Below are 94983 nucleotides of genomic sequence, written 5' to 3'. Positions count from 1 at the left end.
GCTTCGAGCTTCGAGCTTCGAGCTTCGAGCTTCGAGCTTCGAGCTTCGAGCTTCGAGCTTCGAGCTTCGAGCTTCGAGCTTCGAGCTTCGAGCTTGGCTCGCTGCCCGTGGCCCGTAGCCCGGCGCTTTAGAGTCCTGCGGAATCGCGGATCAGCCTGAACAGCCGGCGGGCGTTGGTGGGCGGCTTGCTTTGTTCGCGCTCGCGGCGGGCGTTGCGGATCAGCTGGCGCAGGGCCTGGCGATCGACATCGGGAAACTCGGCGATGAAGGCCTCGACGGCGTCATCGCCTTCGTCGATTAGCCGGTCGCGCCAGGTCTCGAGGCGATGGAAGGCGTGGTCGCGACGCAGCTGCTCCTGGTCGAGTTCGTCGAAGACGGCCTGGATACCGTCGAGGTCCTCGCGGCGCATCAGCTTGCCGACATACTGCATGTGCCGGCGGCGGGCCTCCCGGGCGCGGATGCGGCCGGTCTCCTCCACGGCGGCCAGCAGGTCGTCGGAGAGGGGAAGGCGGGCCCGCTCGGCGTCGCTCATGGCGATGATCCGCTCGCCCAGGACTTGGAGGGCATGCATCTCGCGCTTGAGCTGGGACTTGCTGGGCCGTTCGTCGGCCGGGGAAAGGTCATCCTGGGTCATGCCGGTTCCACTTCGTCGGAGGTCGGAAATGGCCCAGTATATCAGCCCGTCGCGGCGGGCTGGACAATGCACGTGATTGCCGGCCCCGAGGCCGGCCGTAGTGAGGAGAGACTTTCATGACAGAGGCTTTCGATGCCGCCGCCCAGCAGCGGTTGCTCGAGTCCCGTGCCGAGACGGCCCTGGCGCTGGCGCGCCAGCTGGGCGCCGATGCCTGCGAATTCGGCGCCAGCGTCGACCAGGGGGTCGGCGTCAGCGTGCGCGAGGGCGATGTGGAGACCGTCGAGCTCTCCCGGGACCAGGGCATCGCGGTGACCGTCTATGTGGGGCAACGCAAGGGCAGCGCCTCCTCCACCGATGCCGGCGAGGCGTCGATCCGCGACGTGGTGGAAAAGGCTCTGGCCATCGCCCGCCACACCGGCGAGGACCCGGCCTCCGGCCTGGCCGATGCCTCCCTCATGGCCCGCGAGTTGCCGGACCTCGAGGTCCACCATCCTTGGCCCCTGACCACCGAGGAGGCGATCGATATCGCCCTGGCCTGCGAGTCGGCCGGTCGCGGCATGGACGGGATCAAGAGCTCCGACGGCGCCAGCCTCTCCAGTGGCGAGGGCGTGCGGGTCTACGGCAACAGCCACGGCTTTTTGGGCAGTCAGCGCGGTAGCCGGCATTCGCTGTCCTGCATGCTGATCGCCGAGGACGCGGGCGGGATGCAGCGCGACTACGACTATACCAGCGCGCGTCACCCGGACGACCTGTGGGCACCGGAGACCGTGGGACGCAGTGCCGCCACCCGTACCCTGCGGCGGCTGGGGGCCCGCCGCCCGGCGACTGGGCGGATGCCGGTGCTCTTCGATCCCAGCCTGGCCAGCGGCCTGGTCGGTCACCTGATGGGCGCCATCGCCGGCGGGGCCCTCTATCGCCAGGCGTCCTTCCTCTGCGACCGCCTGGGCGAGACGCTTTTCCCCGAGTGGTTCTCGCTGTTCGAGCGCCCCATGGAGCGGGGCGCTATGGCCAGTAGCCCCTTCGACAACGATGGGGTCCAGACCCGCGATAACGTCTTCGTGGAGCATGGCCGGCTGGCCAGCTACATGCTCTCGGCTTACAGCGCCCGGCGGCTGGGCATGGAGACCACCGGCAATGCCGGCGGGGCGCGTAACCTGCGGATCGAGGCGCCGCTCGAGTCCCGGGAGGCCCTGCTCGCGCGGCTGGGCCGCGGGGTGCTGGTCACCGAGTTGATGGGGCAGGGTGTGAATGGCGTGACCGGGGACTACTCCCGCGGCGCGGCCGGCTTCTGGGTGGAGGAGGGCAGGATCCAGCACCCGGTGGAGGAGTTCACCATCGCTGGCAACCTGGAGACCATGTTCAAGGGGCTGGCCGGCGTCGGTGACGACATCGACACGCGGGGCAGCATCCACACCGGCAGCTGGTTGATCGACGAGATGACCGTCGCGGGCGCGTAGCGCCCGAGACGCGGCTACGCCGCGATAAGAAGGAAGACCGGCGCTTCGCGCCTGGAAGAAGGAAGGGCATCGCCTAGCCTGTCTTCCTTCTTCCTTCTTCCTTCTTCCTTCTTCCTTCTTCCTTCTTCCTTCTTCCTTCTTCCTTCTTCCTTCTTCCTTCTTCCTTCTTCTTCAGGCGTCCTCGTCGAAACGGGCCTCGAACAGCTCCTCCAGGGCATCCAGGACCTCTTCCTCGTCCTCGCCCTCGGCCTCGAGGGTCAGTTCGGTGCCGCAGGGAGCGGCCAGCATCAGCAGCGACATGATGTTGCTCGCTTCGGCCTGCTGCTCGCCGCGCCTCACGGTGACCCGGGCGGCGTAGGGCTGGCAACACTGCACCAGTTTGGTGGCGGCCCGGGCATGCAGGCCCCGCTTGTTAGTGAGGGTCAGGTTACGGCTCGGCACGCCTCAACATCCTTCCTTCTCGGAGTCTTCCATGGCATCGGTCTGCAGGTTCCGCTGCAGACCCAGTTCGCGATGACGCAGCCGCACGCCCGGTCGCCGGCCGGCCAGCGCCCGGGCGAGCCGCTCGGCCAGATACACTGAACGGTGCTGGCCGCCGGTACAGCCGATGGCCACGGTCAGGTAGCTGCGTTGGCTGGCGCGGTAGCGCGGCAGCCAGCGCTCGACCCAGGCCAGGATGTCATCGTGCATCTCGGCGACCATCGGGTAGGCGTCTAAAAAGGCGATGATGCTGGTGTCGCGGCCCGTGGCGTCACGCAGGCTCGGGTCCCAGTAGGGGTTGGGCAGGCAGCGGGCGTCGAAGACAATATCGGCGTCCAGAGGCACGCCACGCTTGAAGCCGAACGACTCCACGGTGAGAGTCAGTTCTTCGGCCCGGTGGCTGCCCACCTGGTCGGCGATGCGCCCCCTGAGCTCATGGACCGAGAGGCGTGAGGTGTCGATCACCAGATCGGCAAGATCGCGGATCTCGGCCAGCGCCTCTTCCTCCCGGTCGATCGCCTCGGCCAGGGTCATGTGGCTGTCCCGGGTCAAGGGGTGGCGCCGGCGCGTGGCCGAGTAGCGCTCCAGCAGGATACGGGCATCGGTGGTCAGGTAGACCACCTGGCAGTCGATATCTCGGGCCCGAACCTCCTCCAGCAGGCTCGGAAAACGCTGGAGGGCGTCCGGCAGGTTGCGTGCGTCGATGCTCACCGCAATGGAGGAGCGCAACGAGCGGCCGTTGCGCAATTCGTCGACCAAGGGACCGAGGAGCATGGCCGGCAGGTTGTCGATGGCGTAGAAGCCCGTGTCCTCCAGCGCCTGCAGGGCGATCGACTTGCCCGACCCGGAACGACCGCTGATGATCACGAGCTGCATGGCGGGACTCCTGGTCGGATAGACGGGCGGGCCGGATGCACCTTGACGGGCGGCTCACTGGTGGGCGGGCGGCGCCTGTCGCCGGATGGCCTCGATGAGACGCTCGTGCAGGTCGCGCTGGCTAGTACAGTGCCGCAACTGGCTACGGGTGTCGGCATCATTCATGATGCCGGCCACCTCACCCAGCAGGGCGAGGTGGGCGTCATCCGCTTCCTCGGGCACCAACAGCACGAACACCAGGTCCACGGGTTCCCCGTCCATGGCATCGAAGTCCACCGGTTCGGCGAGCTTCATGAAGCCGGCGATAGGGGCCTTGCAGTGCGGGCTCCGGGCATGAGGAATGGCCACCCCGTGACCGATCCCGGTGCTGCCGAGACGCTCCCGCCCAATCAGACGGCTGAAGACTTCCTGGCTGTCGAGGCTGGGGGTGTTCTGGGCGATGAAGGTACTGAAGAATTCCAGCACCCGTTTCTTGCTGCCCCCTGGCACGCCGAAGAGGGTACGCTCGGGAGGGAGGATGGTTTCCAGTGTCATGACGGGTCAGCGAGCACCGGCGCCCTGGGCGCGGGCCTGGGCCTTTTCCTTGTGCTTGACCAACTGGCGGTCCATCTTGTCGGCCAGGGCGTCGATCGCGGCATACATGTCGTCGTCAACGGCCTCGGCATGGAGATCGGCACCGGCGGCATGCAGGATGCAGGCCGCTTGCTGGCGTTCCTTTTCGACGGAGAGCGTGACCTGCACGGTGGTGATGTTATCGTAGTGGCGTTCGATGCGGGCCAGCTTCTCTTGCACATAGTCACGCAGGGCGTCGGTCAGTTCCACATGATGGCCGGTGATGTTGACTTGCATGACACGCTCCTTGGTCCTTCGGGTGGTGATCCGATTGTAACCCTTTTTACGGCCGTGCAAACCCCTTGTACTGCACGGATTCGGGCCGGGCTCTAGCCCTCACGCGAAGGCGCGCGTGGCCCGCGTGACAGGCGCTGACGCGTCAGGGATGTCGAGGATCAGCGCAGGCGCTTGCGCTCGCTGGAGGAGGGGATATTCATGCCCTCGCGATACTTGGCGACGGTGCGTCGGGCCACCTCGATACCGTCCTCGGCCAGCAGCATGACCAACTTGCTGTCGGAGAGCGGCTTGCGGGGCGGTTCCTCCTGGATCAGCTTGCGGATCCGGGCGCGGATGGCGGTGCTGGAGTGGGCGTCGCCGCCGCCGCCGCCCCCCACCTGACTGGAGAAGAAGTACTTGAGCTCGAACATGCCGCGCGGCGTGTGGATGAACTTCTGGGTGGTGACCCGCGAGATTGTCGACTCATGCATCTCCACGGTCTGGGCGATATCGGCCAGGATCAATGGCTTCATGGCCTCCTCGCCCTGCTCGAGAAAGTCGATCTGGCGGACCATGATCTCGCGTCCGACCCGCAGCAGGGTATCGTTGCGGCTCGACAGGCTCTTCAGCAGCCAGCGAGCCTCCTGGAGGTGGTCCTTGAGGAACTGGTTGTCCTGGCTCTTGTCGGCGCGGCGGATCAAGGCGGCATAATCGGGCTGGATGCGTAGGCGCGGCATGGCCTCCGGGTTCAGCTCTACCTGCCAGCCCTCGGGCGTCTGGCGCACGACCAGGTCGGGAATGACATGGTCGCTGCGGCTATCGGCATAGGCGCTGCCCGGGCGCGGGTCGAGGTGGCGGATCAGCTGGATCACCGCGTCCAGGGCATCGTCCTCGAGGCCCAGGCGTCGTTTCAGCAGGCGTCGGTCATTTCCCGCCAGGGCCTCGAGGAACTGGCGCACCAGGCGCCGGGCCTGGGGCAGCAGCGGCGTATCGTCGGGCAGGCTGGCGAGCTGCAGTATCAGGCACTCGTGCAGGTCCCGGGCGAAGATGCCGGTGGGCTCGAATTGCTGCAGACGCATCAGCACCTGCTCCACCTCGCGGGTCTTGAGGCCCTCGAGGCCCTGGTCGCGAAGCCCGTCGCGCAGTTCCTCGAGGGACTGTGCCAGGTAGCCGTCGGCGTTGACGGCATCGATGAGGCTCTCGGCGATGAGTCGCTGGCGCGCGTCCAGGTCGGTCATGGCCAGCTGCCAGGCCAGGTGGCCCTGCAGGCTCTGGCCGGCGGCCTGGCGCTCGAAATCCGGTCCCTCGCCGCTGCCACCGGATGGGGCCAGGTCCTGATAGGTGTCGGACCACTCGCTGTCGGTGGTGAGTTGCTCGGGAATCTCGCTGGACCATGTCTCTTCGGTGGCCTCGCTCACCGCCATCTCGCCAAACTCTTCCTCGAGCTCGAGCATGGGATTGGACTCCAGCGCCTGCTGGATCTCCTGGCGGAGGTCCAGGGTGGAGAGCTGCAGCAGCGCGATAGCCTGCTGCAGTTGGGGGGTCATGGTCAGCTGGGTGCCGACCCGCAGCTGAAGGGACGCCTTCAAGGCCATGGGAGAAACCACTCGAACTGCCGGAAAGCTCTCACCCTAGTCCCGCAGGGAGCGGCATGCAAGTCGATTTTCTGCAAGTTGCATGCCATGCGCAATTTCCATGCCTTTTGGGCCGGCATTGCTTTAGATCAGTGGGTTGGCGCATGGTCAGGCCTCAAAGCCTGAAGTCCTGGCCCAGGTAGACCTCCCGGACACGCTGATTGGCCAGGATCGCCTGTGCATTGCCGTCGGCGATGATCTGACCGTCACCGACGATGTAGGCATGGTCGCAGATGTCCAGCGTCTCGCGGACATTGTGGTCGGTGATTAGCACGCCGATGTCGCGGGCCTTGAGCTGGCGAATGATGCTCTTGATCTCGCCGACCGAGATGGGGTCGACCCCGGCGAAGGGCTCGTCGAGCAGGATGAAGGAGGGCTCGGTGGCGAGTGCCCGGGCGATCTCCACCCGACGGCGCTCGCCCCCGGACAGGCTCATCCCGAGGTTGTCGCGGATATGGGTGACATGGAAGTCCTCGAGCAGCTTCTCCAGACGCGCCTTGCGGCCGATGCGATCAAGGTCTCGCCGGGTCTCGAGGATGGCCATGATGTTGTCGGCGACGGAGAGCTTGCGGAAGATCGAGGCTTCCTGGGGCAGATAGCCGATGCCGGCGCGAGCCCGCTCGTGCATGGCGGCCCGGGAGAGATCCAGGTCGTCGATGGCCACCTCGCCGGCGTCGGCGCGCAGCAGGCCCACAATCATGTAGAAGGAGGTGGTCTTGCCGGCCCCATTGGGACCGAGCAGGCCGACGATATGGCCCTGCCCAATGGTCAGGCTGATATCCTGGACCACGCGACGCCGCTTGTAGCTCTTGGCCAGGTGCCGGGCACGAAGGGTCTTCATGGATTCTCCTGTCGCTCCGGCTCGAGGGTCATGCGTACCCGCTGGCGGTCCTGGACCCCCTCGGCCTCGGCGCGTGCCTGGACCACGCGACGGTCGAGAAAGTACTCCAGGTAACCACCGTCGAAGGTATCGCCGCCCTGATGGAGCTCGGCCCGGTCGATCAGCTCGATGCGCCGCTCGGCGACGTGGTAGATCACGGTGCGGCCCCAACCGCGCACCAAGGGCTCGTCAGGCGCCGGTTTCTGCTCGAGGTAGGCGCGCTCGCCGGTGGCCGTGGCTCGGGTCAGCTGGCCCGCCGCATTGCGCTGGATCTCGACCCGTTCACCGGTGAGCCGCATGCTGCCCTGGCGGATCTCGACATCGCCGCGATAGACCGCGGTACCGGCGCGGTCATCCAGGTCCAGCCGATCGGCCACCACCTCGATGGGGGCGCTGGCGTCCCCCTCCAGGGCCCAGGCCGGCAGGACGGCCAGGGCTAGGAGGAAGAGGCTCAGGGCCAGCAGGGACGCGCGTACGGGTCGCTTCATGAGGCGGGCTCCTCTCGGGGCTCAGGCGGATGGTGGCCGCGCACATTGTCGGTCAAGCGCGCGCGGCTGTCATCGATCCAGGCATCGAAGCGCTCCGCGCGCATCGTCTGCGGCGGCTGGCGCAGAACCACGGGCGTCTCGCTCCAGGCGTGTCCGGCATCGGCATCGTAATGCAGGATCTCGGTCGCCAGGTGCCAGCGCTCCGCGGGAGCCTCGAGCTGTGCATGGCCCGTCAGGGTCAGCGGGTTGCCGCCGGCACCCAGAGTGCCGGTATCGCCGTGGGCCAGCCATACGCGCTGCGACGCATCGATCAGGCGCGCCCGTGGCGCCTCGAGACGGGTCACGTCGTCTTGGGGAGTATGCACCAGACGCGGCGTCGTCAGCTGCTGATGAGGGCGCCCCGCGGCATCGAAGCGGGTCAGCCGCGCCTCCTCTAGGTAGTAGTCGGGCTCGCCGGCGGCATCCCGCGGCACGGGGCCTGGCGGGGGGGTGTCACGCATGTCGAGCAGCGCCAGGCCGCCCCCCAGGGCCAGCAACAGCAGGAACAGCCAGACCCGATACGAGAGACGCGGTAGGGTCATGCGCGATCAGCCCTGCCCATGGAGGTAGGTATCCAGTACCGCGTCCCAGTGGCCCTGGGCCTGCAGCAGGGTGTCGCAGATCTCGCGTACCGCGCCGTGGCCGCCGGGACGCTCGGTAACCCAGTCGGCATGCTTGCGAATGTAGCTCGGCGCGCCAGGCACGCTGATGCCGATGCCGGCGCGTTTCATGGCACCCACGTCCGGCATGTCATCACCGCAGAAGGCCACTTGCTCGAGGTCGAGGTCGAGCCGGGTGCAGAGCTGCTGCAGGGCGGGCAGCTTCTTCTCGACGCCTTGCATCACATGCACCACACCGAGTGCCGCGGCGCGTCGACTGACGATGGGGGAATCACGGCCCGTGATCAGGACCACCTGGATGCCGGCCCGCTGCAGCAGCTTGATGCCGTGGCCGTCGTGGGTATGGAAGGCCTTGATCTCGATGCCGTCGGCCTGGAAGTAGAGGCGGCCGTCGGTGAGCACGCCGTCGACATCCAGAGCGAGCAGGCGCAGGCGGCGCAGGCGGTCGACGAGCTGGGGGTCGAGCAGGGGGGAATCGAAAGACATGGGGGGTCCTTGTCGTAGAGGTCAGATGACGCCGCTGGCCAGCAGATCGTGCATGTGCAGGGCGCCGACCGGGCGGCCGTCGGGGTCCACCACGGCCAGCGCGGTGATGCGGTTGTCTTCCATGAGGCGGACCGCCTCGGCAGCCAGGGTGTCGGGGGCGATGCGCTTGCCCGGCACGGTCATGACATCGTCGACCCGCAGGGCATGCAGGTCGCCGTGCTGATCCAGGGTGCGGCGCAGGTCACCGTCGGTGTAGACCCCGGCCAGCCGGCCGTCCTCGTCGGTAACGCAGGTGAAGCCGAGCCCCTGGCGGGTGATCTCGAGCAGGGCGTCGCGTAACGGGCTGCCGAGGGATACCTGGGGCAGGCGGTTGCCCTGATGCATCAGGTCCGAAACCTTGAGCAGCAACCGCTTGCCCAGGCTACCACCCGGGTGGGACCGGGCGAAGTCCTCGGCGGTGAAGCCGCGGCTCTCGAGCAGGGCGACGGCCAGGGCATCGCCCAGCGCCAGGGCGGCGGTGGTGGACGAGGTGGGGGCCAGGTCCAGTGGACAGGCCTCGCGCTCGACGCCGGCGTCCAGATGGGCGTCGGCATGCCGTCCCAGGGTCGAACCGGAGCGTCCGGTCATGCTGATCAAGGGGGTGCCCAGCCGCTTGAGCAGCGGTAGCAGGGCGGTGACCTCGGCGGTCTCGCCGGAGTTCGACAGGGCCAGTACCACATCGCCGGGGGTGATCATGCCCAGGTCGCCGTGGCTGGCCTCCCCGGGATGGACGAAGAAGGCCGGGGTCCCGGTGCTGGCCAGGGTGGCGGCGATCTTGCCGGCGACATGGCCGGACTTGCCCATGCCGGTCACGATTACTCGCCCGCGGCAGGCGAGGATCAGCTCGCAGGCGCGATCGAAGTGGGCATCCAGCCGCTCGCACAGAGCGGCGATGGCCTGCTGTTCGAGCTCGAGGGTGCGCCGTGCGCTGTCGCGCAGGGGAGAGGTGCCGGCCGGGGAGTGCGTTTCATCGGTCATGACGGAGATTGTTGCCTGTTGCGCGGTTTCACTCAAGGGGGCAGCCTCCCGCCATGGCGCCGGCGCTACCCAGCCTGGCCAGGTAGGCGAGGTAGGCCAGGACCAGCAGGGCGCCTGGCAGTCGGTTCAGGTAGCCTCGTCGATTCCACAGCAGCAGCGCGCCCAGGGCCAGGGTGAGCAGCAGCATCACCGGGTAGTCGCGTCCGGCGGCGGCCGGGTCGGTGGCGCCGGGCGCGAGCAGAGCCGGCATCGGCAGCACGGCGAGCATGTTGAAGAGGTTGGAGCCGATCACGTTGCCGATGGCCAGGTCGTGATGGCGTTTCAGGGCGCTGGCCACACAGGCCGCGAGTTCCGGCAGACTGGTACCGATGGCTATCACGGTCAGTCCGATGATCAGCTCGCTGACGCCCAACCCACGCGCCAACTCACTGGCCCCCCAGACCAGGACGCGGGAGCTCGCCCCCATGATCGCCAGGGTGCCGACGAGCCAGGCCAGGGCTTGCCACAGCGGCATGCCGGGGATGCCCTCGTGCTGCGTCTCGTCGGGAGCATCGGCGCAGAACAGCCACCACAGACTGAATCCCAGCAGCAGGAGCAGTAGCAGGCCATCGAGGCGGTCCAGGTGGCCGTTGGCCAGGGCATAGCCGGCCAGCCCTGTGCCTCCCAGCAGCAGCGGCAGCTCGCGGCGCACGATGGAGAAGCGCACGGGGATCGGGACGACCAGCGCCGTCACCCCCAGCACCATGGCGATATTGGCAATATTGGAGCCTAGCGCGTTGCCGGTGGCCAGGTTCGGGGCGCCATCCAGGGACGCCATCACCGAGACGATGATCTCCGGGGCCGAGGTGCCGAGGGAGACGATGGTCATGCCCACCAGCAGCGTGCTCATGCCGGCTCGCCAGGCGGTAGCGGCGGCGGCACCGACGAAGCGGTCAGCACTCCACGTCAGGCCGGCGAGGCCGAGGATGACGACGAGGAAGGGAACCAGCATGGTGACGGGCGATGTCCGACGGCTCAGGGGCGTTCATTGAACATGCTGAGCCGGCGGCACGCAAGGCGCTGGCGCAGCGATGGCGAGTTAGGATACGATGTTCGATAATTTGGTTCGGCAAGGCATCTCGATGACAGATTCCCCTTTCGTGGAAGTGGAGGGCCTGCACTTCTCTCGTGGCGACAAGGAGATCTTCCGTGGCGTCGACATGGCCATTCCCCGTGGCGGGATCACGGCCATCATGGGCCCCAGCGGCACGGGCAAGACGACTCTGCTCAAGCTGATCGGCGGACAGCTCACCCCCGATCGCGGTCGGGTGCAGTTGGACGGCCAGGACGTGCATGCCTTGTCGCGCAAGGCGCTGTTCAGGCTACGCCGTCGCATGGGCATGTTGTTCCAGAGCGGAGCGCTGTTCTCGGATCTGAATGTCTTCGAGAACGTGGCCTTCCCCCTGCGCGTGCACACCGACCTGCCGGAGTCGATGGTTCGAGATCTGGTGCTGATGAAGCTCGAGGCCGTTGGCCTGCGTGGGGCTCGCGAGCTGATGCCCTCGGAGCTTTCCGGTGGCATGGCGCGGCGAGTGGCGCTGGCACGTGCCATCGCCCTGGATCCGGAGCTGATTCTCTACGACGAGCCCTTTACCGGTCAGGACCCGATCTCCCTGGGCGTGCTGGTGCAGCTTATCAAGCGGCTCAACGATGCCCTGGGCCTGACCGCCATCGTGGTCTCCCACGACATCAAGGAAACGCTGTCGATCGCCGATTATGTCTATGTGATCGCCGACGGCCGGGTAATGGCCCACGGGACGCCGGCGAGCCTCGACGTGGACGAGGACCCGCGGGTCAGCCAGTTCATCCATGGCGAGCCGGACGGGCCGGTGCCATTTCACTATCCGGCGCTGGACTTTCATGCCGACCTGCTGGGCGCGGGAGGGCCGCGATGATCAATTGCATCCGGCGGCTGGGGCAGCGCTCCTGTGACATCATCGAGGCGCTGGGGCGGGCCGCCGTCTTCCTGCTGCTGTCTGCCGTCGGCGTGCCGACGGCCGAGGGGCTGCGCCTGTGGCTGCGCCAGATGCACTTCGTCGGGGTGATGTCGCTGGCCATCGTGCTGGTCTCGGGACTGTTTATCGGCATGGTGCTGGCACTCCAGGGCTATACCATCCTGGTGGATTTCGGCGCCGAGCAGGCGCTGGGACAGATGGTGGCGCTCTCGCTGCTGCGCGAGCTGGGGCCGGTAGTGGCGGCGCTGCTGTTCGCCGGTCGGGCCGGGTCCGCGCTCACTGCTGAGATCGGCCTGATGAAGGCCACCGAGCAGCTGACCAGCATGGAGATGATCGGTGTCGACCCGCTGCGCCGGGTGGTCGCCCCGCGGCTGTGGGCCGGCTTCGTGTCCCTGCCGCTGCTGACCATCGGCTTCAGCGTGGTCGGTATCTATGGGGGGTACCTGGTCGGTGTCGAGTGGCTGGGGGTCTTTGAGGGCTCCTACTGGGGCAACATGCAGTCCAGCGTGGAGTTCATCGACGACGTGGCCAACGGCCTGATCAAGAGCGTGGTGTTCGCCCTGGTCGTGACCTGGATCGCCGTCTTCCAGGGCTTCGATCTGATTCCCACCTCGGAAGGCATCTCGCGGGCCACTACCCGCACTGTAGTCTACTCGTCTCTGGCGGTACTGGGCCTGGATTTCGTGCTGACCGCCCTGATGTTCGGTGGGCTTTCATGAGGCAGATGGCAAGGGCCGAGCCGTCGCGAACTTTTGGAGACATGGAATGAAGCGCAGCAAGACGATGGAGCTGGGGGTCGGCCTGTTCATGCTGGCCGGCATCCTCGGCCTGGTGTTCCTGGGCCTGAGGGTCAGTGGCCTGACCTTCTCGGCGCCCGGCGACACCTTCCGGCTGGAGGCCAACTTCGCCAATGTCGGCAGCCTCAAGCCGCGGGCCCGGGTCACCATGGCCGGCGTCACGGTGGGGCGGGTGACGACCATCGAGCTCGACCCGGAGTGGTTCGATGCCCGGGTGGTCATGGAGGTCGATGCCACGCTCGAGGGGGCGCTGCCCGAGGACAGCACGGCCGCCATCCTCACCGCCGGCCTGCTCGGCGAGCAATACATCGGGCTCTCGATGGGCGGGGCCCCCGAGACGCTCGGTGATGGTGACACCGTGCGCGATACCCAGTCGGCACTGGTGCTCGAAGAACTGATCCAGCAGTTCGTTTCTACCCTGGCCAAGGAATGAGTCCGGTCCCGAGTGACCGGCGAGGAGTCGTGACGATGATCCAGATGCATCCCTTTCTCCGGCTGCGCCACCTGCTGCTGGCCCTGTGCCTGGTGTTGGTAGCCCTGCCATCGGTGGCCCAGCCTACCCAGAGCCCGGAACAGTTGATCCGCGACAGCATCGAGGCGCTGATGACGCGTATCGAGGGTCGCGAGGACTATTTCGCCGAGCACATCGAGGAGCTCGAGCGCATCGTCGATGAGAGTCTCGAGGGGGTGGCGGACTTCCGCTATATCGGGGCCAGCGTGATGGGACGCTACTTTTCCAATGCCACGCCCCGGCAGCGTTCGCGGTTCGTGGACACCTTCCGCCAGACCCTGATCGACACCTATGCGAAGGGGCTGATCACCTTCGACTATCGCGAGATCCGGGTGCTCGACAATCAGCAGGCTCCGCGCTATGAGGACCAGGCCAGCGTGGACATGGAGATCGTGGCCAAGGACGGCACGGTCTATCCGGTCAGCTACACCCTGCGCCTCGACGACAGCCGGTGGAAGGTGGTCAACGTGATCGTCAACGGCATCAACCTGGGGCTGACCTTCCGTAACCAGTTCGATCAGGCCATGCGCGATCACAATCGGGATTATGACGCCGTCATCCAGAGCTGGGCGCCCGAGCTCGCGGTGGAGGAACTGGAGCAGGGCGGCAGCGCATGAGTGTGCTGCTCGAGCGGCACGGCACCCGGCTGGAGACGCAGGATGCCGTGCTGGCAGTGGTCGGCAGTGTCGATTTCGGCGAGGCGGCGGCCATGGCTGCCGCCGGAGGCGACTGGATCGCCTCGCGCCCGGCCGCCAGTACCGTGGCCTTCGACCTGCGGGGGGTGGACCGGATCAGCAGTGTCGCCATCAGCGTGCTGCTGGAATGGACCCGCATCGCCCGTCAGCATGGGGTGGAGGTCCAGGCGGTCCACCTCTCCTCCCCCCTGGCCCGCCTGACCCGGGTTGCGGGTCTCGACACCCTGTTGCCTCTGCCGTCTCCCTGACCGTCCCCGGCAGGACGGCATCGCCAAGCGCACGGCTTTTCTTTACCATGGCGGCTTCGTGATCACGCCAGCGACATCGGTCGGCTGGCGGATCGTCCACCGCGCAATCACAGGAGGGCCGGTTCCATGCAACCCAGTGAGGTCAAGGCGCTGCTCGAGCGTCGCGTCGAGGGCTGCGAATTCCATATCCAGGGCGAAGGCTGCAACTTCCAGGTGGTGGCCGTCGGTGAGGCCTTCGAGGGGCTGTCACCGGTCAAGCGCCAGCAGCTCATCTATGGGGCGCTCTCCGAGGAGATCGCCTCCGGCGCCCTGCATGCCGTGAGCATCAAGACCTATACCCCCGCCCAGTGGCAGACCGCCGCCGAGAACCCGGGGGCCTGAAGAGCGATCCGTCATGGACAAGCTGATCATTACCGGGAATGGTCCCGTCGACGGCGAGGTCTGGGCCAGCGGTGCCAAGAACGCCGCCCTGCCGATCCTCTGCGCGACCTTGCTGGCCGACGAGCCGGTGACCATCGGCAACCTGCCGCATCTCCAGGACATCACCACCACCCTGGAACTGCTTGGGCACATGGGCATGCAGCCGGTGATGGGCGAGCAAATGAGTATCCAGCTCGATGGCGCCCAGGTGACCGAGTGCCATGCGCCCTATGAGCTGGTCAAGAAGATGCGCGCCTCGATCCTGGTGCTGGGGCCGCTGCTGGCCCACTTCGGCCATGCCGACGTCTCGCTGCCGGGGGGGTGTGCTATTGGCTCACGCCCCGTGGACCTGCATCTCCGCGGCCTGGAGGCCATGGGCGCCGAGATCCATGTCGAGGGGGGCTATATCCGGGCCCGCGCTGACGGTCGGCTCCAGGGGGCTACCATCTTCTTCGATACCGTCACCGTGACCGGCACCGAGAACCTGCTGATGGCGGCCACGCTGGCGGAAGGCACCACGGTGCTGGAGAATGCCGCCCGGGAGCCCGAAATCGTCGATCTGGCGGAATGCCTGATCAAGATGGGCGCGAGGATTCGGGGTCACGGCACCGACACCATCGTCATCGACGGCGTCGAGCGGTTGCACGGCGCCGAGCACGACGTCATGCCGGATCGCATCGAGACCGGCACCTTCCTGGTCGCCGCGGCGCTGTCCCGGGGGCGGGTGCGGGTGCGCAACACCCGGGCCGACATCCTCGAAGCGGTGTTGGCCAAGCTGGAGGAAGCCGGGGCCACTATCACCACCGGCGAGGGTTGGATCGCGCTCGACATGCAGGGCCGGCGACCGAGGGCGGTCAATGTGCGCACGGCCCCCTATCCGGCCTTTCCCACCGACATGCAGGCCCAGTTCGTGGCGCTCAACGCGGTAGCCGAGGGCACCGCGCGGGTCGTGGAGACCATCTTCGAGAATCGCTTCATGCACGTTCAGGAACTCAATCGGATGGGCGCCGACATCGCCCTGGAGGGCAATACCGCCGTGGTCACCGGGGTCGAGACCCTCTCCGGGGCCCCGGTCATGGCCACCGACCTGCGGGCCTCCGCCTCGTTGGTGATCGCGGCGATGATGGCCGAGGGCGAGACGCTGGTCGACCGTATCTACCATATCGATCGCGGCTACGAGTGCATCGAGGAAAAACTGCAGCTGCTGGGGGCGCGCATCAAGCGCATTCCCGGCTGAGCCGACAACAGGCGAGACCATGAGCAAGGAACTGATTCTGGCCCTCTCCAAGGGCCGCATTCTCCACGAGACCCTGCCGCTACTGGCCGATGCCGGCATCGCACCCGCCGAGGACCTGGAAGCCAGCCGCAAGCTGCTGTTCGACACCAACCTGGCCGATGTGAAGCTGGTGATCCTGCGGGCCACCGATGTGCCCACCTATGTACAGCTCGGCGCCGCCGATGTCGGCGTGGCCGGCAAGGACGTGCTGCTGGAGCATGGCGCCGAGGGGCTCTACGAGCCGCTGGACCTGGAAATCGCCCGCTGCAAGCTGATGACCGCGGGCATCACCGGCGCCGAGCCGGCCCGGGCGCGCCGCCGGGTGGCCACCAAGTTCGTCAACGTGGCGCGGCGCTATTACGCCGAGCAGGGCATCCAGGCCGAGGTGATTAAGCTCTATGGCGCCATGGAGCTGGCCCCCCTGATGAACCTGGCCGATGAGATCGTCGATATCGTCGATACGGGCAACACCTTGCGGGCCAACGGCATGGAGCCCCGCGAGCTGATCGCCCCGGTCAGTACTCGCCTGGTGGTCAACAAGGCGGCCATGACCATGAAGCATGAACGCCTCAAGCCGCTGATCCAGCGCCTGCGCGAGGCGGTCGTCAGCCGTCGTGATAGCGCCGCTGTCTCGGCCTCATAGCCGCCGGCACCTTGCCCGCCGCGCTGCGCCGCGGCAGGATAGCGTTCTCGTTCCCTTTCCGACAGGACCCACCCGTCATGAGTGATTCTCCCGTTGCCGGTGCGACACTGGCCCGCCTTTCCACTCGGGATGCCGACTTCGATGCTCGTCTCGAGGCCCTGCTGGCCTGGGAAGGGGTGTCGGATGCCGAGGTGCAGCATCGGGTCGACGAGATCCTCGCCACGGTCAAGGCACGGGGCGATGCGGCCCTGGTGGAATACAGCAACCGCTTCGACCGTCTCGCGGTGACGGGGATGGCCGAGCTGGCCGTGGGCCCCGAGCGGCTTCGTGAGGCCTATGAGGGGCTGCCCGAGGCGCAGCGCGAGGCGCTCTCGCAGGCAGCCGAGCGCATTCGGGCCTATCACGAGCGTCAGAAGCCCGAGTCCTGGCGCTACACCGAGGCCGACGGCAGCGTGCTGGGCCAGCAGATCACCCCCCTGGACCGGGCCGGTATCTATGTACCGGGGGGCAAGGCGGCCTATCCTTCCTCGGTGCTGATGAACGCGATTCCGGCCCACGTGGCCGGCGTGCCCGAGATCGTCATGGTGGTGCCCACCCCCGACGGGGTGCTCAACGAGCTGGTGCTGGCGGCGGCGCACCTGGCCGGTGTCGATCATGTCTTCACCCTCGGCGGGGCCCAAGCGGTGGCGGCCCTGGCCTATGGCACCGAAACGGTGCCCCGGGTCGACAAGATCGTGGGTCCCGGCAACATCTATGTGGCCACCGCCAAGCGGGCGGTGTTCGGCCAGGTGGGCATCGACATGATTGCTGGACCCTCTGAGATCCTGGTGGTCTCCGACGGTGGGACCGACCCGGAGTGGCTGGCCATGGACCTTTTCTCTCAGGCCGAGCATGACGAGAATGCCCAGGCCCTCCTGGTGAGCTGGGAGAGCGAGCACCTGGCGGAGGTGGAGGCGGCCATCGAGCGCCTGCTGCCGACGCTGGACCGCGAAGCCATCGTGCGGGAATCGCTCGCCAGCCGTGGGGCGCTGATCGCGTGTCGGGATCGGGACGAGGCCGTGGCACTGGTCAACCGTATCGCCCCGGAGCACCTGGAGCTGTCGCTGGCCGAGCCGGAAGCCCTGTTGCCGGCGATCCGTCACGCCGGGGCGATCTTCATGGGCCGTTATACGGCCGAGGCCCTCGGTGACTACTGTGCCGGCCCCAATCACGTGCTGCCGACCTCCGGCACCGCGCGCTTTTCCTCGCCGCTGGGGGTCTATGACTTCCAGAAGCGCTCCTCGATCATCCACTGCTCGCCCGAAGGCGCCAGCGAGTTGGGGCGTACCGCCTCGGTGCTGGCTCGGGGCGAATCCCTGACCGCCCACGCCCGCAGTGCCGAGTATCGCATCCGCGACTGAGGCCTCGTGGATCGCGGCCGCACCACCTGACGGCGGGGGCGTCGCCAGGGAGGTTGCCTCAGGGGGTGGGACGTGCCGGTGGGCGGTCGCGGGACGGCATTCGCGGGGTGGGACGCTCACCTACCGTCAGCTCCACCTCGACGCGTTCGCCGCCGCGCACCACCGTCACCGGCAGTAACATGCCCGGCTTGACCGCCGCGATGTCGCTCATGGTCTGGCGTGGGTCGAGGATCGGCTCGCCGTCGACCTCTAAGAGCACGTCGCCGGGCTGCAGGCCGGCCTGGTCGGCGGGGCCGCCCGGTACCACGCCGGCGATGATCACCCCAGCCGGTGCCTTGAGGCCGAAGGAGGCGGCCAGTTCCGGGTTGAGCTCCTGGGCCTCGACCCCCAGCCAGCCGCGGACCACGCGGCCGAGGGTCACGATCTCCTCGAGGATGTTGCGGGCCAGGTTGGCGGGAATGGCGAAACCGATTCCCTGGGAGCCGCCGGAGCGGGAAAAGATGGCGGTGTTGATGCCCACCAGGGCGCCTTCGGGATTGACCAGGGCGCCGCCGGAGTTGCCGGGGTTGATGGCCGCATCGGTCTGGATAAAGTCTTCGTAGGCGTTGAGGCCCAGATGGCTGCGACCGGTGGCACTGATGATGCCCATGGTCACGGTCTGACCCACGCCGAAGGGGTTGCCGATGGCCAGCGACACGTCGCCCACGGCGACCCGGGTGGAGTCGCTGAGCCGAATCACCGGCAGGTCGTCCAGGCCGATGCGTAGCACCGCCAGGTCGCTCTCCGGGTCGGTGCCCACCACCTCGGCCAAGGTCTCGCGGCCGTCCCGCAGCGCCACCTGGATCTGATCGGCGCCCTGGATGACATGATGGTTGGTCAGCACATAGCCATCATCGCTGACGATGACGCCGGAGCCGAGGCTCGATAGCATGCGTTGGCGGGAGGGTAGCTCGTCGCCGAAGAACTGACGGAAGAAGGGGTCCGACATCAGGGGGTGGGCATCGCGCTCCACGACCCGCGACGAGTAGATGTTGACCACGGCGGGGGCGGCACGCTCCACGGCCTCGGCATAGCTCACCGGACCCTGACCGCGGTCCAGCGGTGCGGCCTGGCGCAGGTCGGGGGAGGAGCGAGTCGCGGCATCGGCGGGGGCCATGTCGGCCGGTGGTCGATCAGGTGACTCCGAGGGTGTCGACTCGGGACCCAGCAGGCGCGGGAAGGCATTGAGCAGCACGATGGCCAGCAGCACGCCGATGATCACGGGCCACAGATAGGGGAAGGCTGAACGCCACAGGGTGCGTCGCATGCGGCGGGGGTCCTCGTCATTTGAGCAGGGTCGCGGGCCGCCTGCCCGCTGAGTACAATCGACAGAGTGTAACATTGTCATCCTGACCACGCCCGGAGGCTGCATGACGCATCGTGACGACCTGGTCGCTGCCTGTGATCGACTGCTTGGGGCGGAACGCTTCAAGGATTATACCGTGAATGGCCTGCAGGTGGCCGGCCGGGAGAAGGTGACACGGGTGATGACCGGGGTGACCGCCTGCCAGGCCCTGCTCGACGAGGCGGTGGCCTGGCAGGCGGACCTGGTGCTGGTCCACCACGGCTACTTCTGGAAGAACGAGCCGGTCACCATCACCGGCATGAAGCGCCGGCGCCTGGCGACCCTGCTAGGTCACGACATCAACCTGCTCGCCTATCATCTGCCCCTGGATGCCCATCCGGGGCTGGGCAACAACGCCGAGCTGGCTCGGCGGCTGGGCTTCGAGGTCACCGGCTGTGCCGATGGGGAGCTGGGTGAAGGGCTGGTCTGGTTGGGTACGCCGCCATCTGGTCTTGACGGGGCGTCGCTCGCCGCGCATGTCGGCGAACGGCTCGGGCGTGCGCCGCTGCTGGTCGAGGCGCCGGGTGGGGGAGAGCTCCGTCGGGTCGCGTGGTGTACCGGTGGGGCCCAAGACATGATTGGCCTCGCCGCCGAGGCAGGAGCCGAAGCCTTTATCTCCGGGGAGATTTCCGAGCGGACCACCCACCTGGCCCGGGAGATGGGGCTCCACTACCTGGCTGCCGGCCATCACGCCACGGAGCGCGACGGCGTCAGGGCATTGGGGGAGTGGCTGGTTAATGAGCTTGGGGTCACCCACCGGTTCGTGGATATCGACAACCCCGCCTGAGCCAGTGGGCGCTGCCCCTGCCGTGTTCCGGGCAGGGCGCCGGGCGGTCTCTCAGTGGCGGAGCGGTTGGGAACTGGCGGCTTCCTGATGGCGCAGGCCGTAGTCCTCGGAAAGGGTGCCACGGTTGCCGTCGGCATAGTCGCGGGGCACCGCGACCGCGTCTTCGTCGGATGGTGTCTCGCCGCGGGACACGAGGTCCATGGCCTGGCGGCGCAGCGAGGGAGCGCCCAGGGTGCCGCTGGCCGCTTCGACTTCCTCCTCCAGGCGCTGGCTTTCGCGGCGCAGGCTCTCGGCCAGCTGGGTGAGGCGTTCCAGGCGGTCTCCCATGCCGTCCTTGATGTCCACCAGTTCGCGGTCACGCTCCGCGAGGCGCTGGCGCAGCTTCTGCTGCGTCCCGGCGCCGGTATGGAGCAGGTGATAGCCCAGCGCACCGATGCCTATACCCGCCAGCAGACAGGCGATGGCCAGCACCCAGTTGATGTTGCTTTCGTCCACGTCATTCTCCCTGAAACTGTCAGACGACCCGTCACACCAGACGAGAGCGATACACCGGCATTATACGGTCGAAGCGGAGCATGGGGTCAACGCGGGGCCATGCCAACGCGCGGGCGGCTGGCGTATAATCGTTCTCTTGAACGACCCAAGGACAGGCCGCCAGGAATGCACATGAGCGAGAGTGACACGACATCGGTAACCCGCGAGGCGCTTCCGCCGATGGCGCGCTATCGGGCCGATCTCGAGCGCGACGACTTCCAGTTCGATCCCGCCCAGCAGCAGGCGGTGGAGCACCTTCAGCATCTCTACGACGAGCTGGTGGCGACGCCGCGTACCCGACCCCGCCCCACAGCGACCGGCAAGGGGCTCAGGTCTCGCGTGGCAGGGCTATTCGGCAGGCGTGAGGACACACCGGCGGCGCCGGCATTGCCGCCGGTCTCGGGGCTTTACCTCTGGGGAGGTGTGGGGCGCGGCAAGACCTACCTGGTGGACACCTTCTACGAGGCGCTGCCGTTTCCCGACAAGATGCGTACCCACTTCCATCGCTTCATGCAGCGGGTGCACAACGAGTTGGAGCACTGCAAAGGCGAGCGTAACCCGCTGACCCTGATCGCCGGCAAGTTCGCTGACGAGGCACGGGTGATCTGCTTCGATGAGTTCTTCGTCAAGGACATCACCGATGCCATGATCCTCGCCAACCTGCTCGAGGCCCTGTTCGCCAAGGGGGTGGTACTGGTAGCGACCTCCAACATCGTGCCCGCTGATCTCTACAAGGAGGGCCTGCAGCGGGCCCGTTTCCTGCCGGCCATCGACCTGCTCGAGCGCCACTGCAAGGTAGTCAACGTGGATTCCGGGATCGACTATCGTCTGCGGGCCCTGGAGCGCGCCGAGATCTTCCATTCGCCCCTGGACGCCGAGGCCGAGGCCGAGCTGGCCCGCAGCTTTCGCGAGATTGCCGGGCATGAAGGGGAGTCCGATGCCCCCATCGAGATCAATCACCGGGTGCTGCGTAGCCGGCGGCTGCACGACGACGTGGTGTGGTTCGAGTTCCGTGAGCTGTGCGACGGCCCACGCAGCCAGAACGACTACATCGAACTGGCCCGGGAGTTTCACAGCGTGCTGGTCTCCAATGTCACCTGCATGAGTGGGGCCACCGACGACCAGGCTCGGCGCTTCATCAACATGGTCGACGAGTTCTATGACCGTGGCGTCAAGCTGCTGATGTCCGCCGAAGCGCCGGCGGAGGACCTCTACCAGGGCGGCAAGCTGGAGTTCGAGTTCCAGCGGACCCTGTCGCGGCTCCAGGAGATGCAGTCCCACGACTACCTGGCGTTGCCGCACAAGCCCTGACCCGGCTTTGCCGGGAGCTACGGGCTTCGAGCCCACGAGCTTCGAGCAGTTGGCAGCCAGCCCGATAAGACGGAGGCTGCCCGCAGCCCGCAGCCCGCAGCCCGCAGCCCGCAGCCCGCAGCCCGCAGCAAGCGCGCGCTGGCATTGCCTTGCCGGTGGCGGCTCGTGTAGAATGCGCGCTCGCTCGACCGTTGTCGCCCCGGGCGGCAACCAAGAAGAATAGGGATGGTCCCCGCCGGCCTGCCGGTGTCAGGACCCAATACATCGATTTGGTGATTCACCCATGAAGACGTTCACTGCCAAGCCGCAGTCCGTCCAGCGCGACTGGTACGTCGTCAACGCGGCGGACAAGACACTCGGCCGCCTGGCCACCGAGATCGCGCGTCGCCTGCGCGGCAAGCACAAGCCGGAATACACCCCGCACGTCGACACCGGCGACTACATCGTCGTGATCAATGCCGAGAAGGTGAAGGTCACCGGCAACAAGGCCAGCGCCAAGAACTACTATCGCCACACCGGCTATCCAGGTGGCCTCCGCTCCATGAACTTCGAGAAGATGATTGCTCACGCCCCCGAGCGCGTCATCGAGTCCGCGGTCAAGGGCATGCTCCCGAAGGGCCCGCTGGGTCGTGCCATGTACTCCAAGCTCAAGGTCTACGCCGGCACCGAGCACCCGCACGCCGCCCAGCAGCCGCAAGAACTGAACATCTGAGGGAGTCTTCGCCATGACACAGCAGTATTACGGTACCGGTCGCCGCAAGACCTCTACCGCCCGGGTCTTCTTGAAGCCGGGCACCGGCAAGATCACCGTCAACAGCCGTGATCTCAATGAGTACTTCGGTCGCGTCACCGGTCGCATGGTGGTCCGTCAGCCCCTCGAGCTGACCGAGACCCTCGGCCAGTTCGATGCCTATGTTACCGTCAAGGGCGGTGGTGGCTCCGCCCAGGCGGGCGCCATCCGTCACGGCATCACCCGTGCCCTGATGGAGTACAACGAGGATTTCCGCAAGCCGCTGCGCGAGGCCGGCTATGTGACCCGCGACGCTCGCCAGGTCGAGCGCAAGAAGGTGGGGCTGCGCAAGGCACGCCGCCGTCCGCAGTTCTCCAAGCGGTGATGCATTTGCCCTGATCCAGGAAGACGCCCGGGTGTTACGCCTGGGCGTTTTTTTTGCTGGATCAAAGAGTTGTTGCTGGTCTGCCACCTTGGTCACGGGGCAATGTCCTTGTGCAGGGGGGCATGATTTTTTACCATAGACACATTTGGTATCCGTGGTCGCGGGACATTTGTGCGCTCGTGATGAGTGAGCGGGTAAGCTGATGGGAGAAACCTTGTAATGGCAGACAACGGCGTAAACAAAGGGCGGCGCCGTTTCCTCGTGGGCGCCACCACCGTCGTGGGTGCGGTGGGTGTCGTCGGGGTTGCGGTCCCCTTTGTGGCTTCCTGGCAGCCCAGTGCCAGGGCAAGAGCGGCGGGTGCCCCCGTCCAGGCGGACGTGTCGAAACTCGAACCCGGTCAGCGCATGACCGTCGAGTGGCGAGGTCGGCCCATCTGGATTCTCAATCGATCGCCGGAAATGATCGAGCGCACCGAGTCCATCGACCCTTCTCGCCTGGCCGATGCGGATTCCAGCGTGCCCCAGCAGCCCGAGTACGCCGATGGCCCGCTGCGCTCCATCAAGCCCGAGATCGGTGTGCTGATCGGCATCTGCACCCATCTCGGCTGTTCACCGCTGTTCAAGCCTGAACCCAACGCCGAGGGCGTCGGGGTCGATGACTGGCCCGGCGGCTTCTTCTGTCCCTGCCATGGCTCACGTTTCGACCTCGCCGGGCGCGTGTTCGTCAACGTACCGGCCCCGACCAATCTCGAGGTCCCCCCTTACCGCTTCGACTCTGATGATGTCATCACCGTCGGCGAAGACAAGGAGACTGCCTGATGGCTAACCCCAACAAGGCCAAGGCGGAGCGCGGGTTCATGCGTTGGGTCGATGACCGCTTCCCCGCCACCCAGATGTGGCAGGACCATATGGCCAAGTACTATGCCCCGAAGAACTTCAACTTCTGGTACTTCTTCGGCTCGCTGGCCCTGCTGGTACTGGTCAACCAGATCCTCACCGGGGTCTGGCTGACCATGAGCTTCAATCCCACGGCGGAAGGCGCCTTCGCCTCCGTCGAGTACATCATGCGCGATGTGGAGTGGGGCTGGCTGATTCGCTACATGCACACTACCGGGGCGTCGGCCTTCTTTGTGGTGGTCTACCTGCACATGTTCCGCGGTCTGCTCTATGGCTCCTACAAGGCGCCCCGCGAACTGGTGTGGATCTTCGGCATGGCCATCTACCTGCTGCTCATGGCCGAGGCCTTCATGGGCTACCTGCTGCCTTGGGGCCAGATGTCCTACTGGGGGGCGCAGGTCATCATCTCGCTGTTCTCGGCCATCCCCGCCATCGGGCCGGATCTGGCCCAGTGGGTGCGCGGTGACTTCCTGATTTCCGGTATCACCCTGAACCGCTTCTTCGCCTTGCACGTGGTGGCACTGCCCATCGTGATCCTGGCGCTGGTGGTGCTTCACATCATCGCCCTGCACGAAGTCGGTTCCAACAACCCCGACGGCATCGACATCAAGAAGAAGAAGGACGAGACCGGTAAGCCCCTGGACGGCATTCCCTTCCATCCCTACTACACGGTGAAGGACCTCGTCGGCGTGGCGGTCTTCCTGTTCGTGTTCTGTGTGGTGGTGTTCTACTTCCCCGAGGGGGGTGGCTACTTCATCGAGAAGCCCAACTTCGAACCGGCCAACCCGCTGAAGACACCCGACCATATCGCGCCGGTGTGGTACTTCACGCCCTTCTACGCGATCCTTCGCGCGATCACCTTCTCGCTGTTCGGCCTCGATGCCAAGTTCCTCGGCGTGATCTGCATGGGGGCGGCCATCGCGGTGCTTTTCGTGTTGCCCTGGCTCGATCGAAGCCCGGTGCGCTCCATGCGCTACAAGGGCTGGATCTCCAAGGTGATGCTGGCGCTGTTCGCGATCAGCTTCGTGATCCTGGGCGTGCTCGGGGTATTGCCGGTTACCGAGGGGCGCACTTTGCTGTCCCAGGTGTGCACCGTCATCTACTTCGCCTTCTTCTTGCTGATGCCGTTCTATACCCGGCTGGAGAAGACCAAACCCGTTCCGGAAAGGGTGACTGGCTAATGAAAAAGCAACTGTTCGCACTGCTTGTCGCGCTGGTGCCCTTCACGGCGATGGCCGCGGGGGGAGCGAGTGTGCCGTACTCCATGGAGCCGGACCTGCACGATCAGGCATCGCTGCAGAATGGCATGAAGCTTTATGTGAACTACTGCATGGGCTGTCACTCCCTGGAGCATCAGCGCTTCGCCCGCGCCGCCGAAGACCTGAATATGCCTCAGGATCTGGTCGAGGAGAACCTGATCTTCGCCGAGGAACTGGGCTTCAACGACCAGATGCATATCGCCATGAACAGCGGTGATGCGGAGAACTGGTTCGGTGCCGCGCCGCCGGACCTGACCCTCGAGGCGCGGCTGCGCGGTACCGACTGGATCTACTCCTACCTGCTGAGCTTCTACAAGGATGCGTCGCGGCCCACCGGCGTCAATAACGCGGTCTTCCCGCTGGTCGCCATGCCCAACGTGCTGGAACCGCTGCAGGGCGTGCAGGAGAAGGTCTGTGCCGCCTCCGACCATCCCATCGAGGGGGCCGAACTCGATCCATTGACCGGCAAGTATCAGTCCTGCGAGACCCTGCAGGTGACGAAACCCGGCTCGATGGAGCCCGACGAGTTCGAGGCAGCGGTGTACGACATCACCAACTTCCTGGCCTACGTGGGTGAGCCCACCAAGCTCCAGGCCCAGGCGCTGGGGCCGAAGGTGCTGATCTTCATCTTCATCTTCGGTGTCATCGCTTACCTGCTTAAGCGCGAGTACTGGCGCGACATTCACTGATCCACCGGTGAGGCAGGTCACGAGGGCGCATGGCCATGGGGCATGCGCCCTCGTGGTGTCTGTCTGGCGGTGGAGGCGTCACGACGGCCCCCAGGCCGGGGGTGGTCGTGTTATCATCTTGGCTCGAACTGATGCGAGGATTGTTACATGGGTGTAGTGGCCAAGCGGTCGTCGATGATCTTCTATTCCGGAGGTGACGATCATTTCAGTCACCGGGTGCGCATCGTGCTCGCCGAGAAAGGGGTAGCGGTGGACATCGTCGAGGTGACCGATGAGCACCATCCCGAGGAGCTCGCCGACCTCAATCCCTACAATAGCGTGCCTACCCTGCTCGACAGGGACCTGGTGCTCTACGAATCCAAGGTGATGATGGAGTACCTCGACGAGCGCTTCCCGCATCCTCCCTTGCTGCCGGTCTACCCTGTGGCGCGAGCGCAGAGTCGGCTGTGGATGCACCGCATCGAACGTGAATGGTGCCCGCTGGTCGAACAGGTCCAGAGCGGTTCCCGGAAGGAAGCCGACAAGGCGCGCAAGGAGCTGCGCGAGAGTCTGATCGGTATCTCGCCGATCTTCGAGGACATGCCGTTTTTCATGAGCGAGGAATTTACCCTCGTGGATTGCTGCCTGGCACCGATCCTCTGGCGGCTTCCCCAGCTGGATATCGAGTTGCCCGAGAAGCAGGTCAAGCCGCTGATGGACTACATGGCACGCGTCTTCGATCGAGAAGGGTTCAAGGCGGCGCTCAGCGAGCGCGAGCGGGAGATCCGCGCCTGAGACCATACATTCCGCCCCTGCCGATGGGTGGGGGCCGTTTCACGGAGAGCCAGCCGATGCAATCGAGTCGCCCCTATCTTGCCAGGGCGCTGTACCAGTGGCTGCTGGACAATGAGTTGACGCCCTACATCGTCGTCGATGCCGAACAGCCGGGTGTCGAGGTGCCCCGGCAGTTCGTCCAGAACGGCCAGATCGTGCTTAACCTCGGGCCGACGGCGGTGCGCGACCTGTTCATGGAAAACGACGCCATCGGCTTCGCGGCTCGGTTCGGTGGCCAGCCGATGCAGGTGTGGGTGCCGACCGAGGCGCTGGTGGCGCTCTATGCCCGAGAGAATGGTGTAGGCATGGTCTTCGGTCATGAGCCGGTCATGCCGGAGGTGCCCGCCGACGAAGCCGATGATAGCACCCAGGATGCCGGCCCCTCACTGGCCGGCGTCGAGTCCGGTGGCCAGGATGCCGAGGAGACCGAAGGCAAGGAGGCGGCCTCGCGACACAAGGGGCGTCCGGCGCTTAGGGTGATCAAGTGAGGCGCTGAGGCGGCAAGCCATTTGTGGTCGACAACGCGAAACGGCAGGCCTGGTGGCCTGCCATTTCGCGTTGGGGATGCGTCAGTCGATGTAGTCGAAGACCTTGACGATGCGCTGCATGCCGCCGGCGCTGGAGGCCATGTTGACGATGCGGTCCGCCTCGGCCCGGGTGACGATGCCCATCAGGTAGACACTGCCGTTCTCGGTGACGACATGCAGCCGGTTGACGTCGACCGGCCCTTGGGTCGCCAGGGTCGTGCGTACCTTGGTGGTGATCCAGGTATCCTGCAGTCTCTGGCTAGCCGGCAGGTTCGCGGCGATGGTCAGTTCATTGTGCACCTCGCGGACATTGCGCACCTGATTGGCCACTTCGCCGGCCATCGCCTTCAGCTCCTGGCTGGGCACCTGGCCGGTCAGCAGGACGATGCCGTTGAAGCTGTCGACGCTGATGCGCGCGTCGGCCAGGCGGGCGTCGGTGGCCCCCAGGTTGTGGTCGATCTTGGTCTCGATGCTCTGGTCCTCAACCTTGGTGCCCTCGGTGCGGGTGCCGTAATGCTCCCGGATGGGGCCTTCGGTCGTGGCCGCGGTGAGGGCGGTGGAGGAACAGCCGGACAGCAGCAGCAGCATGCCGACAACCGGGGGAATGAGTCGAAGTCTTGCAGTCATGGAATCACTCGCTTGCGCCGAAGAGTTGTTCGTCGATCAAATCACACAGGCAGTGGATCACCAGCAGGTGAACCTCCTGGATACGGGCGGTGGAGGTGGCGGGCACCCGGATCTCGCAGTCATCCTGGCCGAGCAGTGAGGCCATGTCGCCGCCATCGCGACCGGTAAGGGCGACCACGGTCATGTCGCGGTCATGGGCCGCCTGGATGGCCTGGATGACGTTGGCCGAATTGCCGCTGGTGGAGATCGCCAGCAGGATGTCGCCGGGCTGACCGAGGGCGCGCACCTGCTTGGAGAACACCTCGTTGTAGGTGTAGTCGTTGGCGATCGAGGTCAGCGTGGAGGTGTCGGTGGTCAGGGCCAGGGCCGGCAGGCTGGGCCGCTCGCGCTCGAAGCGATTGAGCAGCTCCGAGGAGAAGTGCTGGCTGTCCCCGGCGCTGCCGCCATTGCCGCAGGCCAGGATCTTGCCCTCATTGACCAGGCTCTGCACCATCATCTGACTGGCGACCTCGATGAAGGGAGGCAGTACCTCGCTGGCGTAGGTCTTGGTATCGATGCTGGCGTTGAAGTGGCCGAGTATGCGCTGCTGGAAGTCCATGCGGGTTCCGGGTCCTTTGGCGGATTGGCGTGACCGATCAGACGGCTTCGAAGGCATTGGCCACCCAGGTGAACTCGAGGGCGGGAGGCGTGCCGGTGACGGCCAGCACATCGAAGCGGCAGGCACATGATAGCCCGTTGCGCTGGAGATAAAAACGCGCCGCCCGGATCAGGCGGCGCTGCTTGGTGGCGGTGATGGTCTCCAGCGGGTGTCCATGGCGGCTGTCGGCACGGTGGCGAACCTCCACGAAGACCAGCGTCTCGCCGTCGCGCATCACCAGATCGATCTCGCCACCCTTGGCATGCTGGTTGGCAGCGACCCGCACCAGTCCCCGGTCGGCGAGCCAGTCGGCGGCGAGGCGCTCGATCCGCGCCCCGCGGGCCCGGGCGTCAGCGGGCCCGGTCATCGGCGAAGACGCCTGGGGAGAGTACCGGCTGCGGGATGCCGTCGGCGAAACGCGCCCAGGGCAGGCGCCGATGGATCCGGCCGTCCTCGGCGATGGTGAGGGTGCCGGTCGCACCGAAGAACTCGCTGTCGGGAATCGCCAGGAACTGCGGCAGGCGCCGCGCCAGTTCATAGGCGTCGACACCCATGGCCATCAGGCGAAACAGGGTGGGGTCGGACTCCTCGCGCAGCTGGTGATAGTTCGTCAGGAAGGGGAGCGCCTCCACGCCCCCCACGGCGGCATCGGGAATCTGCCAGGGGATGTCCACGAACATCACGTCGTCGAGGTCCCGGTCGAGCCTGGGCTGAGGCTGGCCCTGATAGAGATGGGAGGTGGCGTAGATCGGCAGGTCGCCGGCGTAGTAGTAGTCCAGCGTCGGGGGCACCTGCCGGGCGTAGTCGGGAAGGGCCAGCAGGAACAGCATGTCCGGCGTGGGGTTCTGGACGGCGCGCCGTGTCGCCTCGGTGGCCGGGATGCCGGGGTTGTAGCGCACCGCATGGGCGATCTCCCCGCCGCGCTCCCGCCAGGCGGTGAAGAAGGCCTCGCCGACCCGGCGTCCCCAGGCGTTGTCCGGCACCAGCAGGGAGGCGCGACGATGGCCATCCATCCAGGCGCGTCGCGCCGCCAGGCGCGCCTCGTCCTCGGCGGACAGGCCATACTGGAAGAGGCCTTTGGCGTGGTTGCGCTCGCCCTCGCCGTAGTTCAGGGCCAGCGTGGGCAGCGGCACCTGCTCGCGTCGTTCCAGGGCGCTGACCCGATCCTTGTCCAGCGGGCCGATCACCACCTGGGCGCCCCGGTCGACGGCTTCCTGGTAGAGCGTGTCGAGACCGGCCTGGCGGGTATCGAGGAAGGTCAGTTGCACCCCGCGGCCCCCCTCGTTGAGCACGCTGAGGTGGTGGGTGCGCATGCCCTTTTTCAGGGCGTCCGCGATCCCGGCCAGGGGCCCCGACTCCGGGAGCAGGACGGCGATGTGGCGAACCTCCTGGCCACGCAGCGCCCGCAGGGCCGTGATCTCCTCCGGCAGGCGTCGGGTGGCAGGGTGGCCACGGTAGCGCACGCGCCAGTCATCGAGGCGCGCCAGGAGTCGGGCGATATCACCGCCGCCGTCGCGTACCAGCTCGGCCAGGGTCAGCCAGCCTCGGGTCAGTTCATCGGCGCCGCGGCCCAGCTCGGCGAGCGTGCTGGGGGCCAGGCGCGAGAGTTGCTGCCAGATGGGGTCGTTGAGGTCTTCCCGGTCGGTGGCGGCCTGCACCCGCAGCAGTGCCCTGACGGCAGCCTCGGGCTCGTCGACCCGGCTCAGCGCCATGCCCTGGCGCTCCAGGAGCACCAGGGCCTGCTCGCGGGGGAGGTCGACCTCGTCCAGCAGTTCGGTGGCCTGGAGCACCGCCCGGGGCGCGTTCTCGCTCTCGCCGAGCGCCGAGAGCAACAGGGCCCAGCGCCGGCGCGCCTCGGGAGCCAGCTGGCGGTCGTCGATCTCCCGGGCGACCTCGAGTGCCTGGGGGCGGCGGCCCTCGCGTGCTAGGATGTCCGCGGCCTCGAGCCGCGTCAGGGCGGCTTGGTCGGGGGCCTGCTGGGCGGCCTGCTGGAGCAGGCGGTCGGGATCGGCCGGGGACGGGCGTTCGATGATGCCGGGCTGGAGGCCGCAGCCGGCCAGCAGCAGCGCGGTCAGCGCAGCGGCCAGCAGGCCGCGAGACGAGATGTGCATGTACCTTTCCTTGTCCCCTGTCCGGACAGTGCCCAGGGAGCCTAGATGTCAGACGCGTTTGCCGGTTCATTGTACGTGGTCGCCACGCCGATTGGGAATCTGGAGGACCTGAGCCCGCGGGCGGCGAGGGTGCTCGGCGACGTGGCCTTGGTGGCCGCCGAGGACACGCGCCATACGGCGCGCCTGCTGCGCCATCTTGGCATCATGCCTGCCATGCTGTCGCTCCACGAGCACAATGAGGCCACCCGGGTCGAGCAGCTCGACGCCCGCCTGGCGGTGGGGGAGGATGTCGCGCTGGTCAGCGATGCCGGCACCCCCCTCATCAGTGACCCGGGCTTCGTGCTGGTGCGCGAGCTGCGGGCCCGAGGGCGACGCATCGTTCCGGTGCCGGGTGCCTGCGCCCTGGTGGCGGCGCTTTCCGCAGCCGGGCTGCCCACCGATCGCTTCCTGTTCAGCGGCTTTTTGCCGGCGAAGGGCGGGGCGCGGCGCGCCCGCCTCGAGGCACTGGCCGAGCGCGACGAGACCCTGGTCTTCTACGAGTCGCCGCATCGCATCCGCGCTACCCTGGCCGATCTGGCGGTGACGTTCGGTGAGCGTCGCCTGGTGCTGGCCCGGGAGCTGACCAAGGCCTTCGAGACCTTCCTCGACGGCAGTGCCGAAGCGCTGCTGGCGCGGATGGCGCAGGACCCGGACCAGGCCCGGGGCGAGTTCGTGATCATGGTGGCGGGCGCCGCCCCCCGGTCGGCCGACGCGGCTTCGGTCATCGCGGCCGATGCCCTGCTTACGGCCATGCTCGCCGAGGGCGTCGGGGTCAAGCAGGCCGCTGCGGTGGCGGCCCGTACCCTGGGCGGGGCCAAGAAGGCCTGGTATGCCAAGGCCCAGGCACTCAAGGACGGGCATGGCGATTGAGGGGCGCGCGGGGCGCTGGTATGCTTGCGTCGGGAGTTGGCCAGACAGTCGCCGCTGCCCCGGTCGGTGGATCGGGGCGGGGGAGGAAAGTCCGGGCTCCATAGGGCAGAGTGCCAGGTAACGCCTGGGCGGCGCGAGCCGACGGAAAGTGCAGCAGAGAGCAGACCGCCTACGTCTCCCGCGGGAGGCCGGTAAGGGTGAAAGGGTGCGGTAAGAGCGCACCGCGCGCCTGGTAACAGTGCGTGGCACGGTAAACCCCACTCGGAGCAAGACCAAATAGGAACCCCATGGCGTGGCCCGCGTCGGGTTCGGGTAGGTTGCTCGAGGATGACGGTGACGTCGTCCCTAGAGGAATGGCTGTCCTCGACAGAACCCGGCTTATCGGCCGACTCCCCCTTTTTCATCGCCGTTTTCACGGTACCTCCACCCTCCATGACACGGCCCCTTGGCCGCCGACGAGACGTGCATGCCGACATCCGCTACTCAACACGCCCCCCGCGGTTTTCGCCATGCCAGCGTGCTGCTCGACGGCGCGGTCGATGCTCTGGTGCATGATCGGGCCGGGGCCTACCTCGACGGCACCTTCGGCCGCGGCGGCCACTCCCGGGCCATCCTCGCGCGCCTGACCCGCGAGGGACGCCTGCTGGCCATCGACCGCGATCCCCAGGCCATCGCCGCGGCGGCGACCATCACCGATCCTCGCTTCGCCATCGAGCAGGGCGACTTCGCCCGGCTGGGCGATATCGCCCGCGATCACGGCCTCCACGGCCGTCTCGCCGGGGTGCTGCTGGACGTCGGCGTTTCTTCACCGCAACTGGACGACCCGGCGCGCGGCTTCAGCTTCCTGCGCGACGGCCCGCTGGACATGCGCATGGACCCGACCCGAGGCGAGAGTGCCGCCGCCTGGCTAGCCCGCGCCGACGAGGGAGAGATCGCCCGGGTCTTCAAGGCCTATGGCGAGGAACGCTTCGCCCGCCGGCTGGCGAGGGCCATCGTCGCGCGCCGCGGCGAGCGGCCCTTCACCCGCACCGCGGACCTCGCCGAGGTGATCAAGGCCGCCCATCCCGCCTGGGAGAAGGGCAAGCACCCGGCGACCCGGGCCTTCCAGGCGCTGCGCATCCAGGTTAACGGCGAGCTGGAGCAGCTGGGTGCGGCGCTCGAGGCGGCCCTCGAGGCCCTGGCCCCGGGTGGGCACCTGGTGGTGATCAGCTTCCATTCCCTGGAGGATCGCCGTGTCAAGCGATTCATCCGCGACCACGTGCGCGGCGATACCCAGGTACCACGTGGGGTGCCGCTGCGCGACGACCAGATCCTGCGTCGCCTCGAGGCCCTGGGCAAGGCGCGCCGTCCCGGAGCGACAGAGGTCGAGGCCAATCCCCGCGCTCGCAGCGCGGTGATGCGCGCGGCACGCAAGCGCTACTGAGGCCCGCCATGGTTCAGGGACGAAACACCTCCACTGCTGATGTCGGCTGGCCGGTGCGTCGGCGCCTCCGCCTGGCACTGTTAGGCAACGGCGTGCTGCTGCTGCTGTGCCTGGGTTCGGCGCTGGCCGTCATCGCCACCAGCCACCAGGTGCGCAACCAGTATGCGCAGCTGCAGCAGTTGCAGACCGAGCATCAGCAACTCCAGACCGAATGGGGACAGCTGCTGCTGGAGGAGAGTGCCTGGGCCGCGCCCGCCCGCATCGAGCGCCTGGCGGCCGAACGTCTCGAGATGCGCCTGCCGGACATCGAGGAAGTCGAGGTGGTTCGCCCATGAGCACCGGTTCCCGCAGTGGGGTGACCTCGCGTCGTGCACGCCCCGCCACGCCCATGGGGCGTGCCCGCTACGTGGTCATGATGGCGCTGGTGGTGGGCGGCCTGACCCTGCTGGCGGGACGCATCGTCGACCTGCATGTCTTCGATCGTTCCTTTCTCCAGGGCCAGGGCGATGCCCGGACCCTGCGCGTCGATCCGATTCCCGCCCACCGCGGCATGATCACCGATCGCCATGGCGAGCCACTGGCGATCTCGACGCCGGTGATGACCCTCTGGGCCAATCCCCAGGACCTCCCCCAGGATGACATCCAGCGCCTGATGCTGGCCCGCGCGCTGGGCCAGGAGCTGGAGGCGCTCAATGCACGCATTGCGCGCTATGCCGAGCGTGAATTCATGTACTTGCGCCGCCGCATGACGCCGAAAGCGGCCCGGGAGGTGCTCGACCTGCGCATCCCCGGCGTCCACGTCCAGGAGGAGTACAAGCGCTACTACCCGGCGGGTGAGGTATCGGCGCAGTTGATCGGGGTGACCAACGTCGATGACCAGGGACAGGAAGGCCTGGAGCTGGCCTATCAGTCCTATCTGGCCGGCACCCTCGGTCAGCGCCGCGTGCTCAAGGACCGCCGCGGACGCCTGGTACGCGAGCTGGCCCTGCTGCGCGAGGCGCAGCCTGGCGGGGATCTCACCTTGGCGCTGGACCAGCGCCTGCAGTTCATGGCCTACCGTGAGCTCAAGGCCGCGGTGGCCGAGCATGATGCCGATGGTGGGGTGCTGGTGATGATGGATGCCCGCACCGGCGAGGTGCTGGCGATGGCCAACCAGCCCTCCTACAACCCCAATGACCGGGCGGGCCTCGATCCGGCCGGGTTGCGCAACCGTGCCATCGTCGATGTCTACGAGCCGGGGTCGGTGGTGAAGCCGCTGGCCATGGCCGCCATGCTCGAGACCGGTGAGCTGCCGCTCGGTACCGTGGTCGACACCTCGCCGGGCTGGATGGTCATCGACCGCTTCACCATCAAGGATATTCGCAACTACGGTGAGCTCAGCCTGGCCGGCATCCTCGAGAAGTCCTCCAACATCGGCATGTCCAAGCTGGCGCTGCGCCTCGACGACCCGATCATTCCGGCCACCTATCGTGAGTTGGGACTGGGCCAGGCCCCGGGGCTGGGCTTTCCCGGCGAGGCGGCCGGCAGCCTGCCGGCGCCGGTGCGCTGGTCGAGTAGCCAATGGGCGGCGCTCTCCTACGGCTACGGCCTGTCCGTCTCGGCCCTGCAGCTGGCCAGTGCCTATACCGCCATCGCCAACCAGGGGCGGCGCTTGCCCCCGTCGCTGCTCAAGCTCGATCGGGTGCCCGCCGGTGATACCGTGATCCGGCCCGCAGTCGCCGACCGGGTGCTCGAGATGATGGACCAGGTGGTGGGGCCGGAGACGGGCGCGCGTCGGGCCGAAGTGCCTGGCTACAGCGTCGCCGGCAAGACCGGCACCGTGCGCAAGACCTCCGCCGGTGGCGGCTACCGGGAGCGCGCCTATCGCAGCCTGTTCGTGGGGATCGTGCCGGTGTCCAACCCGCGCATCGTGACGGTGGTGATGATCGACCGGCCCCGCGGCGATGATTACTATGGAGGCGCCGTGGCCGCGCCGGTGTTCTCGCGAGTCGCCGGCAATGCCCTGCGCTTGCTGGATGTGCCCCCGGACCGGCGGGAGAAGTGAGCCATGCGACGACGTCATCGCCATCTACCACAGGTGCCATCATGCTGCTGAGCCCCTCACGACTCCAGGCCGCCCTGGCTGCACTCTGGCCCGGCTTCGCCGTCTCGCCGCTGGAGGTGACCCTCGATGACCCCGTCCGGCTCGTCGTCGACAGTCGCCGGGTGGCCGCCGGGGCTGTGTTCGTGGCCGTGCCGGGCGTGGCGAGCGACGGGCGGGCCTTCATCCCTGCCGCACTGGCGGCGGGGGCGGCCTTGGTGCTGGCCCACGACGAAGGGCCGCGTACGGTCGATGACGCCCGAGTATGCTGGTTGCCGGCCCTGCGCGAGCGGCTCGGTGAGCTGGGACACCGGGCCTTCGCGGTGTCGGAAGGGCTGGAGCTGATCGGCGTCACCGGCACCAACGGCAAGAGCTCGGTGACCCACTATATCGCGGCGCTCAGCCAGGCACTGGGCCGGGATGCCGGCATGGTCGGTACCCTCGGCCACGGGCGGCCGGGGGCCCTGCACCCGGGGGAGCTGACCACCCCCGGGCCGCTGGCGCTGCAGGCTTCGCTCGGCGCACTGGCCAATGAGGGGATCACCCGGGTGGCCATGGAGGTCTCGTCCCATGCCCTGGAGCAGGGCCGGCTCGACGGTTGCCGGCTCCAGGCCGCCGTCTTCACCAACCTGAGTCGCGACCACCTCGACTACCACGGCAGCATGGCGGCCTATGCCGCGGCCAAGGCGCGTCTCTTCCGTCGTCCGGAGCTGGATCTGGCGGTGGTCAATGCTGATGATCCCCTGGCCCGACTGATGCTGGCCGGCCTGACGGCCGATGTCCGCGTGCTCGCGGTGGGCGAGGGCGAGGCCGTGACCCTGCGGGTGGTCGACTGGGTGCCCCATGCCGAAGGCCAACGCGCGCTGGTCGCGACCCCGGAGGGGGAGCGGGTGCTCGAGCTGCCGCTGATGGGGCGCTTCAACCTCACCAATGTGCTGTTGGCCATGGCGACCCTCTACGGCCTCGGTGCCGACCTCGAGGCGCTATTCGTCGCCGCGGCCAAGCTCGCCCCGGTGCCCGGGCGCATGCAGGCCCTGGCCGCCGGGGCGGGGCCCACGGTGGTCATCGACTATGCCCATACGCCGGATGCGTTGGAGAACGCCCTTGTCGCCCTGAAGGCCCACCGGTCCGGCAGTGGTCGCCTATGGTGCCTGTTCGGCTGCGGCGGCGATCGCGACCGCGGCAAGCGGCCGTTGATGGCCGCGGTCGCCGAGCGCCATGCCGATTGCCTGGTGGTCACCGATGACAACCCCCGCGGCGAGGCGCCGGCGGCGATCCGCGAGCAGATCCTGGCCGGGCTCTCCGAGGCCGCCCGGGCATCGGCCGTCGACGCCGAGGGTAGGGCGAGGGCGATCCATGAGGCCATTCGGGAGGCCAAGGCTGACGACATTATCCTCATCGCCGGCAAGGGGCATGAGACCTATCAGGAAATCGATGGTAGGCGCCATCCCTTCTCGGACCGCGCCGAGGCCGAGGCCGCCCTGGCGGCGCGGGCGACGGGGAGTGCCCCATGAGCGTTGTCGGCCTGGACTCGCTGGCCGAGGTGGCAAGGGCGCTGGGCGTGGCCGCTCCGGTCATCGACGCGCCGGTGGGGGAGATCGTCACCGATACCCGCCGGCTCTCTCCGGGGGCGTTGTTCGTGGCCCTGGCAGGGACGCGTTTCGATGCCCACGACTTCATCGCCCAGGCCCGGGAGGCGGGCGCCGTGGCGGCGCTGGTGGAGCGCCGCGTGGAGGATCCGCTGCCCCAGCTCAAAGTGACCGATACCCGGCTGGCGCTGGGCCTGCTGGGCCGGGCGCGGCGGCGTGCCTGGGGCGGGCCCCTGGTGGCCGTCACCGGCAACAGCGGCAAGACCACGGTCAAGCAGATGCTGGCCACGCTGCTGGCCCGCCGTGGGGCGACGCTGGCCACCCGAGGCAACCTCAACAACGATATCGGCGCGCCGCTCACCCTGCTCGAGTTGGCGGCCCACCATCGCCAGGCGGTGGTGGAGCTCGGGGCCAACCATCTCGGCGAGATCGCCTGGACCGCGGCGCTGGCCGAGCCGCAGGTCGCAGTGATCACCAATGTCACCGGGGCGCATGTCGGGGAGTTTGGGAGCCCGGGTCGGATCGCCCAGGCCAAGGCAGAGATCCTGGCATCGCTGCCCGACGACGGGGTGGCGGTGCTCAATCGCGACGATCGCTATTTCGCCAGCTGGGCGCGCCTTGCCGCGCCCCGGCAGGTACTCGATTTCGGCTTCGCCCGTGAGGCCCGTCTGCGCGCCGAGACACTGGTCGGCGACGGCGTCGGGCGCTATGCTTTCAGGCTTGTCCTGGACGGCCGAGCGCTCGGGCGTGTCCAGTTGGCCCTGCTCGGACGTCACAACGTGGCCAATGCCCTGGCCGCGGCAGGGGCGGCGCTGGCCATGGGGCTCGACACGGCGGACGTGCTGGCCGGGCTCGAGACGGTCGCGGCGATGCCGGGGCGCCTCAGCCTGGTGGATGGCCGCCACGGAACCCGCCTGCTGGACGATAGCTATAACGCCAATCCTGGTGCGGTGAAGGCGGCGCTCGAGGTGCTGGCCTCGTTGCCGGGGCCACGCTGGTGCCTGCTGGGGGCCATGGGCGAACTGGGTGAGGCGTCCGCGCGGCTGCATGCCGAGGTCGGGCATTATGCACGGGAACTGGGCATCGACTTTCTCGGCACCTTCGGCGAGCCGGCCCGGCCGGCCAGCCGCGCCTTCGGCGGATCCGGGTGCCATTTCGACGATCGGGAAGCGCTGATGCGCCACGTCCTCCATCATCTGCCGCCGGGAACCAGCGTGCTGGTCAAAGGCTCGCGCAGTGCCGGCATGGAAGCCGTGGTGGCGGCACTGCGCCCGGCTGCATCAAGGTAACGCACTACATGCTGCTTTTTCTGGCTGATTTCCTGGCGCAGTTCCAGAGCGCCTTTCGTGTCTTCGACTATCTCACCCTGAGGATGATCCTCGGGACCCTGACGTCCCTGGTGCTCTGCCTGTGGCTGGGGCCGGTGGTGATCCGCCGCCTGGTGGAGCGCCAGATCGGCCAGGCCGTGCGCGACGACGGCCCGCAGTCGCACCTTTCCAAGGCGGGGACCCCAACCATGGGCGGGGCGATGATCCTCATGGCCATCGCGGTCAGCACCCTGCTGTGGGGGGACTTGACCAACCACTATGTGTGGGTGGTGCTGGCGGTGACCCTGGGCTTCGGCGCCATCGGCTGGGTCGACGACTATCGCAAGGTGGTGGAGAAGAACCCGCGCGGCCTGCCCGCCCGCTGGAAGTATTTCTGGCAATCGGTGATCGGCCTGGCAGCGGCCGGGGTGCTGTATGTCACCGCGGCATCCCCGGTGGAGACCAGCCTGATCGTACCGCTGTTCAAGGAGTTCGTGCTGCCACTGGGGGTCTTCTACATCGTGCTCAGCTACTTCGTGATCGTCGGCAGCTCCAACGCGGTGAACTTGACCGACGGCCTCGATGGCCTGGCCATCATGCCCACCGTGCTAGTGGCCATGGGGCTGGCGGTGTTCGCCTACGCCAGCGGCAACGTGGTCTTCGCCGACTACCTGCAGATTCCCCTGGTCGTCGGGGCCGGTGAACTGGCGGTATTCTGTGCCACCATTGCCGGGGCGGGGCTCGGCTTTTTGTGGTTCAACACCTATCCCGCCCAGGTCTTCATGGGCGATGTCGGGGCCCTGGCCCTGGGCGCGGCGCTGGGCGTGGTAGCGGTGATCGTACGCCAGGAGATCGTGCTGTTCATCATGGGTGGCATCTTCGTCATGGAGACCGTGTCGGTGATCCTGCAGGTGGGCTCCTACAAGCTGACCGGCCGACGCATCTTCCGCATGGCGCCGCTGCACCACCACTACGAGCTCAAGGGCTGGCCGGAGCCGCGAGTCATCGTGCGCTTCTGGATCATTACCGTGGTGCTGGTGCTGATCGGCCTGGCCACGCTCAAGGTCCGCTGATACCACGCCACCTACGCAAGGAGCCGCCATGATCAAGGTGCCGAAGGGAGTCACGCTGGTGGTCGGCCTCGGGGTATCGGGGCGGGCGATCTGTCGCCACCTGAGCCGACTCGGCCAGCCCTTCATGGTCGCCGATACCCGGATCGAGCCCCCGGGGCTGGCCGACTTCCGTGCCGCCTATCCCGACATCGCGGTGCATGGGGGCTCGCTTACCGACCTCGACCTCAGCGAGGCCCGGGAGGTGGTGGTGAGTCCCGGGGTGGATCCGCGTACGCCGGGACTCGACACCCTGGCCGGGCATACTGGCGAGAACGACGAGCCGCGCCTGGTGGGCGAGATCGCGCTCTTCATCCGGGCGGCCCAGGCACCGATTGCGGCGATCACCGGGGCCAACGCCAAGTCCACCGTGACCACCCTGCTCGGCGAGATGGCTCGCGAAGCCGGCCTGCGCGTGGCGGTGGGCGGCAACCTCGGCACCCCTGCCCTGGACCTGCTCGCCGAGCAGCCCGACGCCGAGCTCTTCGTGCTCGAGCTGTCGAGCTTTCAGCTCGAGACCACCCCCTGGCTGGGGGCCGAGACCGGCGCCTTCCTCAACCTGTCCGAGGATCATCTCGACCGTCATGGGAACATGGCCGGCTATCGCGCCGCCAAGCTGGGCATCTTCCGGGGCGCACGGCACGGCGTGGTCAATGCCGACGACCCGGCCACCTGGCCGGCCGAGCCGCTGCCGGCCCTGGACCGCTTCACGACCCGGGCCCCGAAAGGGGAAGAGTGGGGGATCGCCGACCATGACGGCGGCGAGGGCCCCAAGGCCTGGCTGATGCACGGCACACGCCCGCTGATGCCGGCCGAGGCGGTACGCCTGCCGGGTCGCCATAACCAGGCCAATGCCTTGGCGGCCCTGGCCATGGGCCATCGCCTGGGGCTTGGGCTTCCCGCCATGCGTCGCGTGCTCACGCGTTTCGCCGGCCTGCCCCACCGCGGTGAGCTGGTGGCCGAGCGCGATGGCGTGCGCTGGATCAACGACTCCAAGGGGACCAACGTGGGGGCGACCCTGGCGGCCATCGCCGGACTGGGGCCGACACTCGCCGGCCGGCTGATCCTGTTGGCCGGGGGCGTGGGCAAGGGCGCCGACTTCTCCCCGTTGGCCGAGCCGCTGGCTCGCCACGGCCGCGAGGCGGTGCTCTTCGGCCGGGATGCCGCTCGTCTCGAGGCGGCGCTGAGGGGCCAGGTGGCCGTGACCCGAGTGACGGATCTTGCGCAGGCCATGGCCCGGGCCGCGGCGATCGCCCGTCCCGGAGACTGTGTGCTGCTTTCGCCAGCCTGTGCCAGTCTCGATCAGTTCCGCGACTATCAGGCGCGTGGCGAGGCCTTCCGCCGCGGGGTCTCGCGCCTGGCGAGCGGGAGACCAGCATGAGTCGACTGTCTCGCCTCCGTCGGCGCCTGTCCACCGCCGAGCAGCCCTTCGACGGCTGGTTGGCGGTGGCGGCACTGGCGCTGTTGCTGATGGGCTGGGTCATGGTCACCTCGGCCTCCACCGAGGTGGCCTCTAGCCTTACCGGCAACGCCTGGCACTTCAGCCTGCGCCATGGGGTCTTCGTGGCGGGCTCCCTGGGGGTGGCGCTGCTGGTCCTGCAGGTGCCGCTGGCCTGGTGGAAGGTCAACGGGCCGCTGCTGCTGCTGCTTGGCCTGGCGCTGCTGGCCCTGGTGCTGGTGGTGGGGCATGAGGTGAACGGTAGTCGGCGCTGGCTCTCCGTGCCGGGGGTGCCGTTCAACCTGCAGGCCTCGGAGGTCGCCAAGCTCTGTCTGATCGTCTACCTGGCCGGTTACCTAGAGCGCTTCCTGCCCCAGGTGCGCCGGGAGTGGGGCGCCTTCCTGCGCCCCTTGGCGGTGATGGCTCTGATGGCGCTCTTGCTGATCCTCGAGCCCGACTACGGGGCGGTGGTGGTGATGACCGCTTGCGTGATGGGCATGCTGCTGATGGCGGGCGCCCCCTGGGGACGCTTCTTGCTGCTGATGCTGCTGGTGGGGGCGCTCGGGGCCGTGGCCGCCATCGCCGAACCCTATCGCCTGGCCCGCCTCACCAGCTTCGCCGACCCCTGGGCCGACCAGTTCGCCAGCGGCTATCAACTGACTCAGGCGCTCATCGCCTTCGGCCGGGGACACTGGTTGGGGGTGGGACTCGGCAACAGCGTCCAGAAGCTCTTCTACCTGCCCGAGGCCCATACCGACTTCGTCTTCGCGGTGCTGGCCGAGGAACTGGGGCTGGTAGGGGCCATCGCGGTGATTGGCCTCTTCGCGCTGCTGGTCTGGCGAGCCATGGCCGTGGGGCGTCGGGCCGAGCTGGCCGGCCTGGTCTTCGCCGCCTACCTGAGCTACGGCATCGCCCTGGTCATCGGCGCGCAGGCCTTCATCAACATCGCCGTGAACACCGGCATGCTGCCGACCAAGGGCCTGACCCTGCCGCTGCTCAGCTATGGCGGCTCGAGTCTGGTGATCAGTGCCATGATGATGGCCTTGCTGCTGCGGGCCGATGTCGAGACGCGCCGGCGGCAACGACGCACTTCACCCGAGGCATCACGCGCCGCCCGACCCATGACCGAGCAGGGAGCCAAGGGATGAAGATAGGCGAGGAACGCCGCGCCCTGATCATGGCCGGCGGCACGGGGGGGCATGTCATTCCGGCGCTGTCGCTGGCGAGGGGCCTCGCCGCGGCCGGTGTCGAGGTGGAGTGGCTGGGCAGCCCACGCGGCATCGAGAACCGCCTGGTCCCGGAGGCCGGCCTTCCCCTGCACCGCATCGCCGTGAGCGGGCTGCGCGGCAATGGTCTGGCGGGCTGGCTCAAGGCACCGCTGAACCTGGTGCGGGCCGTCTGGCAGGCTCACCGGGTGATCCGCGCTGTCGATCCCGGTCTGGTGGTGGGGCTCGGGGGCTTCGCCAGCGGCCCCGGCGGGCTGGCCGCCTGGCTGATGCGCCGGCCGCTGGTGATCCACGAACAGAACGCCGTGGCCGGGCTGACCAATCGCCTGCTGGCGCGCCTCGCCCGGCGCCGCTACGCCGCCTTTCCCCAGGCCTTCCCGGGCCGTGCCGAGGTGATCGGTAACCCGGTGCGCGGCGAGATCGCCGCCCTCGGCGAGCGCCCCCGGGGTGCTGACGAGATGATAGCGCGCCCACTGCGCCTGCTGGTGGTCGGCGGGTCGCTGGGGGCGCTGGCTCTCAATAACACCTTGCCCGAGGCACTGGCCCGCCTGCCCGACGACCGCCGGCCTCAGGTGCATCACCAGGCTGGCCGCGACAAGGAGGCGGCGACCCGTGAGGGATATCATCGTCATGGCGTCGACGCGGACGTATCCGCCTTTATCGACGACATGGCCGAGGCCTATGAGTGGGCGGACCTGGTGGTATGCCGGGCGGGAGCTCTGACCGTGGCCGAGCTGGCCGCGGCGGCCAAGCCGGCGCTCTTCGTGCCCTACCCCCATGCGGTGGATGATCACCAGACGGCCAATGCCCAGGCGATGGTGGAGGCCGGTGGTGCGCAGCTACTGCCACAGCATGACATGACCGCAGCGTCACTGGCCGACCGGCTCGAGGCGCTGCTCGACCCCGACACTCTCGCCACCATGGCGGTGCAGGCCCGGTGGGGTGCACACCTCGAGGCCGTCGAGCGCCTGGTGGCCGGTTGCATGGAGACAGGTTTTGAGCGATGACACTCTTGGACCGGTTCCCGGTCAGGCCATTGCCCCGCGCCACGGCCGGGGCCTGGGCATGCGGCGTACCCGGAGGATCCATTTCGTGGGCATCGGGGGGGCCGGCATGTGCGGTATTGCCGAAGTGCTGGCCAATCAGGGCTATGTTGTCAGCGGGAGCGACCTGAAGGAGTCCTCCGTGGTGGCGCGGCTGCGCAGTTGCGGCATCCGGGTGACGATCGGACATGCCGCCGAGAATGCTCGTGACGCCGACGTGGTGGTGGTCTCCACCGCGGTGGATGAGGCCAACCCGGAGATTCACGAGGCCCATGAACGTCGTGTGCCGGTGGTGCGCCGCGCCGAGATGCTCGCCGAACTGATGCGCTTTCGCCATGGGATCGCCGTGGCCGGCACCCATGGCAAGACGACCACGACCAGCCTGACGGCCACCCTGCTTGGCGAGGGCGGGCTCGATCCCACCTTCGTGATTGGCGGCCGGCTCACCAGTGCCGGCACCAATGCCCGTCTGGGGGAGGGGGACTACCTGGTCGCCGAGGCCGACGAGTCGGATGCTTCCTTCCTTCACCTGCAGCCTATGGTGGCCATCGTCACCAACATCGATGCCGATCACATGACCACCTACGGGGGGGATTTCGAGCGGCTCAAGAGTACCTTCGTCGAATTCCTGCACAACCTGCCGTTCTATGGCCTGGCCATCCTGTGCCTGGATGATGCCAACGTGCGCGGCTTGTTGGGTCGAGTCCACCGGCAGTTCGTGACCTACGGGTTCAGCGAGGATGCCGACTACCGGATCCAGGGCTTCGAGCAGCAGGGCGGCGAGGTCCACTTCACGGCGCTGCGGCCGGATGGCCTGGCACCGCTGTCGGTGCGTCTGGCCATGCCCGGGCGTCACAATGCCCTCAATGCCTTGGCCGCGATCGCCGTGGCCAGTGACGCTGGTCTCGAGGACGACGCGATCCTGCGTGGCCTGGCGAACTTCGCCGGGGTCGGTCGCCGCTTTCAGGTTCAGGGGACCTACGCGGCACCGGGTGGCGCTGGCGAGGTCATGCTAGTCGACGACTACGGCCACCATCCCCGCGAGGTGGAAGTGGTGATCCAGGCGGTGCGGGACGGCTGGCCTGACCGACGCCTGGTGATGGTCTACCAGCCGCATCGCTTTTCCCGGACCCGGGATCTCTATGAAGACTTCGTGCGCGTCCTGGCCGGGGTCGATGTGTTGCTGTTGCTTGATGTCTACAGTGCCGGTGAATCGCCGATTCCCGGCGCCGACGGGCGCACTCTGGCCGGTTCCATTCGCCAGCGTGGCGAGGTAGACCCGATCTTCGTCCAGGACAAGAGCGAACTGCCGGGGCTGCTGGCCAAGGTGCTGCGCCCCGGTGATATCCTGATCACCCAGGGGGCCGGGGACGTAGGGGGCATTGCCCTGCGCCTGGCAGAGGCGTCGCTGGAGCTCGACGAGGTGGCATTGTGATGACCGAGATGACGAAGCTCGGCCGGGTAGTGGTGCTGTTCGGCGGCCGCTCCGCCGAGCGGGAGGTTTCGCTCAAGAGCGGCGCGGCGGTGCTCGCGGCGCTCGAGCGCGGTGGCGTGGATGTCGTCGGCTATGATCCCGCCGAACGCGGCCTGGCGGGCCTCGAGGCGCTGGCGCCGGACCGGGTCTTCATCGCCCTGCATGGCCGCGGTGGAGAGGACGGCACCCTGCAGGGCGCGCTGGAGCTGCTCGGCATTCCCTACACCGGCAGCGGCGTACTCGCTTCGGCGCTGGGCATGGATAAGCAGCGTACCAAACTGGTGTGGCAGGCCCTGGGCCTGCCGACCCCGGAGAGCGTGATGCTCGGCCCGGATGCCGACTGGGCCAGAGTGGTCGAGCGCCTGGGGCTGCCGTTGATCGTCAAGCCGGTCCACGAGGGATCGACCCTGGGCATCAGCATCGTCGACAGTCGCGATACCCTGGAGGCGGCCTATCGCGACGCGGCGCGCTTCGACACCCGGGTGATGGCCGAGCGCTTCGTACATGGCGAGGAGTATACGCTGTCGCTGCTTGGCGACAGGGCGTTGCCGGCGATCCGCGTGGAGGTGCCCGGTGGCTTCTATGACTATCAGGCCAAGTACATGTCCAACGACACCCGCTACCATCTGCCCTGCGGGCTGTCCGGCGAGGACGAGGCGTTGCTGGCCACGCTCAGCCGGGAGGCATTCGAGGCCATCGGCGCCAGCGGCTGGGGCCGTGTGGACGTGATCCGCGACGCCGACGGTCGCTTCTGGCTACTGGAGGTCAATACCGTCCCGGGGATGACCGATCATAGCCTGGTACCGCAGGCGGCGGCCCATGCCGGCATCGACTTCGATGCCCTAGTCTTGCAGATTCTCGAGACCGTTGGGGAGTCACGCTAGTCCATGGCGAGGCGAGGAACGTGGGTCGGGCTGCTGCTGCTGGCCCTGGTGCTGGGCGCGGGGGGCCGGGCGCTGTGGCTGTGGCTCGACCGCCCGATCGAGCGCGTGTCGATCCGGGGGCAACTCGAGCATGTCAGCGCCGACTACCTTCGCGCCCGGCTGGCCCCTCTGCTGCAGGGTCGCACCTGGCTGTCGGTGGATCTGGAGACCCTGCGTGACCGGGCGCGGGACATCGGCTGGCTAAATGAGGTCCGGGTGCGGCGCGAGTGGCCCAATGCCCTGACCTTCCAACTGGTCGAGGAGGTGCCGGTGGCACGCTGGAACGACGATCGTCTCCTCAACCCGCGGGGCGAGCCCTTCGACTTTGCCCCCCTGTCGCCGCCCGGCGACTTGCCGGACCTGGCCGGCCCTGCCGGCAGCGGGGCCGAGGTGCTGGCTTACCATGATGCGCTGTCACGGCAGCTGATGCCCCTGGGGCTCACCCCCGAGCAGTTGCGACTCGAGCCGCGCGGGGCCTGGCGCTTGCAGCTGAACAGCGGGATCTGGGTGATGCTCGGGCGCAATGACCGCGAGGTGCGTCTGGGGCGTTTCGCTGCCGCCTGGCAGCGCGAGCTCGGTAGCCTGGCGTCGCATATCCGCTACATCGATCTGCGATATCCCAACGGCGTGGCCGTCGCCTGGCACGGCGAGCGCGAACCGGCAGGAGAGGACAACGGCGAGGGGGGATGATGGAGCGGGGCCCGGGAGGGCTTCTGGTCATGCCCCGCGGTGTTTCTTTCGCCTGCAAATCGCCGTATGGTGAATGGTCTTTCATCGTGGGCTGGTGGAGCAGGGAGGCTTGTTCCTATAATCAGTGACCAAGCTCACGTTTCAGCGAATTTCCCCGCAGCGGGTCAGGTTCGAGGAGAATTCCCGACTCATGGCAGGTCCCTCCAATGCGTCCAATATGGTAGTCGGGCTGGATATCGGAACATCCAAGGTCGTGGCGATCGTGGGCCAGCCCACCGATGACGGCGGGATCGAGATTGCCGGTATCGGCTCTCATCCCTCACGTGGCATGAAGAAGGGCGTGGTGATCAACATCGAGTCCACGGTGCAGTCGATCCAGCGTGCCGTCGAGGAGGCCGAGCTCATGGCCGGCTGTGACATCCACTCGGTTTATGTGGGTATCGCCGGCAGTCACATCAGCTCCATGAACTCCGACGGCGTGGTCGCCATCCGGGAGCGCGAGGTGGCCTCCTCCGATATCGACCGGGTGATCGACTCCGCCCGCGCACGTGCGATCTCGGAGGGACAGCGCGTCCTGCATGTGCTTCCTCAGGAGTTCGCCATCGATACCCAGGGCGGCATTCGCGAACCGCTGGGCATGTCGGGGGTGCGTCTCGAGGCGCGCGTTCACCTGGTGACCGCGGCGCTGAATGCGGTACAGAACATCGAAAAGTGTGTACGCCGCTGTGGCCTCGAGGTGGATGACATCATTCTCGAGCAACTGGCGTCCAGTCATGCCGTGCTGACCGAGGACGAGCGCGAGCTCGGCGTGTGCATGGTGGACATCGGCGGCGGGACCACCGACATCGCGGTGTTCACCGAAGGGGCCATCCGCCATACCGCGGTGATTCCCATCGCCGGCGACCAGGTCACCAACGACATCGCCATGGCGCTGCGTACCCCGACCCAGCATGCCGAGGAGATCAAGGTCAAGTATGCCTGCGCGCTGACTCAGCTGGCCGCCAGCGATGAAATGATCAAGGTGCCCAGCGTCGGGGATCGACCCGCCCGGGACCTGTCCCGGCAGTCCCTGGCCGAGGTGGTCGAGCCGCGCTACGAGGAGCTGTTCACCCTGGTACGCGACGAGCTGCGGCGCAGTGGCTATGAGGACATGGTCGCCGCCGGCGTGGTCCTGACCGGGGGGACCTCGCGCATGGAAGGGGTCGTGGAACTGGCCGAGGAGATCTTCCATATGCCGGTGCGGATCGCCTGTCCTCAGAATGTCCGGGGGCTGGCCGATGTGGTGCGCAACCCGATTTATTCGACGGGTGTCGGTTTGCTACAGTACGCTCTATCGGAGGCCCGTCAGGGGCAGGGTGGAGCGATCACGGCACAGTCAAGACGCGAGGACGTCACCCGGCGCGGATCCGGGGGCGGGATACCGGCGCTGGCAAGGTTCAAGGGCTGGTTGAAAGGAAATTTCTGACAGGGCCGTGCACACGGTCCAGGAGACGGGGCAAATGTTCGAACTGGTAGATAGCGCACCCTCAAGCAGTGCGGTCATTAAGGTCATCGGGGTCGGTGGCGGTGGCGGCAATGCCGTCAATCACATGGTCGAAAGCAGCATCGAAGGCGTCGAGTTCATCTGCGCCAACACCGATGCCCAGGCACTGAAGCGGGTCGCGGCCAAGACCGTCCTTCAGCTCGGTAGCGAGATCACCAAGGGACTGGGTGCCGGTGCCGATCCCGATGTCGGTCGCCAGGCGGCCATGGAGGATCGTGAGCGCATCGCCGAGCTGCTCGCCGGGGCCGACATGGTGTTCATCACCGCCGGCATGGGCGGGGGGACCGGCACCGGCGGGGCGCCCGTGGTGGCCCAGGTCGCCAAGGAGCTAGGGATTCTCACCGTGGCGGTGGTCACCCGCCCCTTCCCCTTCGAAGGGCCCAAGCGCATGCGCGCGGCCGAGGAGGGCATGAAAGAGCTCTCCGAGCATGTCGACTCCCTGATCACCATTCCCAACGAGAAGCTGCTCTCGGTGCTGGGCAAGAGCGCGACCCTGCTCACGGCCTTCAGTGCCGCCAACGATGTGCTGCTGGGGGCCGTACAGGGGATCGCCGAGCTGATCACCAGTCCCGGCATCATCAACGTCGACTTTGCCGATGTGCGTACCGTGATGTCCGAGATGGGCATGGCGATGATGGGCACCGGCGGCGCCATCGGCGAGAATCGCGCCCGGGAAGCCGCCGAGAAGGCGATCCGCAGCCCGCTGCTCGAAGACATCGACCTTCACGGTGCCCGCGGGATCCTGGTGAACATCACCGCCGGCCCGGACCTGTCCATCGGTGAGTTCAACGACGTGGGGGCCACCGTCCAGGAGTTTGCCTCCCAGGATGCCACCATCGTGGTCGGTACTTCCATCGACATGGAGATGACCGACGAACTGCGCGTCACCGTGGTGGCCGCCGGCTTGGACGGCCAGCAGAAGCGCCAGAAAGCGGCCCCCCGGGAGACCATGCGTCGCCCCAATCCCGAGTACCGCCGCCAGCAGGCCGTCGCTGGCCGCACGCCGTCGACTGCCACCAAGGCGGAACCCCAGGAGGCACCCCGTCAACAGGCCGAGAAGCGCAAGGCCCAGGAGCTCGATGACTATCTGGATATCCCGGCCTTCCTGAGGCGTCAGGCCGATTAAGCCGGTCTATCGATGACATAGTCGATGGAGGGTGCGCAGACTTTTGTTGAAACGCGTGTTTGGTGCTATAGTGAACGGTGTTTGATAACCAACACTGCTCGGCGACTGCCCATGATCAGACAACGCACTCTCAAGAATGTCATCCGCGCCACCGGTGTCGGCCTGCACTCCGGCAAGAAGGTCTACCTGACCTTGCGGCCGGCACCGGTCGACACCGGTATCGTCTTCGTGCGCACCGATCTGGAACCCGAGGTGCAGATCCCGGCTCGCGCCGAGAACGTCACCGATACGACCCTGTGCACAGCGCTTTCCGCCGACGGGGCGAAGGTGGCTACCGTGGAGCACCTGATGTCGGCCTTCGCCGGCCTGGGCATCGACAATGCCTATGTCGATGTCAGCGCCCCCGAGGTGCCGATCATGGATGGCAGCGCCGGGCCCTTCGTGTTCCTGATTCAGTCGGCCGGGATCGCCGAGCAGGGGGCGGCGAAGAAGTTTATTCGCATCAAGCGCGAGATCGTGGTGCGTGAGGGTGACAAGGAGGCGATCTTCCTTCCCCATCAGGGCTTCAAGGTCTCGTTCGCCATCAACTTCGATCATCCCGTCTTCGAAGACCAGAAGCAGACTGCCATGGTGGATTTCTCCACCACCTCCTTCGTCAAGGAGGTGTCGCGCGCACGGACCTTCGGCTTCATGCGCGATCTCGAGTACCTGCGCTCCCATAACCTGGCGCTGGGGGGGAGCCTCGACAATGCCATCGTGGTCGATGACTATCGCATCGTGAACGAGGGGGGGCTGCGCTACGACGACGAGTTCGTCAAGCACAAGGTGCTGGATGCTATCGGTGACCTCTATCAGCTGGGGCACAGCCTGATCGGTGAGTTTCGCGGTGTGAAGTCCGGTCATGCCCTCAACAACGAGCTGTGCCGCGCTCTGTTGGCACAGCCCGAGGCCTGGGAGGTCGTGACCTTCGAGGATGAGGCCCAGGCGTCACCGATCTCCTATGCGGCACCCGCCATGGCCTGAGCCCCGGCTTCGCCGGCAGCTGTAAGTGGGAAGAGCGCCGCTTCGTGGCCGGAAGCTTGAAGACAAACAACCCCGCTGGGCCTGCCAGCGGGGTTGTTTCATATCAGGCTGGGATAATGCGGGCTTCGGGCTTACGGCTCGCGTTCGGCGTGTGAGGCGAGGCGTTCCAGGGCGCGCCGGAGGCGCGGGTCGTCCACCTCGGCGGCGCAGCTCGAGAGTTCGTCGGCTGCCCGGGCCGGGAGGTGGCGTGTCTGCCGCAAGGGGGGAGTGGGTGGGCGCACCGGGCGAACCTTCAGGGTGAAGGACGCGACCGCCTCGAAGCCCGACAGTTCATGCAGCACGGCCAGAAGGCGTGGCTGCTCGTAACGGAGCCAAGTCAGCCAGACGGCCCGGTCGGTGATCAATGTCAGGCGTCCCTGGCGGTAACCGCCCACGAAGACATGCGCGCGCATCTCCTCGGGCAGGTGATCACGCAGGTGGCGTTGTGCCGTCTCGATCAGGTTCGCCGTGCGCATCAGGGGCCCTAGCTCGCCCCGGCCCTCCAGGAGGCGGGACATGGGCTGTGCGCGGAACCGCTTAACCTTTATACTCATCAGCTTGATTCTCGGGGAGGGCCCCGGGTGTCGCCTGCCGTGGGACACATTTCACCACGACGGCCAGGCATCACCAAGGAAGAACCGCGAAAGCCTAGCACGTAACGGGAGTTCCTCGACAGCCATGCCGACCCTCACCGCCGATATCCGTTCGCCAGCCGTGGCGCCTTCACGGGGCGAGCGCCGGCCGCCGGAGCGCCGTCCGGCCCGCTGGTGGTGGGCGGGTCTGCTGGTCGGCTGTCTGCTGCCGGCAGGACTGGCCCAGGTCGAGCACCTGCGTCCCGCCGAGCGTCTCGCCCAGATCTGCATCCTGGCACCGGCGTTGATTCGTGCGCGTACGCACCTTCGGGCGCGGCGGTGCGCCCTGCGCCGGGATCACCGCCGCGTGCCGCGCGTCGGGCAACATGGTCTCGAGCCACGCCGTCTCTCGGCCCCCTTGCGGCGCGCCGTGGCGGCTCAGGACGTGCTGACGCGACGCGGCCCGCCGCGTGTGGCGTGACCCGGATACTCGAGCGCGGCCGCGTCCGGCGGCCGCATGCCACACGCAGTTACTGGATGCGTCATGATCAACAACCTGTTACGCAAGGTCGTCGGCTCGAAGAACGACCGTGAAGTCAAGCGAATGAACCGCCAGGCGGCGAACGTCACGGCCCTCGAGCCGGAACTCGAGACCCTCGACGACGCGGCCCTGCAGGCCCGCACCGACGCCTTCCGCGAGCGGCTCGAGGCCGGTGAAAGTCTCGAGGCGCTGCTGCAGGATGCCTTCGCTACCGTTCGCGAGGCCAGCAAGCGGATCATGGGGATGCGGCATTTCGATGTGCAGCTGATCGGCGGCATGACCCTCAACGAGGGACGAATCGCCGAGATGAAGACCGGCGAAGGCAAGACCCTGGTGGCGACCCTGGCGGTCTACCTCAATGCCTTGCCGGGCAAGGGCGTCCATGTGGTGACGGTCAACGACTATCTGGCCCGCCGTGACGCCGAGTGGATGCGTCCGCTCTACGAGTTCCTCGGCCTCTCGGTGGGTACCATCTATGCCGGCCAGACCGCCGAGGAGAAGCGTGCCGCCTACGGCTGTGACATCACCTACGGCACCAACAACGAGTTCGGTTTCGACTACCTGCGCGATAACATGGCCTTCTCCCTGGAGGACAAGGTCCAGCGTGGGCTGCACTTCGCGATTGTCGATGAGGTGGACTCCATCCTCATCGACGAGGCGAGAACGCCACTGATCATCTCCGGCGCGGTCGACGAGAACACCGAGCTCTACAAGGTCGTCGACCGTCTGGCGCGCCACCTGGCGCAGTGCAGCGACGAGGAGGATCCTGAGAGCGGCGACTTCCTCCTCGACGAGAAGCAGAAGCAGGTGGAGCTGACCGAGCAGGGCCACCATCGGGTCGAAGAACTGATGCGCGGCGAGGGCCTGTTGGGTGAGGAGGACTCCCTCTACGCCGCCCAGAACCTCAACCTGCTGCAGCACATGCATTCCGCCCTGCGCGCGCGTCACCTCTATCATCGTGACGTGGACTACATCGTCAACGACGGCCAGGTGGTGATCGTCGACGAGCATACCGGCCGCAGCATGCCCGGTCGGCGCTGGTCCGAGGGCCTGCACCAGGCGGTGGAGGCCAAGGAGGGAGTGCCCGTCCAGCGCGAGAGCCAGACGCTCGCCTCCACGACCTTCCAGAACTACTTCCGTCTCTACGAGAAGCTGTCGGGCATGACCGGCACCGCCGACACCGAGGCCTTCGAATTCCGCCAGATCTACGGCCTGGATGTGGTGGTGATTCCCACCAACAAACCGCTGATCCGTGAGGACCTGAACGATCTTGTTTACCTGACCGCCGAGGAAAAGTTCGAGGCGATCATCGAGGATGTCAAGGCGCAGACCGAGGCGGGTCGGCCGGTGCTGGTGGGCACGGCCTCCATCGAGACCTCCGAGTACCTGGCAGGCCTCATGAAGCAGGCGGGGATGGCGTTCAATGTCCTCAATGCCAAGCAGCACCAAAGCGAGGCCGAGATCATCGCTCAGGCCGGTCGTCCCGGAGCCATCACCATTGCCACCAACATGGCCGGCCGCGGTACCGATATCGTGCTGGGTGGCAACTGGGAAGCGGAGGCCGCCAAGCTCGATGCTCCCGATGAGGCCCAGATAGAGCAGCTCAAGCGTGACTGGCTGGCACGCCATGAGGCGGTGCTGGCGGCCGGCGGCCTGCATGTGGTCGGCTCCGAGCGCCACGAGTCCCGGCGCATCGACAACCAGCTGCGCGGCCGCGCCGGTCGCCAGGGTGATCCGGGCTCGACGCGCTTCTTCCTGTCGCTGGAAGACAACCTGATGCGCCTGTTCGGCTCCGACCGGGTGCAGCGCCTGATGCAGGCGCTGGGCCTGGAGCGCGGCGAGGCCATCGAGCACAAGATGGTCTCCAATGCGGTGGAGCGGGCCCAGAAGAAAGTGGAAGGTCGCAACTTCGACATCCGCAAGCAGCTGCTTGAGTACGACGACGTGGCCAACGATCAGCGTCGCGTGATCTACGAGCAGCGCAACGAGATCCTCGCTGCCGACGATGTCTCCGACAACGTCATGGGCATCCGCGAGGAGGTGCTCGGTGAGGCGATCAGCGAATTCGTGCCGCCCCAGAGCCTCCCGGAGCAATGGGACCTGCCCGGCCTGCAGGATTACCTCAAGACCGAGTTCAACCTCGACGCACCGGTGGTGGAGTGGGCCGAGCAGGACGAGCGGTTCCACGAGGAGCAGCTTCGGGAGCGCCTGCATGCCATGCACCGCGAGGCCTACCAGGCCAAGGTGGCGGCCGCCGGCCCCGAGTTGATGCGTCGCTTCGAGAAGCAGGTGATGCTGCAGGTGCTGGACACGCGCTGGAAGGAACACCTGCAGTCCATGGACCATCTGCGCCGGGGTATCCACCTGCGCGGCTATGCCCAGAAGAACCCCAAGCAGGAGTACAAGCGCGAGTCCTTCGAGCTGTTCCAGACCCTGCTGACCAATATCAAGGCCGACGTCACGCGGATCCTCAGCCATGTCCAGGTGCGTCGACCCGAGGAGGTCGAGGAGCTTGAACGCCAGCGTCGCGAGACCCTGGCGCGAGACAAGACGGCCGCGGCCAGCCGCCACGAGGCGCCATCTGCCAGCGACCGGAAGGCATCAGCGGAGGCCGTGCCGGCTCCGGGAGCCGATGGTCGCCCGCTGCGCCGCGAGGGACCCAAGGTCGGGCGCAACGATCCCTGTCCGTGCGGGTCAGGCAAGAAGTTCAAGCAGTGTTGCGGCAAGCTGAGCTGAGCTGGGCTACGGGCTTGCGAGCCGCGAGCCGCGAGGCGCAGGGCATCATCCTGCTCGAAGCTCGAAGCTCGAAGCTCGAAGCTCGACGCTCGACGCTCGAGGTAAATTCAGACAGGAGACGAGACGATGGCAGTGGGCGAAGCCAGCTTTCCGGCCATGCCGGTGATCGAGGGGCTGCGGCTGGGCACCGCACGGGCCGGCATCAAGCAGCCCAGCCACCGTGACCTGGTGGTGATCGAGATTCCCGACGGCGCGCGTGTGGCCGGGACCTTCACCCGTAATGCCTTCTGCGCGGCGCCGGTGATCGTCGCCAAGGAGCACTTGGCAATCTGCAGCGTTCGTGGTCAGGGGCCGCGCTACCTGGTGATCAACACCGGCAATGCCAATGCCGGGACCGGCGAGATCGGGCTTCGCGATGCCCGGGCCACCTGTGCCGAGTTGGCTCGATTGGCCGGCACGCACGCGGAGGCCGTGCTGCCGTTCTCCACCGGCGTGATCGGCGAGCCGCTGCCGATGGAGCGTCTGCTGGCCGGCCTACCGGCAGCGCTGCAGGGGCTCGACGACGGCCCCGTCGGCTGGCACGAAGCAGGCGAGGGGATCCTGACCACCGACACCCGACCCAAGGGCGCCAGCGTGATCGTCCCCTTGGGCGATGACAGCGTGACGATCAACGGTATCGCCAAGGGCTCGGGCATGATCAAGCCCGACATGGCGACCATGCTGGCCTTCGTGGCCACCGATGCCGCCGTCGAGCAGTCACTGCTCGACGCGCTGCTGCGCGAGACCGTCGATCGCACCTTCAACTGCATCACCGTGGATAGCGATACCTCCACCAACGATGCCTGCATGCTGATCGCCACCGGGCGTGGGGCCGAAGTGGCGAGCGAGGAGGCGGTCAGGGGCTTTCGCGATGGCCTGCAGCGGGTCATGACCGAGCTTGCCCAGGCGATCATTCGTGACGCCGAGGGGGCGACCAAGTTCGTCACCCTGCAGGTGGAGGGTGCCGTCTCGCGCCGCGAGGCGCTGGACGTGGCCTTCACCGTGGCCCACTCGCCGCTGGTCAAGACCGCGCTGTACGCCAGTGACGCCAACTGGGGGCGCATCCTGGCCGCGATCGGGCGAGCCCCGGTGGAGGCCTTCGATGTTTCCCGGGTGATCATTGACCTGGGCGAGGTGCGCCTGGTCGAGGCGGGGGGACGGGCACCAGGCTATACCGAGGAGGCCGGTAGTGCGGTGATGGGCCGGGAGGAGATCTGCATTCGCATCGACCTGGGGCGTGGCGGACAGGCGGCGACGGTCTGGACGTCGGACCTGTCCCATGACTACGTCTCGATCAATGCCGACTATCGTAGCTGACGGGCGTCGATGGCGGCCGCCAGCCAGACTCAGATTCCATGACGGCTGACACGCCGCGGACAAGTTGGAAAGGTGAATGAACGCAATGGTGAAGAGAAGGGTGCATGTGGCGGCCGCCGCCATCATCAGTGCCGACGGTCGCGAGGTGCTCATCGCCCGGCGGCCGTCCAACGTGGACCATGGCGGTCTCTGGGAGTTTCCCGGGGGCAAGCTGGCACCCTACGAGACGGGGCTCGAGGCCCTCAAGCGCGAGTTGCATGAGGAACTCGGCGTGGAGATCCGCCGCGCCCAGCCGCTGATCCGGATCCATCACGAGTATTCCGACAAGCACATCCTGCTGGATGTGTGGCAGGTCCACGAGTTCGCCGGCGAGCCCTTCGGGCGCGAAGGCCAGGCGGTGCGCTGGGTGTCCATGGACGAGTTGGGCAAGTATCCTTTCCCGGCGGCGAACCTGCCGATCCTGCGCGCCGTGATGCTGCCGACCGAGTTTTTGATCACCGGCGAGGAGGCCGATGAGACGCGTTTCCTGGAGCGGCTGGAGCGGGCCCTCGCGGAAGACCGGGTTCGCCTGGTACAACTGCGTGACAAGGCTCTCGAGGAAACCGCCTATCTGGCCCGGGCGGACAGCGCCCTGGCGCTGTGCCGACGGTATGGCGCGCGCCTGGTGCTGAACGGGGAGCCGTCGCTGCTGGAAGCGGTGGACGCCGACGGCCTCCACCTCACCAGCGAGCGGCTGATGAGTCTGGAGCGCCGCCCCCTGGCCGAGGGTAAGTGGCTGTCTGCCTCCACCCATGATCGCGCGCAGCTCGCTCGGGCCCATCGCATCGGCTGTGACTTCGTGACCCTGTCGCCACTGCGTACCACCCCGTCGCATCCGGAGGTGGCGCCCATCGGCTGGCATGACTTCCAGCAGCTGGTCGAGCATGCCGGTATGCCGGTCTTCGCCCTGGGCGGCATGACCCGGCATGATGCCAACCATGCCCGCGCCGTGGGCGCTCAGGGCATCGCCTCGATCCGGGATTTCTGGAAGTAAGCGCCAAGCTGCAAGCGCCGAGCTGCTCTGTGACGAGCAGCCGGTATCGAAGAAGTCCATGAGAAACCCCGCCGGATGTCGAGTCCGGCGGGGTTTCTTCGTTGATGCCAGCATTGCCGGTGGCATCATCCTGCTCGGCGCTCGGCGCTCGGCGCTCGGCGCTCGGCGCTCGGCGCTCGGCGCTCGGCGCGCTCAATCCCGATAGCGCCGCGTCAGGTCCCCATAGGCGTCGATGCGCCGGTCCCGCAGGTAGGGCCAGATCCGTCGTACCTCCTCACCGCGCGTCATGTCCAGGGTCACCAGCAGCCGTTCGGCCTGCTGCCCGGCATGGGCCAGCAGTTCGCCCTGGGGACCGCAGATGAAGCTGCCGCCCCAGAAGTCGATGCCCGGACTGACACCCGAGTGATCCGGCTCATGTCCCACCCGGTTGGCGACGATCACCGGCAGGCCGTTGGCGACACCGTGACCGCGCTGGATGAGGGTCCAGGCATCCTTCTGGCGGGCTTTCTCGTCCTCGTCGTCGGGGGGATGCCAGCCGATGGCGGTAGGATAGAGCAGCAGCTCCGCCCCGGCCAGGGCCATCAGCCGCGCGGCCTCGGGATACCACTGATCCCAGCAGACCAGCACCCCGAGCCGGCCCACCGAGGTGTCGATGGGCGTAAAGCCCTGGGCGCGTGCTGCATCGTGATCGCCGGGTGTGAAGTAGAACTTCTCGTAGAAGCCCGGGTCGTCGGGAATGTGCATCTTGCGATAGTGCCCGACGCGACCCCGGTCGCCATCGTAGACCACTGCGGTATTGTGATAGAGACCGGGGGCCCGGCGCTCGAACAGCGAGCCCACCAGCACGATGCCGAGCTCGGCCGCCAGGGCCGCCAGGCGGCGACCGCTCGGACCGTCCAGGGGCTCGGCCAGGTCGAACAGCTCGGTGTCCTCGTACTGGCAGAAGTAGTGGGTGGCGTGCAGCTCCTGCAGCAGTACTAGCTCGGCCCCGGCCGCGGCCAGCTCGCGGATCCCGGCCTCGCTCTCGTCCAGGCTGCGCTGCTTGTCGGGCCAGGCGGGTTGCTGGACCAGGCCGGCCTTGAGGGTACGGGTCATGGGAACTCTCCTTGAGGGGGCTGCGGGGTGACGGGGCTCAGACAGCCCGTGGGCAGTTGCATCGTCAGGCAGTGGAGGCTGCCGTGCTGGCGGATCACGCTGAGGCAGTCGATGGGGATGATGTCCCGTTTCGGGAAGGCCTCGCCGAGGGCGGCCAGGGCCCGGCTGTCGGCGGCATCGCCGTACATCGGCACCAGCACGGCGCCGTTGATGATCAGGAAGTTCGCGTAGGTCGCCGGCAGGCGATGACCGTCCACCGGGTCGTAGCAGGCCGAGGGCCAGGGCAGCGGGATCAGGCGGTAGGGCTCACCGTCGGCGCGACGCAGGGCACGTAGCTCCTCCTCCAGCGCGGCCAGCGCCGGAAAGTGCGGGTCGGCCAGATCGTCGCAGCGCACATAGGCGAGGGTCGCGGGGTCGCAGAAGCGTACCAGGGTGTCCACGTGACTGTCGGTGTCGTCGCCTTCCAGGTGCCCGTGGGCGAGCCACAGAATCCGCGAGACCCCCAGCTCGGTCTTTAGTCGCGCCTCCAAGGCGGTCCGGTCGAGCTGGGGATTGCGATTGGGGTTGAGCAGACAGGCCTCGGTGGTCAGCAGCGTGCCTTCGCCATCGGTCTCGAGGGCTCCCCCTTCGAGTACCAGCTCGCGGGCCTCCACCGGACAGGCGAACAGGCCGGCCTCGGCGAGGCGACGGGTCAGGGTATTGTCGAGGGTCGCCGCGTACTTGCCGCCCCAGCCTGTGAACACATAGTCGAGCAGTCGCGAGGTACCATCCTGCGACACGGCCAGCGGGCCATGGTCCCGGGTCCAGGTGTCGTCGGCCGGTGCGACGACCAGTCGCAGGCGATGGTCCGGGACCCCGAGCCAGCCAAAGCGCTTGGTCAGGTGGGTGCGGGTCGCGGCGTCCGGCACGGCGATCAGCACGGACTGGTAGCGGGTGATGGCCACGACCATGGCCTCGAGAGTGGCCTCGATGCGCTCGAGCAGGGGAGCCCAGTCACTGTCGGGGCCTGGCCAGGTCAGCAGCACGGCGTCCTGGGGAGTCCATTCGGGTAGCAGGCGGTTGGCCATGGAGCGGGATCTCTTGCGAAGCGGTCAACAGGGCGGCGACAGGCCGCGTCGGCGAATGTAGGGCGATGTCTTCCATGATGCAAGGATCGCGCAAATCGCGCCTGACGGCGATGCAGGGGCGATCGAAAAGCCGTACCATGGGCGCCCGCCGACAAGGAACGATCCCATGCTCGACCGTCTGCCTTTGCTGATCGGGTTGCGCTATGTGCGCGCCAAGCGTCGCAACCATTTCATCTCCTTCATCTCCCTGACCTCCATGTTGGGCCTGATGCTCGGCGTCGCCGTGCTCATCCTGGTGCTGTCGGTAATGAATGGCTTCGACCACGAGCTGCGCACCCGGGTGCTGGGCATGGTGCCGCATACCCGAATCGAGGCCCCAGGCGGCCTCACCGACTGGCAGCCCTTGGCCGAGCGCCTGACGCAGCGGGATCAGGTCATCGGGGCGGCCCCCTATGTGCAGCAGCAGGGTATGTTTTCGGTGGGGGGGCGCAACGAGGGTGCCATGGTCAATGGCATCGAGCCGGCGTGGGAACAGCGGGTATCGATCATCGACGAGAACATGTCCCGAGGGCGTCTCGATGACCTGGCGCCGGGGGAGTGGAACATCGTACTGGGCGCGATCCTGGCCCGCCGCCTGGGGGTAACGGTGGGCGACCAGGTGACCCTGCTGGTCCCCGAGGCCTCGATCACGCCAGCGGGGGTCTTCCCGCGCCTGAAGCGGTTTACCGTAAGCGGCATCTTCAGTGTCGGGGCGGACCTCGATGCCAGCATGGCCTATGCCCACCTGGAGGACATGCAGACCCTAGCCCGCCTGGGTAATGCGGTGGGGGGGCTGCGCCTCGAGCTGGAGGATTTGTTCCAGGCCGGCAGCGTCACCCGGGCGATCATCGATGACCTGGGACCGGGCTATCGCGGCTTCGACTGGACCTACTCCTACGGCAACCTCTTCCAGGCGATCCAGATGGAGAAGCGCATGATCGCCCTGCTGCTAACGGTGATCATCGCCGTGGCGGCCTTCAACATCGTCTCCACCCTGGTGATGGTGGTCACCGACAAGCATGCCGACATCGCCATCCTGCGCACCATCGGCGCCACCCCGCGGTCGATCATGGGCATCTTCATGGTCCAGGGCGTGGCGATCGGGGTGATCGGCATCCTGGTGGGGGTGGGCCTCGGAGTCCTGCTGGCCCTGACCATCGCCGATGTCATCGCCTTCCTGGAGACGGTCCTGGGCATCCAGTTCCTCGATGCCGGGGTCTACTTCATCAGCGACCTGCCGTCGCGCCTGAACTGGACAGATGTGCGCAACATCGTCGCGGCGGCCTTCGTCCTGACCTTCCTGTCAACCCTGTACCCCGCCTGGAAGGCGGCACGGGTCCAGCCTGCCGAGGTGCTGCGCTATGAATGAGACGGCCATGACACGTCAGTCGGAGACCGCCCCCGCCATACGCGAGGTGATGCTCGAGTGCCGCGACCTGACCCGGGTCTATCGGGAGGGCCCGCGCGACGTGACGGTGCTGGATGGTCTCGAGCTGCGGGTGCGGGCCGGCGAGCGCGTTGCGGTCGTGGGCAGTTCCGGGTCCGGCAAGACGACTCTGCTCAACCTGCTCGGTGGGCTGGACCGTCCCACCCGTGGGGAGGTGCGGATCGCCGGGGAGTCGCTGCTCTCGCTGGGGGAAGCCGCCCTGGGGCGTTTCCGCAATCGCCACATCGGCTTCGTCTACCAGTTCCACCACCTGCTCTCGGAGTTTACCGCCCTGGAGAACGCCGCCCTACCGCTGATTGTGCGCGGACAGCGCAAGAAGGCCGCCGAGGCTTTGGCCCGTGAACTGCTGGACAAGGTGGGCATGCAGGAGCGGGCGGATCACAAGCCCGGTGAGCTCTCCGGGGGGGAACGTCAACGGGTGGCCATCGCCCGGGCGCTGGTCACCGATCCCAGCCTGGTGCTGATGGACGAGCCCACCGGCAATCTCGACCAGGCCACGGCCGCCAGCATCCTGGCGCTGATGGATGGACTCGCCGTCACGGCGGCCTGTGCCTTCGTCATCGTCACCCACGATCCCGCCTTGGCCGCCCATCAGGACCGGGTCCTGAGGCTCGATGGCGGGCGTCTCGCCGAACAGGCCCGTCACGCCTAGCGTCCAACGTCGCTGCCGCGAGGACCTCCCCGCCGACCTCAGGCACGCTCCGGGTCGGAGCCGCGGGCCTCGTCCCGGCTGGCGTGACGCTGCCGGCGGCGCCGCGCGCGCCGCTTCCAGCTGCGTGAGACCTGCCAGCGCCACAGCAGCCGGATGATCAGGTTGCCGGCCAAGCCGACGACCACCGCCGCGACCACCGAGCCCGTCATCAGGGCGGGGAGGATGTCCAGCAGCTGCTCGGCCACCCACTGGGTACTGAGCCGCTCCGGAGCCGCCCGCACCGGCGCATCGAGCAGCCAGGCGCCGAGCCGGTAGTTACCGTAGTAGATCAGCGGCATGGTCAGGGGATTGGTGATCCATACCAGGCCCACCGAGAGCGGCAGGTTGCAGCGCACCAGCCAGGCACCACCGGCCGCCACCAGCATCTGGAAGGGGATCGGCAGCAGGGCGCTGAACAGTCCCACGAAGCAGGCATTGGCGACGCTTCGCCGCGACAGGAGCCACAGGGAGGGGGTGTCGGTCAGGTGACTCACGCAGCGCAGTGAACGCTGGCGCCGGAGGGTCTCGGGGTGAGGCAGATAGCGCTGCAGGAGTCGGCGCGGCATGTCGACGGGCTCGCGGCTTCGGGACCTGAGCTATTATCCATACTAGCTGAGTGTCTCGCCATGATGGCCGCTGGCGTGCTTTCCGTAGGGGCGCCAGGCAAAGGCCATGGCGCCGATCAGGGATGATGTCATGCGATGCGGCGGGATCGCCATTCCCCTGGCCCTCGCCACCCTAGGGGGCGTACTGACGGGCCATCTTGCCAGCGCCGCGCTGCTCCAGGGGCTCGGGCTCTGGCTGCTGGTTCTGCTGGCCGCGAGGCAGTGGTTCGGCATGCTGCTCACGCTGGTGGTGCTGAGCCTCGCCGGCCAGCTACTGATGGTACGGGGTGGCGAGCTTGCCGAGGGCCTGACCCGCCAGGACCTGGTACTGGAGGGACGTCTGGTCGCGGTGAGTCGGGAGGCCCGGCTGTCACGCCTGCGCCTCGAGATCGAGGCCTGTCGTCCCCTGGACGCGGGGCTTCCCTCGTGCGAAAGGCTCAAGCGAGTGCGGTTAAGCGCCTTCGAAGCGCCGGACATGGCGGTCGGCGAGCGCTGGCGCCTGATGGTCCGGTTGCGCCCTCCCACGGGCTTCGCTAATCCTCATGCGTTCGACTATCGGGCCTGGCTGTGGCGGGAAGGCATCCAGGCCACCGGCTATGTGCGCCGGGACCCGGCCCCCGAACGGCTGGCCACCTCCGGGGTCCGGCTGCGACAGGCGGCGCTCGAGCATCTGGCCAGCCATGATCTCGAGGCGCGTAGCGCACGCTGGCTGGCCGCCCTGACGCTGGGGGCCAGCGAGCGGCTGACCCGCGAGGACTGGGACCTGCTCAATGCCAGCGGCACCACGCACCTGATGGTGATCTCGGGCCTGCATGTGGGGCTGGTGGCCACCTGCATGCTGGGGCTCTGCCGGGGCCTGGCCCGGTGCGTCACGCCCGGTGTCTGGCGCCTGGCCGTCTGGCCCTGGTGGCTCGCCGGGGCTGCAGCGGTTGGCTACGCCTGGCTGGCGGGGCTGGAACCCCCGGCACTGCGCGCCATGGTCATGACCCTGGTCGGGCTGTGGGTTGCCAGCGGGCGTCATGCGCCGGGCCCCTGGCAGGCCTGGTGGTTGGCCCTGGCCATGGTGTTGCTGCTGGACCCTCTCTCGGCCTGGCGTCCCGGCCTGTGGCTCTCCTTCGTCGCGGTGGCTCTGTTGATCCTGGTCTGGCAAGGGCGCCCTCGGCCCCGAGGCGTGCGGGGCTGGGTCCTCGCCCTAGTGCGTTCCCAACTGCTGCTGGCGCCCTTGATGGCGGCGGCCGGGCTGCTGGCCTTCTCACGCGTCGCCCCGGCCGCCCCGCTGGTCAACCTGATCGCCGTTCCGCTGGTCAGCAGCCTGATGGTGCCACTGGGGCTGCTCGGCTGGCTGCTGGCCTGGCTGTCGCCCCTGTCGGACCTCTGCTGGTGGCTGTTCGGCGGGTTGGTGACGGTGCTGGCCGCGGTGCTCGAGGTAACCGTGGCATGGCTGCCCCTCCGGGTGCCGGCCCCCGATCGCCTCCTGCCGCTGGCGCTGGCCCTGGGAGCGATCAGCCTGCTGTGGGCCCTGCCGGGACTCGAGCGGCGGTTGCGCCTGGCCGGCAGCGTGCTGCTGGTCCTGATCCCTCTGCTCGCCACGTCGCCGACCCTGATGCCCGGGGTACTGCGCGTGCGGGTGCACGATGTCGGCCAGGGCCAGCTGGTGGAGCTGCGTACTGCCGGCTATCGGGCGCTGGTCGATACCGGTCCGCGCTTCGGCTCCGGCTTCATGCCGCTGGCATCGCTGTGGGGGCCGGGGCAGCGTTTCGACGATGTCATCGTCAGCCATGCCGATCTGGATCATGCCGGTGGGGTGCCGGCCCTGCTCGCCGCACATCGGGTCGACCGCTGGCTGGCACCCCCGGGGGCACCGGTAGCGGTACCGATCCAGCACTGTGTCGCGGGTCTCGCCTGGCGGCGGGACGGCGTGGAATTCCGGGCGCTCTGGCCCCCGGTGCAGGCCGGTCCCCTGACCTCCAACGACCGCTCCTGCGTGCTCGAGGTACGGGCCGGTTCCCACCGCTTGGTCGTGACCGGGGATGCCGGCCGGCAGGTCGAGCGCGCCTTCCTGGAACGCATCGACGGTCCGGTGACGGTGCTGGTGGTGGGCCATCACGGCAGCCACACCAGCTCCGGCGTGCAGTTGGTCAGGCGCCTGGCGCCCCGCCATGCGATCTTCAGCGCGGCCCGGTACAATCCCTTCGGTCATCCGGCCGAGCGGGTGGTTCGCCGCTTCCGGGAAGTGGGAAGCTGCCTGTGGTTCACGGGGCGCGATGGCGCCGTGACCCTGTACCTCGGAGGCCCCGCCTCGTCCCGGGTGCGGGCCGAGCGCACCGCCCCCTGGCGGGCAGGCGGTGTCGAAGGCGGCTGCCTTGCGTTAGAATCGCCCGCTACCGACCGGGCGATCCGGTGACCGTGCCAGGGAGTCGACTGCCATGAACATGCTGGATGCACTGATCGCCGGAGGCTGGCTGATGCTTCCCCTGCTGGGTTGCTCGCTCGCGGCCACGGCGATCATCATCGAGCGCCTGTGGTCGCTGCGCGCGGGCCGCATCGCCCCCCGTGGACTCGGGCAGGAGGTCTGTGGTCTGGTGGCCCGGGGACAGGTCAACCTCTACTGGCTGGAGAGCCACTCCCCGCTGGGGGGAGTGCTGGCGGCCGGGCTGCGCAATGCCCGGCTCGGTCACGAGCAGGTCCGCTTTCGCCTCGAGGAGGCCGCCGGCGCGGTGATCCACGATATGGAGCGCTTCCTGAGCCCCCTGGGCACCATCGCCGCCATCACGCCACTGATCGGCCTGCTGGGCACCGTGGTGGGCATGATCGAGGTGTTCTCGGTCATCGTCGCCGGTGACGGGGCCAACCGGACCGCCGATCTCGCGGGGGGGATCTCCCGGGCTCTGGTCACCACGGCGGCGGGCCTGACCGTGGCGATTCCCGCGCTGATGTTCCACCGCTACTTCCAGCGCCGCGTCGAGGATATCACGGTGCGCATGGAGGAGCAGGCCGGTCAGGTAGTCGAGTTCCTGGCCCATTATCCGGGTGAGCTGACCCTGGCCGAGCGGCATGACCAAGGCCATCCAGCGCGTGATCCACTGGCCGCCGACGGGCATGCCGCTTCCCGGGTGAAGCAGCCGTGAAGTTTCCCCGCACGCGTCGGGACCCGGTGGAGGTGAACCTCACGCCGCTGATCGATGTGGTCTTCCTGCTGCTGATCTTCTTCATGGTCTCGACCACCTTCGAGACCCGCCAGGCCCTGGAGCTCGCATTGCCGGAGAGCCGTGCCGGAGGCGCGCTGCCGGTCTCGCCGCTGACCGTGGTGGTCACGGCACAAGGGGAGTACCGTGTCGGCGAGCGGACCCTTGGCGAGGCCGCCCTGACCGAGGCCCTGGCCAGGCAGGTCGAGCGCGCCCGGGCCCATGGCCTGGTGGTGGAAGCCGATGCCCGAGCCGCCCATGCCGATGTGGTACGGGTACTGGATCGGGCCGGCGGACTCGGCATCGAGCGCGTGCGCATCGCCACCCGCGCTCAGACATCCACACAAGCGGAGACACCGTGATCGAACACTCCGGCTGGACCCTCTACCGGCGCCTGCTGGGCTATGTCAGGCCCCACTGGCGTGCCTTCGCCCTAGCCCTTGTTGGCTATGTCATCTATGCCGCCTCGAGCACGGCGCTGGCCGAGATGATGAAGCGCCTGATCGATGGCATCCAGGAGCCTGATGCCGCCTTCCGACTCTTCCTGCCGCTGTTCGTGGTGGGCATGTTTGCCGCCCGTGGCCTCGGCACCTTCCTCGGCACCTATTTCATGAGCACCGTGGCGCGCAACCTGGTGCACGCCCTGCGCTGCGACGTCTTCAATCACATGCTGCACCTGCCGGGGCGTTTCTTCGATACCCACTCCACCGGCCATCTGATCTCGCGGGTCACTTACCATGTCGAGCAGGTCACCGGGGCGGCCACCAGGGCCATCACCATCCTGCTGCGCGAAGGCCTGTTCGTGATCGGGCTCGTGGGTTACCTGTTGTGGACCAACTGGATGCTGACCCTGCTGTTTCTGGCGGTGACGCCGCTGATCGGCGGCGTGGTCCGCTATACCAGCAAGCGCTTTCGGCGCATCTCCCGGCGCATCCAGCGCTCCATGGGGGACGTGACCCATGTCGCCTCGGAGGCCCTCTCCGGCTACCGGGTGGTGCGCACCCACGGGGCGGAAGGCTATGAGAAGGCGCGCTTCGCCGCGGCCAGTGAGGCCAATCGACGCCAGAGCATGAAGGAGGCGCTGACCAAGGCCACCAGCACGCCGGTGATCCAACTGCTGGTGGCCCTGTCGCTGGCGGTGCTGGTATGGCTGGCCATGGCACCGGCGCTGATGGCCGATATGACGGCCGGGGAGTTCGTGGCCTTCATCACCGCGGCCTCGCTGATGGCCAAGCCGGTACGCCAGCTCACCGAGATCAACAGCGAGATCCAGAAGGGGATCGCCGCCGCCGGTGAGCTTTTCGGCCTGCTGGAGGCGCCGACCGAGCCCGACGTGGGCACCCGGGAGCCCGGCCGGCTCGAGGGATACCTCCGCTTCGAGGACGTGCGCTTTGCCTATGGGGAGGACCAGCCCGAGGTGCTCAAGGGCATCGATCTGGCGGTGGACCGGGGCGAGATGGTGGCCATCGTCGGCCGTTCCGGCAGCGGCAAGTCGACCCTGGTTAGCCTGCTGCCGCGCTTCTATCGGCCCACCGCCGGACGCGTCCTGATCGACGAGGTACCCGTGGAGGAGTATCGCCTGGCCCCCCTGCGCCGGCAGATGGCACTGGTTTCTCAGCAGGTGACCCTGTTCAACGCCAGCATCGCCGACAACATTGCCTACGGCGAGCCCCAGGCCGACCCGGCGGCGATCGAGGCCGCCGCCCGGGCCGCCCATGCTCACGAGTTCATCGAGCGCCTGCCGGGAGGCTATGCCACCGTGGTCGGGGACAACGGCGTCATGCTCTCCGGCGGGCAGCGCCAGCGTCTGGCGATCGCCCGGGCGATCTTCAAGAACGCGCCGATCCTGATCCTCGATGAGGCCACCTCGGCGCTGGACACCGAGTCGGAGCGCCATATCCAGGCAGCCCTGGAGGAGGTCTGTCGAGGACGGACCACTCTAGTCATCGCCCACCGCCTCTCGACCATCGAGCGGGCCGATCGCATCCTGGTCATGGAGCAGGGCGAGATCGTCGAGCAGGGCAGCCATGCCGAGCTGCTGGCCCGGGATGGCGCCTATGCGGCGCTGCATCGCCTGCAGTTCCAGGAGGCCCCGGTCTCATGACGCGGTCGCTGGGTGATCGCTGGCTGGAGGCCGCCTATCGCGGGGCCGGCTGGCTTGGACTGCTGCGCCCCCTCGAGGGACTCTACCGGGCGGCGCTCCGGCGACGAGCCGCGGCCTATGCCAGCGGGCGTCGTGCGGTCTGGCACGTCCCGGTCCCGGTGATCGTGGTGGGCAATATCACCCTGGGAGGGACCGGCAAGTCACCACTGGTGACCTGGCTGGCCCGTTATCTCGCGGCACGGGGGTGGCGGCCGGGGATCCTCTCCCGGGGCTATGGCGGCAGGTCGCGGCATTATCCACTGCTGCTCGAGCCGGCGACACCGGTGACCGAGAGCGGCGACGAGCCACGGATGCTGGCCGACCAGACCGGCCGACCGGTGGTGGTCGACCCGGAGCGTCCACGCGGGGCCAGGCGGCTGATCGAGGCGGGCTGCGATATCCTGATCAGTGATGACGGTCTCCAGCACCTGGCGCTGGGGCGTGACCTGGCGCTGATAGTGGTAGACGGTCGGCGTGGGTTCGGCAACGGCCGCTGCCTGCCTGCCGGCCCCCTGCGCGAACCGCTCTCAAGGCTCGCCGCGGTGGATGCGGTGGTGGTCAACGGAGAGGCGAGCTTTTCGGTACCGGCAGGCAGCCACCGCATGTCGCTGGCGCCGGTGGGCTGGCGGCCGCTGGCGTGCGGGCCGCGTCGACCACTGAGGCCACCGCCCTTCGTGGGGTCGGTGCATGCTGTGGCCGGCATCGGTCGCCCCGCTCGCTTCTTCGAGACTCTGGAAGAGCTCGGCCTCGAAGTGCTTCCGCATCCCTTCGCCGACCACCACCGCTACCGAGCAGCGGACCTGGCGTTCGGGGATGATCGTCCCGTGGTGATGACCGCCAAGGACGCGGTCAAGTGCCGTGGCCTGGTCCCGGGGGAGGCTTGGGTACTGGAGGTAGAGGCGCAGCCCGATCCCGGCTTCATCGCTTGGCTGGAGGATCGCCTGGCGACGCTTTGAACATGTAGGCGCTGCCCAGGCGCAGCGCCGTTGCTGATCACGGAGGCGTAACGATGGACAAGGAACTACTGGCGATGCTGGTCTGCCCGCTGTGCAAGGGCAAGCTGAAGTATGACCGGGAGGCGGGGGAGTTGCGCTGTCACTATGATGGCCTGGCCTATCCGGTGCGCGACGGCATCCCGGTGATGCTGCCCGAGGAGGCCAGGGTCATGACGGTGGACGAGAAGCTACCGAGCTCTCCCGGGCGCGGTGGCAAGGCGTGAGGGAAGGGACCATGAGCGAGTTCATCGCGGTGATCCCGGCGCGCTTCGCCTCGACGCGACTGCCCGGCAAGCCCCTGCTCGAGATCGCCGGCGAGCCCATGATCGCCCATGTATGGCGACGGGCCGGCGAGAGTGGCGCCGCCCGCGTGGTGGTGGCCACCGATGATGTGCGCATCCGCACGGCGCTCGAACCGCTCGGGGCCGAGGTGGTCATGACCCGAAAAGATCATCCGTCGGGCACCGACCGCCTGGCCGAGGTGGCCGAGCGGCTCGGGCTGGCCGATGAGGCCGTGCTGGTCAATGTCCAGGGTGACGAGCCGCTGATTCCCGCGGCCTTGATCGACCAGGTGGCGGCGCGGCTATTCGACGATCCCGGCGCCGCCATCGCCACCCTCGCCGAGCCCATCGGCGACATCGATACCCTGTTCAACCCTAATGTGGTCAAGGTGGTGCGGGCGCTGTCGGGACGGGCATTGTACTTTTCCCGGGCCCCTATTCCCTGGGATCGAGAAGCCTGGGATCGAGACGCCTTCGCCATCCGACCCGAGCGTCTCGAGAGCGATGTCTGGCTACGCCATATCGGTCTCTACGCCTATCGGGCGAGCTTCCTGGCCGAGTACGGCGATTGGGCCCCCTCACCGCTGGAACAGCTGGAGCAACTCGAGCAGCTTAGGGCCCTGCACCATGGACATGCCATCCAGGTGGCCCTGGCCAGCCAGCCACACCCTGCCGGCGTGGACACCGCCGAGGATCTCGCGCGGGTCCGCGAGTTACTGAATCGCGAAGGAGGAGGGCGGTGATGCGCGTGCTTTTCATCTGCCTGGGCAATATCTGTCGATCCCCCACCGCCGAGGGAATGCTCCGTCGTCACCTCGAGGAGGCCGGGCTCGCCGAGCGTGTCGTGGTCGACTCCTGTGGCATCGGCGCCTGGCATGTGGGCAAGGCGCCCGACGCCCGGGCTCGCGCGGCGGCCGCCTCCCGAGGACTCGATCTATCCGCGCTGCGGGCCCGTCAACTCGACGCTGCCGACTTTTCACGCTTCGACTATCTGCTGGCCATGGATCACGATAACCTGGTGGTCCTCGAGGAGTGTCGGCCGGTGGGCTGCCAGGCGCATGTCGGGCTCTTGCTCGACTTCGCCGGCCACCGTGGTCGTGCCGTGCCGGACCCCTACTACGGGGGTGACCAGGGCTTCGAGGAAGTGCTCGACCTCGTCGAGGCTGCCTCCCGCGGTCTGGTGGAGGAGTTGCGTCGGCGCCTGGAGGCCGACGCTTGAGCCTGGCTATCCTGTACGATCATGATCTCTCCTCGGCCAATACCCTGAGCCTGCCTAGCCGGGCCGAACGCTTCGTGGCACCGAGAACGGTTGGCCAGCTTCGCGAGGTGCTGGTCTGGGTGCGACAGTATGGGTGGCCGTTGACCGTGCTGGGTGGTGGCAGCAACCTGATCCTCCCCGAGCGCCTGCCCGGACTGGTGATGCAGCCCGCCATGACCGACTGGTGGCTGGAGGAAACGGCCGGCGAGGCCGTCCGGGTCCATGTCGAGGCCGGGGTGGTCTGGCACGAACTGGTGATGGCCCTAGCCCGCCACGGCTTCTGGGGCCTGGAGAACCTGGCGCTGATCCCCGGCACCTGCGGAGCCGCTCCGATCCAGAATATCGGCGCCTATGGTGTGGAGCTTGCCGAGGTCCTCGAGACGGTGCACCTGCTGCATCTTGACGATGGCCGCGAGGTGGTGCTTGGCGTCGACGATTGTGCCTTCGGCTATCGCGACAGCATCTTCAAGCGGGGGCTGGATGGCCGGGTGGTGATCACCCGGCTGGTCCTGCGCCTCTCGCGCCGGCCGCATCCCCGGCTTGGCTACGGCGATCTGGCAAGCCGGATCGGTGCCACGCCTACACCGCTGGAGGTGGCCGAGGCGGTCTGTGCGATCCGCCGCGAAAAGCTTCCGGATCCCGAGGTGCTGGGCAATGCCGGCAGCTTCTTTCAGAACCCTCTGGTGCCGGCGATTCAAGCCGAGGCCCTGCGTGCGGCCTATCCCGACATGCCCGGCTTTCCCCAGCCGGGGGGGCGTATCAAGCTGGCCGCCGGCTGGCTGATCGAACGCTGCGGCTTCAAGGGTTGGCGGGAGGGGCATTTCGGGGTCCATGATCGCCAGGCCCTGGTGCTGGTGCATCATGGTGGTGGCAGCGCGATGGAACTGCTGGCCTTTGCCGATCGTGTGGCGGGGGAGGTGCGCCGCCGCTTCGGGGTCGAGTTGGAACGTGAACCGCGCCTCGCCGGAAAGGTCAGGGGTGGTTAGCGCAGTTTTCCCGCACCGAGACCAAAAACGCCCGTGGCCACGGGCGTTCTAGTTAACAGGGCGCGTCTAGCGGGGTGAGCCGGACTCAGCCCTGGTTGCCCTCCTGACGCTTGGCCTCCTGCTCACGACGGCGGATCTCCCGCGGGTCGTTGTGGGCACGGCGGCGGCGACGCCGGCTGGCCGGCCTCTCGGCCTTGGCGTCGGGTTTCGGCTCGGCCTTGGCGTCAGGCGTCGGCTCGGCCTTCTTGACGTCGGGCGCTGGCTCGGCCTTGGCGTCGGGTTTTGGCTCGGCCTTGACGTCGGGCGCTGGCTCGGCCTTGGCGTCGGGTTTTGGCTCGGCCTTGACGTCGGGCGCTGGCTCGGCCTTGGCGTCGGGCGTCGGCTCGGCCTTCTTGACGTCGGGCGCTGGCTCGGCCTTGGCGTCAGGCGTCGGCTCGGCCTTCTTGACGTCGGGCGCTGGCTTGGCCTTCTTGGCGTCGGGCGTCGGCTTGGCCTTCTTGGCGTCAGGCGTCGGCTCGGCCTTCTTGGCGTCGGGCGCTGGCTCGGCCTTGGCGTCAGGCGTCGGCTCGGCCTTCTTGACGTCGGGCGCTGGCTCGGCCTGGGCTTCCGGCTGCTGCGTGGCCTGGGGCGCCGGCTTCTGACTCACCTTGTCCTCCGCCGGCTGGACCTCCGCCTCTGCGGTAGCGACCCGGGCGGCCTCGGCCTGGAGCCTTTCCTGCTCCTCAAGAGCCTTCGGGTTGATGGCATGCTGGCGACGCCGTTGGCGCGGGTTGTTGCGGGTGCGCTTGGGTGTGGTATCGGCCGCGCTGGCCTCCGCCGGCGCTTCGCCTTTCTGCAGCGGGGCACGGAGCTCGCTCTTGCCGCGCTCGGCATCCGCTTCCTGGGGCTTGCGGGTCTCGCGAGGCTGGCCACGAGCCTCCTCCTGAGCCTTGCGGGATTCCGGCGCCTGACGGCCATCGTCCTGACGACGTCCGCGACCTCCGCGCCCTTCGGGTTGCTCCGCCTTGGCCTCGCCCTGACGCTGGGCCTTGGACGTGCGAGTGTCATCGCGGCCGGTCTCGCCGCGCTCTTGGCGCGGGCCACGGCGGTTACGCGGTCGCCCGTTGCCGCCAGCGGCCTTGTCGCTGCGCTGGTCGTCACGACTACGGGGGCCGCTGGCCGGACGAGATGGAGGGGCCTGATGCTCCTCTTGCTCCCGAGCCGTGGGCGACTCGGGAGCCTTGTTGGCCTCTTCCTCGCTGCCCAGCAGCCTGGCCAGCCCCTTGACCAGGCGTCCCAGTACACCGGCCTGGGGCTGAGGCGTCGGCGGGGCGGCGACAGCTGCGGTGGGCCGGGCGGGTTCCTCCTGCTGCAGCGAGACGGGGGCGGGTTCGTGGTGGATGACCGTCTTGACGGCGGCTTCGGCCCGCTGGACCGGCTTGCCGAAGGCAGACTCGGGCTCCTTGCCGATCTCGGTCTCGGTAGAAAGCTCGAAGCTTGACTGGCTTGTCGTGCCCTCTTCCTCGACATGGTCATCGCGCAGGCGCTGGACGTCGTAGTGCGGGGTGTCCATGTCGGCACTCGGCAGCACCACCACCCTGACGCCCTGGCGGCGCTCGATGTCGGCCAATACGTTGCGCTTCTCGTTGAGCAGGTAGGTGGCCACCGGCACGGGTACGATGGCACGGATCTGTGCGCTGCGTTCCTTCATGGCCTCTTCCTCGATCAGGCGCATGATGGACAGCGAGATCGAGCGCACGTCACGGATGGTGCCCTGGCCATCACAGCGCGGGCAAACCACGCCGCTGGTCTCGCCCAACGAGGGCCGCAGGCGCTGGCGGGACATCTCCATCAGCCCGAAGCGCGAGATGCGGCCGATCTGGACCCGGGCGCGGTCGAGCTTGAGCGCATCGCGCATGCGGTTCTCGACCTCACGCTGGTTGCGTGCCGGACTCATGTCGATGAAGTCGATGACCACTAGGCCACCAATGTCACGCAGGCGCAGCTGGCGGGCAATCTCGTCGGCGGCCTCCGTGTTGGTCTGCAGTGCCGTCTCCTCGATGTCGCTGCCACGGGTGGCGCGGGCCGAGTTGATGTCGATGGAGACCAGTGCCTCGGTGTGGTCGATGACGATGGAGCCACCGGAGGGCAGCTTGACCTCGCGCTCGTAGGCGGTTTCGATCTGCGACTCGATCTGGAAGCGCGAGAACAGCGGTACCTCGTCGGCGTAGAGCTTAATCTTCTGCTGGTAGGAAGGCATCACCTGGCGGATGAAGGCCAGGGCTTCCTGATGCACCTGCTCGCTGTCGATCAGCACCTCGCCGATATCCTGGCGCAGGTAGTCGCGCATGGCGCGGATGATGACGTTGGATTCCCGGTAGATCAGGAAGGGGGCGGAGCGCTTGCCGGCCTCCTCGGTGATCGACTCCCAGACCTGCATCAGGTAGTCGAGGTCCCACTGCAGCTCCTCGGTGGAGCGGCCGATACCGGCGGTGCGCACGATCAGTCCCATCTTGTCGGGCACGGTCAGCTGGCCCATGGCTTCCTTGAGCTGGCTGCGCTCTTCGCCCTCGATACGCCGGGAGATGCCGCCGGCCCGGGCGTTGTTGGGCATCAGCACCAGGAAGCGACCGGCCAGGCTGATGAAGGTGGTCAGGGCCGCGCCCTTGTTGCCGCGCTCCTCCTTGTCGACCTGGACGATGACTTCCTGGCCTTCCTTGAGCACCTCCTTGATGCTGGGGCGCCCGGAGGGCTCCTTCAGGAAGTATTCCCGGGAGATCTCCTTGAGGGGGAGGAAGCCGTGGCGCTCGGCGCCGAAGTCGACGAAGGCGGCTTCGAGAGAGGGTTCCACGCGGGTGATCTTGCCGCGATAGATATTGGCTTTCTTCTGTTCCCGGGCACCGGATTCGATGTCCAGGTCGTAGAGGCGTTGTCCATCGACCAAGGCGACGCGCAGCTCTTCGGGCTGGGTCGCGTTGATGAGCATCCGTTTCATGTTGTCTCGCAAAATGGACGCGCCGGTGGGCGCCCATGGGCGTCGACGTCGGCGAACCGCTGGGTGCAGCGTGCTTGTGCTCAGCGCATGTCGCGGATGCGGTACTGCGCCCGTCCGACCCCGGGACGCCTCGACGAGAGGCCCCGTGCCGGCATGATCATGTTGAGTACGTGGCGGAGGCAGAACATGTCTCGGTGGAACATCGCCCATCCGGCCCTGCGGTCACCGCCAACACCTGGCATTCATCGATTCGCCGACGCCGGCCTCCGGCACGTTGTTATACGTATCCCGGGTCCCCGTTGGTCCTGTGGAGCCTTCCAGGGAGCCGAGCGTGGCGTTGCATGCTTGCTGTTCGGCGGCGGGACCTCGGTGTGGCGAGAGTCGTCGCGGCCTGATCTTTTCGCTCCGGCCTGCGTGTCTGTCGTGCAGGCGCTCGGCGTGGCACAGGTGGCCCACTGGAGCGAGCCGACAATATAACAGTAAAGGCCGGGTACCGGCAATTGGCGCAGGAGGGCCCGCTCTGCGATAGAATACGCGTTTTCCGCAGGTTTCCAGTGGAGTGCCGGCATGGCCGAAGGCCGCGACGTAAAGTGGGTGGAAGTGACCGAGGGCCAGGCGGGGCAGCGGGTCGATAATTTCCTCATGAGCCGCCTCAAGGGGGCGCCACGCGCCCTGGTCTATCGCATCGTGCGCAAGGGCGAGGTGCGTGTGAACAAGAAGCGCGTCAAGGCCGATACCCGGCTGGTGGCGGGGGACATGGTGCGCATTCCGCCGCTGCGGCTAGCCCCCCGGGAGGCGGTGCGCGAGGTCAGCGACAACCTGCGCAACCTGCTGGCCGGTAGCGTGCTGCTGGAAGGCCGCGATTGGCTGGTGATCAACAAGCCTTCGGGGCTCGCCGTGCACGGCGGCAGCGGAGTCAAGATCGGCCTGATCGAGGCCCTGCGCCAGGTCCGCGAGGACCTGGACTTCCTCGAGCTGGTCCACCGCCTGGATCGCGATACCTCGGGATGCCTGCTCCTGGCCAAGTCGCGTCCGGCTCTGTTGACCCTGAACACTGCCCTCAAGCGACACGAAATGACCAAGCAGTACCTGGCGCTGGTGGCCGGACGCTGGCCGGCGCGGCGCGACATCGTCAGCGCGCGGCTGGATCGCTTCGACGCCGGCAACGGCGAGCGCCGGGTACGGGTGGACCCGGCCGGCAAGGTGGCCCGGACGCGCTTCGCGGTGCGCGAGACCTTCGCCGGCGTTACCCTGGTCGAGGCGGAGCCCATCACCGGGCGCACCCACCAGATCCGCGTGCATGCCGCCTATGCCGGCCATCCCTTGCTGGGTGACGACAAGTACGGCACCCGCGAGGGTGAGCGACTGGCCGCCCGGCTGGACCTGTCACGGCTCTTCCTGCATGCCGCCTCACTGAGTTTTCCCGAGCCCACCAGCGGTCGTCCGGTACAGATCCGGGCCCCGCTGGGCGAGGCACTCGAGGGAGTGCTCGAGCGCGCCCGTCCTTTCCGCTGATACCAGGAGCCACCATGCGCTATCGACTGATGATCTTCGACTGGGACGGCACCCTGATGGACTCCGTGGCCCGTATCGTCTCCTGCATGCAGGCCGCCTCCCGGGAGGCGGGCTGGGGCGAGCTGGAGGATGCGGCGGTACGCAATATCATCGGCCTCGGACTGCCCGAGGCGATCGCCACGCTCTGTCCCGGCATCGATACCGAGCGTGCCGAGCTGCTGCGGGCACGTTATGCCTATCACTTCGTCGAAGGGGATGTAACCCCCATGCGCTTCTATCCTGGCGTGGAAGAGGGGCTCGAACGGTTGCGAGCCAACCCGACCCTTCGTCTGGCGGTCGCCACCGGCAAGAGTCGCCGCGGGCTTGAGCGCATCTTCCGCGAGAGCAACAGCGGGCGCTGGTTTCATGCCAGCCGTACCGCCGACGAGACTCGCTCCAAGCCGCACCCGCGGATGCTCGAGGAATTGCTGGCCGAGCTGGATATCGGGGTCGCCGAGGCGGTCATGGTCGGTGATACCGAATACGACATGGAGATGGCCCGTGCCCTGGGTATGGACCGGGTGGCGGTGACCTACGGCGTGCACGCCCCGCAGCGTCTCGCCATCAGCCGTCCGGTCTTCACCGCCGAGCGCGCCGCCGATCTCTTCGACTGGCTGCACGCCTGATGCTGGGTCATCGGGCCTCGATCAAGGAGAGAGCATGAGCGACAATCATCAGGACGACCGCTGGACCTCGGGGCCGGAGCTGTCGCCCGAGGAGGCGCGGGACGCGCGCAAGGTCCGTGACGGGCGCCATGAGGCGGATGCCGCGGCCCCAGAGGAGGACATCGAGACGCTCCGGGAGCGCCGGCGATTGGCCGAGCTGCAGATGCTCGATCGCTGGATCGGTGGCGTCGTGGCGGAACAGCGCCGCTCGCGGCGCTGGAAGCTGTTTTTCCGTTTCTTCTTCGCCGCCTTGATCCTGGCCTCGCTGATCACCACCCTGTATGGGCTCTTCCTGGCCCCGGGGCGCAGCGTCATGGAGGGCCCCCACCTTGGCGTAGTGAAGGTCGAGGGCGTGATTGATGGTGATGCCAAGGCCAGTGCCGAGCGCATCATCGAAGGGCTGAGGCGCGCCTGGGAGGTGCCGGATGCCGAGGCGGTGGTGCTGCACATCGATAGCCCTGGTGGCAGTCCGGTGCAGTCGCAGCGTATATATGACGAGGTGATGCGCCTGCGCGAGGCCGGCGACAAGCCGGTTATTGCGGTGATCGAGGACATCGGGGCGAGTGGTGCCTACTATATCGCCGCTGCGGCGGACCAGATCGTCGCCGCGCCGGCCAGCCTGGTGGGGTCGATCGGGGTGATTCATGCCGGTTTCGGCTTCGAGGAGGCAATCGACCGGCTCGGCGTGGAGCGACGTATCTTCACCGCGGGAGACAACAAGGCCTTCCTCGATCCCTTCCGGGACATTTCCCCCGAACAGCGCGACTTCTGGAAAGGGGTGCTCGAGACCACTCATCGGCAGTTTATCGAGGACGTAAAAGCCGGCCGAACCGGGCGCCTGACCGAGGATGAGCGGTTGTTCAGTGGTCTGCTCTGGACCGGCGAGCAAGCCATGGGACTGGGGCTGGTCGACACCCTCGGCACTCTCGACAGCCTTGCCCTCGAGCGTCTCGAGGCACCGCGTGTGCGGGACTATACGCCCAGCCTGGATCCTCTCGAACGACTCTCCCGGCAGTTCGGTCGCGTCGCCGCCGAGTGGCTCGGCCTGCCCAGAGCCGTCGCGCCGCTGCGCTATCAGCTCTATTAGCCACGGGCCTCGGGCTACGAGCGTCGGGCAGTTGATGGTTGGCTGGCAGCCCGCAGCCCGCAGCCCGCAGCTTAGCGCCCGCCGAGGGGGTCGAGCCCGGCCTCGCGTAGCATCGCGCAGAGCCGGATCAGCGGCAGGCCGATCAGGGTATTGGGGTCATCCCCCTCCAGACGCTCGAACAGGGCGATGCCCAGGCCCTCCATGCGAAAGCTGCCGGCGCTGTCCAGGGGGCGTTCCTGCGCCACGTAGCGGGCGATCTCCGCCTCGCTAAGCGGTCGAAACACCACGTCGTAGGTCTCGTGGCAGACGCGATGATGCAGGCGGCGGGTGTCGATCAGTGCCAGCCCGGTGAGGAAGCGCACGCGCCGGCCCGAGAAACGGCACAGCTGCCGCCTCGCTGTGGCTTCGTCGCCGGGCTTGCCGAGGATCTCGCCATCGAAGACGGCCACCTGATCGGCGCCGATGATCAGGTGATCCGGCCAGGCCTCGGCCAGCCGATCGGCCTTAGCCAGCGCCAGGCGTTGGGTCAGAGCTTCGGGGGACTCCCCGGGATGCGGGGTTTCGTCGATGTCCGGGCTCTGCCAGACATAGGGCAATTCCAGTCGATCCAGCAACCGTCGGCGGAAGCGGGATCCGGAGGCGAGTACCAGGCGTGACATGATGGTTTCTCCTTGGGCAAAGGGGCAGTGTACCCCCTGGCGATGGCGGCTTTGACAGGGGCTGGGGGAGTGCCTATCATTGCGCGCCTATGTTGACCTCACGACTCCCTGGCAGGGTCGAGCCCTATCGGCTCGCTGCCCATGACGAACACCTGGAAGGCCTTGTCGCCCTCGCTGAACTGGCGCGCCTCACCGAGGCGATCGGGGAGCAGGCGGGGGACGCCCGGGTATGGCTGGATTTCACCATCGATGCCCAGGGGCGTCGGGTGATCAGCGGGCGGCTGGAAGCCGACCTGCTGCTGGCCTGCCGGCGTTGTCTCGCGCCGATGCCCCAGCGCGTCGAGAGCGATTTCCTGCTCGGCATGGTGACCAGCGATGCCCTGGCCGCCGAACTGCCGAGTACCCACGAGCCGGTGCTGGTGGAGGACGAACAGCTGAACCTGCTGGCAGTGGTGGAGGATGAGCTCATCCTCAGCCTGCCCCAGGTGGTTTACCACGACGAGGCCGAGTGCCAGGTCTCGCCCGAGCAGCTGAACAGCACGGCGCCTGCCGAGACCTCTGAGGCGCCCGCCGACAGCCCCTTCGACGTGCTCAGGCACCTCAAGGGCAAATCTTGATTCAACGTTCACTCTGGAGTGACATCCCATGGCAGTTCAACAGAACCGCAAGACCCGTTCCAAGCGCGGCATGCGCCGCAGCCACGACGCCCTCGCGGCCCCGGCCCTGTCCCAGGACAAGGAGACCGGTACCACCCACCGTCGTCACCACGTGGCCCCCGATGGCTTCTATCGGGGTCGCAAGGTCGTCGAGGCCTGAGGTGACGGCGACGCTTGCGGTGATGCCCGGCGACTGACGTGCGTATCGCCGTCGATGCCATGGGCGGGGATCTTGGTCCCCTGGCCACCGTGGCGGGGGCGGCCAGTGCGGTCGTCGCCGATCCGCATCTCGAACTTCGACTGTACGGCCCGGCTGGCCGACTGGAAGACGAGATCTCCCGACTGCCGCGGCATCTCGCCGCGGCGGCCTCGCGTCTACAGGTCAGCGATGCCCCCGACGTGATCCGTCAGGACCAACGTCCATCCGACGTGTTGCGCCATGGTGCTAACACCAGCATGGCGAGGATGCTCGGCGACCTGGCCAAGGGCGAGGCCGAGGCCGGGGTCAGCGCCGGCAATACCGGGGCACTGATGGCCCTGTCGCGCCGGGCGCTGGGTACGGTGGCCGGTATTCCGCGCCCCGCCATCAGTACGGCGATCCCGACGCGCCGTGAGGGGCGTTGCTATCTGCTGGATCTGGGGGCGAATGTGGAGGCCTCCGCCGATCGACTGGTCGACTTCGCACTAATGGGCGAGGCCATGGCGCGCCACATCGATGGCTTGCCATCGCCGCGATTGGCCCTGATCAATGTGGGCGTCGAGGGCACCAAAGGGACCGTCAGCGTCCAGCAGGCCGACGAACTCCTGCGCCGGTTGCCGGACCTGAACTACCTCGGCTTCATCGAGGGCGATGGGATCTTTTCCGGCGAGGCCGACGTGGTGGTGTGTGACGGCTTCGTCGGTAATGTCGTGCTCAAGGCTAGCGAGGGGCTGGCGAGAATGCTGGTGCAGCGCGTGCAGTCGGCCTTCGGGGCGCACTGGAGCGGCCGTCTGGTCGGGTTGCTGGCGAGACCGGCGCTCAGGCGCCTCAAAAACGAACTCGATCCCGTGCGCTACAATGGGGCGAGCCTGCTGGGGCTGGATGGCATCGTCATCAAGAGTCACGGCAGTGCCGATGCCACTGGCTTCCATTATGCGGTGGGGCGGGCGGTACAGGAGGTGAGGCACGACCTGCCGCGCCGACTGGCCGCCGAACTGGTTCATTGCCGCCCCGGTGCTGCCGGGGTGGTATCCGCCGGGAAAGGACCCCGGCACCATGCGCCGGCACCGGTCTCCACGACCGCTGTCGGCGATCGCCAACAAGAGCAAAGGTGATCGACATGACCCAACCCCTTGCCCTCGTCTTCCCCGGGCAGGGCTCCCAGCAGATCGGTATGCTGCGCGAGCTGGCAGAGCGCTACAGCGTGGTGCGGACTACCTTCGAGGAGGCCGCCGATGCCTTGGGATACGATCTCTGGCAGGTGGTCCAGGAAGGCCCGGCCGAGAGACTCAATGCTACCGCCTGCACGCAGCCGGCACTGCTGACGGCCAGTGTGGCTATCTGGCGTGTCTGGCAGGAGCTCGAAGGGCCGCGTCCCCTGGCCATGGCCGGCCACAGCCTGGGCGAATACAGCGCCATGGTGTGTGCCGGTACGCTGCCTTTTGCTCAGGGCGTACGGCTCGTCAGGTTGCGGGGCGAGGCCATGCAGGCCGCCGTGCCCGCGGGTGAGGGAGGCATGGCGGCGATTCTCGGGCTCGACGATGGCGAGGTAGAGGCAGCCTGTGCCCGGGCCGCCGAGGGCGACGTGGTCGCCGCCGTCAACTACAATGCGCCGGGCCAGGTGGTGATCGCCGGCAGCAAGGCGGCCGTGGAGCGGGCCATCGCGGCATGCCAGGAGGCCGGAGCCAAGCGTGCCATGCCGCTGCCGGTGTCGGTGCCGTCGCACTGCGAGCTGATGCGTCCGGCCGCCGAGCGGCTGGCCGAGGCGCTGGACGAGGTCGAACTGCGGGCGCCGCGCTATACGGTGTTCCAGAACGTCGACGCCCAGGCGCATGCCGACGTGGCTACGCTGCGTACCCGCCTGATCGAGCAGCTCTATCAGCCGGTGCGCTGGACCGCCTGTGTCGAAGCGCTGATCGACCACGGTGCGGACGTGTTTATCGAGTGCGGCCCGGGCAAGGTGCTCACCGGGCTCAACAAGCGAATCGCGCGGGGCAGTCGCGGGCTGGCGGTCAATGACCCGGACAGCCTCGATGCCGCCCTCGAGCTGGCCCGCGAGACGGCGGGCCAGGCACCGTCGGCCAATGGCTGATTCACCCCCGGATGGAGACGGAAGAGAGCATGACAATCGAGCGTAGAGTCGCCCTGATTACCGGTGCCAGTCGTGGTATCGGTCGTGCCATCGCCCATGAGCTGGGACGCCAGGGACGGATCGTGATCGGCACCGCTACCAGCGATGCCGGTGCCGAGCGCATCGAGGCCGACCTCAAGGCCCAAGGGATCGAGGGAGGAGGGCGTCGCCTGGATGTCACCGACCCGGCCAGTGTGGACGCCCTGGTGAAGTCGATCACCGAGGAGTTCGGTGCGCCGACCATCCTGGTCAACAACGCCGGCATCACCCGTGACAATCTCCTGATGCGCATGAAGGAGGACGAGTGGGACGCGGTCATGGAGACCAATCTCAAGTCGGTCTATCGCGTCAGCAAGGCGTGCCTGCGTGGCATGACCCGGGCCCGTTTCGGGCGCATCGTCTCGGTCAGCTCGGTGGTGGCCACCATGGGTAACCTTGGCCAGACCAACTATGCGGCCGCCAAGGCAGGCATGGAGGGGTTCACGAGAGCGCTGGCCCGAGAGGTCGCCTCCCGGGCCATCACCGTCAATGTGGTGGCGCCGGGCTTCATCGCCACCGACATGACCAGCACGCTTCCAGAGGAGCAGAAGACACTGCTGCTCGACCAGATTCCTCTGGCCAGACTCGGTCAGCCGGAGGAGATTGCCGCGGCGGTGGGCTTCCTGACCGGGGAGTCGGCAAGCTATATCACCGGCGAAACGCTGCATGTCAATGGTGGCATGAACATGCGCTAAGGGCGTGCCTTACGCCTGTTGCGTCGACCCAGAGCGGTCTATAAACTACCCCGCAGCTTTGGGCTTGCGGATTTAACGGCTGATCATCAGAACGGCTAACGTGAACGACTGGAGTACGTCATAATGAGCACCATCGAAGAGCGCGTGAAGAAGGTTGTGGCCGAGCGCCTGAACGTCAAGGAAGAAGATATCCAGAACTCCTCTTCCTTCACCGAAGACCTGGGCGCTGATTCCCTGGATACCGTCGAGCTGGTGATGGCGCTCGAGGAGGAATTCGATACCGAAATCCCCGACGAGGAAGCCGAGAAGATCACGACCGTTCAGGAAGCCATCGACTACGTCAACGCCCACCAGTAACAGGGCGTTCGGCACCGCTTGCTGATGTGTCCGGGGGCGGGGCCCCCGAGGAGAGCCGTCCTGTCATGCAGGGCGGCTCTCGCGCTATTGGTGACGCCGGTTCGCGGAAGGCACAACGCAGAGAGTCGGGTATAATGTGCCCAATGACGGCTCCCGGCGGGGGCGCGACACCATTGATGTCTGGAGGAAAGCTGATGGCTCGCAGAAGGGTAGTGGTGACCGGTCTCGGCCTGGTCACACCAGTGGGGAATACCGTGAAGGAGAGCTGGGCCAATATCCTGGCCGGCAAGAGTGGTATCGCCCCCATCGAGCACTTCGACCCCAGCGGCTTCAACACACGGTTCGGTGGCTCGGTGAAGAATTTCGACATCAGCCCCTATCTCAATCCCAAGGATGCCAGGAAGATGGACCTGTTCATCCAGTACGGGATGGCGGCCGGCGCTCAGGCGATCACCGATGCCGGTATCGAGTGCACCGAGGAGAATGCCGGTCGGATCGGGGTCGCCATCGGCTCGGGGATCGGCGGGCTGCCGATGATCGAGCACAATCACAGTGCGATGCTCAAGGGCGGCGCGCGGCGCATCTCGCCGTTCTTCGTGCCCGGGTCGATCATCAACATGATCTCCGGCAACCTGGCGATCCAGCATGGCTTCCAGGGCCCCAATATCGCCATCACCACGGCTTGCACCACCGGGACTCACAATATCGGCTATAGCGCCCGTACCATCGCCTACGGTGATGCCGACGTGATGATCTGCGGCGGCGCCGAGATGGCCACTACGCCGCTGGGCCTGGGCGGCTTCTCGGCCGCCCGGGCACTCTCCACGCGCAATGATGATCCGGCCGCCGCGAGCCGCCCCTGGGACCGCGATCGTGACGGCTTCGTGCTCTCCGACGGGGCCGGCGTGATCGTGCTCGAGGCGTACGAACATGCCAAGGCCCGCGGGGCCACCATCTACGCTGAGTTGACCGGCTTCGGCATGAGCGACGACGCCTATCACATGACCGCACCGCCGGAAGATGGCCGCGGTGCCGCCCTGTCGATGGCCAATGCCATCCGTGATGCCGGCATCGATCCCGCAGCGGTCGACTACATCAATGCCCACGGCACCTCGACATCGGCCGGCGATCTGGCCGAGAGCCGGGCGGTGGAGCGGGTCTTGGGCGAGGCCTCCCGGCATGTGGCGGTGAGCTCCACCAAGTCGATGATCGGGCACCTGCTGGGGGCCGCCGGCGCCGTCGAGGCGATCTTCAGCATACTGGCCATCCGTGACCAGGTCGCCCCGCCGACCATCAACCTGGACAACCCCCAGGAAGGCTGCGTGCTGGACTACGTCCCCCACGCCGCCCGCGAGATGAAGGTCGACATCAGCCTGTCGAATTCCTTCGGCTTCGGTGGCACCAACGGCACCCTGGTCTTCACCAAGGTGTGAGCACCACGGCCGACGACGGCGCCCCCCTGGGCCTGATGCCCGGGCAGGAGGTGCCCTTCGATGATCGCGGGCTGGCCTACGGTGACGGAGTGTTCGAGACGGTGCTGGTGCGCAACGGGTTCCCGGTGCTGTGGGATTACCACCTGGCGCGCCTGGCTCGCGGTGCCGAGGTCCTGGGATTCCCGGCGCCTCGGCAGGCGGATCTCGAGCGACCCCTGGCGAAGGCACCCAAGGGCCTGGCCGTCCTCAAGCTGATGGTGACACGGGGCAGCGGTGGTCGTGGCTATCTCGCCCCGGACCCGCCCAAGCCTCGCCTGCGCTGGCAGCTGTTGCCCTTCGCTCCGACCCCGAACCGCTGGTGGGAGGGGGTCCGGGTCCGTCACTGCCGGCTACGGCTGGGCATCCAGCCGGTCCTGGCCGGCATCAAGCACCTCAATCGGCTCGAGAACGTCCTGGCACGTCGCGAGTGGCAGGATCCGGATACGGCCGAGGGGCTGCTGTGCGACAGCGAGGGCCGTCTGGTAGAGGCCACCGGCATGAACCTCTTCTGGCAGCGAGGAGGGCGTCTGGAAACCCCCCGGCTCGATCATTGCGGCGTGGCCGGCACCCTGCGCGAGGCGCTGAAGGGGCGTGTCGCGCTTCACGAGGTCGCCGTCGGTCCCGAGGTGCTCAACGACGCCGAGGCACTCTGGCTGGGCAACTCCGTCCAGGGACTGTGGCCGGTGACCCGTCTGGATGACCCTGACGGCCGGGCACAGCACCGCTGGTCACTCGGACCGCCGCATCGATGGCTGCAGGCCGAGGCCCAGGCGTTGCTGGGCTATCCCGTGCCAGAGGTGAGAGACCATTGAACGAGGAAGACGTATGGGCCGTGTGGTGAAGATCCTGGCCGTTCTGCTGATTCTGGCCGCGGTGGCGGCCTTCGCCGGCCATCGCTACTGGCAGACCCGGCTGGAGGCCCCCCTCGAGGTGGCCGAGCCGACCCTGTATGAGGTTCCCGAAGGGGCGGGGTTCCACCGAGTGATCGGTGATCTCGCTGCTCAGGGCATCATCGGCGATGGCTGGGCCTACCGGCTGTTGGTGCGGCTCGAGCCCGAGGCCGTGCCCGAACTGCGCCCCGGGGAGTATCGCCTGACCCCGGGCATGTCTGGCCGTGAGCTGCTGGGGCTGCTGGACCGCCACGAGCGGATCACCTATCCGCTGACCGTTCCCGAGGGCTGGACCTTTGCCCAGATGCGGGCGGCCCTGGCCGCGGCTGAGAAGCTCGAGCATCGTACCACGGGACTCTCCGATGCCGAGGTGATGGCCCGGCTGGGGCGTGAGGGGCTGCATCCCGAGGGGCGCTTCTTCCCCGATACCTACCGCTACCACAAAGGCGTGAGCGACCTGGCGCTCCTGCGTCAGGCGATGGAGCGGATGGACAGGATCCTGGCAGAGATATGGACCGGTCGTGCCGAGGATCTGCCCCTCGAGACGCCTGACGAGGCCCTGATTCTGGCCTCGCTGATCGAGCGCGAGACCGGCGTGGCCGGCGAGCGTCGACGCATCGCCGGGGTCTTCACCCGTCGTCTGGAGCGGGGCATGCGTCTGCAGACCGACCCCACCGTCATCTACGGCATGGGCGAGCGCTTCGATGGCAATATCACTCGGGCCGATCTGCGCGAAGCCACGCCCTACAATACCTATGTGATCGAGGGACTGCCGCCGACGCCGATCGCCCTGCCAGGACGCGCCTCGCTGGAGGCGGCGGTGGATCCGGCGGATGGCGAGGCGCTCTACTTCGTCGCCCGCGGTGACGGCAGCCATCACTTCTCGCGCACGCTGCGCGAGCACAACAATGCCGTGAACCGCTATATCCGCAACCGTTGATCCATTCACCCTGAACCGGGAAGTCGTCATGTCGCGTCGCGGACGTTTCATCACCCTGGAAGGCGGCGAAGGCGTGGGCAAGTCCACCAACCTGTCGCTGGTCGCCGACCACCTCGAGGCCCGAGGCCTCGAGGTGGTGCGTACCCGTGAGCCCGGCGGCACCCCCCGGGCCGAGGCCATGCGTCGACTGCTGCTTGACCCGTTCGGCGAGGAGCCGCTCGATCCCGATGCCGAGCTGCTGCTGATATTCGCCGCCCGTGCTCAGCACCTGGCCCGAGTGATCCGTCCCGCCCTGGAGCGGGGAGCTTGGGTGGTCTGCGATCGTTTCACCGATGCCACTTACGCCTATCAGGGGGGCGGGCGTGGCATCGATCGGGCGCGTATCGCCGAACTCGAGACCTTCGTTCAGCAGGGGCTCGAGCCTGACCTGACCCTGTTGCTGGACATGCCCATGGCGGGTTCCCAGCAGCGTCTCGAGGGACGCCTCGACCGTGAGGGTGGCCGGCGTGACCGCTTCGAGGGCGAGCGTGCCGAGTTCTTCGAGGCCGTGCGCCGGGCCTACCTGGCCCAAGCCGCGTCGGCCCCGGAGCGCATGACGGTGGTCGATGCCGCGGTCGGGCTCGAGGAGGTCCAGGCCCAGCTGCGCCGGCTTCTGGACCGCAAGCTGGCGGAGTGGACATGAGCCTCGAGGCGAGTCCCCGTCCGTTGCCCTGGCTGATGCCGCGCTGGCAGGAACTCACGCGTCTCGCCGATGCCGGTCGTCTACCCCATGCCCTGCTACTGTCCGGCCCCCATGGCGTGGGCAAGTCGTCGCTGGCCGAGGCACTGATCGCCCGGACCCTCTGTGCGTCTCCGGGGAGCCTCGCCTGCGGGGCGTGTCATGCCTGCCGGATGCTGGCCGCCGGCTACCATCCGGATCTATTACGGGTCGCTCCCGAGGAGGGCAAGCGGCAGATCCGCATTGCTCCCGTGCGTGAGGTGAACGCCTTCGTTGCCCAGACCGCCCAGCAGGGCGGTTATCGGGTGATCGTGATGGCCCCGGCCGAGGCGATGAACGTGGCCGCCTCCAATGCGCTGCTCAAGAGTCTCGAGGAGCCCGGTGGACGTACGCTCTTCCTGCTGCTGTCCGATATTCCCTCGCACCTGCTCCCCACCATCCGCTCACGCTGCCAGCACTGGAGCCTGACGGCGCCTGCCGAGGAAGATTGCCTGGCGTGGCTGGCCGAGCGCCTGGGCGGGCATGACGAAGCGCGCTTCTGGTGGCGTGCCGCCGGAGGCCTGCCGTTGCGCGCCCTGGAACTGGCCGAACCGGATGCTCGTGTCCTGCGCCAACAGCTCCATGAGACCTTCGATGCCCTGGTGCGCGGCGGCGAGCCGGTGGCCGAGGCCGCCAGGCTGGAGCGACAGTCGGTCGACGCCATCCTATGGTACGGTATCGCCTGGCTCGAGGACCTGATCCGGTTGGGGCTGTCCGGCGAGACCGAGGAACTGCGCAACCCCGATCTGTTACCGCTCTATCGCCAGGCGGTCAAGAATGCTCGGGTCCGCGACTGGTTTCGCCTGCTGGATTATGCGCGTGAACAGCGCCGCCTGCTGGCCGAAGGGGGCAATCCCAACCCCCAACTCGTGATCGAGTCCTGGCTGGTGCGCTGGTCAACGCTGCTACGCTCCTGAGGAGAGTCCCATGGCCGCACAGAAAGCCCTGTCCCTAACCATTCAGGACATCCCGACCTTGCTCTCGGCCTATATGCCGGTCCTCGAACGCGGGGGCATCTTCGTGCCGACCCGCGAAAGCTACGACCTCGGCCAGGAGGTCTTCCTGCTGCTGATGCTGCCGGGGGAGAGTGAGCGTCTGCCGGTGACCGGCCGGGTGGTCTGGGTCTCGCCGGAGGGGGTGTCAGGGTATCGCGTGCCCGGCATCGGTATCCATTTCAGTGCCGAGGACCAGGGCGTGCGTGACCGGATCGAGACCCTGCTGGCCGGCCAGCTCGACAGGGGCACCCCCACCTATACGCTTTAAAGCGCCCAGCGCCCAGCGCCCAGCGCCCAGGGCCGATCGAGAGAGGCCCATCACTGCCTTCTGATTCATTACCATCGGTGTTTTCGCGTATGTTTATCGACTCCCATTGCCATCTCGATCGCCTGGCAGCGACGACCCATGGCGGCGACCTGGCCGCCGCTCTCGACGCCGCCCGGGGCCGGGACGTGCGTCAGTTTCTGGCCATCGCCGTCACCCTGGAGGACGTGCCGGGACTGGCTACCCTCAGTCGCGAGCATGGCGATGTGGTGATCTCCGCCGGCGTGCATCCCCTACATCGGGTGCTCGAGGAGCCGAGCGTGGCGGCCATCAGGGAATGCGCCGAACGATTCGGAGCCGTGGCCATCGGCGAGACCGGTCTCGATTACCATTATCTGGAGAAGGCTCCGGATTGTGTGTCACGCGAGGTCCAGCACGAACGCTTCCGCCGCCACCTGATCGCGGCCCGCGAGCTCGAGCTGCCGGTGATCATCCATACCCGGGAGGCCCGTGAGGATACCCTGGCGCTGATTCGCGAGCACACCGACCCGGCGGTGGGCGGCGTGCTGCACTGCTTCACCGAGGACCTGGACATGGCCCGGGAGGCGGTGCGTCACGGTTTCTACATCTCGCTGTCGGGCATCGTGACCTTTCGCAATGCCGCGTCGGTCCGCGAGCTGGCCCGGCGGTTGCCGCTGGACCGGCTGCTGATCGAGACCGACAGCCCCTACCTGGCCCCGGTGCCCCATCGCGGCAGGCCCAACGAACCGGCCTGGGTGGTCGAGGTGGCCGAATGCATCGCCGCCGAGCGAGGCATCAGCGTGGCGGAGGTGGCCATGCAGACCACGGCCAACTTCTACCACCTCTTCCGTGAAGCTGCCCCGGAGGCGCCGGAGGGCGTGCGCGAGGCCCTGACCAGCGCCGGCCTGGTGTAGGCTGATAGCAGAAGACCGGTTAGGAGGACACCGCGATGAACCTTGATGCGCTGCTGGCACATATCGACCCCGAGGGGGAGATCCCACCGGTGGATCGCTGGCATCCCGACCACCAGGGCGAAATGGATCTGGTGATCGCTGCCGATGGCCGCTGGATCCATGAGGGCTCGCCCATCACCCGACCACGCCTGGTACGGCTGCTTTCTACCCTGCTGCGCCGTGAGGCCGACGGCAGCCATGTGCTGGTGACGCCGGCCGAGAAACTGCGTATTCGAGTCGAGGACTGTCCCTTCCTCATCGTCGATGCCGAACCCGCGTCGGAGGGCCGCTGGTGGCTGACCACCAATGTCGGTGACCGGGTACCGCTCGATGCCGGTCATCGGCTGGCGCTGGGCGAGACCCCGGCCGGCGAGAGCGTCCCCGAGGTGCCGGTGCGCTTCGGCCTCGTCGCCCGCCTGGGACGCAACGTCTATTATCGCCTGGTGGAACAGGCGGAGTCACGTGAGCTCGACGAGGGGGGCAACGAACTTGGCCTGACCAGCGGAGGCGCCTGGCATCCCCTGGGGCGCCTGGAGGCCGGGCAACTGCCCGATGACGAGTTCCCATGCGGTTGACCGCCGAGCAGCAGGCCGTGGTAGCCCACGGCGAGGGGCATGCGCGGGTGGCGGCGGTGGCCGGTGCCGGTAAGACGACCACTCTGGTGGCTCGCGTGTTGCACCTGCTGGAGTGCGGTGTGCCACCCGCACGCCTGCTGGTGCTGATGTTCAACCGCTCCGCCCGGGAAGACTTCCAGTCGCGACTGGCGGCCATGGCGCCCTCCGGTCAGGCGCTGCCCGATGTGCGCACCTTCCATTCCCTGGGTCACCGGCTCACCGGCACCCTGACCCGCTGGGGCGTGCTGGCGCCGCGTGAGCTACTCACCGCCGACTGGCAACTCGAGCGTCTGCTGCGCCAGGCCACGCTTCAGGCGCTGGAGAGTGCGTCCGAGACTCGCGACTCGGCGCTGGAAAGCGATACTCTGGAGACGCTGGCGCATTTCTGCGGCCTGGTGAAGGCGGAGATGGCGCCGCCGGCCGAGCTGTATGCCCGGCTCGGCCTGGGCGAGGAGACCGATCACTTCGTGGCGGCCTTCGAGCATGCCGAGACCCTGCTGGCCGATCAGGGCCTGATGACCTACTCGGACCTGCTCTATCGTCCGCTGCGGGCGCTCGAGGCAGAGCCCGCGTTGCATGCCCGGGTGCAGGGCTTCCTCGATCACGTCATCATCGACGAGTATCAGGACATCAACGTCGCCCAGCAGCACCTGCTGGCGATGCTGGCTGGTCGCGAGGCCGCCGTCATGGCCGTAGGGGATGCCAACCAATGCATCTACGAGTGGCGTGGCGCCCATCCCGATACCATGCTCGAGAATTTCACCGCCACCTTTGGGGCTGCCCGGGACTATCCCCTCTCAACGACCTTCCGGCATGGCCATGCCCTGGCCCTGGTGGCCAACCATGCCATCGCCGCCAACCGGCGACGCCCCGACCAGCTCTGCCTGGCGGCACCCCGGAATCCGGCGACCACGGTATCGGTGGCACAGGGGACCCAAGGGCTGATCGGCGAACTGGGGGACTGGTGCCGGCAGGGACGCCGCCTGGACGAGGCCAGCCTGCTGGTACGCAGTTGGGCGCTATCGGTGCCCATTCAACTGGCCTTGTTGCGCGAGGGCATTCCCTTCAGGCTGAGCCGGGAGGATCGCTTCGTGTTCCGCCTGCCGCTGGTGGAGGCCTTGGCCGGCTACCTGATGCTGGCGAGGGAGCCTCGCCTGCTCCAGGACCCCGGTCACCTGCTCATGCTGCTCGCCCAGCCCACCCCTTTCGTCGCCCGGGAGCGCCTGACGGCGCTGGCCGTGCATCTGGCCGAGACCCAACGCTGGCCGGAACACCACGTCCCCCTGCTGACGGAACTCAGGCCTCACCAGCGACGCACCTTGAAGCGTCGCTGGATGCTGCTCTGTGAGCTGCCACGCCTCAGCGCCTGGCCGCCGGCACGACTGCTCCAGCACGTGATCGAGAGCGTGGAAGCCGAGAAGGTGCTCAAGCGGGCAGCGGCGCGGCGTGACAAGGGCGAGGAGGACGTGCGCCTGCTCGACGTACTGGTCGAGCAGGCCGGGGAGACAGGCGACCTCGAGGCCTTTATCGAGTTACTGCGCCGGCCGGTGCAGAATCGCGACGACGGGGTGCTGATCACCACGGTCCACGGGGCTAAGGGGCTGGAGTGGCCGCTCGTGTTGCTCGCCGGTGCCAACGAGGAGGATTTTCCCCACTACAGCCGTGACAACCCTTTGACGACGGCGCGGCTGGAAGAGGAGCGGCGGCTCTTCTATGTGGCGATCACCCGGGCCCGGGAACGCCTGGTGGTACTGCATGATGGTGGTGACCACCGACCGAGTCGCTTCATCGGCGAGACCGCTTGGGAGGATAGCCAGCGGGTCGCCGACCGACTGGCGGGACAGGGCGCGACCCCGATCCCGGTGACCTATCCCGACCTGGTGCGCCGCTATCTCGCGGCCCTGGGCGAGACCCTGTCCGTCGAGGCCGCGGCCTTGCCGGCAGGCGTTGCTGTGCCGGTGGTCGACTATCGCGTCGGTCAGCGCCTGACTCATGCGGTCTTCGGCGAGGGCGAGATCAGCGTGGTGGAGGGCGACCCGGCCAACCCGGTGATCGAGGTCCGCTTTCGTCAGGCCGGTCGGCGTCGACTGATCGCTCGACGGGCCCCCATCGAACTGCTGGAAGGAGAACACCTTGAGCCAAGTGCTGATCGATGCGGATGAACTGCGCCGCGCCCTAAACGGTGACCGTCCCCCCCGGGTACTGGACTGCCGGGCGCGGCTGGGGGACTCGGACGCCGGCGAGCGTTTATGGCGCGAGGGTCATGTACCTGGCAGTCTGCATCTCGATCTGGACCGGGATCTGGCTGGGCCGACAGGGGAAGGCGGCCGTCACCCGCTGCCCTCCCATGATGCCTTCACCGCGGTGATCCAGCGGCTGGGGATCTCGCCCGACCGCGCGGTGGTGGTCTATGACGATAGGGGCGGCCAGCTGGCGGCGGCTCGGGCCTGGTGGATGCTCGCCTGCTGGGCCGGCCACCCTGAGGTGCGTGTCCTCGACGGCGGCCTGCGGGCCTGGCTGGACGCCGGCGGCGAGTTGCCGCTGGGGCGTGAACCCGTCCCCTCACCGAGCGACTGGAGGCCGACCTATCGCGACGAGGCCTGGGCCACGGCCGAGGAGGTGCTGTCCGGCCAGGCCCTCATGGTGGACGCCCGCAGCCACGAGCGCTTCCGAGGCGAGGTCGAGCCCGTGGACCCGGTGGCGGGGCATATCCCCGGGGCGGTCTGCCGACCCAGTGCCGAGAACCTCGACGAGGCCGGGCGCTTCAAGGCTCCCGCAGCCTTGGATGCCGAACTGCCCGGGGGGGACGAGGTGATCGCCTACTGCGGCTCCGGGGTCACCGCCTGCCATGACATCCTCGCCTATGGGGTGGCTGGCCGACCGCTGCCCCGGCTCTATCCCGGCTCCTGGAGCGAGTGGATCCGCGATCCCGGTCGGCCGGTGATTCGCGGCCAGTAGGCAGACCCGGTTCTCACCGCTACTCTTATCCTAGAGGGTCGAGAACCGAGGGCCGATGGCCGATGAATTTCGCGCTGATCGGGGCAGCCGGCTACATTGCGCCGCGCCACATGCAGGCCATCCAGGCTACCGGTCATTCGCTGGTCGCCGCCTACGACATCAATGACTCGGTGGGCATTCTCGATTCCATCTCGACCGACTGCGCCTTCTTCACTCAATTCGAGTATTTCCTGGAACACGCCTGGCGGCTCAAGCGGACGGGCGATCAGGCGCTGGACTATATGGTGGTCTGCTCCCCCAATCATCTGCACAGCGCCCATATCGTCGCCGGCCTGCAGTTGGGCTGCGACGTGATCTGCGAGAAGCCGCTGGTGCCCACCCCGGACAAGCTCGACGAGTTGCGCTGCATGGAGCAGGAAACCGGCCGACGCATCCACAGCATCCTGCAGTTGCGCCATCATCCGGCGATCCATGAGCTGCGCGACAAGGTGGTGGCCGAGCGGCAGGATAGCAAGTATGAGGTCGAGCTGACCTATATCACCTCCCGCGGCCCCTGGTACCAGGCCAGCTGGAAGGGCGATCCACGTAAGTCGTTCGGGGTGGAGGCCGATATCGGGGTACACTTCTTCGACGTGTTGCACCTGATCTTCGGCGAACTGCAGCGTAACGTGGTGCACTACAGGGATGACCACAAGGTGGCCGGTTTTCTGGAGTACGAGAAGGCCAGGGTACGTTGGTTCTTGTCCATCGATGCCCAGGACCTGCCGGAAGCGGTGCGGGGCCGGCAGTCCACCTACCGTTCGCTGATCTGCGACGGCGAGGAGTTCGAGTTTTCCGCTGGCTTCACCGACCTGCATGTCGTCAGCTATCGCGAGATCCTGGCGGGTCGCGGCTTCGGGACCCAAGTGATACGCCACAGCCTGGAAATCGTGCAAGCCGTACGTCAGGCACCGCGCGAGGCGCCAAGGGATGGCGAGGCCCATCCCCGGCTGCTGGCCCTGTTACAGGCGCGGAGCGCGCGGCCATGATGCCCTTCATCGACCTGGGGGCCCAGCAGCAGCGGCTCAGGCCGCGGCTCGAGGCCGCCATGCAGGCAGTATTGGCTCACGGCTGCTATGTGCTGGGTCCCGAGGTGGAGGCGCTGGAGCGTCAACTGACCCGGCGGGTCGGCGTCGCCCACTGCATCACCTGCGCCAGTGGTACCGATGCCCTGCAGATCGCCCTGAGGGCGCTGGACATCGGTCCCGGCGACGAGGTGATCGTGCCCGGCTTCAGCTTCGTGGCCACCGCCAGCAGCGTGGCCCTGGTGGGAGCCCGGCCCGTCTATGCGGACATCGAGCCGGGGACCGGCCTGCTGGATCCCAAGTGGGGCGAGGCGATGATCACGCCAAGGACCCGGGCCATCATGCCGGTCTCGCTGTTCGGGCAATGTGCCGACATGGCGGCGTTGGCGGCCCTGGCCGACCGTTATGGCCTGACCGTGATCGAGGATGCCGCCCAGAGTTTCGGTGCCACCCAGCACGGCCGGTGCTCCGGCGCGTTGAGCCGAGTGGCCTGCACCAGTTTCTTTCCCAGCAAGCCCTTGGGCGCCTACGGCGACGGCGGCGCGCTGTTCACCGACGATGCCGAGCTGGCCTCAGCGATCCGTCTGGTGGCCCGTCATGGTGAGGCGCGACGCTACCACCATTCGCGGCTGGGCATGAACAGCCGCCTGGACACCTTGCAGGCCGCCGTGCTGCTGGCCAAGCTAGAGAGCTTCGACGAGGAGGTGGTGCTGCGTCAGGCGGTGGCGGAACGCTACGACCGCTTGTTGCAGCAGGCGGACATCATCACGCCTCGGGTCGCGGACGGCAACACCAGCGTTTATGCCCAGTACTGTACCTGCGTATCGCATCGCGAGGCGGTGCAGGCAAGCCTGGCCGAGGCGGGCATTCCCACCGCCATCCATTATCCGACGCCGCTCTATCGGCAGCCGGCGTTGGCTGACCCCCGGTGTCGGCTGCCGGCCTGTGAGACGCTATGCGAGCGTATCCTCAGCCTGCCCATGCATCCCTACTTGGAGGCCGCGCAGCAGACGCGGGTGGTGGAGGCGCTGCGTCAGGCGCTGCAGGCCGCGGGCTAAGGGCCTCGGGCGGCGAGCCCAGGCACCTGGCGCCAGCTGCGAGCCTCGAGCGACAGGCTACGAGCTAACCTTGCCGGCGCAGCCCGCAGCCCGCAGCCCGCAGCCCGCAGCCCGCAGCCTACATATTCGGATAGTTCGGCCCACCCCCGCCTTCCGGCGCCACCCAGGTGATGTTCTGTGCCGGGTCCTTGATGTCGCAGGTCTTGCAGTGGATGCAGTTCTGGAAATTGATCTGGAACTTCGGCTTGCCGGCGTCGTCCTCGACCACCTCGTAGACCCCCACCGGGCAGTAGCGCTGCGCCGGCTCAGCGTAGTTCGGCAGGTTGTCGCGGATCGGCAGCTCCGGATCGGTGAGCTTGAGGTGACAGGGCTGGTCTTCCTCGTGGTTGGTGTTGGACAAAAACACCGAGGAGGGCTTGTCGAAGGACAGCTTGCCGTCGGGCTTGGGGTAGTCGATCGCCTCGCACTCCGCCGCCTTCTTGAGGGTGGCGTGATCCGGGGTGGTGTCGTGCAGGGTCGGCAGCTTGCCGCCGACGAGCTGGTCGAGGAAATTGTAGGCACCACCGCCCACGGTGCCGTACTTGTGGATCGCCGGGCCGAAGCTGCGGGTCGCGTCGAGTTCCCGGTAGGCCCAGCTGTCTTCCCACTTCTGGGTAAAGGCGGTCAGCTCGTGGCCGCCTTCATCGCCTGAGGCAAGGGCCTCGAACACCGCTTCGGCGGCCACCAGGCCGGACTTCATGGCGGTGTGCAGGCCCTTGATCTTGGCGAAGTTCAGGGTGCCGGCATCGCAGCCGATCAACAGCCCCCCGGGGAAGGTCATCTTCGGCAGGCAGTTGAGCCCGCCCTTGGCGATCGCCCGGGCGCCATAGGCGACCCGTGAGCCCCCCTCGAGATACTGCTTGAGCACCGGATGGTGCTTCATGCGCTGGAATTCGTCGAAGGGCGACAGATAGGGGTTCTGGTAGGACAGGTCCATGATCAGCCCCACCACCACCTGCGTATTTTCCGCATGGTAGAGGAACCAGCCGCCATGGGTGTGCTTATCCAGCGGCCAGCCGGAGCCGTGCAGCACCAGGCCGGGCTCGTGCTGGTCGGCGGGCACGTCCCACAGCTCCTTCAGGCCGATGCCGTAGTGCTGGGGGTCCTTGCCTTCATCGAGCTTGAATCGGTCGATCAGGCGCTTGCCCAGATGCCCCCGGGCCCCCTCGGCGAACAGGGTGTACTTGGCACGCAGCTCCATGCCCGGCATGTAGCCGTCCTTGGGTTGGCCGTCGGCGCCCACGCCCATATCGCCGATCTGGATCCCCCGCACCACCTCGTCCTCATCGACGATCACGTCCTGGGCGGCGAAACCGGGGAAGACCTCCACGCCCAGCGCCTCGGCCTGCTCGGCCAGCCAGCGGCACAGGTTGCCGGCGCTGATCACGTAGCGCGTCTGGTCACCGCCGGTGTTATGCATGGTCTTGGGCACCAGGGCGTTGGGCAACTTCTGGGCCTTCTCGGCATCCTTGAGCAGGTAGAGCTCGTCACGGGTCGCCGGTGTGGTCAGCGGGGCACCGCGTTCCTCCCAGTCGGGGAAGAGTTCCTGAAGGGCGCGGGGCTCGAAGACGGCCCCGGAGAGGATATGGGCGCCCACCTCGGAGCCCTTCTCGACCACGCACACCGTCAGCTCCTGTTCGGCCTCGCTGGCCTGCTGCATCAGCCGGCACGCCGCGGCCAGGCCCGAAGGCCCGGCGCCGACGATGACCACGTCGAAATCCATGGAATCGCGTTCGACTTGTTCTTCCACCTGTTTTCTCCTCGCTGTCCCCGACGTCCATGGCCTGGCTACCACTAACGTCGGTAGGATTTAAAACGGTCGTTTGCTTCTAGCCTGAGCCCATGATAGGCATAATAACGTCAACGGGTCATCCCCTGCGATGGTGCATCGCATTATCCTCCTTTTACGGGGCATCATGGCATGGGGATTGTTGCCATGGACCCGGGTATGGCACATTGTCGAAGTTTTTTTCGATGCGGCGCCTATCAAACGCTTGCATGAAATATCTAGAAGCATGCCAGCTGGTTATAAGGATGCAGGATGCTGGGCAGCGTCGGGTGCATCCCACCAACCATCAGGTTCCGAGAGTGAACCAAGCGAGGACACTATGAAGGTACTCGTCGCGGTCAAACGCGTCATCGATTACAACGTCAAGATCCGGGTCAAGCCGGACCACTCCGACGTCGACCTCACCAACGTCAAGATGGCCCTGAACCCCTTCTGCGAGATCGCCGTGGAAGAGGCGGTGCGCCTGAAAGAGCGCGGGGTGGCCACCGAGGTCGTCGCCGTCACCGTGGGGCCCAAGGCCGCCCAGGAACAGCTGCGTACTGCCTTGGCATTGGGCGCCGACCGGGCCATCCACGTGCAGACCGACGAACGCGTCGAGTCGCTGGGCGCCGCCAAGGCCCTGGCCAAGGTGGTCGAGGAAGAGCAGCCGGACCTGGTGATACTGGGCAAGCAGGCCATCGACAGCGACAACAACCAGACCGGCCAGATGCTCGCCGCCCTGACCGGCCGGCCCCAGGGCACCTTCGCCTCCGAGGTCGTGGTCGAGGACGGCACGCTCAAGGTGACCCGCGAGATCGACGGCGGCCTGCAGACCGTCGAGCTCACCCTGCCGGCCATCGTCACCACCGACCTGCGCCTGAACGAGCCCCGCTACGCCAAGCTCCCCGACATCATGAAGGCCAAGAAGAAGCCGCTGGACACCAAGACCCCGGAGGAGCTGGGTGTCGAGGTGGCGTCACGGCTCAAACTGCTCAAGGTCGAGCCGCCGGCCGAGCGCCAGGGCGGCGTCAAGGTGGGCTCGGTGGATGAGCTGATCGACAAGCTGAAGAACGAAGCGAAGGTGATC

At 67.4% G+C, this 94983-nt stretch carries 97 protein-coding genes and 1 other RNA gene; 73 read left to right on the top strand and 25 right to left on the bottom strand.

Features of this window, described 5'->3' with window-relative positions; translation table 11 throughout:
• Positions 1 to 127 precede the first annotated feature (127 nt).
• Positions 128 to 634: a ribosome biogenesis factor YjgA gene (gene yjgA, locus FHR94_RS14440; RefSeq protein WP_183326514.1), complete on the bottom strand. Its 507-nt coding sequence runs from the start codon at positions 632 to 634 to the stop codon at positions 128 to 130.
• 116 nt (positions 635 to 750) lie between these two features.
• Between yjgA and pmbA the strand changes: the two genes are divergently transcribed.
• Complete coding sequence (pmbA, locus tag FHR94_RS14435) at positions 751 to 2091, top strand: metalloprotease PmbA (RefSeq protein WP_183326512.1); 1341 nt, start codon at positions 751 to 753, stop codon at positions 2089 to 2091.
• 171 nt (positions 2092 to 2262) lie between these two features.
• Here the strand turns inward: pmbA and FHR94_RS14430 are convergent, their stop codons facing one another.
• From FHR94_RS14430 to FHR94_RS14380, 11 genes are all read right to left on the bottom strand, one after another.
• Positions 2263 to 2532, bottom strand: a complete 270-nt coding sequence (locus FHR94_RS14430) for an HPr family phosphocarrier protein (protein ID WP_183326510.1) — start codon at positions 2530 to 2532, stop codon at positions 2263 to 2265.
• A 3-nt stretch (positions 2533 to 2535) separates the two neighbouring features.
• Entirely contained in the window at positions 2536 to 3447 is a 912-nt protein-coding gene (rapZ, locus tag FHR94_RS14425) for an RNase adapter RapZ (protein ID WP_183326508.1), read from the bottom strand.
• A 54-nt stretch (positions 3448 to 3501) separates the two neighbouring features.
• A complete protein-coding gene (locus FHR94_RS14420; protein WP_183326506.1) occupies positions 3502 to 3981 on the bottom strand; it encodes a PTS sugar transporter subunit IIA in 480 nt (159 codons plus the stop codon).
• Positions 3982 to 3987: 6 nt separating this feature from the next.
• On the bottom strand, positions 3988 to 4296 hold the full coding sequence (hpf, locus tag FHR94_RS14415; protein WP_183326503.1) for a ribosome hibernation-promoting factor, HPF/YfiA family: 309 nt from the start codon (positions 4294 to 4296) through the stop codon (positions 3988 to 3990).
• A 158-nt stretch (positions 4297 to 4454) separates the two neighbouring features.
• Positions 4455 to 5870 carry an RNA polymerase factor sigma-54 gene (locus FHR94_RS14410; RefSeq protein ID WP_183326500.1) on the bottom strand — a complete coding sequence of 472 codons (1416 nt, stop codon included), beginning with the start codon at positions 5868 to 5870 and terminating at the stop codon, positions 4455 to 4457.
• A gap of 154 nt (positions 5871 to 6024) precedes the next feature.
• Complete coding sequence (gene lptB / locus FHR94_RS14405; RefSeq protein ID WP_183326498.1) at positions 6025 to 6750, bottom strand: LPS export ABC transporter ATP-binding protein; 726 nt, start codon at positions 6748 to 6750, stop codon at positions 6025 to 6027.
• Positions 6747 to 7277, bottom strand: coding sequence for a lipopolysaccharide transport periplasmic protein LptA (gene lptA / locus FHR94_RS14400; protein ID WP_183326495.1), 531 nt, complete (start codon positions 7275 to 7277; stop codon positions 6747 to 6749). Before lptA ends, lptB begins: the two co-directional genes overlap by 4 nt.
• Positions 7274 to 7858, bottom strand: a complete 585-nt coding sequence (lptC, locus tag FHR94_RS14395; RefSeq protein WP_183326493.1) for an LPS export ABC transporter periplasmic protein LptC — start codon at positions 7856 to 7858, stop codon at positions 7274 to 7276. Before lptC ends, lptA begins: the two co-directional genes overlap by 4 nt.
• A 6-nt stretch (positions 7859 to 7864) precedes the next feature.
• Positions 7865 to 8422, bottom strand: coding sequence for a KdsC family phosphatase (locus FHR94_RS14390; protein ID WP_183326491.1), 558 nt, complete (start codon positions 8420 to 8422; stop codon positions 7865 to 7867).
• A 21-nt stretch (positions 8423 to 8443) separates the two neighbouring features.
• The gene (locus FHR94_RS14385; protein ID WP_183326489.1) at positions 8444 to 9439 is read right to left on the bottom strand and encodes a KpsF/GutQ family sugar-phosphate isomerase; all 996 of its coding nucleotides are present in this window, start codon (positions 9437 to 9439) and stop codon (positions 8444 to 8446) included.
• A gap of 28 nt (positions 9440 to 9467) precedes the next feature.
• A complete protein-coding gene (locus tag FHR94_RS14380; protein WP_183326486.1) occupies positions 9468 to 10430 on the bottom strand; it encodes a calcium/sodium antiporter in 963 nt (320 codons plus the stop codon).
• A 130-nt stretch (positions 10431 to 10560) separates the two neighbouring features.
• Between FHR94_RS14380 and FHR94_RS14375 the strand changes: the two genes are divergently transcribed.
• The 9 genes from FHR94_RS14375 to hisD all read left to right on the top strand — a co-directional run bounded on the left by FHR94_RS14375 (position 10561) and on the right by hisD (position 17423).
• Positions 10561 to 11373, top strand: coding sequence for an ABC transporter ATP-binding protein (locus FHR94_RS14375; protein WP_183326484.1), 813 nt, complete (start codon positions 10561 to 10563; stop codon positions 11371 to 11373).
• Positions 11370 to 12152: a lipid asymmetry maintenance ABC transporter permease subunit MlaE gene (gene mlaE, locus FHR94_RS14370; RefSeq protein WP_183326483.1), complete on the top strand. Its 783-nt coding sequence runs from the start codon at positions 11370 to 11372 to the stop codon at positions 12150 to 12152. The genes FHR94_RS14375 and mlaE overlap by 4 nt, the downstream gene beginning before the upstream one ends.
• Positions 12153 to 12198: 46 nt before the next feature.
• Positions 12199 to 12663, top strand: a complete 465-nt coding sequence (mlaD, locus tag FHR94_RS14365) for an outer membrane lipid asymmetry maintenance protein MlaD (protein ID WP_183326481.1) — start codon at positions 12199 to 12201, stop codon at positions 12661 to 12663.
• Positions 12664 to 12698: 35 nt separating this feature from the next.
• The gene (locus FHR94_RS14360) at positions 12699 to 13358 is read left to right on the top strand and encodes an MlaC/ttg2D family ABC transporter substrate-binding protein (RefSeq protein ID WP_183326478.1); all 660 of its coding nucleotides are present in this window, start codon (positions 12699 to 12701) and stop codon (positions 13356 to 13358) included.
• Positions 13355 to 13684, top strand: a complete 330-nt coding sequence (locus FHR94_RS14355; RefSeq protein ID WP_183326476.1) for an STAS domain-containing protein — start codon at positions 13355 to 13357, stop codon at positions 13682 to 13684. The genes FHR94_RS14360 and FHR94_RS14355 overlap by 4 nt, the downstream gene beginning before the upstream one ends.
• 126 nt (positions 13685 to 13810) lie before the next feature.
• Positions 13811 to 14065 (top strand): BolA family protein, encoded by a 255-nt coding sequence (locus tag FHR94_RS14350; RefSeq protein ID WP_183326475.1) that lies wholly within the window; start codon positions 13811 to 13813, stop codon positions 14063 to 14065.
• A gap of 13 nt (positions 14066 to 14078) precedes the next feature.
• Positions 14079 to 15341: a UDP-N-acetylglucosamine 1-carboxyvinyltransferase gene (murA, locus tag FHR94_RS14345; protein ID WP_183326473.1), complete on the top strand. Its 1263-nt coding sequence runs from the start codon at positions 14079 to 14081 to the stop codon at positions 15339 to 15341.
• A 19-nt stretch (positions 15342 to 15360) separates the two neighbouring features.
• The gene (hisG, locus tag FHR94_RS14340) at positions 15361 to 16023 is read left to right on the top strand and encodes an ATP phosphoribosyltransferase (protein ID WP_183326471.1); all 663 of its coding nucleotides are present in this window, start codon (positions 15361 to 15363) and stop codon (positions 16021 to 16023) included.
• Between the two features lie 77 nt (positions 16024 to 16100).
• Complete coding sequence (hisD, locus tag FHR94_RS14335; RefSeq protein WP_183326469.1) at positions 16101 to 17423, top strand: histidinol dehydrogenase; 1323 nt, start codon at positions 16101 to 16103, stop codon at positions 17421 to 17423.
• Between the two features lie 58 nt (positions 17424 to 17481).
• Here the strand turns inward: hisD and FHR94_RS14330 are convergent, their stop codons facing one another.
• Complete coding sequence (locus FHR94_RS14330) at positions 17482 to 18729, bottom strand: Do family serine endopeptidase (RefSeq protein ID WP_183326467.1); 1248 nt, start codon at positions 18727 to 18729, stop codon at positions 17482 to 17484.
• Between the two features lie 103 nt (positions 18730 to 18832).
• On the opposite strand from FHR94_RS14330, the gene FHR94_RS14325 reads away from it, so the two are divergent.
• Complete coding sequence (locus FHR94_RS14325) at positions 18833 to 19594, top strand: Nif3-like dinuclear metal center hexameric protein (RefSeq protein WP_183326465.1); 762 nt, start codon at positions 18833 to 18835, stop codon at positions 19592 to 19594.
• 51 nt (positions 19595 to 19645) lie between these two features.
• On the opposite strand, the gene FHR94_RS14320 is transcribed toward FHR94_RS14325, so the two are convergent.
• Entirely contained in the window at positions 19646 to 20089 is a 444-nt protein-coding gene (locus tag FHR94_RS14320) for a ZapG family protein (RefSeq protein WP_183326463.1), read from the bottom strand.
• Between the two features lie 171 nt (positions 20090 to 20260).
• Between FHR94_RS14320 and zapE the strand changes: the two genes are divergently transcribed.
• The 8 genes from zapE to FHR94_RS14280 all read left to right on the top strand — a co-directional run bounded on the left by zapE (position 20261) and on the right by FHR94_RS14280 (position 26700).
• Positions 20261 to 21439, top strand: coding sequence for a cell division protein ZapE (zapE, locus tag FHR94_RS14315; protein ID WP_246389975.1), 1179 nt, complete (start codon positions 20261 to 20263; stop codon positions 21437 to 21439).
• 283 nt (positions 21440 to 21722) lie between these two features.
• Positions 21723 to 22151, top strand: coding sequence for a 50S ribosomal protein L13 (rplM, locus tag FHR94_RS14310; RefSeq protein ID WP_183326461.1), 429 nt, complete (start codon positions 21723 to 21725; stop codon positions 22149 to 22151).
• A 13-nt stretch (positions 22152 to 22164) separates the two neighbouring features.
• Positions 22165 to 22554 carry a 30S ribosomal protein S9 gene (gene rpsI, locus FHR94_RS14305; protein WP_183326459.1) on the top strand — a complete coding sequence of 130 codons (390 nt, stop codon included), beginning with the start codon at positions 22165 to 22167 and terminating at the stop codon, positions 22552 to 22554.
• Positions 22555 to 22773: 219 nt separating this feature from the next.
• On the top strand, positions 22774 to 23373 hold the full coding sequence (gene petA, locus FHR94_RS14300) for a ubiquinol-cytochrome c reductase iron-sulfur subunit (RefSeq protein ID WP_183326457.1): 600 nt from the start codon (positions 22774 to 22776) through the stop codon (positions 23371 to 23373).
• Positions 23373 to 24632, top strand: coding sequence for a cytochrome b (locus FHR94_RS14295; RefSeq protein ID WP_183326455.1), 1260 nt, complete (start codon positions 23373 to 23375; stop codon positions 24630 to 24632). The genes petA and FHR94_RS14295 overlap by 1 nt, the downstream gene beginning before the upstream one ends.
• Entirely contained in the window at positions 24632 to 25399 is a 768-nt protein-coding gene (locus tag FHR94_RS14290) for a cytochrome c1 (protein WP_183326453.1), read from the top strand. Before FHR94_RS14295 ends, FHR94_RS14290 begins: the two co-directional genes overlap by 1 nt.
• A 147-nt stretch (positions 25400 to 25546) precedes the next feature.
• Positions 25547 to 26173 carry a stringent starvation protein SspA gene (gene sspA, locus FHR94_RS14285; RefSeq protein WP_183326451.1) on the top strand — a complete coding sequence of 209 codons (627 nt, stop codon included), beginning with the start codon at positions 25547 to 25549 and terminating at the stop codon, positions 26171 to 26173.
• 56 nt (positions 26174 to 26229) lie between these two features.
• Positions 26230 to 26700 carry a ClpXP protease specificity-enhancing factor gene (locus FHR94_RS14280; protein ID WP_183326448.1) on the top strand — a complete coding sequence of 157 codons (471 nt, stop codon included), beginning with the start codon at positions 26230 to 26232 and terminating at the stop codon, positions 26698 to 26700.
• An 81-nt stretch (positions 26701 to 26781) separates the two neighbouring features.
• Here FHR94_RS14280 and FHR94_RS14275 read toward each other — a convergent pair whose 3' ends face one another.
• The 4 genes from FHR94_RS14275 to FHR94_RS14260 are packed head-to-tail and all read right to left on the bottom strand — an operon-like array spanning position 26782 to position 30114.
• Positions 26782 to 27366 carry a BON domain-containing protein gene (locus FHR94_RS14275; RefSeq protein WP_183326446.1) on the bottom strand — a complete coding sequence of 195 codons (585 nt, stop codon included), beginning with the start codon at positions 27364 to 27366 and terminating at the stop codon, positions 26782 to 26784.
• A 4-nt stretch (positions 27367 to 27370) separates the two neighbouring features.
• Positions 27371 to 27964 (bottom strand): phosphoheptose isomerase, encoded by a 594-nt coding sequence (locus tag FHR94_RS14270; protein ID WP_183326444.1) that lies wholly within the window; start codon positions 27962 to 27964, stop codon positions 27371 to 27373.
• 37 nt (positions 27965 to 28001) lie between these two features.
• On the bottom strand, positions 28002 to 28370 hold the full coding sequence (locus FHR94_RS14265; RefSeq protein WP_183326442.1) for a YraN family protein: 369 nt from the start codon (positions 28368 to 28370) through the stop codon (positions 28002 to 28004).
• Complete coding sequence (locus FHR94_RS14260; protein ID WP_183326440.1) at positions 28354 to 30114, bottom strand: penicillin-binding protein activator; 1761 nt, start codon at positions 30112 to 30114, stop codon at positions 28354 to 28356. The genes FHR94_RS14265 and FHR94_RS14260 overlap by 17 nt, the downstream gene beginning before the upstream one ends.
• A gap of 45 nt (positions 30115 to 30159) precedes the next feature.
• On the opposite strand from FHR94_RS14260, the gene rsmI reads away from it, so the two are divergent.
• The 17 genes from rsmI to lpxC all read left to right on the top strand — a co-directional run bounded on the left by rsmI (position 30160) and on the right by lpxC (position 49017).
• Complete coding sequence (rsmI, locus tag FHR94_RS14255; protein ID WP_183326438.1) at positions 30160 to 31023, top strand: 16S rRNA (cytidine(1402)-2'-O)-methyltransferase; 864 nt, start codon at positions 30160 to 30162, stop codon at positions 31021 to 31023.
• Positions 31024 to 31055: 32 nt separating this feature from the next.
• Positions 31056 to 31420, top strand: an RNA gene (rnpB, locus tag FHR94_RS14250) — RNase P RNA component class A.
• Between the two features lie 69 nt (positions 31421 to 31489).
• Entirely contained in the window at positions 31490 to 32446 is a 957-nt protein-coding gene (rsmH, locus tag FHR94_RS14245) for a 16S rRNA (cytosine(1402)-N(4))-methyltransferase RsmH (protein WP_183326436.1), read from the top strand.
• 8 nt (positions 32447 to 32454) lie between these two features.
• Positions 32455 to 32781 (top strand): cell division protein FtsL, encoded by a 327-nt coding sequence (gene ftsL / locus FHR94_RS14240; protein WP_183326434.1) that lies wholly within the window; start codon positions 32455 to 32457, stop codon positions 32779 to 32781.
• Positions 32778 to 34490 (top strand): peptidoglycan D,D-transpeptidase FtsI family protein, encoded by a 1713-nt coding sequence (locus FHR94_RS14235; RefSeq protein WP_183326432.1) that lies wholly within the window; start codon positions 32778 to 32780, stop codon positions 34488 to 34490. The genes ftsL and FHR94_RS14235 overlap by 4 nt, the downstream gene beginning before the upstream one ends.
• Before the next feature lie 41 nt (positions 34491 to 34531).
• Positions 34532 to 36040, top strand: coding sequence for a UDP-N-acetylmuramoyl-L-alanyl-D-glutamate--2,6-diaminopimelate ligase (locus FHR94_RS14230; protein WP_183326430.1), 1509 nt, complete (start codon positions 34532 to 34534; stop codon positions 36038 to 36040).
• On the top strand, positions 36037 to 37404 hold the full coding sequence (locus FHR94_RS14225; RefSeq protein ID WP_183326428.1) for a UDP-N-acetylmuramoyl-tripeptide--D-alanyl-D-alanine ligase: 1368 nt from the start codon (positions 36037 to 36039) through the stop codon (positions 37402 to 37404). Before FHR94_RS14230 ends, FHR94_RS14225 begins: the two co-directional genes overlap by 4 nt.
• An 8-nt stretch (positions 37405 to 37412) precedes the next feature.
• Positions 37413 to 38495 carry a phospho-N-acetylmuramoyl-pentapeptide-transferase gene (mraY, locus tag FHR94_RS14220; RefSeq protein WP_183326426.1) on the top strand — a complete coding sequence of 361 codons (1083 nt, stop codon included), beginning with the start codon at positions 37413 to 37415 and terminating at the stop codon, positions 38493 to 38495.
• 28 nt (positions 38496 to 38523) lie between these two features.
• Complete coding sequence (murD, locus tag FHR94_RS14215) at positions 38524 to 39912, top strand: UDP-N-acetylmuramoyl-L-alanine--D-glutamate ligase (protein WP_183326424.1); 1389 nt, start codon at positions 38524 to 38526, stop codon at positions 39910 to 39912.
• Positions 39909 to 41117: a putative lipid II flippase FtsW gene (ftsW, locus tag FHR94_RS14210; protein WP_183326420.1), complete on the top strand. Its 1209-nt coding sequence runs from the start codon at positions 39909 to 39911 to the stop codon at positions 41115 to 41117. Before murD ends, ftsW begins: the two co-directional genes overlap by 4 nt.
• Positions 41114 to 42202, top strand: coding sequence for an undecaprenyldiphospho-muramoylpentapeptide beta-N-acetylglucosaminyltransferase (gene murG, locus FHR94_RS14205; protein ID WP_246389973.1), 1089 nt, complete (start codon positions 41114 to 41116; stop codon positions 42200 to 42202). Before ftsW ends, murG begins: the two co-directional genes overlap by 4 nt.
• Positions 42203 to 42260: 58 nt before the next feature.
• Positions 42261 to 43673 carry a UDP-N-acetylmuramate--L-alanine ligase gene (gene murC, locus FHR94_RS14200; protein WP_183326532.1) on the top strand — a complete coding sequence of 471 codons (1413 nt, stop codon included), beginning with the start codon at positions 42261 to 42263 and terminating at the stop codon, positions 43671 to 43673.
• Positions 43673 to 44596: a D-alanine--D-alanine ligase gene (locus FHR94_RS14195; RefSeq protein WP_246389971.1), complete on the top strand. Its 924-nt coding sequence runs from the start codon at positions 43673 to 43675 to the stop codon at positions 44594 to 44596. Before murC ends, FHR94_RS14195 begins: the two co-directional genes overlap by 1 nt.
• Before the next feature lie 3 nt (positions 44597 to 44599).
• The gene (locus FHR94_RS14190) at positions 44600 to 45325 is read left to right on the top strand and encodes a cell division protein FtsQ/DivIB (protein WP_183326418.1); all 726 of its coding nucleotides are present in this window, start codon (positions 44600 to 44602) and stop codon (positions 45323 to 45325) included.
• A 190-nt stretch (positions 45326 to 45515) separates the two neighbouring features.
• Positions 45516 to 46790, top strand: coding sequence for a cell division protein FtsA (ftsA, locus tag FHR94_RS14185; RefSeq protein ID WP_183326415.1), 1275 nt, complete (start codon positions 45516 to 45518; stop codon positions 46788 to 46790).
• A 34-nt stretch (positions 46791 to 46824) separates the two neighbouring features.
• Entirely contained in the window at positions 46825 to 47994 is a 1170-nt protein-coding gene (gene ftsZ, locus FHR94_RS14180; protein WP_183326413.1) for a cell division protein FtsZ, read from the top strand.
• Between the two features lie 111 nt (positions 47995 to 48105).
• The gene (gene lpxC, locus FHR94_RS14175; RefSeq protein ID WP_183326411.1) at positions 48106 to 49017 is read left to right on the top strand and encodes a UDP-3-O-acyl-N-acetylglucosamine deacetylase; all 912 of its coding nucleotides are present in this window, start codon (positions 48106 to 48108) and stop codon (positions 49015 to 49017) included.
• A 131-nt stretch (positions 49018 to 49148) separates the two neighbouring features.
• Here lpxC and FHR94_RS14170 read toward each other — a convergent pair whose 3' ends face one another.
• Positions 49149 to 49574, bottom strand: coding sequence for a DUF721 domain-containing protein (locus FHR94_RS14170; RefSeq protein ID WP_246389970.1), 426 nt, complete (start codon positions 49572 to 49574; stop codon positions 49149 to 49151).
• 160 nt (positions 49575 to 49734) lie between these two features.
• Here FHR94_RS14170 and FHR94_RS14165 point away from each other — a divergent pair, with 160 nt between their 5' ends.
• From FHR94_RS14165 to FHR94_RS14150, 4 genes are all read left to right on the top strand, one after another.
• Complete coding sequence (locus tag FHR94_RS14165; protein ID WP_221188490.1) at positions 49735 to 50109, top strand: hypothetical protein; 375 nt, start codon at positions 49735 to 49737, stop codon at positions 50107 to 50109.
• Positions 50110 to 50172: 63 nt separating this feature from the next.
• A complete protein-coding gene (secA, locus tag FHR94_RS14160) occupies positions 50173 to 52905 on the top strand; it encodes a preprotein translocase subunit SecA (RefSeq protein WP_183326407.1) in 2733 nt (910 codons plus the stop codon).
• A 126-nt stretch (positions 52906 to 53031) separates the two neighbouring features.
• The gene (argJ, locus tag FHR94_RS14155) at positions 53032 to 54261 is read left to right on the top strand and encodes a bifunctional glutamate N-acetyltransferase/amino-acid acetyltransferase ArgJ (protein WP_183326406.1); all 1230 of its coding nucleotides are present in this window, start codon (positions 53032 to 53034) and stop codon (positions 54259 to 54261) included.
• 85 nt (positions 54262 to 54346) lie between these two features.
• Positions 54347 to 55294 carry a Nudix family hydrolase gene (locus FHR94_RS14150; RefSeq protein WP_183326526.1) on the top strand — a complete coding sequence of 316 codons (948 nt, stop codon included), beginning with the start codon at positions 54347 to 54349 and terminating at the stop codon, positions 55292 to 55294.
• 192 nt (positions 55295 to 55486) lie between these two features.
• Here FHR94_RS14150 and FHR94_RS14145 read toward each other — a convergent pair whose 3' ends face one another.
• On the bottom strand, positions 55487 to 56389 hold the full coding sequence (locus FHR94_RS14145; protein WP_183326404.1) for a carbon-nitrogen hydrolase: 903 nt from the start codon (positions 56387 to 56389) through the stop codon (positions 55487 to 55489).
• Positions 56386 to 57456 (bottom strand): agmatine deiminase family protein, encoded by a 1071-nt coding sequence (locus FHR94_RS14140; RefSeq protein WP_183326402.1) that lies wholly within the window; start codon positions 57454 to 57456, stop codon positions 56386 to 56388. The genes FHR94_RS14145 and FHR94_RS14140 overlap by 4 nt, the downstream gene beginning before the upstream one ends.
• Positions 57457 to 57622: 166 nt before the next feature.
• Here FHR94_RS14140 and FHR94_RS14135 point away from each other — a divergent pair, with 166 nt between their 5' ends.
• Positions 57623 to 58864 (top strand): lipoprotein-releasing ABC transporter permease subunit, encoded by a 1242-nt coding sequence (locus FHR94_RS14135; protein ID WP_183326399.1) that lies wholly within the window; start codon positions 57623 to 57625, stop codon positions 58862 to 58864.
• Positions 58865 to 58871: 7 nt separating this feature from the next.
• On the top strand, positions 58872 to 59594 hold the full coding sequence (locus FHR94_RS14130) for an ABC transporter ATP-binding protein (protein WP_425485386.1): 723 nt from the start codon (positions 58872 to 58874) through the stop codon (positions 59592 to 59594).
• A gap of 38 nt (positions 59595 to 59632) precedes the next feature.
• On the opposite strand, the gene FHR94_RS14125 is transcribed toward FHR94_RS14130, so the two are convergent.
• Positions 59633 to 60199 (bottom strand): DUF2062 domain-containing protein, encoded by a 567-nt coding sequence (locus tag FHR94_RS14125; protein ID WP_183326395.1) that lies wholly within the window; start codon positions 60197 to 60199, stop codon positions 59633 to 59635.
• Between the two features lie 106 nt (positions 60200 to 60305).
• Here FHR94_RS14125 and FHR94_RS14120 point away from each other — a divergent pair, with 106 nt between their 5' ends.
• The 9 genes from FHR94_RS14120 to murB are packed head-to-tail and all read left to right on the top strand — an operon-like array spanning position 60306 to position 69086.
• Positions 60306 to 62642, top strand: a complete 2337-nt coding sequence (locus FHR94_RS14120) for a DNA internalization-related competence protein ComEC/Rec2 (RefSeq protein WP_246389968.1) — start codon at positions 60306 to 60308, stop codon at positions 62640 to 62642.
• A 22-nt stretch (positions 62643 to 62664) separates the two neighbouring features.
• A complete protein-coding gene (locus tag FHR94_RS14115) occupies positions 62665 to 63366 on the top strand; it encodes a MotA/TolQ/ExbB proton channel family protein (RefSeq protein ID WP_183326393.1) in 702 nt (233 codons plus the stop codon).
• A complete protein-coding gene (locus tag FHR94_RS14110; protein ID WP_183326391.1) occupies positions 63363 to 63785 on the top strand; it encodes a biopolymer transporter ExbD in 423 nt (140 codons plus the stop codon). The genes FHR94_RS14115 and FHR94_RS14110 overlap by 4 nt, the downstream gene beginning before the upstream one ends.
• Complete coding sequence (msbA, locus tag FHR94_RS14105) at positions 63785 to 65527, top strand: lipid A export permease/ATP-binding protein MsbA (RefSeq protein ID WP_183326522.1); 1743 nt, start codon at positions 63785 to 63787, stop codon at positions 65525 to 65527. Before FHR94_RS14110 ends, msbA begins: the two co-directional genes overlap by 1 nt.
• Positions 65524 to 66522, top strand: coding sequence for a tetraacyldisaccharide 4'-kinase (gene lpxK, locus FHR94_RS14100; RefSeq protein WP_183326389.1), 999 nt, complete (start codon positions 65524 to 65526; stop codon positions 66520 to 66522). Before msbA ends, lpxK begins: the two co-directional genes overlap by 4 nt.
• 53 nt (positions 66523 to 66575) lie before the next feature.
• A complete protein-coding gene (locus tag FHR94_RS14095) occupies positions 66576 to 66785 on the top strand; it encodes a Trm112 family protein (protein ID WP_183326387.1) in 210 nt (69 codons plus the stop codon).
• 11 nt (positions 66786 to 66796) lie between these two features.
• Positions 66797 to 67585, top strand: coding sequence for a 3-deoxy-manno-octulosonate cytidylyltransferase (gene kdsB / locus FHR94_RS14090; protein WP_183326385.1), 789 nt, complete (start codon positions 66797 to 66799; stop codon positions 67583 to 67585).
• A complete protein-coding gene (locus tag FHR94_RS14085) occupies positions 67585 to 68061 on the top strand; it encodes a low molecular weight protein-tyrosine-phosphatase (RefSeq protein WP_183326383.1) in 477 nt (158 codons plus the stop codon). Before kdsB ends, FHR94_RS14085 begins: the two co-directional genes overlap by 1 nt.
• Positions 68058 to 69086, top strand: a complete 1029-nt coding sequence (gene murB, locus FHR94_RS14080) for a UDP-N-acetylmuramate dehydrogenase (RefSeq protein ID WP_183326381.1) — start codon at positions 68058 to 68060, stop codon at positions 69084 to 69086. Before FHR94_RS14085 ends, murB begins: the two co-directional genes overlap by 4 nt.
• A gap of 85 nt (positions 69087 to 69171) precedes the next feature.
• On the opposite strand, the gene rne is transcribed toward murB, so the two are convergent.
• On the bottom strand, positions 69172 to 72060 hold the full coding sequence (gene rne / locus FHR94_RS14075) for a ribonuclease E (protein WP_183326379.1): 2889 nt from the start codon (positions 72058 to 72060) through the stop codon (positions 69172 to 69174).
• 567 nt (positions 72061 to 72627) lie between these two features.
• Between rne and FHR94_RS14070 the strand changes: the two genes are divergently transcribed.
• Genes FHR94_RS14070 through sppA form a run of 3 tightly spaced genes read left to right on the top strand, consistent with a single transcriptional unit; the run spans position 72628 to position 75366 of the window.
• Positions 72628 to 73575 carry an RluA family pseudouridine synthase gene (locus FHR94_RS14070; protein ID WP_183326377.1) on the top strand — a complete coding sequence of 316 codons (948 nt, stop codon included), beginning with the start codon at positions 72628 to 72630 and terminating at the stop codon, positions 73573 to 73575.
• Positions 73576 to 73589: 14 nt separating this feature from the next.
• Positions 73590 to 74240 carry an HAD family hydrolase gene (locus FHR94_RS14065; RefSeq protein WP_183326375.1) on the top strand — a complete coding sequence of 217 codons (651 nt, stop codon included), beginning with the start codon at positions 73590 to 73592 and terminating at the stop codon, positions 74238 to 74240.
• Between the two features lie 34 nt (positions 74241 to 74274).
• The gene (sppA, locus tag FHR94_RS14060; protein WP_183326373.1) at positions 74275 to 75366 is read left to right on the top strand and encodes a signal peptide peptidase SppA; all 1092 of its coding nucleotides are present in this window, start codon (positions 74275 to 74277) and stop codon (positions 75364 to 75366) included.
• Positions 75367 to 75437: 71 nt separating this feature from the next.
• On the opposite strand, the gene FHR94_RS14055 is transcribed toward sppA, so the two are convergent.
• Positions 75438 to 76025 (bottom strand): Maf family protein, encoded by a 588-nt coding sequence (locus FHR94_RS14055; RefSeq protein WP_183326372.1) that lies wholly within the window; start codon positions 76023 to 76025, stop codon positions 75438 to 75440.
• An 89-nt stretch (positions 76026 to 76114) separates the two neighbouring features.
• Between FHR94_RS14055 and FHR94_RS14050 the strand changes: the two genes are divergently transcribed.
• The 18 genes from FHR94_RS14050 to FHR94_RS13965 all read left to right on the top strand — a co-directional run bounded on the left by FHR94_RS14050 (position 76115) and on the right by FHR94_RS13965 (position 92089).
• Entirely contained in the window at positions 76115 to 76642 is a 528-nt protein-coding gene (locus tag FHR94_RS14050; protein WP_183326370.1) for a YceD family protein, read from the top strand.
• Positions 76643 to 76670: 28 nt separating this feature from the next.
• Positions 76671 to 76841 (top strand): 50S ribosomal protein L32, encoded by a 171-nt coding sequence (gene rpmF / locus FHR94_RS14045; protein WP_183326368.1) that lies wholly within the window; start codon positions 76671 to 76673, stop codon positions 76839 to 76841.
• 38 nt (positions 76842 to 76879) lie between these two features.
• The gene (gene plsX, locus FHR94_RS14040) at positions 76880 to 77995 is read left to right on the top strand and encodes a phosphate acyltransferase PlsX (protein ID WP_183326366.1); all 1116 of its coding nucleotides are present in this window, start codon (positions 76880 to 76882) and stop codon (positions 77993 to 77995) included.
• Positions 77996 to 78000: 5 nt separating this feature from the next.
• Positions 78001 to 78972: an ACP S-malonyltransferase gene (gene fabD, locus FHR94_RS14035; protein ID WP_183326364.1), complete on the top strand. Its 972-nt coding sequence runs from the start codon at positions 78001 to 78003 to the stop codon at positions 78970 to 78972.
• A 29-nt stretch (positions 78973 to 79001) separates the two neighbouring features.
• A complete protein-coding gene (gene fabG, locus FHR94_RS14030) occupies positions 79002 to 79745 on the top strand; it encodes a 3-oxoacyl-ACP reductase FabG (protein ID WP_183326362.1) in 744 nt (247 codons plus the stop codon).
• A 123-nt stretch (positions 79746 to 79868) separates the two neighbouring features.
• Positions 79869 to 80102: an acyl carrier protein gene (gene acpP, locus FHR94_RS14025; RefSeq protein WP_008956801.1), complete on the top strand. Its 234-nt coding sequence runs from the start codon at positions 79869 to 79871 to the stop codon at positions 80100 to 80102.
• 194 nt (positions 80103 to 80296) lie between these two features.
• Positions 80297 to 81535 (top strand): beta-ketoacyl-ACP synthase II, encoded by a 1239-nt coding sequence (gene fabF, locus FHR94_RS14020; protein WP_183326360.1) that lies wholly within the window; start codon positions 80297 to 80299, stop codon positions 81533 to 81535.
• A 35-nt stretch (positions 81536 to 81570) separates the two neighbouring features.
• Positions 81571 to 82386, top strand: coding sequence for an aminodeoxychorismate lyase (pabC, locus tag FHR94_RS14015; RefSeq protein WP_183326520.1), 816 nt, complete (start codon positions 81571 to 81573; stop codon positions 82384 to 82386).
• A 13-nt stretch (positions 82387 to 82399) separates the two neighbouring features.
• Positions 82400 to 83404: an endolytic transglycosylase MltG gene (gene mltG / locus FHR94_RS14010; RefSeq protein ID WP_183326358.1), complete on the top strand. Its 1005-nt coding sequence runs from the start codon at positions 82400 to 82402 to the stop codon at positions 83402 to 83404.
• Positions 83405 to 83432: 28 nt separating this feature from the next.
• Positions 83433 to 84086, top strand: coding sequence for a dTMP kinase (tmk, locus tag FHR94_RS14005; RefSeq protein WP_183326356.1), 654 nt, complete (start codon positions 83433 to 83435; stop codon positions 84084 to 84086).
• Positions 84083 to 85078: a DNA polymerase III subunit delta' gene (locus FHR94_RS14000; protein WP_183326354.1), complete on the top strand. Its 996-nt coding sequence runs from the start codon at positions 84083 to 84085 to the stop codon at positions 85076 to 85078. Before tmk ends, FHR94_RS14000 begins: the two co-directional genes overlap by 4 nt.
• A gap of 10 nt (positions 85079 to 85088) precedes the next feature.
• A complete protein-coding gene (locus FHR94_RS13995; RefSeq protein ID WP_183326352.1) occupies positions 85089 to 85424 on the top strand; it encodes a PilZ domain-containing protein in 336 nt (111 codons plus the stop codon).
• Between the two features lie 89 nt (positions 85425 to 85513).
• On the top strand, positions 85514 to 86356 hold the full coding sequence (locus FHR94_RS13990; protein ID WP_183326350.1) for a TatD family hydrolase: 843 nt from the start codon (positions 85514 to 85516) through the stop codon (positions 86354 to 86356).
• A 35-nt stretch (positions 86357 to 86391) separates the two neighbouring features.
• A complete protein-coding gene (locus FHR94_RS13985; RefSeq protein WP_183326347.1) occupies positions 86392 to 86970 on the top strand; it encodes a DUF1285 domain-containing protein in 579 nt (192 codons plus the stop codon).
• Positions 86961 to 89171: an ATP-dependent helicase gene (locus FHR94_RS13980; RefSeq protein WP_183326345.1), complete on the top strand. Its 2211-nt coding sequence runs from the start codon at positions 86961 to 86963 to the stop codon at positions 89169 to 89171. Before FHR94_RS13985 ends, FHR94_RS13980 begins: the two co-directional genes overlap by 10 nt.
• Positions 89152 to 89967 carry a sulfurtransferase gene (locus tag FHR94_RS13975; protein WP_343064674.1) on the top strand — a complete coding sequence of 272 codons (816 nt, stop codon included), beginning with the start codon at positions 89152 to 89154 and terminating at the stop codon, positions 89965 to 89967. The genes FHR94_RS13980 and FHR94_RS13975 overlap by 20 nt, the downstream gene beginning before the upstream one ends.
• A 62-nt stretch (positions 89968 to 90029) precedes the next feature.
• Entirely contained in the window at positions 90030 to 90995 is a 966-nt protein-coding gene (locus FHR94_RS13970; RefSeq protein WP_183326341.1) for a Gfo/Idh/MocA family oxidoreductase, read from the top strand.
• Complete coding sequence (locus FHR94_RS13965; protein WP_221188489.1) at positions 90992 to 92089, top strand: DegT/DnrJ/EryC1/StrS family aminotransferase; 1098 nt, start codon at positions 90992 to 90994, stop codon at positions 92087 to 92089. The genes FHR94_RS13970 and FHR94_RS13965 overlap by 4 nt, the downstream gene beginning before the upstream one ends.
• A gap of 118 nt (positions 92090 to 92207) precedes the next feature.
• Here the strand turns inward: FHR94_RS13965 and FHR94_RS13960 are convergent, their stop codons facing one another.
• Entirely contained in the window at positions 92208 to 93851 is a 1644-nt protein-coding gene (locus FHR94_RS13960) for an electron transfer flavoprotein-ubiquinone oxidoreductase (protein ID WP_183326516.1), read from the bottom strand.
• 385 nt (positions 93852 to 94236) lie between these two features.
• On the opposite strand from FHR94_RS13960, the gene FHR94_RS13955 reads away from it, so the two are divergent.
• Positions 94237 to 94983 (top strand): electron transfer flavoprotein subunit beta/FixA family protein (locus tag FHR94_RS13955; protein ID WP_183326340.1); only part of this gene is annotated, 747 nt, incomplete at its 3' end.

Source organism: Halomonas cerina, from assembly GCF_014192215.1.
In the GTDB taxonomy this organism is placed as follows: domain Bacteria; phylum Pseudomonadota; class Gammaproteobacteria; order Pseudomonadales; family Halomonadaceae; genus Halomonas; species Halomonas cerina.
This window is presented reverse-complemented; position numbering and strand designations above follow the sequence as displayed.

What these genes read in the sequence shown, in the direction of transcription:
- ftsA (WP_183326415.1), top strand. Translation starts at nt 45,516, where the DNA reads ATGGCAGGTCCCTCCAATGCGTCCAATATGGTAGTCGGGCTGGATATC.
- FHR94_RS14420 (WP_183326506.1), bottom strand. Translation starts at nt 3,981, where the DNA reads ATGACACTGGAAACCATCCTCCCTCCCGAGCGTACCCTCTTCGGCGTG.
- FHR94_RS13980 (WP_183326345.1), top strand. Translation starts at nt 86,961, where the DNA reads ATGCGGTTGACCGCCGAGCAGCAGGCCGTGGTAGCCCACGGCGAGGGG.
- tmk (WP_183326356.1), top strand. Translation starts at nt 83,433, where the DNA reads ATGTCGCGTCGCGGACGTTTCATCACCCTGGAAGGCGGCGAAGGCGTG.
- FHR94_RS14065 (WP_183326375.1), top strand. Translation starts at nt 73,590, where the DNA reads ATGCGCTATCGACTGATGATCTTCGACTGGGACGGCACCCTGATGGAC.
- FHR94_RS14295 (WP_183326455.1), top strand. Translation starts at nt 23,373, where the DNA reads ATGGCTAACCCCAACAAGGCCAAGGCGGAGCGCGGGTTCATGCGTTGG.
- ftsL (WP_183326434.1), top strand. Translation starts at nt 32,455, where the DNA reads ATGGTTCAGGGACGAAACACCTCCACTGCTGATGTCGGCTGGCCGGTG.
- FHR94_RS14270 (WP_183326444.1), bottom strand. Translation starts at nt 27,964, where the DNA reads ATGGACTTCCAGCAGCGCATACTCGGCCACTTCAACGCCAGCATCGAT.
- FHR94_RS14115 (WP_183326393.1), top strand. Translation starts at nt 62,665, where the DNA reads ATGAACATGCTGGATGCACTGATCGCCGGAGGCTGGCTGATGCTTCCC.
- petA (WP_183326457.1), top strand. Translation starts at nt 22,774, where the DNA reads ATGGCAGACAACGGCGTAAACAAAGGGCGGCGCCGTTTCCTCGTGGGC.
- lpxC (WP_183326411.1), top strand. Translation starts at nt 48,106, where the DNA reads ATGATCAGACAACGCACTCTCAAGAATGTCATCCGCGCCACCGGTGTC.
- FHR94_RS14120 (WP_246389968.1), top strand. Translation starts at nt 60,306, where the DNA reads ATGGCGCCGATCAGGGATGATGTCATGCGATGCGGCGGGATCGCCATT.
- FHR94_RS14070 (WP_183326377.1), top strand. Translation starts at nt 72,628, where the DNA reads ATGGCCGAAGGCCGCGACGTAAAGTGGGTGGAAGTGACCGAGGGCCAG.
- lptA (WP_183326495.1), bottom strand. Translation starts at nt 7,277, where the DNA reads ATGAAGCGACCCGTACGCGCGTCCCTGCTGGCCCTGAGCCTCTTCCTC.
- FHR94_RS14375 (WP_183326484.1), top strand. Translation starts at nt 10,561, where the DNA reads ATGACAGATTCCCCTTTCGTGGAAGTGGAGGGCCTGCACTTCTCTCGT.
- fabF (WP_183326360.1), top strand. Translation starts at nt 80,297, where the DNA reads ATGGCTCGCAGAAGGGTAGTGGTGACCGGTCTCGGCCTGGTCACACCA.
- FHR94_RS13995 (WP_183326352.1), top strand. Translation starts at nt 85,089, where the DNA reads ATGGCCGCACAGAAAGCCCTGTCCCTAACCATTCAGGACATCCCGACC.
- FHR94_RS14360 (WP_183326478.1), top strand. Translation starts at nt 12,699, where the DNA reads ATGATCCAGATGCATCCCTTTCTCCGGCTGCGCCACCTGCTGCTGGCC.
- murC (WP_183326532.1), top strand. Translation starts at nt 42,261, where the DNA reads ATGCGGCGTACCCGGAGGATCCATTTCGTGGGCATCGGGGGGGCCGGC.
- FHR94_RS14135 (WP_183326399.1), top strand. Translation starts at nt 57,623, where the DNA reads ATGCTCGACCGTCTGCCTTTGCTGATCGGGTTGCGCTATGTGCGCGCC.
- FHR94_RS14235 (WP_183326432.1), top strand. Translation starts at nt 32,778, where the DNA reads ATGAGCACCGGTTCCCGCAGTGGGGTGACCTCGCGTCGTGCACGCCCC.
- FHR94_RS14150 (WP_183326526.1), top strand. Translation starts at nt 54,347, where the DNA reads ATGGTGAAGAGAAGGGTGCATGTGGCGGCCGCCGCCATCATCAGTGCC.
- FHR94_RS14230 (WP_183326430.1), top strand. Translation starts at nt 34,532, where the DNA reads ATGCTGCTGAGCCCCTCACGACTCCAGGCCGCCCTGGCTGCACTCTGG.
- hisD (WP_183326469.1), top strand. Translation starts at nt 16,101, where the DNA reads ATGAGTGATTCTCCCGTTGCCGGTGCGACACTGGCCCGCCTTTCCACT.
- yjgA (WP_183326514.1), bottom strand. Translation starts at nt 634, where the DNA reads ATGACCCAGGATGACCTTTCCCCGGCCGACGAACGGCCCAGCAAGTCC.
- rne (WP_183326379.1), bottom strand. Translation starts at nt 72,060, where the DNA reads ATGAAACGGATGCTCATCAACGCGACCCAGCCCGAAGAGCTGCGCGTC.
- rsmI (WP_183326438.1), top strand. Translation starts at nt 30,160, where the DNA reads ATGTCAGACGCGTTTGCCGGTTCATTGTACGTGGTCGCCACGCCGATT.
- mlaD (WP_183326481.1), top strand. Translation starts at nt 12,199, where the DNA reads ATGAAGCGCAGCAAGACGATGGAGCTGGGGGTCGGCCTGTTCATGCTG.
- FHR94_RS13965 (WP_221188489.1), top strand. Translation starts at nt 90,992, where the DNA reads ATGATGCCCTTCATCGACCTGGGGGCCCAGCAGCAGCGGCTCAGGCCG.
- FHR94_RS14000 (WP_183326354.1), top strand. Translation starts at nt 84,083, where the DNA reads ATGAGCCTCGAGGCGAGTCCCCGTCCGTTGCCCTGGCTGATGCCGCGC.
- FHR94_RS14385 (WP_183326489.1), bottom strand. Translation starts at nt 9,439, where the DNA reads ATGACCGATGAAACGCACTCCCCGGCCGGCACCTCTCCCCTGCGCGAC.
- FHR94_RS13990 (WP_183326350.1), top strand. Translation starts at nt 85,514, where the DNA reads ATGTTTATCGACTCCCATTGCCATCTCGATCGCCTGGCAGCGACGACC.
- FHR94_RS14225 (WP_183326428.1), top strand. Translation starts at nt 36,037, where the DNA reads ATGAGCGTTGTCGGCCTGGACTCGCTGGCCGAGGTGGCAAGGGCGCTG.
- FHR94_RS14275 (WP_183326446.1), bottom strand. Translation starts at nt 27,366, where the DNA reads ATGACTGCAAGACTTCGACTCATTCCCCCGGTTGTCGGCATGCTGCTG.
- mlaE (WP_183326483.1), top strand. Translation starts at nt 11,370, where the DNA reads ATGATCAATTGCATCCGGCGGCTGGGGCAGCGCTCCTGTGACATCATC.
- lpxK (WP_183326389.1), top strand. Translation starts at nt 65,524, where the DNA reads ATGACGCGGTCGCTGGGTGATCGCTGGCTGGAGGCCGCCTATCGCGGG.
- pabC (WP_183326520.1), top strand. Translation starts at nt 81,571, where the DNA reads ATGCCCGGGCAGGAGGTGCCCTTCGATGATCGCGGGCTGGCCTACGGT.
- mraY (WP_183326426.1), top strand. Translation starts at nt 37,413, where the DNA reads ATGCTGCTTTTTCTGGCTGATTTCCTGGCGCAGTTCCAGAGCGCCTTT.
- ftsW (WP_183326420.1), top strand. Translation starts at nt 39,909, where the DNA reads ATGAGTCGACTGTCTCGCCTCCGTCGGCGCCTGTCCACCGCCGAGCAG.
- FHR94_RS14280 (WP_183326448.1), top strand. Translation starts at nt 26,230, where the DNA reads ATGCAATCGAGTCGCCCCTATCTTGCCAGGGCGCTGTACCAGTGGCTG.
- rpmF (WP_183326368.1), top strand. Translation starts at nt 76,671, where the DNA reads ATGGCAGTTCAACAGAACCGCAAGACCCGTTCCAAGCGCGGCATGCGC.
- rpsI (WP_183326459.1), top strand. Translation starts at nt 22,165, where the DNA reads ATGACACAGCAGTATTACGGTACCGGTCGCCGCAAGACCTCTACCGCC.
- argJ (WP_183326406.1), top strand. Translation starts at nt 53,032, where the DNA reads ATGGCAGTGGGCGAAGCCAGCTTTCCGGCCATGCCGGTGATCGAGGGG.
- FHR94_RS14290 (WP_183326453.1), top strand. Translation starts at nt 24,632, where the DNA reads ATGAAAAAGCAACTGTTCGCACTGCTTGTCGCGCTGGTGCCCTTCACG.
- FHR94_RS14055 (WP_183326372.1), bottom strand. Translation starts at nt 76,025, where the DNA reads ATGTCACGCCTGGTACTCGCCTCCGGATCCCGCTTCCGCCGACGGTTG.
- FHR94_RS14130 (WP_425485386.1), top strand. Translation starts at nt 58,872, where the DNA reads ATGACACGTCAGTCGGAGACCGCCCCCGCCATACGCGAGGTGATGCTC.
- FHR94_RS14410 (WP_183326500.1), bottom strand. Translation starts at nt 5,870, where the DNA reads ATGGCCTTGAAGGCGTCCCTTCAGCTGCGGGTCGGCACCCAGCTGACC.
- FHR94_RS14095 (WP_183326387.1), top strand. Translation starts at nt 66,576, where the DNA reads ATGGACAAGGAACTACTGGCGATGCTGGTCTGCCCGCTGTGCAAGGGC.
- rsmH (WP_183326436.1), top strand. Translation starts at nt 31,490, where the DNA reads ATGCCGACATCCGCTACTCAACACGCCCCCCGCGGTTTTCGCCATGCC.
- FHR94_RS13960 (WP_183326516.1), bottom strand. Translation starts at nt 93,851, where the DNA reads ATGGATTTCGACGTGGTCATCGTCGGCGCCGGGCCTTCGGGCCTGGCC.
- FHR94_RS14325 (WP_183326465.1), top strand. Translation starts at nt 18,833, where the DNA reads ATGACGCATCGTGACGACCTGGTCGCTGCCTGTGATCGACTGCTTGGG.
- kdsB (WP_183326385.1), top strand. Translation starts at nt 66,797, where the DNA reads ATGAGCGAGTTCATCGCGGTGATCCCGGCGCGCTTCGCCTCGACGCGA.
- hpf (WP_183326503.1), bottom strand. Translation starts at nt 4,296, where the DNA reads ATGCAAGTCAACATCACCGGCCATCATGTGGAACTGACCGACGCCCTG.
- FHR94_RS14050 (WP_183326370.1), top strand. Translation starts at nt 76,115, where the DNA reads ATGTTGACCTCACGACTCCCTGGCAGGGTCGAGCCCTATCGGCTCGCT.
- secA (WP_183326407.1), top strand. Translation starts at nt 50,173, where the DNA reads ATGATCAACAACCTGTTACGCAAGGTCGTCGGCTCGAAGAACGACCGT.
- FHR94_RS14190 (WP_183326418.1), top strand. Translation starts at nt 44,600, where the DNA reads ATGGCGAGGCGAGGAACGTGGGTCGGGCTGCTGCTGCTGGCCCTGGTG.
- FHR94_RS14355 (WP_183326476.1), top strand. Translation starts at nt 13,355, where the DNA reads ATGAGTGTGCTGCTCGAGCGGCACGGCACCCGGCTGGAGACGCAGGAT.
- fabD (WP_183326364.1), top strand. Translation starts at nt 78,001, where the DNA reads ATGACCCAACCCCTTGCCCTCGTCTTCCCCGGGCAGGGCTCCCAGCAG.
- FHR94_RS14195 (WP_246389971.1), top strand. Translation starts at nt 43,673, where the DNA reads ATGACCGAGATGACGAAGCTCGGCCGGGTAGTGGTGCTGTTCGGCGGC.
- mltG (WP_183326358.1), top strand. Translation starts at nt 82,400, where the DNA reads ATGGGCCGTGTGGTGAAGATCCTGGCCGTTCTGCTGATTCTGGCCGCG.
- pmbA (WP_183326512.1), top strand. Translation starts at nt 751, where the DNA reads ATGACAGAGGCTTTCGATGCCGCCGCCCAGCAGCGGTTGCTCGAGTCC.
- sppA (WP_183326373.1), top strand. Translation starts at nt 74,275, where the DNA reads ATGAGCGACAATCATCAGGACGACCGCTGGACCTCGGGGCCGGAGCTG.
- FHR94_RS14165 (WP_221188490.1), top strand. Translation starts at nt 49,735, where the DNA reads ATGCCGACCCTCACCGCCGATATCCGTTCGCCAGCCGTGGCGCCTTCA.
- FHR94_RS14085 (WP_183326383.1), top strand. Translation starts at nt 67,585, where the DNA reads ATGCGCGTGCTTTTCATCTGCCTGGGCAATATCTGTCGATCCCCCACC.
- rplM (WP_183326461.1), top strand. Translation starts at nt 21,723, where the DNA reads ATGAAGACGTTCACTGCCAAGCCGCAGTCCGTCCAGCGCGACTGGTAC.
- FHR94_RS14140 (WP_183326402.1), bottom strand. Translation starts at nt 57,456, where the DNA reads ATGGCCAACCGCCTGCTACCCGAATGGACTCCCCAGGACGCCGTGCTG.
- murD (WP_183326424.1), top strand. Translation starts at nt 38,524, where the DNA reads ATGATCAAGGTGCCGAAGGGAGTCACGCTGGTGGTCGGCCTCGGGGTA.
- FHR94_RS14260 (WP_183326440.1), bottom strand. Translation starts at nt 30,114, where the DNA reads ATGCACATCTCGTCTCGCGGCCTGCTGGCCGCTGCGCTGACCGCGCTG.
- hisG (WP_183326471.1), top strand. Translation starts at nt 15,361, where the DNA reads ATGAGCAAGGAACTGATTCTGGCCCTCTCCAAGGGCCGCATTCTCCAC.
- FHR94_RS14125 (WP_183326395.1), bottom strand. Translation starts at nt 60,199, where the DNA reads ATGCCGCGCCGACTCCTGCAGCGCTATCTGCCTCACCCCGAGACCCTC.
- ftsZ (WP_183326413.1), top strand. Translation starts at nt 46,825, where the DNA reads ATGTTCGAACTGGTAGATAGCGCACCCTCAAGCAGTGCGGTCATTAAG.
- FHR94_RS14265 (WP_183326442.1), bottom strand. Translation starts at nt 28,370, where the DNA reads ATGACCGGGCCCGCTGACGCCCGGGCCCGCGGGGCGCGGATCGAGCGC.
- rapZ (WP_183326508.1), bottom strand. Translation starts at nt 3,447, where the DNA reads ATGCAGCTCGTGATCATCAGCGGTCGTTCCGGGTCGGGCAAGTCGATC.
- zapE (WP_246389975.1), top strand. Translation starts at nt 20,261, where the DNA reads ATGAGCGAGAGTGACACGACATCGGTAACCCGCGAGGCGCTTCCGCCG.
- lptB (WP_183326498.1), bottom strand. Translation starts at nt 6,750, where the DNA reads ATGAAGACCCTTCGTGCCCGGCACCTGGCCAAGAGCTACAAGCGGCGT.
- FHR94_RS14330 (WP_183326467.1), bottom strand. Translation starts at nt 18,729, where the DNA reads ATGCGACGCACCCTGTGGCGTTCAGCCTTCCCCTATCTGTGGCCCGTG.
- fabG (WP_183326362.1), top strand. Translation starts at nt 79,002, where the DNA reads ATGACAATCGAGCGTAGAGTCGCCCTGATTACCGGTGCCAGTCGTGGT.
- FHR94_RS14390 (WP_183326491.1), bottom strand. Translation starts at nt 8,422, where the DNA reads ATGTCTTTCGATTCCCCCCTGCTCGACCCCCAGCTCGTCGACCGCCTG.
- acpP (WP_008956801.1), top strand. Translation starts at nt 79,869, where the DNA reads ATGAGCACCATCGAAGAGCGCGTGAAGAAGGTTGTGGCCGAGCGCCTG.
- FHR94_RS13985 (WP_183326347.1), top strand. Translation starts at nt 86,392, where the DNA reads ATGAACCTTGATGCGCTGCTGGCACATATCGACCCCGAGGGGGAGATC.
- FHR94_RS13970 (WP_183326341.1), top strand. Translation starts at nt 90,030, where the DNA reads ATGAATTTCGCGCTGATCGGGGCAGCCGGCTACATTGCGCCGCGCCAC.
- FHR94_RS14170 (WP_246389970.1), bottom strand. Translation starts at nt 49,574, where the DNA reads ATGTCCCGCCTCCTGGAGGGCCGGGGCGAGCTAGGGCCCCTGATGCGC.
- murG (WP_246389973.1), top strand. Translation starts at nt 41,114, where the DNA reads ATGAAGATAGGCGAGGAACGCCGCGCCCTGATCATGGCCGGCGGCACG.
- sspA (WP_183326451.1), top strand. Translation starts at nt 25,547, where the DNA reads ATGGGTGTAGTGGCCAAGCGGTCGTCGATGATCTTCTATTCCGGAGGT.
- FHR94_RS14380 (WP_183326486.1), bottom strand. Translation starts at nt 10,430, where the DNA reads ATGCTGGTTCCCTTCCTCGTCGTCATCCTCGGCCTCGCCGGCCTGACG.
- FHR94_RS14145 (WP_183326404.1), bottom strand. Translation starts at nt 56,389, where the DNA reads ATGACCCGTACCCTCAAGGCCGGCCTGGTCCAGCAACCCGCCTGGCCC.
- murA (WP_183326473.1), top strand. Translation starts at nt 14,079, where the DNA reads ATGGACAAGCTGATCATTACCGGGAATGGTCCCGTCGACGGCGAGGTC.
- lptC (WP_183326493.1), bottom strand. Translation starts at nt 7,858, where the DNA reads ATGACCCTACCGCGTCTCTCGTATCGGGTCTGGCTGTTCCTGCTGTTG.
- FHR94_RS14350 (WP_183326475.1), top strand. Translation starts at nt 13,811, where the DNA reads ATGCAACCCAGTGAGGTCAAGGCGCTGCTCGAGCGTCGCGTCGAGGGC.